The organism is Actinomadura sp. K4S16 (assembly GCF_008327685.1).
Classification (GTDB): Bacteria; Actinomycetota; Actinomycetes; order Streptosporangiales; family Streptosporangiaceae; genus Spirillospora.
The window spans coordinates 505,987-617,282 of the sequence record NZ_BDDE01000010.1 but is presented as its reverse complement, the minus strand read 5'-3'; the positions used below and the strand labels follow the sequence as shown (position 1 = coordinate 617,282).

Below are 111,296 nucleotides of genomic sequence, written 5' to 3'. Positions count from 1 at the left end.
ATGCGGCCCGGCGACGTCTTCTTCCACAACGACGTGTACCTGTCCGAAGGCGGCATCGGGCACCTGCCGGACCTGTGCGTGACGGTCCCGGTGTTCCACGAGGACGAGGTGGTCGCGTTCGTCCAGGCGTTCGGCCACCACGACGACATCGGCGGCGCCGTCCCCGGATCGATGCCGAGCCACGCCCGCAGCGCGTTCGAGGAGGGCCTCATGGTCCCGCCGATCAAGCTGTGGGACCGCGGCGTGCCGAACCGGGCGGCGCTGACCATCATGACCCGCAACTCGCGGATGCCCGACTCGCTCGCCGGCGACCTGGACGCCGAGTGCTCGGCCTGCCTGATGGGCGCCCGCCGCCTCGGCGAGCTGTTCGCCCGCTACGGCCGCGCCGACGTGGAGGCGTGCTTCGACGCCATCATCGACCGGACCACCGAGACGTTCCGCCGCGAGCTGCTCGCCAAGATCCCGGACGGGACGTTCGTGTGGGAGGACTACGCCGAGCACGACGGCGTCGACCCGCCCCGCCTGCACGCGCAGCGCATCACGCTGACCGTCGACAAGGCGGCCGCCGTCCCGCTGACCATCGACTTCACCGGGACGTCCCCGCAGGCCAGGGGGCCCATCAACCACGCGGGCGACTACTCCGACGGGGTGTTCCTGAAGAAGTGGCTGGCGCCCGTCCTGCGCAACCTCGCCGACACCCCCGAGCGGGCCGCCGAACTCGACGTGAACGAGGGCGTGGTGCCGCTGATCGAGATGCGGTTCCCGGAGAAGGGCACGCTGCTCACGCCCGTGTTCCCCGCCCCGACCAACGCCCGCACGTTCGTCATCCTGCGGCTGCTCGGCGTCCTCGCGGGCGTGCTGGCCAAGGCGACGGGCGGGCGGATGCCGGCCGACCAGGAGACGATCCGCTACACGGGCGTCTACGGCGAGGACGACCGCGGCCCCTACCTGATGCGCGAGGTCCTCGGCGGCGGCTCGGGCGGCCGCTACTACGCCGACGGCGAGGACACCATCCACGTCGTCCCCGACTCCCGCAACATCCCCGCCGAGTTCGCCGAGGCGCGCTGGCCGTTCGTCGTCGAACGCCTCGGCCTCGCCGTCGACTCCGGCGGGCCGGGGGAGTACCGCGGCGGCCTCGGCTACGACAAGCACATCCGGATGCTCCGCGACGCCCACTACATGTCGATCGCCGACCGCTCCATCCTGTCGTGCTGGGGCGTCAACGGCGGCCGCGCGGGACGCCCGTTCCGCGTCGACATCGACGGCGAGGAGATGGACGGCCTGGTGGACGACCGGCCCGTCCGCGCCGGGCAGGTCATCCGCATCCGCACCACCGGCGGGGGCGGCTGGGGCGACCCGCTGAACCGCGACCCGTCCCGCGTGGCCGCCGACGTCCGCGACGGCAAGGTCTCCCTGGAAGGCGCCCGCGAGGACTACGGCGTCGTCCTGGCGGATGGAGCGGTGGACGCCGAGGCGACCGAGACCCTGCGGGCGCGCCTGCGCGTGGAGCGCGGCCCGACCCCGTTCTTCGACCGCGGCCCCGGCTTCCCCACCCTCTCCGGCGGCGCCACCACCGCCGCCGTCGACACCCTCGACCCGTGACGACGAGCCGTATCCGCACGGTTCACTCCAAGCCTCGTGAGGCGGTACTTCGTTGCTCCGCGACAGCGGCGAGCACGCGCCGGGCCAGGATGAGGTCCGCGTCCGGTGTGCCGGCCGCCGACGCGTGGGTCGACATCGCCGCGATCCGTTCGGGATCGGTGAGCACCGGGATCAGGGTGGTCTCGATCCAAGCCGGATCGAGGTCGCCGTCGTCGACGAGCAGTGCCCCACCGGCCGCGACGACCGGCTCGGCGTTCAGCCGCTGCTCACCGCCGCGCAGCGGTAGCGGGACGTACGCGGCCGGCAGACCGACGGCGGCCAGTTCGGCGCACGTCATCGCTCCCGAGCGGCAGATCACGAAGTCGGCCGCTGCGTAGGCGTACTGCATCTCGTCTACGAAGGGTACGACGACGTAGGGCGGATCGGCGGGGTCGCGGTCCGGCGCTCCGACCACGTGCTGCGGCCCGGTGATGTGCAGCACCTGTACACCGGTCGCCCGCAACGCCGCAGCCGCGCCGGACACCGCGGCGTTGATCGAATGGGCGCCCTGTGAGCCGCCGGTGACCATCAGTACCGGCCCGTCGGGTCGCAGCCCGAACCGCCGCCGGGCGGCGTCGCGCAGCACGGGCCGGTCGAGCCCGGTGATCGCCGGCCGCAGCGGAATCCCGATGGCGGTGGCGTGCGCCAGCCGGACACTCGGCGCGGCGGTGAACACGTGCGTCGTCATCCGGGCCGCCAGCCGGTTGGCCACTCCGGGCCGGGCGTTCGCCTCGTGGACGACGATCGGCAGGCCCTGCCTGTGGGCGGCAAGGTAGGCCGGCATGGCCACGTAGCCACCGAAGCCCACCACGACCTCGGCCCGGACGCGGTCGAGCACGATCTCGGCCGCCCGCACCGAGTCGCGGAGCCTGCCCGGCGTCTGCAGCAGGGCCCGGTTCAGTTTGCGCGGCAGCGGCGCCGGTGGGATGAGTTCGAGCGGGTAGCCGCGGGCGGGAACGAGCGTGGTGTCCAGACCGCGGACGGTGCCGAGGGCGGTGATCTCGGCCGTGGGCTCCAGACGGCGCAGGGCGTCGGCGAAGTTCATCGCGGGCTCGATGTGCCCTGCCGAATGGCCGCCGGCGACGACGACGCGCGGTGGCGGCTCGCCCGGCATCACGATGTCCCTCCGATCAGGATTCCGCGGTTCGCGTGAAACCGCTCGAACACCTGCATCGGCAATGACGCGGAGTCTGAATTGTGTGAATAGCCCGACGGATTATGGAACCGCACCACATCGTCTTCGACCGCATAGACCAGCACGAGGTGGCCCCCACGTTGGGGCGCGTGGGTGTTCGGGTCGCGAATCTCGGGTGATACTGACGCGATCATGACCTGCCCGGGTTGCACTTTTTGGCTGGATATGTAAATGGGCGTGCGCTCGACCAGTTCGCAGTGGAATCCGAACTGTGAGCTGACCCAGGCCATGAACGGCCGGTAGATGAGCCCCTGCACCTTGCCGGAGGGCTCCACCACGTAGCAGCCCCAGTCGAGGGCCAGCGCGAGGAGTTCGCCCATCGGCAGCCTGATGTCGGTCCAGCCCTGGAGCAGCGACTGCAGGCACGCTAGACCGCAGACCTTGCGGGACCAGAAAAGGTATTCCTCGCCTGAGCGGTATCCGTCGGAGGCCCAGTCGTGCAGTCGCGATGGATCGGTGCCGCCCAGGAAGACCTCCAGCCCCGATAGGCCGGTGCGCTGCATGACGACCTCGTCGTTGCGTTCCAGATGTCCCCACTGCGAGATGCAGTGGAGACTCCGATCACGTGATGGGGAAGTCGAAGTAGACATCAGGATGGGGCTCGTCTCTAAGCGTGTAGTGCCACCATTCGCAGTCGTACCGATCGAATCCGCAGTCCTCCATGATGGAACGGAGATGCTCACGGTTCTGGGCCTCGGTCGGCGTGATTCCTCGGGCTCGATGACGTGAGATCGGGTCCATGAGGTCGTGGCCGCCCCCCATGGGAGCGAGCTCGCCGGTGGCAAGGTGATAGAGGGTCAGGTCGATGGCGCTGCCCCTGCTGTGGCCCGACTTCGCGGCCACATAACCGTTCTCGAACATCTGGGGCCGGTCGAGGTTCGGGTAGTGTCGCGGTTTGGTCCGGCCATCCTCGGGCTGTTCCGACCAGCGTAGGAAGCAGTCGACGGCGCGTTGGGGGCGATACCCGTCCCAGAGAAGCAGCCCGAAGCCAAGGGAGGCCGCCTTCTCGCGTGCTTGCGAGAGGGCCTCGCACAGGGACCGGGTGCCGACGATGCGATTCGCGAGATAGCCGTCCACCGGTTTGCCGGTGAAATTGTCCCAGGTGGCGTACTTGGCATCCCAGCGGACGCCCTTCACCCAGTCGTCGACGTAGACGAAGTCGTCGATCATCGCTTCTTTCCGTGCAGTGCCATCGAGATGAGCCGGTCGATCACGTCGGACAGCGACAATCCCGCGGCGGCCATCATCCGCGGGTAGCGGCTGTAGGACGTCAGGCCGGGCATGGTGTTGACCTCGTTGAGCACCACCTGTCCGTCGTCGGTGAGGAACAGGTCGACGCGGGCAAGTCCCTTGCAGCCCAGCGCGCGGTAGATGGTCTTGGCCGCCTCCTGGACGAGCCGGCGCGAGTCGTCGGAGATGTCGGCGGGAACGATGAACGTCGAGTTCTCCGATCCGGTCTCGGGTGAGTCCTCCTGGTGGATCCTGAAGAATCCGTGCGAGAGGTCGACCCGGTCCACCTCGCCGGTGACCAGGCCGAATGGTTCTTCGAGGACTGCGCAGCCGATCTCGCTGCCGGCCACGGCCTCCTCGACCAAGGCCTTCGAGTCGTACTGGTGCGCCGCGCTCAGCGCGCTCGTCAGTTCCTCTTTTTCGGTGACTTTGCTGACGCCGAACGAGGAGCCCGAACGAGCCGGCTTCACGAAGACGGGATACCGAAGACGGTCGGGATCGACCTTCTCGTTCTCCGTGACGACCCAGAAGTTCGGCGTGGCGATTCCCGCGCTCCTGGTGACGCTGTAAGCCAAGGACTTGTCCATGCACACGGCCGAGCTCTGGATGTCGCAGCCGACGTAGGGGATGCCGGAGAGCTCCAACAGGCCTTGGATCGCGCCGTCCTCGCCGAGCCTGCCGTGAAGTACGGGGAAGACGAGGTCGAGGCGCACCGTCTCGTAGCCCTCCTGCCCCATGACCAGGAGACCGTGCACGCTTCGGTCAGGTGACAGCGTGACGGGACGGGCGCCGCCGTTCTCCCAGTCCGCGGCGGGGCCGTCGCACAGTTTCCAATCGCCGTCGGCCGTGATGCCGATCCAGAACGGCTCGTACTTCTCGGTGTCGAGGTTCCTTGCGACCTCGCGCGCTGACTTGATGGAGACGGGATGTTCCTCGCAAGCGCCTCCGAAGATGACTCCGACCTTCAACCTGCTCATGCTGTTCTCCCGCTCTCGAAGTTCAGGCAGTTGATGAGACTGTTCTCGACGATGTCTTTCAGGGCGTGTTCGGTGTCATAGGCGGAGTGCGGAGTGATCAGCACATTCGGCAGGCGCTGCAGTCGTACCAGGGCCTCGTTCTCGAGATACCTGTTCCGGCAGTCGGCGTAGAAGATGCCTTCCTCGCCTTCGAGGACGTCCAGTGCCGCGCCGCCCAGCCTGCCGCTCTCCAGTGCGGCGAGGAGGGCCTCGGTGTCGAGCAGCGGTCCGCGACCTGTGTTGACGATGTACGAGCCGGGCTTCATCCGCTCGATGCGATGGCGATCGAGGAGATGGCGGGTGTCCGCCGTGAGCGGGGTGTGGAGCGTCACGATGTCGCTCAGTTCGATCAGTTCGTCGAACGGCACGTGTCCGGTCGAGGCGTGTGATCGGTTGTCGTGGGTCAGCACGCGGCAGCCGAAGCCTCGCAGCCGGTCGATGACCGCTGTGCCGATGCGGCCTGTTCCGACCACTCCGACGGTCAGGTCCCGCAGTTCCCTGCCGCGGGCGTGGCTCAGCCGATAGTCGTGAGTGTCGGTGCGGCGGATGGTGGATTTCGCGTGGCGCACGACCATGAGCATCAACATCAACGTGTAGTCGGCCACGCTGTCCGGTGAGTAGGCGACGTTGCCGACCGAGATGCCGACGCTCTCGGCGTACTCCAGGTCGATGTGGTCGTAACCGATGCTTCTGGTGCAGATGTATTCCACACCTGCCTTGCTCAGCGCTAGAAGCGTGGGATTGGTGATCTGAGTCTTGTGGTTAACGCTGACGCATCGGTTGCCGCGTGCCAGTTCAGCGTTGGTCTCGCAGACGGCGGCCTCGGTGATGGTGAGCGACAATCCGAGGCGTGCCCCCATCTCCTGGAACAAGGCGGCTTCGTCCCGGCCGCATCCGAAGACCACGAGTCCTGTCGTCGGGATTGACGAGGGAGATGGCTCGGGCATCGTTCGGGCGCGAAGATCCGTGGTCGCTTCGCAGGAGATCGAACTCAATTCTTTGGAGTCCATGTCCCAAGCCAAGACCGCGCCGTGTTGTCAGCACGTATGCAATTTTCGATATGCGGACGATATGCCGTCCCCCTGACCGCGCACGTGCTCGAAGGGGCCAGGGACGGAAGGACCGTCCGGGAGCTGATGGCCTCGGGGCACGCCGTGCTCACCCGCCGGGGGGTGATGGAGGGCGTCCCCGAGATGATCGAGATGATCCAGGTGGAGGCGACCTTCCCGGACGGCACCAAGCTGGTGACCATCACCGACCCCGTCCCCGCGGCCCGACGTCACCGCGCCCGGGCAGGTCGAGCATCCGGGGCAGGCCGAGCCGGTGCGGGTCAACGAGGGGCCGCCGGTGACGAGGGTCGAGGTCCGCAACACCGGCGACCGCGCGGTGCAGGTCGGCTCCCACTACCACCTCTACGAGGTGAACCCGGCGCTGGAGATCCGGCCGGTGCCGGTGGCGCCGCACGCGGCGTCCGACCGGGAGTGCGCCTCCGGCAAGCGCCTGAACATCCCCGCGGGCAAGTCGCGGCGCTTCGAGACCGCCTGCCGCGTCGAGGTCGACCTGGTTCCCCTGCAGGGGGAGCGGAAGGTCATGGGGCTGCGCGCCATGGTCGGAGGCGAGCTGCGTGACTGAGCCCGAAGTGTGCCGTCCCCGGCTCGAGCGCGCGGAGTACGCCGACCTGTACGGGCCGACCGCGGGCGACCGGATCCGGCTCGCCGACACCGACCTGTGGATCGAGATCACCGAGGACTGGGCGGGCGGCCCGGGGCACAGCGGGGACGAGGTGGTGTTCGGTGGCGGCAAGGTGATCCGCGAGTCGATGGGCCAGTCCTGCGTGTCGCGCGCCGAGGGCGCCCCCGACACGGTGATCACCGGGGTGGTGGTCCTGGACCACTGGGGCGTCGTCAAGGCGGATGTCGCGCTGCGCGGCGGTGACATCGTCGCCCTGGGCAAGGCCTACAACCCCGAGACCATGAACCGGCGCCACGACGACCACGCGGTCGCCGCCGACATCGTGATCGGCCCGGAGACCGAGATCATCGCCGGCAACGGCAAGATCCTCACCGCGGGCGGGGTGGACACGCACGTCCACTTCATCTGCCCCGAGCAGCTCGACGAGGCGCTGGGTTCGGGCGTGACGACGCTCGTCGGCGGCGGCACGGGGCCCGCCGAGGGCAGCAAGGCCACCACCGTAGGGCCGCGGCCGCGGACGGAGTCACCGATCTGCCGCTGCTCCACGGCGACGGCCCCTTCGCGCTCCGCCGCCTCCGCCCCCGCGGCTCCGAGGCGCGCGTCTGCCTGCTGAACACCATGAGCGCCCCGCACAACGGCGACCGCCTGCGCATCGAGGCCGTCGTCGGGCCGGGCGCCGACCTGCGCGCCATCTCGGCCGCCGCCACGGTCGCGCTGCCCGGGCCCGCACCCGACCACGCGGTCCTCGACGTGGCGCTGCGCGTAGCGGACTCCGCGCGGCTGCACCGGCTGCCCGAACCCGTCATCTCCGCCGCCGGAAGCGACCTGCGCCAGCACGTCCGCGTCGACCTGGCCCGCACCGCCCGGCTCGTCCTCAGCGAACAGCAGGTCCTCGGCCGCGCACACGAGCCGACGGGACGGCTGGCCGGCCGCATCACCGTCCGCCGCGGCGGACGGACACTGCTGGACCAGCACTGCGCCTACGGTCCCGGCGCCCCCGGCTGGGACGGCCCCGCCGTGCTGGCCGGCAACCGCGCCGTCGGCCAACTGCTCGTCGTCGACCCGACGTACCGGGACGATCCGCCCGGACGCGAATACTCGACGACATGCCAGCGCGCGCACGGCGTCATCACCCCGCTCGCGGGCCCGGGCGTCCTCCTCACCGCCGTGGCCCCCGACGCCGGCGACCTCCGCCGCTGTCTCGACGCCGCACTCCACCACCTCGGCCACCGCACAGGCTGAACCGCCAGGCGGGCTAGGCCCGGGTGCCGGGTTCGGCGAGCTCGATGATGTTTCCGAGGTTGTCGCTGACGAACGCGACGCGTTGCCCGATCTCCTCGATCGTCATGGGGCCGCCGAGCAGCCGCACGCCCAGGTCGCGCAAATCGGTGACGACCGCGTCGAGATCCGCGACGGCGAGGCAGAAGTGGTGCAGCCGCGCCGGGTTCATGCTCGACAGGATGTCGCCGGCCGGCGCCCGGCGGTCCGACGCGACCGCCATCAGTTCGATCCTGACGTCTCCGTGGACGAGGAAGGCGAACGTCATGCCGTGGGTCTCGAACCGCCGCTCGACGGTGAAGCCGAGCGTCCGCGAGTACCACGCGATGGTGGCGTCGAGGTCCTCCGGAGTCAGGGTGATGCCGACATGGTCATGGGAGAGGGAGATGCTCATGCGGCCAACTTCGCCGACCGCCGGGCCCCCGCAAGAGATGGATAACCGGAAGGCTTGTCCAGGAAGCACAGCGGCCCGGCTACCCCGAACCCTCCGGCGGCGCCCCCGGGGCTCCGGCTTGCATCCCGTTCCCCCGTGCGGGGGAGCGGGATGGCTCTTTCGAGGGGTTACCGGCCGAAGTGGGCCGCCGACGATGGTGATCGCTTGCAGGGGAGGGAGCTTTCGTGGCGATCACAGGGGCAGAGCAGGCGCACGGGCGGACCACCGGGGCCGCGCTGTGCTGGTCGGCGGTGGCGGCCGGACTGGGGTTGTGGTGGGTGCTGCAGCCGTCGGCGTATCTGCTGGGGCGGGGGGACGCGGAGTCTCCCCCGCTGGCCTTCGACATCGGGGCGCGTCCTGGGGCGATCGGGTTGCTCGTGCTCGGCGGGCTGGGCGTCGCGGTGGCTCTCGTCCTGCGCGACCGGCGACGCGTCGAGGCGATGCGCCGACCGCTTCTCGGCCTCGCGGCCGGATACGCGGGGCTGGGATTCGTGCTTCCGGGCTACAGCCTGATGATCGCCGTCGCCTACGCCTCCGCGTTCTCGGCGCCGGTCGTCCTGCCGGCGGCGCTGCTGGCGCGCGCCCTGCGGCTCGGCCGGGTGGGCACGTCGGTGCTGGTGGGGGTTCCGGCGGCGGCGGGGGCCGGGTTCGCCGCCTTCATCGTGGCGTACAAGGGCGCCCACTGGGGCGTGTTCGCCGTCGTCGGCGGGGCCATCTGGGCGGCCTGCACGGTGACCACGTTCCGGATCGGCAAGCGGCGCTGCGCCCGCTGCGGCCGACCCGGCGCCGCCTGGACGCGGCCGCAGGCCGCGGCGCGCTGGGGGCGGAAGGTGACGATCGCCGCCGCGCTCATGCCCTTGCCGTACGGGCTCGTCCGGCTGACCTGGCTGACGCCGTGGGGGATCGCGTTCCCCGAGGACGGCGGCTGGGGGATCTGGGTCACCGGCATGCTCCTCGGCTGCGTGTCCGAGGGGGGAGCGATCCTGATCCGCGGGCTCATCCGCCCTTGGGGGGAGGTGTGGCCGAGATGGGTTCCGGTGGTGCATGGGCGCCCGATACCGGTCGCCGTCCCCACCAGCGCGGCACTGGTGGTCTCGGCCGTGCTGACCCTGTTCACCGTCTTCCTGGTCACGGAGATTCCTCGGGGAGAGGAGGGGCTGCTCTTCAGCCTGGTGTTCGTACCGCTCGGGCTGTGGGGGCCGCTGCTGGCCGCCGCGGCGCTCGCCTACTACTACCGTCGCCGCGGCGCCTGCACCCACTGCCCCGCAGCGCCCGCCCAATAGTGCTCATGAAACACGAGCGAGGGCTTACGGGATGATCCGCGCCCAGACCCACTTGCCGCCGCCGGGGTCGCGCGTCACCCCGCACGCGGCGGACAGGGCCTGGACGATGTGCAGCCCCCAACCGCCGTTGTCGTCGAACGCCTCCTCGGACAGGTCGAGATCATCGAGGGTGAGCCCGACCTTCGGCCTGGCTCGCGGGAAGTCGGACGCCCCGTCCCACACGGCGATGATGACCCCGTGCGCGTCCCGACTCACCTGGAGCCGCAGCTCCGCGCGCGGCGTCCGCTCGGCCGCGTTGGTGACGAGCTCCGAGACGATGAGCAGCGCATCATCGAGAACGTGCGAATAGCCCCATTTGTGAAATCGCGCCCCCGCCAGTGTCCGCGCCAACCCCACCGCCGCCGCGGACCCCATCAAGGGAATGATCAATTCTCCGGCCGCCGTCGCCATCCGCGCCCCGCCTTCGCTCGGTTTCGATTTCCCGTGGCAAGGCTGTCCGGAGATGCTTATATTTCGCTGTGTCCACGTGAGTTGAAAACCCGGGAGCAGCCATGTCCTCTGTTCGGGAACCCTTGGACCCCAGGGTGTCGGTGTGGCACTTCCTGGCCTTCTACATGCGTTTCATGAGGGAGAAGGCCGGGCTGTCGCTTGCTCAGTGCGGCGAGATCATCGGTGCCGCGCGTTCCACCGTTTCCAACCTGGAGGCGGGCAGGCGACGTCCCCAGGATGATCAGATGCGGCTGCTTGACAAGCATTATGGGACGGGACTGCTTTTTCAGCTCATCCTCTGGTTTGCCCGAATGGCGCACGATCCAGACTGGGCACGCCAGTGCATGGAGTACGAGAAACAAGCTCTTGCGATCAAGACCTGCCACGGCAAGGCGATACCTCGCCCGTTTCAAACCGAGGGATACATCCGCGCGATGCTCCGAACGGAAGCGGCGAAAGACTTTGAGGACGAGGTCGGCACCCGCGTGGAGCGGCAACGCCTGATCTTGGAGCGGGTCGACCCGCCAACACTGTGGATGCTTGTGGACGAAAGCGTATTGTCGTGTCCCGTCGGTGGCCCCGAGGTCATGAGGTGCCAACTGGAGCACCTGCTCGACCTTGCGAGTCAGTCGAACGTCATCATGAGGATCGTGCCTGCGGCGGCCGGCCCTCACCACGGCTTCGACGGGCCGTTCCAGGTCATCAGCCTGCCGGAGCGGGATGTCGCCTACGCCGGTGCCCAGAACGGCGGCCGCTTGATCGAGAGCCCTGTTGAAGCGAGGGATTTTTCGACTAAGTTCGAACGTATCGGTGCGAAGGCCCTCCCTGAGGACGCCTCACTTGCCCTTATCAAGCGACACTTGGAGCAGTACTCGTGATCGTTAATTGGCGGAAGAGCAGTCACAGCGGCGGCATTAGTGATCAGCAGTGTGTTGAGCTGGGGCGTCTTGCGCCGGGGGTGGGGATCGGCGTGCGTGATTCCAAGGATCCGGATGGCGGTCACCTTGCGTTGAGCGTGGTGCAGTTCGCGGGGTTGGTCGAGCAGATCAAGGGGCGCCTGGAGCGGTGACGCTGCCTGGGCGGTGGGGCGCTCAGTTCGATCGAGCGCCCGGGGGCCAGGTGCCGGGTTCGGCGAGTTCGATGATGTTGCCGAGGTTGTCGCTGATGAACGCGATGCGCTGACCGAGCTCCTCGATCGTCATGGGGCCGCCGAGCAGCCGCACGCCCAGGTCGCGCAGCTCGGTGACGACCGCGTCGAGGTCCGTGACGGCGAGGCAGAAGTGGTGCAGGCGCGCCGGGGCCATGCTCGACAGGATGTCCTCGATCGGCTCCTGGCGGACGGAGGCGACCGCCATCAATTCGATCTTGACGTCACCGTGGACGAGGAAGACGAACGTCATGCCGGGGGAGTCGAACCGCCGGTCGACGGTGAAGCCGAGCGTTCGGGAGTACCAGGCGATGGTGGCGTCGAGGTCCTCGGGGGTGAGGTTGATGCCGACGTGGTCATGGGCGAAGGAGAGGCTCATGTGGTCAACTTCGCCGACCGCCGGGCCCGCCGCAAGAGACGGACCAACGAGAGGAAGAGGGGCACCACCCTCGCCCGGCGGTGACCGGCGAGAACCGAAGTATGGCCACTGACGCCGCGACGCTGGGCGCCACATCGCGCTCGTGGCGCGACCGCATCCCGCCGACGGCCGCGGGACTGCCGGGCGGCCGCACCCGCCGGGCGAGAGGTCTGCGGCGGGAGGAACCGGCCGACCTAGCCGTGATCTCCGTCGACTACGTCGTGCGCCTCGAACAGGGACGCTCCACGACCCCCGGCGCAGGTGGCGCTCGCGCTCGCCCGCGCCCTGGCTCACCGGCCCCTTGCGGCTCACCGCGCCCTGCGGCTCACCGGCGTCCTGCGGCTCACCGGCGCCGAGCGAGATCACCTCTACCGGGTGGTCGGCCTCGTCCCGCCGTCCGACCGGGAGTTCTCCGACGACATCCCGCCCGGCCTCGGGCGCCTGCTCACCAGGCTGGGCGACACCGCCGCCGCGGTCCTCGCCGCGGACTACGGTTGATCTGCTGGAACCGAGGCTGGGCGGCGCTGCTGGGAGACCCGCCGCGGACCCCACCGCACCTCCGCGACTTCGCCCGCGACACCTTCCCGAGCGACGAGGAGGGGCCGCGCCTCTCGCACTGGCCCGTGAACGCGGCCGCCCAGGAGGCGGTCGAGGCCGCACTCGTGTCCGACCTGCGCCGCGCCACGGGACGCTTTCCGAACAGCACGCGCCTGACGGACCTGATCCACGTGCTCACCTCGGGCAACTAGCGCTTCGCCGCGCTGTGGGCCACCGGCGCGGTCGGCGCGCACTGGGAGCAGCACAAGGTCGTCGACCCCCCTCGGTCGGGCCGACCACGGTTGACTGGGACGTCATGACCGACGGCGCCGCGGAGCGGAAGATCGTCATCCTGACCGCCGCACCGGGCGACGAGGTCGGGACCAGGATGCGGCTGGCGGTCGAGTCGGACGTCCCCACTCCGACCATTTCCTTCGCCTGGTCCCGGCACCGGATGCCCAATGGCGATGAGCAGACGCTGGAGCCGAACCCCGCCTCCGCGGTGCCGCCGAGCCGCGTGACCGCCCGCACCCGTGTCGCCTGTCGATCTCCAAGGCGGCTGGAGCCCTGACGGCGGGATGATGTCGGGTTGCGCGCCGCCGAGTGGAGCGCGGCCGAGCGACTTCGGCGCGCCGGGCATCAGGTCCTGACCCCCGACCTGTTCGCCGGCACGCACCGGGACGACCCACGACCAGGGGTTCCAGATAGCCGGCGAGGTCGGCTGGCCGGCGGTGGTCGAGCTCGCCCGGCAGTCACTCCGGGTCATGCCGGACGAGACCGTGCTGCTCGGCTCAGCCCAACGGTGGCTTCGACCCCCAAGGAACCGATCCCAAGGGACCGATCCAGGGTGAACGGCACCGGGATCAGGCGGCGCGGTAGTGCATCTCCGCCGGTGGAGGTGGGGGACGGTTGCGGGCTTCCTCGGGAGTGCGGAGATGGTAGGCGTAGCGGCCGTCCGCGCGCCTGGTGACGTGGATCTGCTCGGGGTTTGAGGACTTCCAGCGGTTGTGCCACCCGCAGGTGAGGGCGAGTTTGTCGATGTCGGTGGGGCTGCCCAGAGCCCAACCGTGGACGTGGTCGACCTCGCAGAGGGTGCCGGGCACCTCGCAGCTCTCGACGGCGCAGGTGGGGTAGAGGGTTTCCAGGACTTGGCGCTGGGCGGGGCTTGCGAACCGCGCCCTGTGGCCGAGGTAGAGGGGTAGGTGGCCTCGGCCCAGGATCAGGGCGGAGACGCCTGCGCTGAGGGCTATGCGGCGGGCCTGCGCGGCGGGAATCGGCGTGCCGTCGGTGAGCCGGGCGGGGGCCTGCCCTCCGGTGAGGGTGTCCAGATCACAGATGACGGTGACCTTGGTGGCCTTGTGCCCGCCCGAGAGGACGCCGGTCAACGCGGCCGCCGTGCGTTCGGACAAGTCGCGCCGGTCGTCGGTCCCGGCGGGCTTGGCCAGGGGCCCTAGGGTGCCGTCCCAGATGGCGGCGTCCTCGGCGTTGAGCCACCCTTTGATGTAGCGGCCGCCGTCCAGTGACCGTGTCGAGTCGATCCAGGAGCGGTCGTAGCCGCGGCCGGAGTCCGCATCGGGGGCTTCGGTACCGTCCCGCTCGGCGACCAGTTGGGCGATCCGGGTTCCGAACGCTGCGACCTTCCCGGCGGAGAACCCTTGGCGGACCAGACCGAGCAGGATGTCTTCGGCTGCGGCGCAGTCCTCGGCGTTCAGGCGGGTGACGGCGCCTGCGATGGTGGCGGCGTACCCATAGGACAGCTCGCCGCAGGCCAGGAGCTTGGTGACCTCGGGCAGGCGATGGCGCTCGCGGGCCAGAGCAAGACGTTCCTTCGCGCGGGCCTCACGCATGCCCAGACGAGAGCGTAACCACGCCCGGGCGGACGGGTAGCCCCGGCGACGCAGCTCGCCGGTGGTGTCCACCCGGCTGATCAACGCGGCGAGGGCGCTCTCGTGCCGGTCAACGGCGCGGACCAGGGTTTCGGCGGCCTGCATGCACGCCGCCGGGCTCTCGGGCGCCTCCCGGTGGGCGAGTTCGGCCGCGATCAAGGCCGCCGCGTCCACCAACTCCCTGGTGGACATCGACGCCACATCGATCACGATCGAACTCATGCTCCCATTTTATCGAACGATTCAATCGCCAACCTCCAATTCCAGGTGAGACTATTGCATCCTTCTGGCTGCCCGATAATGTGAACAAACAAGGCTTTAGTCGAAGTTCTTAGGATTGGCAAAGATGTTCAAGATAGCCCGAGATGACCGGAGATCGAGACACATGGCCGACGTGCCTCGATCAGGACCGGGATACCGCCGGTCCTCAGTTCGCCACCGCCAAGGACCTGCTGGCCGGAGACTCTTCGCAGACATCAGATGTGCCCGGCTGTGGAGGCGTTCCGTAGGAACGCCCTACAGCAACCCCGGCGCGAACCCAACTGCTGAATACCGACCCGATCCGGCCGAGCCCAGCCGAAGTGACTTGAGCCTGGGGCTGCCGCAGCGTTCGAGCCGACCCGCACGGGGCGCCGTGACTTGTCGCTATCGAAACCATGTTGATCCGATGAAGAGCGCCGCAACCACGCGACCGGCCCCGTACAGGCGCGCCATGGGGAGAGCGATCAACAAGCTGGCAGGGTCCCCCTTGGACGTGGTCCTCCGACATCACCGAACCACCTCTAGTACCATCGGTGATACCAAAATGACGTACGCAGGGAGAGTCCTGGCATGGCCTTCGCAGCGCGCCTTCCCGACGACCTGGACGCCTGGCTCGACGAGGCGGCCACGGCCGAGCAGCGGTCCAAGAACGCGATACTGATCACTGCTCTCGAGGAGTACCGGCAGCGCCGGGAACTCGCTCACGTGCTCGAACTCGCCGACGAGACGGCGCGCGACCACCGGAACCTGTTGGACCGGCTGGGCGACGCGTGAGCGTGCGCTACCTGACGGCCGAAGAGATCGTCGCCGTCGGGCGCCGGGCCGTCGGCGAGCACCTCAACGTGCGGGACTTCGGGCTGGTCGCATCGGCGGCCGCACGGCCGGCCACGGTGACCTTCGGCGTGGACCCCTACCCCACCCTTCTCGAAAAGGCCGCCGCGCTGCTGCACTCGCTCACCACCTCCCACCCGTTCACTGACGGGAACAAGCGAGTCGCCTTCGCCGCCACCGATGTCTTCCTCAAGCTCAACGGAGCACGCTTCGACCCCGAAGCCGAGGACGACCTGTTCACCACCGTTATCGACACCGCCACCCATGCCCTCAACGACGTCCCGGCCATCGCCAAGCGGCTCGAGCGCCTGATACGGGCGGCCGGTGCTCGGTAAGGCGCTCGCAACCGCGGACGTTTCCGCCGAGCGGAGATGGCATGACTGCATACGCTCCGCATCTGATCGAGTGCAGTTAGTGGCGAGGAAATGTCGGGTTGCTCTCAGTGGCGGCAAGGCGGCATGGAACGCGAAACAGAGGGGACTGATCTCGGCCGAGTGGCGATCACTTTCGTGCTTTCGGCGTGACGGCACGGGTCCGCTGATCGTTGCCCTGGCATAAGGAGAAAGAAGCAGATGACCGTGTCGGAGCAGCCGGTTCCCCCCGGAGACGACCTGCTCTCATCTCCGTCCGACGACCGCGCGCACCGGATCCGCCGGTCCCTGGAACGGCTGATCGGCGTGGCGGCGACGGAGGGAAACTCCGTGACGCCCCTGCGCAACGGGGACGAGATCTTCCCCCGCATGCTGGACGAGATCGCCGGAGCGCGGCGGACCATCGACATGATGACCTACGTCTACTGGCGCGGGGACATCGCCCACCGGTTCGCCGACGCGCTGTCGGAGCGCGCCCGCGACGGGGTGCGGGTCCGGCTGCTGCTGGACGGCATCGGCGCGTGGCAGATCGAGAAGGACCTGGTGGAGAAGATGGAGCGGGCCGGCGTCACGGTCGCCTGGTTCCGCAAGCCCGTCTACGTCTCGCCGTTCAAGCAGAACCACCGCTGCCACCGCAAGGTGCTGGTGGTGGACGAGCAGGTCGCCTTCACCGGCGGCGTCGGCATCGCCGAGGAATGGTGCGGGGACGCCCGCGACGAGAGCGAGTGGCGCGACAGCCACTTCAGGGTCCGCGGGCCCGCGGTGGACGGGATCGCGGCCGCGTTCGCGCAGAACTGGGCCGAGTGCCACGACGTCCTCTTCGACGACCGCGACCGCTTCGCCGGGCACGAACCCGCCGGTGACGCGGTGGTCCAGGTCGTGCGGGGGTCGGCCAGCGTCGGCTGGCAGGACATGCAGACCCTGCTCCGCGTCGTCCTCCAACTGGCCGAGCGGCGGCTGCGGATCGCGTCCGCCTACTTCGCGCCCGACGACTACTTCGTCAATCTGCTGTGCGAGACCGTCGGCCGCGGGGTCGAGGTGGAGATGCTCCTGCCCGGCCCGCACGCCGACAAGCGCGTGAGCCGCCTGGCGAGCCAGCGGCATTACGAGGACCTTCTGAAGTGCGGTGTGCGCATCCATCAGTTCCAGCCGGCGATGCTGCACACGAAGATCCTCACCATGGACGGGATCGTCTCGCTCATCGGGTCCACGAACTTCAACCGGCGTTCCATGGACCACGACGAGGAGGTCATGCTCGCCGTGATCGACCAGGACCTGACCGCGACCCTCGACGCCCATTTCGACGAGGACCTCGCCCGCAGCAAGCAGGTCGACCACGCGCGATGGGCCCGGCGGTCCACGACGCAACGCGCCAAGGAGCTGGCGATCACCCCGATCCGCCGCTTCCTCTAGGGGCCCTCGCCCGTCCCCGGCCTCGGGGGACGGGCCCTGAAGCGGTACGGGGTGAAGGTGGTGCCGTCCACGAGGAGGTCGCAGCGGTCGAGGGTGGCGTCGGCGGTGAAGTGGGCCTGTTCGCGGACGGCCCAGTCCTCCCAGGCTCCGGCGTACTCGGGGCCGTCCCGGTCGAGGGCGCGTGCGCGGCGCAGGTCGTACGGCGCGTCGATCCAGATCCGGTAGGCGGCGGGCGCCTTCGCCCACGCGGAACCGACGCCCTCGACGATGAGGACGGGCGCGGGCGGGATCTCTTCCTCGGGGCCGTAGCGGTCGTGGTGCCAGTCGTAGCGGCGCAGCACGGCAGGACGTCCGTTCCGCAGCGGGTCGAGCACCGCGCGCTGGAGGGGCCGCCACCAGGTGAGCGGATCGGCGTCCCACGGCACCCGGAAGTCGTCCGAGCGGACGACCGGGGCGCCGACCAGGGCCTCCGCCAGGTGGCCCGCGAACGTCGACTTCCCCGCCCCGCTCGGGCCGTCCACCACGACGATCCGCGCCCGGCCGCAGGACGGCGGCAGCGCGAGCAGCCGTGCGGCGAGCGCGGGGTAGGTCATGCGGGCGAAGGCCCCGGCGGAGTCGGCCCCGGCGGGGTTGGGCTCGGCGGAGTCCGGCACGGACGGCATACTTCCAGGTACCCGCCCCGCGGCGGAGCCGGCCCCCGGCCGGAGCCGTCCGCCGGAAGGAGCCGCCCCCGCGGGGACACCGCCTCGGGGGCACGGCCCCTGGAAGGAGAACGCCCTTGCCCGGACCGCTCGAAGGCGTCGTGGTCATCGATCTCAGCCGCGTCGTGGCGGGCCCGCAGGCCACCATGACGCTCGCCGACCTCGGCGCCCGCGTGATCAAGGTCGAGCAGCCCGGCACCGGCGACGAGACCCGCGGCTGGGGCCCGCCGTTCGCGGGCGAGGACCGGGTGAGCACCTACTACCTCTCGATCAACCGGAACAAGGAGTCGATCACCCTCGACCTGAAGTCGGACGAGGGCGCGGACGTCCTCGCCCGGCTCGTCCGGCGCGCCGACGTGCTCGTGGAGAACTTCCGGCCCGGCGTCCTCGACCGGCTCGGCTTCCCGGTGGAGCGGCTGCACGAGCTGAACCCTGGGCTGGTCGTCCTGTCCATCACGGGGTTCGGGCACGACGGGCCTGAGGGCGGGCGCCCCGGCTACGACGCGATCATGCAGGGCGAGGCCGGGATCATGAGCGTGACCGGGCCGCCCGGCACGCCGAGCAAGGTCGGCCTGTCGATCGCCGACATCCTCGCCGCGGGCAACGGCGTCGCGGGCGTGCTGGCCGCCCTGTACGAGCGCACCCGCACCGGGCGAGGGACCGTCGTCCGTACCTCGCTGCTGGCGTCCGTGGTCGGCGCCCACATGTTCCAGGGGACGCGCTGGACCGTCGCCCGGGACGTCCCCGAGTCGGTCGGCAACGACCATCCGTCCATCGCCCCGTACGGGACGTTCCGCTGCAAGGACGGGCAGATCCAGATCGGCGTCGCGAACCAGAACCTGTGGCGCAGGTTCGCGCCGATCGTCGGCCTGGACCCGGGCGACGCCCGCTACGCGACGATCCCCGACCGCTCCGCCCGGCGCGCCGAGCTGACCGCCGACATCGAGCGGGTCCTCGCGGGCGACACGCGTGACGCCTGGCTCGCGCGGCTCGGTGAGGCGGGCGTCCCCGCGGGGGCGATCCGGTCGATCGACGAGGTGTACGAGTGGGAGCAGACCCGCTCGCAGGGCCTGGTCATCGAGGTCGACCATCCGCAGCTCGGGCCCATCGAGCTGCCCGGGCCGCCGCTGCGCTTCGACGGCGCGCCGCCCCGGGGGCACACCGCGCCGCCGCTGCTGGGCGAGCACACCGACGCGGTGATGGCCTGGCTGGAAGGGCTTGAAGAGGCCGAGAGACGTGCGGAGCCCGAAGGACCCGAAGGACCCGAAGGACTCGACGAGGAGGAGAGCGGCTGATGATGGACCTGCTCGGCGGGACGGGCGGCCCGGTGCGGATCGCCGGACGCGAGCTGCCCCGCGACGAACTGCTCGGCCGGGCCTCCGCCGTGGCCGCGGAGATCCGGGGAGCGGACGCGGTCGCCGTGCACGCCACGGCGTCCCTGGAGACGGTCGCCGCGGTCGTCGGCGGCCTCCTCGCGGGCGTCCCCGTGGTGCCGCTGCCGCCCGACTCCGGGCCCGCCGAACGCGCGCACATCCTCGGCGACTCCGGTGCGAGCCTCCTCCTCGCGGCCGGTGGGACGGAGCGCTCCGAGGGGGAGCCTCCGCTCGTCCCGGTCGACGCGCTGCCGCACCACGGAGGCGGCGGGGGCGGCGAGGTCCCCGCCGACGCGACCGCCCTGATCCTCTACACGAGCGGGACGACGGGCGCGCCGAAGGGCGTGCTGATTTCGCGGAGCGCCATCGCCGCCGGGCTCGACGCCCTCGCCGAGGCCTGGGCCTGGACGTCCGATGACGTCCTGGTCCACGGGCTGCCGCTGTTCCACGTGCACGGGCTCGTCCTCGGCGTCCTCGGGCCCCTGCGGGCCGGTTCGCGCCTCGTCCACACCGGGCGTCCCAGGCCGGAGCTGTACGCGGCGGCGGCGCGGGACGACGGCGGCAGCCTGTTCTTCGGCGTCCCCACCGTCTGGTCGAGGACGGCGGCGGACCCGTCCACCGCCGGGGCCCTGCGCGGCGCGCGGCTGCTCGTCTCCGGCAGCGCGCCCCTGCCCGTGCCCGTGTTCGAGCGGCTCTCGGCCCTCACCGGGCACCGCCCGGTCGAGCGGTACGGCATGACCGAGACCCTCATCACGGTCAGCGCCCGCGCGGACGGCGACCGGCGCCCCGGCTACGTCGGCACGCCGCTGCCCGGCGTCGAGACGCGCCTGACGGCCGAGGACGGCTCGCCCGTCCCGCCGGACGGGGAGACGCCCGGCGAGCTGCACGTCCGCGCGCCGCTGCTGTTCAAGGGGTACCTCAACCGCCCCGAGGCGACCGCGGAGTCGTTCACGCCGGACGGCTGGTTCCGCACCGGCGACATCGCCACGATCGGCCCGGACGGCTGGCACCGGATCGTGGGGCGCGCGTCGACCGACCTCATCAAGAGCGGCGGCTACCGGATCGGCGCCGGCGAGATCGAGAACGCGCTGCTCGCCCACCCCGCCGTGCGGGAGGCCGCCGTCCTCGGCACCCCGCACGACGACCTCGGCGAGCAGGTCACCGCCTACGTCGTCGCCGACGGGGTGGGGGAGAAGGAGCTCATCGACTTCGTGGCCGAGCGCCTCTCGGTGCACAAGCGGCCCCGCGTCGTCCACATGGTCGGCTCCCTGCCCCGCAACGCCATGGGCAAGGTCGTGAAGTCCCGCCTGGGCGAGCTCTAGGGGAGGACCTCCGCTAGGACGGGGTTGACCAGCTCGCGGGCGAACGACTCGGGCGGGTCGGAGGCGTCCTCGCCTTCCGCGAAGTAGCGCAGGAAGCCCTGCTGGAAGCACGCGCCCATCAGCAGTGCGGCCACGGCCTGCGTGTCCGCGTCAGGGGCGACCCTGCCGAGGTCGCGCTCGGCGTCCAGGTAGCGGGCCAGCGCCCGTACCGGCTCCTGCGGGCCCGCGCCGTACTTGCGCAGCGACTCGCGGGTCGCCTGCAGCAGCCGCGGCTGCGCCGCCATCGAGACCATCATCGGGAACGCCCGCCGGTAGAAGCGCAGCCCGCCGTGCACGATCCCGACGAGGTTGGACTCGACGGTGCCCTCGCCCGGGACGCCCATAGAGGTGAACGGGGGCATCCGCTCCTTCAGCACGCACAGCATCAGCTCGTCCTTGTCGCGGAAGTGCTTGTAGAGCAGCGCCTCGGAGTAGCCGGACGCTCTCGCGATCTCCTTCGTGGTCGCGCCGGCGACCCCGTGCCGCCGCATGATGCCCGCCGCGGCGTCCAGGATCCGTTCGCGCGCGCTCAATGGGCCCCCTTGACAGGTGAGTGAACGCTCACCAGGATAGAGGTTAGTAAGTATTCACTCACCCCTCAAGTGCTCGCCCGTCCGGCGCATTCCAGAGGTGCCGACGGGGCGCTCACGGGGGTTCGGGTAGGAGGACAGGATGAGGTTCACGGTCTTCGGGGCGACCGGGGGCACCGGCGTCCAGGTCGTCCGGCGCGCGCTCGACGCCGGGCACGAGGTGACCGCCGTCGTCCGCGACCCCGCCGGCCTGCCCGGCGAGGTCCGCGCCTGCGCCGACGTCGTCCAGGCCGACGTCATGGACCCGGGCGCGATCGAGGAGGCGGTCAAGGGGCGCGACGCCGTGATCACCGCGATCGGCACCCGCGACGGCCGCCGCCCGACCAGCGTCTGCGCGGACAGCACCCGCGGCATCGTCGAGGCGATGCGGGCGGGCGGCACCGAGCGGTTCGTGCTGACCAGCGCGTCCGGGCTGCACGCAGGGCCGGGCGACGACCCGCTCACCCGGTTCCTGGTCAAGCCCCTCGTCCTCGGCCCGCTCCTCAAGCACGTCTTCAACGACATGCGCGCCGCCGAGGCCCTCACCCGCGACTCCGGCCTCGCCTGGACGATCGTCCGCCCGCCCCGCCTCACCGACGGCCCCGGCAACGGCCGCTACCGGAAGGCGGCCGACCGCAACGTCCTCGGCGGCCTCTCCATGGCCCGCTCCGACCTCGCCACCGCGCTCCTCGACATCGCGGGCGAGCCGTCCACCGCCGGGCACGTCATCAGCGTCGCGGGCTGAGCGGCATGACACCTGTCATGCCGATCGCCTGACAGGCGCCGCCGGAAGCGGTGACACGCGCTTCTACCGGCGCGCTCGCATGATCGCGACGCTGGGGGCATGGAGACGAACCCAGCCATCGGCGTCGACGGGCTCCGGCAGCGGTACGGGGACTTCGAGGCCGTCGCCGGGATCTCGTTCGAGGTCGCGGCAGGCGAGTTGTTCGCGCTGCTCGGCACGAACGGCGCGGGCAAGACCACCACGCTCGAAACGCTGGAAGGGCACCGGAACGTCCACGGAGGCACGGTCCGGGTCCTCGGCCACGACCCGTACGCGGAACGCCGGAAGGTCCGCCCGCGCATGGGCATCATGCTGCAGGACGGCGGCTTCTTCGCCGACCTCACCGTCGCCGAAACGATCGAGCACTGGCGCGGCTTCACCCCCTCCGCGCGCGACCGCGACGAGGCCATCGCCATGGCGGGGCTCGCGGAGAAGGCGGGCGTACGGGTGCGGCAGCTGTCCGGCGGCCAGAAACGCCGCCTCGACCTCGCGCTGGCCCTTCTCGGCAGGCCCGAGGTCCTGTTCCTGGACGAGCCGACGAGCGGCATGGACCCCGAGGCCCGGCGCGCGACGTGGGACATCGTCGAGGACGTGGTCGCCGACGGCACGGCGGTCCTGCTCACGACCCACTACCTGGAGGAGGCCGAGCACCTCGCCGACCGGCTCGCGATCCTGCACCGCGGGCGGATCGAGACGTCCGGCACGGTCGCGGAAGTGGTCGCCGGACACGGCGACCGCATCTCCTTCCGGCTGCCGGAGCGCCTCCAGGTCGCCGAACTGCCCCCTCTGCACGGCGCCCGCGCCGACGTCCGAGTGGAGGGCGGCCGAGCCGTCGCGTCCTACACCCTGCCCTCCGGCACGCCCCCGTCCGGCTCTCCGCCGTCCGGCCCCGCCGCCGATGCCGGGCTCCAAGCGGGCCTCTACGAACTGCTGCGCTGGGCCGACGAGGAGGCCGTCCGGCTGGACGGCCTCCGGGTGCGCAGCGCCTCCCTCGAAGACGTCTTCCTGCACACCGCCGAAGGAGCGGCCCGATGAGCCCCCGGGTGAGACCCGCCACGAAGCCCGCCCTGAATAAGCCCGCCCTCAAGAAGACCGCCCTCATGAGACCCGATGCCGTTCTGGGCGTCGCGCGCCTCGACCTCACCCTGCTCTGGCGGAACCGGACCGCCCTCTTCACCGCCGCCGGCCTGCCGCTGCTGTTCGCCGCCATGCTCGTCCCGGTCCGCGGCCAGAAGATCGACGGCGTGGACGGCGCCCTCCTGCAGGGCACCGGCCACCTGGGGTTCTTCCTCGTCTTCGCCGTCTTCATGAACCTCGTCAACGTGTTCACCGCCCGCCGCGAGGACCGCACCCTCAAGCGGCTGCGCGGCACCGCCCTGTCGGACGCGGAGATCATCGGCGGCGGCGTCCTCACCGCGACCGCGCTGTACACGGTGCAGGCCGTCGCGCTGCTGGTCCTGCTCGGCACCGCGATGGGCGGCCGGGTCCCCGCCGACCCCGTCCTGGTCCTGGCCGGGCTCGCGGGCGGCGCCGCCGTGTTCGCGGCGCTGGCGCTCGCGGTCTCGGGCGCCACCCCGAACGCCGAGCTGGCGCAGCTCACCGTCCTGCCGATCATGTTCGGGTGCATGCTCGGGGCCGGGGTCATGTTCCCGCTGGACGATCTGCCCGGCTGGCTGCAGGCGGCCTGCCGCTGGGTCCCGCTCAGCCCGGTCGTGGAGATCGTCCGGACCGGGTACTTCGGCCAGGACTTCGTGCACCGGCCCGCCCACCCCGCCGTCGGCCTCGCCGAAGGCTGGCTGACCTGCGTGCGGCCGTTCCTCGTCCTCGCCTTCTGGATGGCGACCGGCCGCCTCATGGCCACCCGCTGGTTCCGGTGGGAGCCGCGGCGCGCCTGACCGCCGCGGGCCCACCGTTACAGTGCGATGCGAGGAGGAACGAGGACATGGCGGTCGCGACCACGGCGGACATCGAGGAGCAGGCCGCCCGGAGGCTGGAGCGCTACCGGCGGGTGACGTACCGCTCGTTCATGTTCGCCGCCATGGGCTTCGTCCTGCCGGCCCTCTACGGGCTCGAAGACGCCTACACCCGCGGCGACGCGGGCGCGCCCCTCACCGCCGCGGTCGTCGCGGGGCTCGCCGTCCTCAGCTGGTGCTACACGCGGCTCGTCCGGGGCGGGCTCGAAGGGACCCTGTCCAAGCGGGACACCGTGGCCAGTGCCGCCGTCGCCGCCGCGCTCAGCCTGATGCTGCTCACCAGCCCGTGGTTCAGCGTCATCCCCGTGTTCTGGGTCTCGGCCGTGGTGCTGTCCCCGATGGGCCGCGGGCGGATCGTCGCGCTGTGCGCGGGCACCGGGACGTACTGCGGGGCCGTCGCCACGGCGGGCGCGGAGCGCCTGTACCCGGAGGGCGACGCCCCCTGGTACGCGATCCTCCCGGTGCTGTGCGCCCTGTACACCGCGATCTGCGGGTTCGTCGTGTTCGTCAACCGGTACCAGCGGCGCATGTGGGAGCTGCACCAGGAGGCCTACGCGGCCCGCGACGCCCTCGCCCGGCTCGCGGTCACCGAGGAGCGGCTCCGCTTCTCCCGCGACCTGCACGACCTGCTCGGCCACAGCCTGTCCCTCATCGCGGTGAAGAGCGAGCTGGCCAAGCGGACGGTGCGCGACGACCCGGACCGGGCCGGCGCCGAGATGGCGGACGTCCAGCGCGCGGCCAGGGAGGCGCTTCGGGAGGTCCGCGCCGCCGTCCGCGGCTACCGGGCCGTCGAGCTGGACGCCGAGCTGGCCGGCGTCCGGGCCGTCCTGGAGGCCGCCGGGGTGCGCTGCGAGATCGGCCGCCTGCCGGACGGGCTGCCGCCGGCGGTCCGCTCGGTGCTCGCCTGGGTGATCCGCGAGGGCGCCACCAACGTCATCAAGCACAGCGAGGCGCGGCACTGCACGATCAGTCTCGACGTGTACGGCGCGCCTTCCGGGGACGGCGCCCTCTACGGTGACTCCGTGGTCCTGGAAATGCGCAACGACGGCGTCCGCGGCGCCGAGACCGCGGCGGGCTCGGGCCTGACCGGCCTCACCGAGCGCGTCGCCGTCCTCGGCGGCGAGATCACCGCCGGCCGGCACGGCCGCGACGGGTACCTCCTGCGCGCCGCCGTCCCGCTCCCTCCCGTCCACGGCCCGGGTGAGGCCGGTCCAGACGGGCGGGGCTCGGACGGGAGCGGGACGGGCGCCGGTCAGGTGCTGCCGGCCGCGAGGCCCGCGTGATCCGGGTCCTGCTCGCCGACGACGAGCACCTCATCCGCGGCGCCGTCGCCGCCCTCCTCGGCCTGGAGACCGACCTGGAGGTCGTCGCCGAGGTCGGCCGCGGCGACGAGGTGCCCGCGGCCGTCGCCGCGCACGATCCGGACGTGGCCGTCCTCGACATCGAGATGCCGGGCGCGGACGGCCTCACCGTCGCCGAGGAACTGCACGCCTCCGGCGCCCGCTGCGCGGTGTGCATCCTCACGAGCTTCGGCCGCCCGGGCTACCTGCGCCGCGCCATGTCCGCCGGGGTCCGCGGCTTCGTCGCCAAGGACGCTCCCACCGACGAGCTCGCCAGCGCCATCCGCAAGATCCACGGCGGCGGCCGCTACCTGGACGCCGAACTGGCCGCCAGCGCGATGGCCGCCGGCGACAATCCGCTCTCCGAACGCGAACGCGACGTCCTGCGCCTGGCCGGCGCCGGCGCCGAGACCGCCCGCATCGCGGCCGACCTGCACCTGTCCGAGGGCACCGTCCGCAACTACCTGTCCACCGCCATGGCGAAGATGGGCGAACCCACCCGCGTCCGCGCCGCCCGCGCCGCGATCGACATGGGCTGGATCTGACCCCCGGCCGGGCCGGACATCGCGACGCGGTCGGACACCGGGAAGTGGCTGGACACTGCGAAGCGGCCGTTCCTCGGGCCGGTGGTTCCCCGGGCCGCGAGAGGCCGTTCAGACGACGCCGTGCTCGCCGCGCATGCCGGGCAGGGGGCCTAGGCTTGGGGCGTGAGCGAGCCATTGGTCGAGCGCATGCAGGGATTCGGCGAGACGATCTTCGCTGAGATGTCGGCTCTCGCCGTCCGGACCGGGGCCATCAATCTTGGCCAGGGCTTTCCGGACGAGGACGGCCCGGCGGGGGTCCTGGACGCGGCGGTGCAGGCGATCCGGACGGGCGCGAACCAGTATCCGCCCGGTCCCGGCCTGCCCGAACTCCGGGAGGCCGTGGCGGCGCAGCGGCTGGAGCGGTACGGGCTGTCGTTCGATCCGGCGACCGAGGTGTTCGTGACCGTCGGCGCCACCGAGGGGATCGCCGCCTCCGTGCTGGCGCTGGCGGGGCCGGGCGACGAGGTGATCGTGTTCGAGCCGTACTACGACTCCTACGCGGCCGTGATCGCGCTCGCCGGGGCAGTGCGCAGGCCGGTCACGCTGCGCCCGGTCGAAGGGCGTTTCACCTTCGACCCGGACGAACTGCGCGCCGCCGTCGGCCCGCGCACCCGGGCGATCCTGGTGAACTCGCCGCACAACCCGGCCGGCACCGTGTTCACGCGGGACGAGCTGGAGGCCATCGCGGACGTCTGCCGGGAGCACGACCTGGTCGCGATCACCGACGAGGTCTACGAGTACCTGACGTTCGACGAGACCGAGCACATCCCGCTGGCGACGCTCGACGGCATGCGCGAGCGGACGGTGTCGGTGTCGTCGGCGGGCAAGTCGTTCTCGGTGACCGGCTGGAAGACCGGCTGGGTGACGGCGCCCGCCCCCTACATCCGGGCCGTCCAGACCGTGAAGCAGTTCCTCACCTACGCGGTCAGCGCCCCCTACCAGCGCGCCGCCGCCTACGCGCTGCGCAACGAGATCCCGTGGGTGGAGGAGCTGCGCAAGTCGCTCCAGGCGAAGCGGGACCGCCTCATCACCGGCCTTGAGGCCGCGGGGTTCACGACCTTCCGGCCGCAGGGCACCTACTTCGTGCAGGCCGACATCCGCCCGCTCGGCTTCACCGACGGCATGGAGCTGGCCCGCGCCCTGCCGGACCAGGCGGGCGTCGTCGCGATCCCGAGCCAGGTGTTCTACGACCACGCCGAGGCGGGCGCCCACTTCGTCCGGTTCGCGTTCTGCAAGAAGGACGAGGTCATCGACGAGGCCGTGAGCCGCCTCGCGCGCCTGCGCTGAACGGTCCCGGGGCGCCGGGGCATTGCCGGAAAGTGCCGAAGAAACGGCGTTCGTTGGGCGGAATTCGCCCGTGAGCGGTGCCCGCCGCGCGGGTTAGCGTCCGTCCCGTGACCCGGGGCCATCAGGGAGAAGACGGCGCGACGCGCACCGGCGAGCGGATCCTGATCGCGCTCGGCGGCAACGCCATGACCGCGCCGGACGGCAGCGCCACCCCGGACGCCCAGGCGGCCGCGATCGAGGGCGCGATGGCGCACGTGGCCGATCTCGTGGCGGCGGGCGCGCGGGTCGCGCTCACGCACGGCAACGGCCCGCAGGTCGGCAACCTGCTGATCAAGAACCAGCTGGCGGCGGGCGTGGTGCCGCCCGTCCCGCTGGACTGGTGCGGCGCGCAGACCCAGGCCACCGTCGGCGTGATGATCATGAATGCGCTGGAGCGGGCGCTGGCCGCGCGGGGTGCGGCCCGCCCGGTGTCGACGGTGGTGACCCGGACGCTCGTGGACGCCGCCGACCCCGGTTTCCTGGCCCCCGCCAAGCCGATCGGCCGCTACTTCCCCGAGGCGGAGGCCCGCCGCTCGATCGCGCTCGGCCAGGTCTGGAAGGACTTCGGGGACCGTGGCTGGCGGCGCGTCGTCGCCTCGCCGGAGCCGCTGGAGATCCTGGACGCCGACGCGGCCGCCGTGCTCCTGGACGCGGGACACGTCGTGGTCGCCGCGGGCGGCGGGGGAGTGCCCGTGGTCCGGGCGGACGGGGCGCTGCGCGGCGTCGAGGCCGTCGTGGACAAGGACCTGGCCGCGCAACTGCTGGCCCGCCGCCTGGAGGCGACCACCCTCGTGATCGCCACCGACGTGGAGAACGCGATGACCGGGTTCGGGACGCAGCGGGCCCGCCCGCTGCACCGCACGACGGTCGCGGAGCTGACGGAACTGGCCGCCGCCGGGCACTTCGCCGGCGGCAGCATGGGCCCGAAGGTCGAGGCGGTGCGGCGGTTCGTCGCGGCCGGCGGTCGGCGCGCCGCGATCGCCTCGCTGCCCCGGCTCGGCGACGCCGCGCACGGCAAGGCCGGGACGGTCGTCGAGGACTGACCCCGGGTAGAGACCGATCACCAGTGCGGCCGGCGAGCAGGCCGGCCGGCGAGCAGCACGGCCCGATGAACGGCACGGCAGTTGAGGAGCGATGACGGTGCCCGATCCGATCGAAGTCCGCAAGATCCCCATCGAGAGCGTGACCGACGCGTCCGGGCTTGCCCGGCTGATCGACGACGGCGTCCTGGAGGCCGACCGGGTCCTCGCCGTGGTCGGCAAGACCGAGGGCAACGGCGGCGTGAACGACTACACGCGGCTGCTCGCCGACCGGGCGTTCCGCGAGGTGCTCCTTGCCAAGGGCACGCGGACGGCGGACGAGGTGGCGCGCGTCCCGCTGGTGTGGTCGGGCGGCACGGACGGGGTGCTCAGCCCGCACGCGACCGTCTTCGCGACCGTCGACCCCGCCCGCGTCCCCGCCTCCGACGAGCCGCGGCTGTCGGTCGGCGTCGCGATGAGCGAGATCATCCTGCCCGAGGACATCGGACGCCCCGCGATGGTGGAGACCGTCGCCGCCGGCGTCCGCGAGGCCATGAAGACCGCCGGGATCGACGATCCGGCCGACGTCCACTACGTGCAGACCAAGACGCCGCTGCTCACCCTCGACACGATCAACGACGCGAAGACGCGCGGCCGCGACGTCGTCACCGAGGACACCCTCAAGTCCATGGACATCTCCAACTCCACGACCGCGCTCGGCATCGCCGTCGCGCTCGGCGAGATCGAGGCGCCCTCCGCCGACCAGATCCACAAGGACCTGTCGCTGTACTCGTCGGTGGCGTCGTGCTCGTCCGGCGTCGAGTTGGACCGGGCGCAGATCGTGGTCGTCGGCAACGTGCGCGGCATCGGCGGCCGGTACCGGGCCGGGCACGGTGTGATGAAGGACGCACTGGACGCCGACGGGATCTGGGACGCGATCCGCTCGACGGGCCTGGACCTGCCCGAGCGGCCCCGCACGTCCGACCTCGGCGACCGGCTCGTCAACGTGTTCATCAAGTGCGAGGCCGACCCGAGCGGCTCGGTGCGCGGCCGCCGCAACATCATGCTCGACGACTCCGACGTGCACTGGCACCGGCAGATCAAGGCGTGCGTCGGCGGCGTCGCGGCCTCGGTCACCGGCGACCCGGCGGTGTTCGTGTCGGTCGCGGCCGTGCACCAGGGCCCGTCCGGCGGCGGCACCGTCGCGGCCATCGCCGACCTCGGCTGACGGCGGCGGGACGCGACGCGGTCGCGGAGAGTATCCTTGGAGTGGCCCCCTGTGGTCGCCGGAGGTTATAGCCTTCCTGCCGTGTCCGGACTGACCATTCCCGAACCACAGTTCCCCGGGGACGACGGAAGCGCCGACCCCCGGTTGTGCGAGGCGCTCGCCGGCTACGCGGCCGGCCGTGTCGGCGCCCACACGGTGCTGCGGCGGCTCCAGGGGGCGCGGCTGCTGGTGCCGATCGTCGCCGTCCTCACAGAGGAGGAGCCGACGGAGCCCGGCGAGCTGCGGCGGGAGAAGTCGAGCGACATGGCGCTGCCCACCCTGATCGGCGACGACGGGCGGCGCGGCGTGCTCGGCTTCACCTGCACCGAGACGATGAAGGCGTGGCGCGCCGACGCCCGCCCGGTCGCGGTGCGGGCCGGCGACGCCTGCCGCGCCACCCTCGACGAAGGCGCGGACGCCCTGGTCGTGGACGTGGCGGGCCCGGTCCCGTTCGCCGTGGACGGGCTGCGCCTGCACCTGCTCGCCGACGGCCGCCCCATCCCGCCGCCCCACGAGGACCCCGACGTCCTGGCCGCGGTCGAGGCCGCGTTCGGCTCCGACCCGTCGGTCACCGGCGTCCGCGTCGTCGAGGGCACCTCCGCGGAGATCGCCGTCCGGTTCGCCGTCGTCCCCGGGCACGACGAGCGGAGCACCGTGCAGCGGGTCTCCGACCGGCTCGCCGAACTGCTGCGCGGCCGGATCGTCGGCGGCGTCGAACTGAACGTCCTGCGCAGATAGCACCCGCCCGCGCCGGAGGGGCCGGGGCTGCGGCGGCGGTAAATCGTTGGCGTCCGGTGCGGGCGCTCTGCGAGCCTGGCGCCATGATCGACGTCGATGCCTTCATCACCGACGGGTACGTCCGGGTGGAGCAGGCGTTCCCCCGCGAGCTGGCCGCCGAGTGCCGCGGCATCCTGTGGCGCGAGACCGGCTGCGACCCCGACGATCCCGCGACGTGGACGCGCCCGGTGGTGCGGCTCGGCGACCATGCCGAGGCGCCGTTCCGGGCCGCCGCGAACACCGACCGCCTGCGCGCCGCTTTCGACGCCGTCGTCGGCAAGGACGCGTGGCTGCCGTGCGGCGGCCTCGGCACGTTCCCGGTGCGGTTCCCCAGCGACCAGCCGCCCGGCGACGACGGCTGGCACATCGACGCCGGCTTCCCCGGCGACGACCCCGCCGACTTCATGTCCTACCGGGTGAACGTCGCGTCGAAGGGCCGCGCGCTGCTGATGCTGTTCCTCTTCTCCGACGTGGGGGAGGACGACGGGCCGACCCGCATCCGGGTGGGGTCCCACCTGGACGTCCCGCCGATCCTGGAGCCCGCGGGGGAGGAGGGGCTCGCGTTCATGGACCTGGCGGGCAAGGCCGTCCCCGCGACCGAGCACCGTCCGCTCGCCCATGCCGCGGGACAGGCCGGCGACGTGTACCTGTGCCACCCGTTCCTCGTGCACGCCGCGCAGGCGCACCATGGCACGCGCCCCCGGTTCATGGCGCAGCCGCCGCTGCTCCCCGCCGGGCCGCTTCCCGCGTCGTCCCCCGTCCGGCTCGCGATCGGGCGGGGGCTCGGGCGCTCCTAGTACCAGGTCGTCGGGAGGCCGTGCGACGGCGCCTCGCCGAGGACCACGCGTTCCCCGCCCGGCCACAGCCGCAGCGTCACGACGTGCAGGACGTCGAGCCGCGAGGCGTCGCGCCCCTCGAACGACAGGTGCGCCACGGGCGCGTCCGGGGTGGCCGCCGCTCCGGCCCGCTCGATGCTCCGGTCGACGCGCGCGCCCTCCTCGTCCGACAGGTACGCGCGCATCGTCGAGTGCCACACGACCGTGACGACACCCTCCCGGGGGGCCAGCCCTTCCAGGAAGTCCGCCGCGCCCGCCTGCACGACCGTCGCGGGGACCGCGGCGGCCACCTCGAACGCCGCCCGCAGCCGCGCCGCCCGCGCCGCCTGGTCGGGCCACACGTACGACAGTAGCCGCCGCCGCGCGGCGGGCGAGGCCGGGTCCAGCGGGTTCGGGTCGCATCCCCGCCGCTCGGTGATGGAGAGGGGCGCGTCGACCGGCGGCAGGCCCCGCCAGGCGTCCGGCAGGACGACCGGCGACTCGGGCCCGTACGCGCCGCTCTCGTGCAGGAGGCGGAAGCGGTCGGCCCGCAGGTTCAGGCCCGCGCTGGCCCCGATCTCCAGCAGCCTGACCGGCAGGGGCTCTCCGGGCAGGGGCTTCACGGGCAGACGCGGGACAGGCGGACGCGCTGGCGCGGGGCGGCAGGCGTCCGCGATCGTGAGGAGCCCGCCGACGAGCGGGGCCGCCCGCCCGACCTCGTTGGTCTGCGGCGGGTCGGCGAGCCCGGCGCGGATCTCGGCGGCGTGCTCGGACAGCACCGCCCGGAACGCCGGCCAGGCCTCCAGCGGGTCCTCCGTCCCGCCCGCGGTCGGGTAGTGCGCGGCCAGTTCCGGCACCCGCCCTTCGAGGACGAGGCGGTGGACCGTCCCCAGCATCCCCAGGATGTAGCCGGTCCCGGTCCGCTCGCCGAGCACCTCCGTCACGGCCGCGCCCGGATCTCCGGCCGCCCGCGTGAGCAGCTCCGAATACATCGGCGACCCCAGATCGGCGGACGCCCGCGCCTGGGCGAGCAGCGCCCGCCTCGTCTCGGCGGCCCCCCGCGAACCGGACTTCCCCATCGTCCACCTCCGCGACGAGCCTCTCAGATGCTGGACGGCGTCACGGGCGGGCGCGCGGAGTCAATAGGATTCACCCATGCTGCGCTGGTTGACCGCGGGGGAGTCCCATGGCCCGGCCCTGACCGCGATCGTGGAGGGGCTGCCGGCCGGTGTGCGCGTGACCTCGGGGGACATCGCCGAGGAGCTGCGCCGCCGGAGGCTCGGCCACGGGCGGGGCGCCCGGATGAAGTTCGAGCAGGACAAGGTCACGATCATCGGCGGCGTCCGGCACGGCGTGACGCTCGGCGGGCCGGTCGCGATCGAGGTCGGCAACACCGAGTGGCCCAAGTGGGAGACGGTCATGTCGGCCGACCCCGTGGACGCCGACGTCCTCGCGGCCCAGGCCAGGAACGCGCCGCTGTCGCAGCCGAGGCCCGGCCACGCCGACCTGGTCGGCATGCAGAAGTACGGGTTCGACGACGCCCGGCCCGTCCTGGAGCGGGCGAGCGCGCGGGAGACGGCGGCGCGGGTCGCGCTCGGCACCGTCGCCAAGGCGTTCCTGAAGCAGGCCCTCGGCGTGGACGTCCTGAGCCACGTGATCGCGCTCGGCGAGGTCGAGGCCCCCGAGGGCGTCCTGCCGGAGCCCGCCGACCTGGCCGGGGTCGACGAGAGCCCGGTGCGGTGCTTCGACGCCGAGGCGTCGGCGCGGATGGTCGCGCACATCGACGAGACCAAGAAGGCCGGCGACACCCTCGGCGGCGTCGTGGAGGTCCTCGCCTACGGCCTCCCGCCCGGCCTCGGCAGCCACGTCCACTGGGACCGGCGCCTCGACTCCCGGCTCGCCGGGATCCTGATGGGCATCCAGGCGATCAAGGGCGTGGAGCTCGGCGACGGGTTCACCACCGCCCGGCGGCCCGGCTCGCGGGCGCACGACGAGATCGACGCCACCACCGAGGGGATCCGCCGGCGCACCAACCGCGCCGGCGGCGTCGAGGGCGGCATGACCACCGGCGAGGTGCTGCGGGTGCGCGCCGCGATGAAGCCGATCTCGACCGTCCCGCGGCGGCTCGACACGATCGACGTCACGACCGGCGAGCCCGCCAAGGCGATCAACCAGCGCAGCGACGTGACGGCGGTCCCGGCCGCCGGGGTGGTCGCCGAGGCGATGGTCGCGCTCGTCCTCGCCGACGCTGCGCTGGAGAAGTTCGGCGGCGACTCCGCCGAGGAGACCGCCCGCAACCTGCGGGGCTACCTGTCCTCCCTGACGATCAAGTGAGCGGTGCCATGCGACCGAAGGCCGTCATCATCGGACCCCCCGGCTCGGGCAAGACCACGATCGGCACGGCGCTCGCCGACCGGCTCGGCGTCCCGCTGCGCGACACCGACGCCGACGTCGAGCGGGCCGCGGGCAAGCCGATCGGCGAGATCTTCATCGACGACGGCGAGGAGCGCTTCCGCGAGATGGAGCGGGCCGCCGTCGCCGCGGCGCTGACCGGGCACGAGGGCGTCGTCGCGCTCGGCGGCGGCGCCGTCCTCGCGGCGGAGACGCAGGAGCTGCTCGCCGGGCACACCGTCGTCTACCTTCGGGTCGGGCTCTCGGAGGCGATCAAGCGGGTCGGCCTGGCGTCGGCGCGGCCGCTGCTCGTGCTGAACCCGCGCAGCCAGATGCGCAAGCTCCTGGAGGAGCGGCTCCCGATCTACGAGCGGCTGGGCACCGTGCACGTCGACACCGACGGCCGCGAACCCGCCGACATCGTCGAAGAGGTCGTGAAGGCCCTGGAGGACGCCGCCCCCGCCGACCGCGACGGCGAGGAGAACGGGTGACGCCGCCGGCCCGGGTGCCCGTGGGGGGCGCCGAGCCCTACGACGTCGTCATCGGGACGGGCGTCCTCGGCGAGCTGCCCGCGATGGTCGGCGACAAGGCCCGGACCGTCGCGGTCGTGCACGCCGAGGGGCTGCCGGAGATCGCCCGCCCCGTGTGCGGGGCGCTCGAGCAGGCCGGGTACACGGTGCACGCGCTGCCCGTCCCCGACGGCGAGGCCGCCAAGGAGGCCGGCGTCCTGGCCGGGCTGTGGTCGGCGTTCGCCGCGCTCGGCATGACCCGGACCGACGTCGTCGTCGGCGTCGGCGGCGGCGCCACCACCGACCTCGCCGGGTTCGCGGCCGCGTCGTGGCTGCGGGGGGTGCGTGCGGTGCTCGTCCCGACGACGCTGCTCGGCATGGTGGACGCGGCGGTCGGCGGCAAGACCGGCATCAACATCCCCGAGGGCAAGAACCTGGTCGGCGCCTTCCACCCGCCCGGCGGCGTCCTGTGCGACCTCGCCACGCTGATGACGATGCCGCGCGAGGACTACATCAGCGGCCTCGCCGAGATCATCAAGGCCGGGTTCATCGCCGACCCGGAGATCCTGGCCCTGGTCGAGGACGACCCGAAGGGCGCCGCCGCACCTGACGGCCCGCACACCCGCGAGCTCGTGGAACGGGCCGTGCGGGTCAAGGCCGGCGTCGTCTCGGCCGACCTGAGGGAGAGCGGCCTCCGCGAGATCCTCAACTACGGCCACACCCTCGCGCACGCCATCGAGAAGAACGAGGACTACCGGTTCCGCCACGGCCACGCCGTCGCGATCGGCATGGTGTACGCCGCGGAGCTGTCCCGCCTCGCCGGGCGGCTGCCCGCCGAGGCCGTCCGGCGGCACCGCGACGTCCTGGAGTCCGTGGGCCTGCCGGTCTCCTACGCCGCCGACTGGCCCGGCCTGCGCGCCACCATGACCATCGACAAGAAGTCGCGGGGCGCCACGCTCCGGTTCGTCGTCCTCGACGGCATCGCCGAGCCCGGACGCCTCGAAGGCCCCGACGAGGCCCTGCTCGCCGCCGCCTACCGGGAGATCGCACGATGACCCGCGTCCTCGTCCTCAACGGCCCGAACCTGCGGCGCCTCGGGGTCCGCGAGCCCGAGAAGTACGGGACGGCGACCTTCGACGACCTGGTCGCCGTCTGCCGCGCGGCCGGGCGCCGCCTCGACCTGAACGTCGAGGTCCGGCAGACCGACGACGAGGCCGAGATGATGCGCTGGCTGCACGAGGCGGCCGACGAGCGCGTCCCCGTCGTGCTGAACCCGGCCGCGTTCACGCACTACTCCTACGCGCTGCGCGACGCGGTCGCCCAGCGCACCGCCCCGCTCGTCGAGGTCCACATCACCAACCCGGCCGCGCGCGAGGAGTTCCGCCACACCTCCGTCGTCGCCGGCGTCGCCACCGGCACCATCGCCGGCTTCGGCACCATGTCCTACGTCCTCGCCCTCCAGGCCGTGGCCGAGCTGATCGCCGAGAACTCCTAGCCTTTCCCGGCGGGCCTAGCCCTCTTCGGCCGCGCTGCGGGCCATGGCCTTGAGCTCGGCGACGACGTCGTCCAGCGGGGCGACGTCGCGGTGGGCGCGGCACAGGATGGTGGCGCCCTCGACGGCGGCGACGATGAGGCGGGCCAGCCGGGACGCGCGGTCGTCGGGGACGCCGGCGTTGCCGAGCCCGGTGGCGAGGGTGTCCTGCCAGCGCGCGAACGCCGCCGCCGCGGCGTCGGCGAGCTGCGGCGCGTCGTCGTGGGACTCGACCGTGACGGCGACGACGGGGCAGCCGGCCCGGAACCCGCTCCTGATCAGGACCTGCCGCCACCAGCTCGTGAAGGCGTCCACGGCCGACGCGGCGTCGCCGCTCTCGGTGGCGGCGAGGATGCCGGCGTTCAGGAACTCGCCGGCGTAGCGGACGGCCTCCTCGGCGAGCTGCGCCTTGCCGCCGGGGAAGTGGTGGTAGATCGACCCGCGCGGGGCGCCGCTGTGCGCGATGACGTCGCGGAACCCGGTGCCGCTGTAGCCGCGCTCGCGGAAGAGGTAGGCGGCGCTGCGCACCATGCGTTCCCTGCTGTCCGTCCCCATGGGACGATTATGACATTCATCATACGGTTCCCGCGTTGACCATGACGACCGTCATGGAGACATTTGGCCATGCCGGACGCCGACTCTGCTACTCGCGAGTAAGGTCGAGTGCGGTCAGGCGGGGAAGCGGGCAGGAAAGAAGGAGACCTTCGTGATCGACCTCCAGCGCGACGGAGACGTGTACGTCCTGCGGTTCGACGCGGGCGAGAACCGCTTCGGCCCGGACTTCCTCGACGCGGTCGAGGGGGCCCTCGACTCGGTGGCGAAGAACGACGGGCCGGGCGCGCTCGTCACCGTCGGGACCGGCAAGTTCTACTCCAACGGCCTGGACCTGGACTGGCTCGGCGCCAACCAGGACAGGTTCGAGGAGTACCTGCGCCGCGTGCACGCCCTGTTCGCGCGCGTCCTGTCGCTGCCGATGCCGACGGTCGCCGCGCTGAACGGGCATGCCTTCGCGGGCGGTGGCATGCTGGCCCTCGCGCATGACTTCGCCGTCATGCGGAGCGACCGCGGCTACTTCTGCCTGCCCGAGGTCGACCTCGGAATGAGCTTCACCCCCGGGATGAACGCGCTGATCACGGCACGGCTGCCGAAGGCCGCCGCGCACGAGGCGATGCTCACCGGCCGCCGGTACACCGCGGAGCAGGCGCGCGAGGCCGGGATCGTGCAGCGCGTCGCGGCGGAGGATGAGGTCCTGCCCGCCGCGGTGGAGTGGGCGGCGTCGCTGGCGAGCAAGAACGGCGCGGTCGTGGCGACGATCCGCACCGCGATGTACCGGCAGGCGCTGGACGCGCTGAACGGCCCGGCGCTGCCGTGACCCCTCCCCGCGGGCGGGCGGCGGGAGTAGGTTACGTTCGACTGGAATCGGATTCGGTTTAGGGAAGGGGCGCGGGAGACCATGCGCATCGGGATGGCGCTCAGCTACTCGGGCGGTTTCAAGGAGACCGTCGAGGAGCTCGCCGACTACGAGAAGGCCGGCCTCGACATCGTCTACGTCGCGGAGGCGTACAGCTTCGACGCGGTGAGCCAGATGGGCTACATCGCCGCCAAGACGGAGCGCGTGGAGATCGCCTCCGGCATCCTCAACATCTACTCGCGCACCCCGACCGCCATCGCGCAGACGGCCGCGGGGCTGGACTACGTCTCCGACGGGCGGTTCACGCTCGGCATCGGCGCGTCCGGCCCGCAGGTCATCGAGGGCTTCCACGGGGTCCCCTACACCGCGCCCCTCGGCCGCACCCGCGAGATCATCGAGATCTGCCGCAAGGTGTGGCGCCGCGAGCGGGTGCAGCACGACGGCAAGTACTACCACCTGCCGCTGCCGGAGGGGCAGGGCACCGGCCTCGGCAAGGCGCTCAAGCTCATCAACCACCCGGTGCGCGCCGACATCCCGATCATGGTCGCCGCGATCGGCCCGAAGAACGTCGAGCTGACCGCCGAGATCGCCAACGGCTGGGAGCCGATCTTCTACATGCCGGAGAAGGCCGCGGACGTGTGGGGCCCCTCCCTCGCGGCCGGCAAGGCCAAGCGCGACCCGGCGCTCGGCGAGCTGGACGTGGTCGGGCAGTCGCCGCTCGCCATCGGCGACGACGTGAAGGGCTTCCTGGAGTTCGGCCGCCCGATGGCCGCGCTCTACATCGGCGGCATGGGCGCCAAGGGCAAGAACTTCTACAACGACCTCGCCCGCCGGTACGGCTTCGAGAAGGAGGCCGAGGAGATCCAGGACCTGTACCTGGACGGCAAGAAGGACGAGGCCGCCGCGAAGGTCCCGCAGGAGCTGCTGGAGAAGATGTCCCTCATCGGCTCCGAGGGGCACGTCCGGGAGCGGCTCGCGGCGATGAAGGAGTCCGGCGTCACCACGCTCAACGTGGCCCCGATCGCGGGCGACCACAAGAGCCGCCTCGCCCTGATCGAGAAGGTCAAGGAGATGGCCGCCGACCTGTGACCGCGGACGTGTGAGGTCCCGCGGACGTGTGAGGGGTGGGCGACTCGTCGCCCACCCCTCACGGCCGTCTTACGGGCCCGCGCCCTACAGGGCCGCGTCGACCTCCTTGGCGACGCGCTCGCCGGAGCGGACGGCGCCGTCCATGTAGCCCGTCCAGTAGCCGGACGTCTCGGTGCCCGCCCAGTGGATCGGGCCGCACGGCTCCCGCAGCGCCGGACCGAACGCGGTGAGCGCGCCGGGCGGGGCGACGCCGACCGGGCCGCCGCCGCTCCAGGTCTCGTTGTCCCAGCGCTGGAAGGCGGTCAGCGTCGGGTTCGCGGCCTTGTCGCCGAACAGCTTGGTGAACGAGTCGAGGCCCGCCGCCCTGACCTCGGCACTCGGCGCGGCGTCCAGCTTGCGCATGTTGGCCTGGTTCATGAAGCCCATCAGGATGCCGCGCGACCCGTCCGGCGGGCTGTTGTCGAACGTCGCGTCGATGGCGCCGCTGTCGGCCACGGCCTGCCCGGTCAGCCCGTCCGCGCGCCAGAACGGCGTGTCGTAGACGGCGACGAACTTGGCGACCGAGCCCATCGGGTACCGCTGCATGAGCTGCGCCCGGCTCGCGGGCAGCCCCGGCGAGAAGTCGATCTTCCCGGCGATCGCGGGGGACATCGCGACCACGACCCGCTTGGCCGACACCGTGACCCCGTCGGCGGTCACCGTGACGCCGCCCGAACCGGTGGCGATCGACCGCACCGGCGCGTTGTAGCGGATGATGTCGCCGAGCCTCGCCGCCAGCCGGATCGGCACCTCCTGGGAACCGCCCACGAACCGCGACTCCTGCGCGCCGCCCTTCGTGTTGATCAGCCGGTCGATCGTCCCCGGGTTGGCCTCGTTGCCCGCCGAGGCCGCGTAGTTCAGCAGGTAGAGGAGGGAGACCTCCTGCGAGCGCATCGACAGGGTCGACGAGGCGAAGGCGTCCATCAGGAACCGCGCGCCGCCGCTCAGCGAGTTGGACCGCGACCAGGTGTGGAAGGTCTGCGCGTCCCACTCCTCGGCCTTGGCCGCCTTCCACGGCTCGCCCACCGGCACCTGCTGGACCATGCCCCCGAGCTTCAGAAGCGCGAGCTCCAGGTCGACCACGCCCCAGTCCGGCGGGACCGCGCCGAGCAGGCCGTCGGTCGCGTAGAGCGACCGCTTGCCGTCCCGGTAGTAGACGTTCTTGCCCTCGTTGTAGGTGGCGTAGGTGTCGACGCCCATGTCCTTGGCGAGCGCGGCGATGCGGTCCTGCGTCGGGCCGATGAACTCGGCGCCGCCCTCGTTGGTGGTGCCGTCGCCGAGGGGCATCCCGTAGACGCGGCCGCCGGGCCGCTCGCGCGCCTCCAGCACGATCACGGACCGGCCCGCCGCGACGAGGTCGCGGGCGGCGGTGAGGCCGGACAGCCCCGCGCCGACGATCACCACGTCCGCGGTGAGGGACGCGTCGAGGGGGGCGGCGAGCGGAGCCGTGCGGGCGCCGGCGGGCGGGGCCGCGGCCGCGGTGACGACGGCTCCGGCGGCGGTGAGCGCGCCTGTGCCCAGCAGTCTTCTTCTGCTGACTCGGGTCAAGGGGAATCACTCCTGGGGGGAAGTCCATTCGGGGGGAGGACGGACGGGACGGAGCACACGCCGGGTCACGCTAGGCCAGCCCTCGAGTAAAAGTCGAGGGTTATTCATGTTCGTGACCGCGTTGAGACGGCCTCCCAGGCGATCATCTAGAGTCCTGGCCATGGGGGAGACTCACCGCGCGCGCCGCCGCCGGCTCGCCGCGCTCGTCGCCGAACGGGACGCCGCCGCCCTGCTGGTGACCCGGCTCGTCAACGTCCGCTACCTGACCGGCCTGGACAGCTCGCGGGCCGCGCTGCTCGTCCCGGCCGACGGCCCCGCCGTGCTCGCGACCGACGGCCGCTACGCCGGGATGGCCGCGCAGGTCTGCCCGGAACTGCCCGTCGTCGTCGACCGGCAGGTGGCGGAGGCGCTGGTGAAGCGGGCGGCCGAGGACGGCCTCGGCCGGGTCGGCTTCGAGGCCCACGACGTGACCGTCGAGCACCACACGGCGCTCCTGGACGCCGCCGAGGTCGAACTGGCGCCGCTCGGCCGCCTCGTCGAGGAACTCCGCATGGTCAAGGACGAGGAGGAGATCGGCCTGCTCCGCGAGGCGTGCGCCGTCACCGACCGCGCGTTCGAGGCCGTCCTGCCCGAGATCCGCGCCGGGGTCACCGAGCGCGCCGTCGCGATCGCCCTCGAAAGGGCCATGGTCGACGAGGGTGCCGAGGGCCCCGCGTTCGAGTCGATCATCGCGTCCGGACCCAACGGCGCCGTCCCGCACCACCATCCCGGCGGCCGCGAGCTCCAGCGCGGCGACCTCGTCACCATGGACTTCGGCGCCCTCTACGGCGGCTACCACGCCGACATGACCCGCACCGTCGCGATCGGCGAGCCCGCCGCCTGGCAGCGCGACCTCTACGACCTCGTCCACCGCGCGCAGGCGGCCGCGCTGGCCGCCGCGCTGCCCGGCGCCGAGACGAAGGACGTGGACGCCGCCGCCCGCGACGTGATCGCGGACGCGGGGCACGGGGAGGCGTTCTCGCACGGCCTCGGGCACGGCGTGGGCCTGGAGATCCACGAAGCGCCGCTCATGGGGTACGACAAGACCGGTAAGCTGATGGATCGGGTTCCGATCACCGCTGAGCCGGGGGTCTACCTCACGGACCGGGGCGGGGTCCGCATCGAGGACACGCTGGTCGTCCGCGCGGGCGGGCCGGAGCTCCTCACCACAACGACCAAGGATCTGCTCGTCCTGTAGGACGCGCGGGCCCGCGACCGGGAGAACAACGCAGTGGCGACGACGAACGACCTGAAGAACGGCATGACGCTGAACATCGACGGCCAGTTGTGGACCGTCCTCGAGTTCCAGCACGTCAAGCCCGGCAAGGGCGGCGCGTTCGTCCGCACCAAGCTCAAGAACGTGCTGTCCGGCAAGGTGGTCGACAAGACCTTCAACGCCGGCACCAAGGTCGAGGTGGCCAGCGTCGACAAGCGCGAGATGCAGTACCTCTACCGCGAGGGCGAGGACTTCGTCTTCATGGACACCGAGACCTACGACCAGCCGCACATCCCCGCGGCCGTCGTCGGCGACGCCTCGAACTACCTGCTCCCCGAGCAGAACGCCGTGATCGCCTTCAACAACGAGAACCCGCTGTACGTCGAGCTGCCCGCCGCCGTCGTGCTGGAGATCACCGAGACCGAGCCCGGCCTGCAGGGCGACCGCTCCACCGGCGGCAGCAAGCCCGCCACTCTGGAGACCGGCGCGCAGATCCAGGTCCCGCTGTTCATCACCACCGGCGAGAAGGTCAAGGTCGACACCCGCTCCGGCGAGTACCTCGGCCGCGCCTGAGATGGCCGCGCGCACCAAGGCCAGGAAACTCGCGCTGGACATCCTGTTCGCCGCGGAGCTGCGGGAGGAGGAGCCGACGGCGGTGCTCGCCGCCCGCGGCCGTCCGAACCAGGACGAGCTCGCCGAGTACCCGCACGCCGTCCGGCTGATCGAAGGCGTCCAGGAGAACCGGGAGCGCATCGACGAGCTGCTCGCCACCTACGCGACCGGCTGGACGCTCGAACGGATGCCCGTCGTCGACCGCAACATCCTGCGGATGGGCACGTTCGAGCTGCTGTGGGTCGACGACGTCCCCGACGGCGTCGCGGTGAGCGAGGCGGTCGGCCTCGCCACCGAGCTGTCCACCGACGAGTCCCCCCGCTTCGTCAACGGCCTCCTGTCCCGCCTGCAGCAACTGAAGCCGTCGCTCAGTCTCTAATGCGTCTTTCTCCTCCTTCGGGCCTGGCGGCCCTCCATCGTCGAAAAACGCGGCGATCGCTGGCATCGCTCCGTCTCGCCTTGCGGCTCGCTGCGCGATCAGGTTCTCGCTTCGCTCGCGTCTCCGCCCCCGGCCCTGCCTTCGGACGCGATCGCAACCGTCGGGGTCGTCGCATAGTTGCGGCGGTGGCTGAGGTAGGCGCGGTGCTTATCGCAGTGCCGCCAGCCCCGAGCGACAGTGCGCTGCAATAAGCTCTCCTTGATGACGAACGTTAGGGGAGCGGCTGTGCCGGGCCGGGTTCAGAAACGGGTGCGGGGCGGGAGCCGGGTGCGCAACGCGGTCCTGTGGGACGCCCTGCGCGTGGTCCTCGACCGCATCACTCCCGAGGCCGGCCTGAGCGACGTCGTGGACGTCGGCGGCGGGACCGGCGGGTTCGCCGTGCCGCTCGCCGAGCTGGGGCACCGGGTCACGGTGGTCGACTCCAACCCGGACGCGCTGGCCGCGCTGGAGCGCCGGGCCGCCGAGTCCGGGGTGCGGGTCCGCGCCGTGCAGGGCGACGCCGTCGACCTGCCCGACCTGCTCGGCCCGGACGCCGCCGACCTCGTGCTGTGCCACAGCGTCCTGGAGTACGTCGACGATCCGGCCGCGGCGATGGCGGCGCTGACCGGCGCCGTCCGGCCGGGCGGCTCGGTCAGCGTGCTGGCGTCCGGGCAGATCGCGGCGGCGCTGCACCGCGCCGTGTCCGGGCACTTCGACGACGCCCGGCAGGTGCTCACCGACCCGTCCGGGCGGTGGGGCGAGGGTGACCGCATGCCGCGCCGTTTCACCCGCGAGACGCTGTCGGCGCTGGTGAGCGGCGCGGGGCTGCGGGTCGCCGAGCTGCAGGGCGTCCGCATCTTCGCCGACCTGGTGCCGAGCGGCCTGCTGGACGGCGACGCCGACTCGGCGGAGGCGCTGATCGCGCTGGAGTCCGTCGCCGCGGTCCACCCGGTCCTGCGGGACCTCGCCACCCAGCTGCACCTGGTGGCCGACAAGCCGGCCGGCTGAGACCGTGCGCGCGGCGGACCGGACGGCACGGCGGCGCGGCCCGCGCCCGGCCTGGCGGCCGGGCGAGGAGTCCCCGTGAGCCGCAAGCAGCAGCTGCACCGGCCGGGGCCGCAGCCCGGCCCGCCCGCCGACGACACCGGCTGCTCCATCCTGCACGTCGACATGGACGCCTTCTTCGTCAGCGTCGAGCTGCTCGACCGGCCCGAGCTGCGCGGGCGCCCGGTCGTCGTGGGCGGCGCCGGGCCGCGCGGCGTGGTGTCCGCGGCCTCCTACGAGGCCCGGCGGTTCGGCGTGCACTCGGCGATGCCGATGACGCGGGCGCGGCGGCTGTGCCCGCAGGCGGTGGTGCTGCCGGTGAGCCACGGCAAGTACTCCCGCGTGTCGGCCGCGGTCTTCGAGATCTTCCGTTCCGTCACGCCGCTGGTCGAGGGCCTGTCGCTGGACGAGGCCTTCCTGGACGTGGCGGGCGCCCGGCGGCGGCTGGGCCGTCCCGCGGCGATCGCGCAGCTCATCCGCGACCAGGTCCGCGACCAGCAGGGCATCACCTGCTCGGTCGGCGTCGCGAACACCAAGTTCGTCGCGAAGCTCGCCTCGACGCGGTGCAAGCCCGACGGGCTGCTCGTGGTGCCCGCCGACGGCGTCGTCGACTTCCTGCACCCGCTGCCCGTCGCGTCCCTCTGGGGCGTCGGCGAGCGCACCGAGCAGGCGCTCACCCGCCTCGGGCTGCGCACCGTCGGGCAGCTCGCCCAGGTGCCCCCCACCACGTTGCAGCGCGAGCTCGGCAACGCGCTCGGCAGGCACCTGCACGAGCTGGCGTGGGGACGCGACCCGCGCGAGGTCGTCCCGCACACGCCCGACAAGAGCATCGGCGCCGAGGAGACCTTCGACACCGACGTCGACGACCCCGAGGTCATCCGGCGGGAGCTGCTGCGGCTGGCGGAGAAGGTCGGCGCGCGGCTGCGCGAGAGCGGGAACGCCGGTCGTACGATCAGCGTCAAACTACGGATGGCCGACTTCAAGACGATCACTCGGGCGCGCACGCTGGCCGAGCCCACCGATCTCGCACGTGTGATCTATGTCACAGCCCGCGAGCTGTACGAGGCGGCGGGCCTGGAACGGGTACGACTCCGTCTGGTCGGGGTGCGGGTGGAGAACCTGGGCCCCGCCGGCGAGGCCCCCCGTCAGCTCGCCCTCGACGAGCCCGACAGCGGCTGGCGTGAGGCCGAGCGAGCCATGGACCAGGTCGCGCACCGGTTCGGCCGCGGCGCGGTGCGCCCCGCCGCGCTCGTCCGGCGTGCGGCGGAGGGTGACGCACGGGACGGCAGGGACGGAAGACAATGAAAGAAGGCTGTGGGGTGACCGGCTCCGGGTCCTCGGGGGGCCGTTCGCTTTCGTACGCTCGAGAGTCCTCGTATTCTGGGCATATCACCGTTGACGTTCGCGTCCCGCATCGGATACTCCGTCGCGGAGCTGTCGCTGGGAGGTGCCGTGCCGCTCTCTGAGCACGAGCAGCGCATGCTCGAACAGATCGAATCGGCGTTGTACGCCGAGGATCCCAAGTTCGCTCACGCGGTTCGCTCGACCAACCCCCAGGTCCATTACAAGCGCCGGATCGTCAAGGCCGCGCTCGGCTTCGTGGTGGGCGTGGGCGCGCTGATGGCCGGTCTCGTGATCAACGAGGGCACCGTCACCATCGCGATCAGCGTGACGGGGTTCCTGCTGATGGTCGTGTGCTGCGTCTGGGCGCTGACGAGCTGGAAGCGGATGACCGGCATCGGCAACGAGCCCGCCCGGGGCGGCGGCCGCCAGCCGCGCCCCGCCAAGGCGGGCTTCATGGAGCGCATGGAGGAACGCTGGCGCCGCCGCACCGAAGGCGACTGAGCGGCGTCTGGGGGCGTCCCCCAGAGTGACTTAGGCACTAGCTTCTCAGCGACTCGTCCCGGCCGTGCGTGGGTGCTCCCACGGGGCCGGGACGAACGTGTGTCCGGCCCCGCGGGTGAAAGCCGCCCTGCTCGTGCCCCGGGAGATCAGGCCTTGCGAGCGCCGAGGCGGCCGAGGCCGTCGGCGATCGTGTCGGCCACGAGCCGTGCGTACCCGCCGCCGGCGTCGAGGTCGGGGTCGAAGATGCAGACGTCGGCGCCGATCGCGTCGGCGGCCAGCTCGCTGAGCAGCGCGGTCAGTTGCCGGGGGTCGACTCCGCCGGGGGCGGGGCTGTCGACGGCGGGCATGTGGGCCGGGTCGAGGACGTCGATGTCGACGTGCAGCCAGAAGCCGTCGAGGCCGTCGGCGGCGACGGCCTCCCGGATCTGGGCGAGCGCGCCCGGCGGGTCGCTGATCCACTGGCTTGCGGGCACCACGCCGGCCAGGACCTCCCGTACTTCGGTGAGCGCGTCGTCGTCATCGCGGCAGCCGACGTGGACGACGTCCGCCGGGGCGAAGTAGGGGGACAGGCCCTCGATGTCGGACACCGCCGCCCAGTGCAGGCCGATCGCGGCGGCGAGGTCCTCACCGGCCACACTCGCGCACTGGTCAGAGTTGCCGGGGTGGCGGAAGTCGGTGTGCCCGTCGATGTGGACGAGGCCGTAGCGGCCCCTGCGGGCGAGCGCGACTCCGGCGCCGACGAGGAGGCTGCAGTCGCCGCCGAGGACCAGTGGAGCGCGTCCCCGGTCGACGATCGCGCCGATCCGCCCGGCCAGCCGCATCGCGTGGTCGATGAGAGCGTCCTGGTTGCGTACTCGGCCCGAGCCGGGGACCAGGTCGTCGACGTACCTCCCCGCGATGACGACACCGGCGTCCTCGGCGCCGTCGCGCAGGAGCCGGGTGTGCAGCCCGGCTTCGCGCAGCGCCTCCGGCGCCTTGGCGCACCCCGGGACGCCGGACTTCTGGGGTGGACGCAGTCCGAGGTTCGTCGGAGCCGCGAGGATTGAGATCATCAGTGGGCCTCCACGGTGAGGTGCCTGGTCAACCATTCGATCGCCGGCGGGTAGCGGTACTCGGTTCCCGGTGGACTAACCGGTGAAGAACTTAGGTGGTTAGCAGTTTGTGCGTCAACCAGTGATCGGGTTTGCTGGTTATAGCGAGAGCATCGGGAGCGGGCATGCGAGAACTTCCTCCGGAGGTGCGACCCGTCGTCGACTTCCTCAACACCGTCGACGTCGAGGACGGCACCGACGTGTTCGGCGACGGTCCGGAGGCTCTGGCGGACTGGCTCGTCGAGCAGGGGCTGTGCCGCTCAAGGCCGTCCGTCACGGCGGCGGACGTCCAGGCGGCGATCGACCTCAGGCGCGGGCTGCGCAGCCTGGCGCTCGCGAACAACGGCGAACCCGTCGACGCCGAGGACGTGAAGGCCGCCCAGGAGGTCCTGGCCGCCCTCACCCTCACCTTGCGCCTTCCGGCCGATGCGGACGCGGCGAAGAACCGGCCGTACCTCGCCGCGAGCGGCGGGCCCTTCTCCGAGGCCCTGGGCCGGATCGCCGCCGCCTACTTCGCCGCTTCGGTCCGGGGCGACTGGCCGCGGGTGCGGCGCTGCCCGGCACACGACTGCGCCTGGGTCTTCTGGGACTCCTCCAGGAACGCGTCCCGGCGGTGGTGCTCGATGCGGGTGTGCGGCAACCGCGCGAAGGCGCGCGCGTTCACCGAGCGGCGAGCGGCCCGCCCCGCCTGACCCCCGCTCCTCGCGCGTCTACCTGCGGCGGAGGCGGGCGGGCAGGTCGTTCAGGCGGGTCGTCAGGTCGTTCAGGCGGGCGGTGGCGTCGAGGGCGCGGTCTCCCGCGGTGCGGAGCGCGGCGCGGGTCTGCGCCACCGTGGACGGCGGCAGCAGGCGGGCCCGCCACCGGGCCCGGCGACCCACGGACGCGGCGAACGCCTCCCGGACGGTCCGGACGTCGGCGCGCAGCCGCTCGGGCGGCTCGTAGGAGCGGGTCCGCGAGTAGCGCGCCAGCTCCTCGGCGCGGGCGATCCGGGTCAGGGCCTGCGTGCTCGGCGCGTCCATCTCCAGCAGCTCGCCGAGCCGCCGTGCGGCCGCCCGGGGGGATTCGCTGGCCCGCCATTCCAGCCCGTGGTCGAGAGCGTCCGCGCACATCTCCTGCCATGCGGCGTGCGCCACCCCGGCCGGATCGGGCGTCCGCGTTCCCGGCTCCGCAGCGGCGACCTGACCGCGTGCCCGCGTTCGCCGCGCGGGTTCCGCCTTCCCCACCGGATCCGACGCCCCGGCCTTTCGCGCGGGCGCCGGCGGCGGGGCGGACGAGGTGGTCAGCGCCGCCCACCGGCGCCACCGGACGAGCCTGCGCAGCACCATCGGCACGGTCATCAGCAGCACGACCAGCAGGGCGCCGGCGACCCACGGCGCCGCGGAGAACCCGTCGTCGCCCTCCTCCTGCGCGCCGGTCGCGCCGGCCGGGCCCTCGTCGTTGCGGTGCCGCGGGCCGGTGGACGCGGCGGTCGAGCCCTCCTCCGGGGACGAGGAATCCGGCGCCCGCGTGGTCTGCTCCTCCGGACTGCCGCCGGTGCTGCTCGCGGGCTGGCTGTAGACGGGGGCGAGGGCGGTGCCCTGCCCGCCCGCGCCGCTCGGCGTGGGCTCGAAGCGCACCCATCCCGAGCCCTCGAAGTACAGCTCGGGCCAGGCGTGCGCGTCGCGCGACCGCACCACCCACTCGCCGGGCTTGACCTCGCTGCCCGGCGTGTACCCCATCGCCACCCGGGACGGGATGCCGAGGATCCGCGCCATCAGCGCCATCGAGGCGGCGAACTGCTCGCAGTAGCCGCGCTTGCTGTGCAGCAGGAAGTCGACGAGGTCGCTGCCGTGCTGCGGCGCGGGGGCGGACAGGTCGTAGGTGAACCCGCCGCTCATGGTGAACCAGCGCTGCAGCCGCACCGCCTGGCCGAGCGCGGTCGCCGACCCGGCGGTGACGTCCGCGGCGAGCTTCCTGACCTGCGGCGGGACGTTCTTGGGCACCGCCGTGTAGTGCGCGACGATGTCGGGCGGGTAGGGCCCCGCGGCGGCGAGCTGCCCGGAGGTGGGCTCGGGGAGCATGCTCTTGACGGTGTAGGAGCGCCCGCTCGCCGAGTCGCGCAGTGAGTAGATCATCAGCGACTGGCCGTGCACCCGCCAGTCGCCCTTGATCGACACCTTGGTCGGGGCGTACGGCACCGGCAGGAACGTCATGTTCCTGACCTCGGGCCGCACCCGCACCTCGGTCGTCACCTCGCGCGAGGGCGCGACGGTCAGCCCCGGCGGCGGGGGGAGGGTGCGGTCGCCGCTCACCCGGTCCTTGGAACTGCTCTTCAGCGGGCTGTAGGTCCACCGGTCGCCGTCGAACCGGTCGAGGGCGTAGAGGCGCAGGTAGCCGGGGCTCTCGGGGGCGTCGCTGCGGTAGGTGAGGACGGTCGAGTCGTCCAGCCGGGTCAGTTCCCGCTTCAGGCTGACCAGCGGGTCGGGCGTCGTCACGGTCTGCGTGCCCGGACCGGAGCCGCCGCCCATGCCGAACACGCCGCGCGGGTGCAGGCCGGGCACCGCGGCCGGCAGCAGCACGGCGACGGCGACCGTGCCGGCCGCGATCCGGCGGCCGCTCGCCGCGAGCGCCGAGGCGTCGGGCCGGTGGTCGGGGTCACCGGGCGGCGGCTGCGCGCCCGCCAGCGGCACGTCCCGCGGGCTGCGGCGCGTCGCCACGATCCGCCCCCAGCCGCCGACCTGCTCTCGGGCGTCGGCCATGAGCAGGGCGAGGAAGCCGAACGCGCCGATGCCGAAGGCCGGCCAGCCGACGCCGTCCTCGCGGATCGCCGCGGGCACGCTGTACATGGCGAGCAGCGGCAGCCCGGCGGGCGCGGCGCGGCGCAGCCGCACGGCCAGCAGGTCCACCAGGACGGCGACCAGGCCGATGCCCGCGGCGGCCAGCATCGCGATGCCGGGGACGAGCGGGACGGGCGCCGCGTACCGGTTGGCCGCCCGCCAGCCCTCGTCCGCCAGTTCGCCGAGGTGCCGCACCGACTCCGGCGACGGGACGACCCCGAGCCACGCCTCGCCGCCGGCGAAGGCCATGTTGAGGTACAGCACCAGCGCCGCCAGGCCGAACAGCAGCCCGACCGGCGCGGGCGTGCGCAGGCGCCGCGACAGCAGCCCGCCGCCGGACACGGCCAGCACCGCGCCGACACCCGCCCAGAACCAGCCCGCCTTCTCGAACAGCGGGTACAGCCCGATCGAGCCGGCGAGCGTCGCCAGCCCGGCCATCACCGTCATCCGGACCCTCATGCGCCGCCCTCGTCCATGCGCTTCCCCTGCTCATGCACCTGCCGCCGCCCGTGCGCCGCGCCGCTCACGCGCTGAGCCCGAGCCCGGCGCCGCCCCTGCTCATGCGCCGCCCCTGACGAAGTCCTCGCCCGCCTTGCCCGCCTGCGCCCACGCCCCGGCCAGGTCCGCCGCGGACCGGACGGTCAGCACCCGCCAGCCGCCCGCGCGCAGCAGGCCCGCGGCCGTCCCGCCGACGGTTCCGCCGCCGGCCCCGTCGCCCGTCTCGCCGTCCTGCGGCGATCCGCCGGGGCCGCTCTCGATGAGCACCGCGACGCACGTGCCGGTACCGCGCCGGGCCGCGGAGACCACGCGGGCCTCGTCGTCCGACAGAGTTCCGAAGACCCCGACGACCAGGCCGTCGCCCTCCCGGCTCCCGCCGCGACCGCGCAGCGCGGCCAGCCCCGCCGTCAGCGAGCCGCCCTTGGACCGGCGCACCACCGCCAGCGCGTCGAGCAGCAGCCCCTCGAACGCGCCCTCGGACGGCCCCGCCGGAAGCACCTCGCCGCCGTCGGTCACGTACCGCAGGCTCATCCCCGTGCGGACGAGGTGGACGCCGATCGACGCGGTCGCCGAGACGGCCTGCTCGAACGAGCCGCTCGGCCCGTCGCCCCAGTGCGCGGAGCGGCGGGTGTCGAGGAACAGCGTGCCGCTGCTCTGGAAGTGCTGCTCCTCGCGGCGCACCATCAGCTCCCCGTGCCGGGCGGTGGACCGCCAGTGCACGCGGCGCAGGTCGTCGCCGTGCCGGTACTCGCGCGGGGCGACGTCGTCCTCGCCCGCCGCGGAGACCGCGCGGGCCACGCTGTCGCCGCCGCCCGTCCACGCGCCCGACAGCCGGCCCGGCGGCAGCGGCACGATCGCCGGCGTCACCGTGAGCGTGTCGGACAGGCTGAACGAGCGGACCAGCTCCACCATCCCGAACGGGTCGGCGAGCCGGACGGTCAGCGGCCCCACCCGGAAGCGCCCGCGCACGTCCGAGCGGATCCGGTAGCCGAGCTCACGGAACGCCTGCGGCTCGATCCGCTCCAGCACGAACCGCGCCCGCCCGCCGAGCGCGTAGGGCACCCGGTCCTCCACCATCAGCAGCCCGCTCGGCAGCCGCGACACGTTCTCCAGCCGCAGGTCGACGCGGGACTCGTGGCCGACCGGCAGCCGCGCGGGCTCCAGCCGCCGCGCGCACGCCAGCCGGTAGCGCGTCCGCGCCACCGCGATCGTGCACAGCAGCGGCAGCGCCAGGACGAGCACCCCGGCGCGCAGCAGGTCGCGCTCGCCCAGCGCGACCGCGCAGGCGATCGCGGTCGCCCCCGCGGCCACGAACGACCGCCCGCGAGTGGTGAGGCCGGCCAGCGCCCGTCGCACCGGTCACCTGCCGGGGGAGGGCACCGGCAGCCGCTTCACCAGGTCGGCGACCACCTGCTCGGGACGGCGGCGCTCGACCTGCGCCTCGGCGGTCGGCAGCAGCCGGTGCGCGAGGACGGGGACGGCGAGGTCCTGGATGTCGTCGGGGACGACGTAGTCGCGGTCGTCGAGCGCGGCGTACGCCCGCGCGGCCCGCACCAGGTGGAGGGTGGCCCGCGGGGAGGCGCCGAGCCGCAGCTCCGGATGCCTGCGGGTGGCGGAGACGAGGTCGATCGCGTACTGCCGCACCGCCGGCGCGACGTGCTGGCCCCGCACCACCTCGATCAGGTCGCGGACGTCGGCGGCGTGCGCGACCGGGGTGAGCCGGTCGAGCGGCGAAGTCTCGCCGTGCGTGTCGAGCATCTCCAACTCGGCCGCCGGGTCGGGGTAGCCCATCGAGATGCGGGCGGTGAACCGGTCGCGCTGCGCCTCCGGCAGGGGATAGGTCCCCTCCATCTCCACGGGGTTCTGCGTGGAGATCACCATGAACGGGGGCTCCAGCTCGTAGGTCGTGCCGTCGACCGTGACCTGGCGCTCCTCCATGCACTCCAGCAGCGCGGACTGCGTCTTCGGGGACGCCCGGTTGATCTCGTCGCCGACCACGATGTTGGCGAACACCGGGCCCGGCTTGAACTCGAACTCGCGCCGTTCCTGGTTGTAGGCGCTGACCCCGGTGATGTCGCTGGGCAGCAGGTCGGGCGTGAACTGCACGCGCCGCACCGAGCAGTCGATCGAGCGCGCGAGCGCCTTGGCGAGCATCGTCTTGCCGACCCCGGGCACGTCCTCGATGAGCAGGTGCCCCTCGGCCAGCAGCACCGTCAGCGCGAGCCGCACCGCCGAGGGCTTGCCCTCGATCACCGACTCCACGGCGTCCCGGATCTTGTTCGCGACCTGGGCGAGCCCGTCGAGCCCGCCTCCCGCCGCGTCGCGACCGCCGCCGCGCCGGGCAGGGCGGGATGCCGGTGGGTCGGTCTCCATGAACGACTCGCCGTGCGTGCCTACTGCCACCAAACCCTCCTCAGCCGTTCCAAACGACAGTACGTCGTCGGAACGCCCACTGCGATGTTCATGTGGAACGCGAGCCAATTGTGCTCTACGTGGACGGCGGCAAACGACGCGCGCAACGCACCACTTCACTCCACCCCGCCCCTCCGAACCCTCTCGCGCCCCCGCGCGAGAGGGCTTCGGACCGTCCCGCGCCGCGGCGGCGCGCGCAGGGGGCGCCGCTGGGCCCCACTCCACACCACCCTCGTTGACCTGCGGTTTCGTCGCGAAGAACGGCGCGTGGACGGCGTTTTTCTTGTTGACGGTGGGGAAGAGTGGAGTAGAGTGGGGCGCCGTGGGGGGCAGTAGCGCCCCATGCGGCGCGGGAGGTGGGGCCGGTGTTTCTCGGCACTCACTCGCCGCGCCTCGACGACAAGGGACGACTGTTCCTGCCGGCGAAGTACCGCGAGGAGCTGTCGGGGGGATTGGTGATCACGAAGGGCCAGGAACGCTGCCTGTACGTCTTCCCCATGGCGGAGTTCCAGCGGATAACCGAGGCTCTGCGTGCCGCGCCGGTCACCGAGAAGGCGGTCCGGAGCTACAGCCGGGTCTTCTTCGCCAGCGCCTCCGACGAGGTCCCCGACAAGCAGGGCCGCGTCACGATTCCGCCGCCGCTGCGCAAGTACGCGGGGCTCACCCGCGACTGCACGGTCATCGGGGCCAACACGCGTCTGGAGATCTGGGACACCCAGGCCTGGGAGACCTACCTGGAGCAGGAGGAGCAGACCTTCTCCGACGTCTCGGAGGAGGTGTTGCCAGGGATTCTCTGACATGCGACTCGTCGGTCCGATGACCGGCACTGGCCCACGTTCGGCCAGGTCTCCAGCCGCTCTCCAGCCAGCTGGCGCAGCTTCCCCGGTGCCAGACGGCGACCCCCCGCGGGCAACGCGGTGATCTTCCTCTAGGGCAGCGGATGGGGACCTGGCCGGGCGAGGCCGCCGCCGGGGGCGCGGAACGGTCCGGTCCGGCGATGCCACACAGTCCGCGAGCGAGGTGGCAGTACAGGGGGTGAAGCATGGACGCGCACAGGGGCACGGGGGGCCGCGAGGACTCCGGGAACCACGACGGTGACGACCGCCTTGCGGGGAACAGCGCCGCGGGGAACCACAGCGTGGGGAACGACGCGGCGGGAAACGGCGCCGCCGGAAATGACGCCGCCGGAAACGGCCCGGCTGGGAATGGTGCGGCGGGAAAGGCCGCCCCTGGAAAAGACGCCGCGGGGAATGACGCGGCGGAGAACGACGCGGCGCAGGACCGGGGGGCCGACAGCGGCCACGTGCCGGTCATGCTCGACCGCGTCCTCGAACTTCTCGTCCCCGCAGCCGAGGCCGTCGCCGGCCGCGCCCCCGTCTACCTCGACGCCACGCTCGGCATGGGCGGCCACGCCGAGGCGATGCTGCGCGCCGTCCCGTCGCTGCGCCTCATCGGCCTCGACCGCGACACCACGGCGCTGGAGCGGTCCGCGCGCAGGCTCGCCCCGTTCGGCGACCGCGTGGCGCTGGAGCACGCCGTCTACGACGAGATCCCCGCGGTGCTGCGACGGCTCGGAGTCCCGGCAGTCGACGCCGTCCTGTTCGACCTCGGCGTGTCCTCCCCGCAGCTCGACGAGGCCGACCGCGGCTTCGCCTACTCCTACGACGCCCCCCTCGACATGCGGATGGACCGCACCCAGAGCCTCACCGCGGCGGAGGTCGTCAACGGCTACCCGCCCGCCGAGCTCGCCCGCATCCTGCGCGAGTACGGCGAGGAGCGGTTCGCCCAGCGCATTGCCGCCGCGATCGTCCGGGAGCGCGAGCGCGCCCCGCTGGAGTCGACCCGGCGCCTCGCCGACCTGGTGCGCACCTCCATCCCCGCCGCGACCCGCCGCACCGGCGGCAACCCCGCCAAGCGCACCTTCCAGGCGCTGCGCATCGAGGTGAACGGCGAGCTCGACACCTGGCGCCGGGCGCTGCCCGCCGCCCTGGACGCGCTCCCGGTCGGCGGCCGGGTCGTCGTCCTGTCCTACCACTCGCTCGAGGACCGCATCACCAAGCAGGTCCTCGCCGCCCAGGCGGCCGACACCACCCCGCCGGACCTGCCGGTCCCGCTGCCCGAGCACGAGCCGAGGTTCCGGCTCCTGACGCGCGGGGCGGAACTGGCGTCCGACGAGGAGACAACGACCAACCCACGGGCCGGATCGGTGCGGATGCGCGCCGCGGAGCGGGTCCGGGAGGCGACATGACCACGACGAGCAGGCGGCCGCCGACCAGGGCGCCGAAGAAGAGGGCCGCGGACCGCCTGGACGGCGCCGCCGTCCCGGCCGCGCCCGCGCCCGCCAAGGGCTCGCGCGCCGGCGCGTCGCCGCGGAACCCGTCGAACGGCGGGGCCGCCGGTGCCGCGGCCGCGAAGCCCGCACCCGCCGGCGCGACGGCGGTGAAGACGCGGACGAAGACCGCGCCCGCGAAGAGCACCAAGGCCGCCAAGACCAAGGTCGCGAAGAGCGCGGACGTCGCGCGGAGCACGAGCACGGCCGCGTCGCGTCGCTCCGGGCAGGCCGCGCCGCGCGCGCCGTTCGTCCTGCTCATCGTCGGGCTGCTCGGCGGCGCGCTGGTCAGCCTGCTGCTGCTCAACACCGTCCTCGCCAAGGACGCGTTCACGCTGACGCGGCTCCAGCAGAGCAACAAGCAGCTGGAGCAGCAGCGCCAGGCCTACGAGGAGGAGATCGCCCGCGAGGGCTCCCCGCAGCAGCTGTCGAACAAGGCCGAGGGCCTCGGCATGAAGCAGGGCGAGAACCCGGCCTTCTTCTCCACCGAGCCCGGCGGGCCCGGCGGCACGATCCGCCCCGTCCCGCAGGCGGCCGCGGCGTCGGCCGGCGCGGCCGGGGTCCTCGGCGTGCCCGGCACCGTGGTGCCCGGCGACGGCGCGGCGCCTCCCAAGACCACGGGAACCCGCAACGGCCACGGAACGCGGGCCGGGAACGGAACGCGGACCGGGAACGGGGCGCGCACCGGGCACGGGGCGCCGTGAGCGGGCGCGGCGACGGCGGGGAGCGGGTGGCGCGGTGACGAAGGGCCCGGGACGCGGCAGCGGCGGGCCGCCCCCCGGCCGCGGGCGCGGCCCGGACGGGCGCGGCCCCCGCGGCGCGGCCGGGCGCGACGACAAGAGCGGCCCGGGCGCGGCGCGCGCGTCCGGGCGTCAGACCGGGAGCACGCCGCGCCCGCCCTCGGGACGGGCGGACGGCTCGGGGCGGCCGGGCGCGAAGGGCGGCGGCGCCCGCCGTCCCGCGCGCAGCGGCATGGTCCCCGGCCCCCGCAAGGAGACCCCGCGCAAGGAGACCGCTCGCAAGGAACCCGCGCGTAAGGAACCCGCGCGTAAGGAGAAGGGGAGCGAGCGGACGGCAGGGGCCGCGACGTCCACCAAGCGCCCCGCACGGAAGAAGACGCCCGCCAGGGGAGCGGCCGGGGAGGGCCGCGCGGCCCGCACGACCCGCAGCCCCCAGGGCGCGCGGCCGAAGAGCGACGGCCCCCGCGGCCCGCGCCCCGGCGGCGGCTCCGGACGGCGCCCGCCGCCCGGCCGCCCGCCGCGGCCCCGGGTGCCGTTCCACCGGCGCGACCCGCTCAAGCGGCTCAACGTCGGGCTCCTCGTCGTCGCCTTCGTGCTGTCGCTGTTCGCCGGGCGGCTCGTCCAGCTCCAGACGATCGAGTCGGACGAGTACACCCAGCAGGCGATGCTCCAGCGGATGCGGGAGATCACGCTGCCCGCCGTCCGCGGCGACATCACCGACGCGCAGGGCAACCCGCTCGCCATGACGGTGGAGGCCCGCGCGATCTTCGCGGACCCCTCCCTCATCAAGCCGGAGAAGCGGCAGCCGATCGTCAACGCGCTGGCCCCGACGCTCGGGCTCAACCCCGCGACGCTGCTGAAGCAGATCAGCAAGCCCGACACCAGGTTCGTGTACCTCGCGCACGGGGTCCGCCCCGACCAGGCGCGGCTGGTCAGCTCGTGGAACTTCCTCGGCATCGGCACTTTGCCGGAATACCGCCGGGAATATCCCAACGATTCGCTGGCCGCCGGCGTCATAGGTTTCGTGAACGACACGGGGCGGGGGGCCGCCGGACTGGAGAGCTCGCTGAACGACGTGCTCGCCGGCAAGGCGGGCTGGCAGCGGGTGGAGATCAGCCCCGAGGGCCAGCACATCCCCATGGGCGAGGACCAGAAGCGCCCGTCGGTGCCGGGCCGCGGGGTCCGCCTGACGCTGCAGCGCGACCTGCAGTTCAAGGCGCAGCAGGCGATCGAGCAGCAGGTCAGGGCGACCCGGGCCAAGAGCGGCACCGTGATCGTCATGGACCCGCGCACCGGCCGGCTCCTGGCGATGGCGTCCGCGCCCGGTTTCGACCCGAACGACTACGCCGACTCCGACCGGTCCCGCTGGGGCAGCCCCCTGGTGCAGGACGCCTACGAGCCGGGCAGCACCGGCAAGGTCATCACCGCGGCGGCCGTCATGGAGCACGGCGGCGTCACCCCGAAGACGCCCTACACCGTCCCCGACAGGATCAAGAAGTGGGACGTGGTGTTCCACGACTCGCACGACCACGCGCCGGAGCCGCTCACGTTCGCCGGCGTGCTCGCCAAGTCCAGCAACGTCGGCACCATCATGGCGAGCGAGAGCATCAGCGAGGAGCAGCTCTACCAGACGCTGCGCGACTTCGGCTTCGGGCAGCGGACCGGCCTGCCCCTCCCGGGTGAGACGGCCGGCCAACTGGAGCCGCCGGCCAAGTGGTCGGGCACCGACCGGTACCCGATCGCGTTCGGCCAGACGGTCTCGGTGAACGCGGTGCAGATGGCGAGCGTCTACTCGACGATCGCCAACGGCGGCGTCCGCGTCGCGCCCACCCTCGTCGCGGGCACCGTGGGGGAGCACGACAAGTTCACCCCCGCGCCCGCGCCGGAGCGCAGGCAGGTCATCAGCGCGAAGACGGCCCGGCAGATCAGCGACATGCTGGAGGGCGTCACCACGAACGAGGGCACCGCCCCCAAGGCGCAGATCAAGGGCTACCGCGTCGCGGGCAAGACCGGCACCGCCGAGAACGTCAACCCGCGCTGCGGCTGCTACGACGGCGGCGGCTACACCGCCTCGTTCGCCGGGTTCGCGCCCGCGGACGACCCGCGGCTGGTCGTGCAGGTCGTCCTGCGGGACCCGAAGCGGGGGAGCCACTATGGTGGCGATGCGGCGGCACCGGTCTTCAAGGACGTGATGAGCTTCGCGCTTCAGTCCGAGAAGATCCCGCCGACGGGGAGCAGGCCGCCGATCATCGAGATCCGCGCCCGAGACTGATCGCAGCGAGTACCCTCCTCGCCTGTGAGTCCACCACCCGTGTCCCACCAGTCCCGAACCGTCCGCAACGAAAGAAACGCCATGCGTCCCACCACCAACCCGGCTCGTCCGCTGAGCGGACTCGCGGCGCTTCTCGGAATCGGACAGGACGGGCCGGACGGACGGGGCGGCGGGAGCCCCTGGGACGGCGTCTCCGCCACGGGCATCACGCACGACTCGCGCGCCGTCATGCCGGGCGACATCTACGCGGCCCTGCCCGGCGCCCGCGCCCACGGCGCCCAGTTCTCCGCCCAGGCCGCGGACGCCGGCGCCGTGGCGATCCTCACCGACCCCGACGGGTACGACCGGGCCGCGGCGACGGGCCTGCCCGTCCTGGTGACCCCCGACGTCCGGGCCCGGCTGGGCGACGCGGCGTCCTGGGTGTACGGCGAGCCGGGCCGCGACATCACCCTCATCGGCGTGACCGGCACCAGCGGCAAGACCACCACGGTGTTCCTGCTCGACGCGGGCCTGCGCGCCGCCGGGATCGAGACGGGCCTCGTCGGCGGCGTCGAGATCCGGGTGGGCGGCGACCGGGTGCCGAGCGCGCTCACCACGCCGGAGGCGACCGACCTGCACGCGCTGCTGGCGATGATGCGCGAGCGCGGCGTCGGCGCCGCGGCGATGGAGGTGTCCAGCCACGCGCTCGTGCAGGGCCGGGTAGGCGGCGCCCGCTACGAGGTGGCGGTGTTCACGAACCTGTCCCAGGACCACCTCGACTACCACCCGACCATGCAGGACTACTTCCTCGCGAAGGCGCGGCTGTTCACGCCCGAGTACTCGCGGATCGGCGTGATCAACCTCGACGACCACTACGGCCGCGAGCTGCTGGAGATCACCACGGTGCCCGCGACGACGTTCTCCCCGTCGGGGGACCCGGCGGCCGACTGGCGGGCCGAGGACGTGCGCGTCGGCGCCGACGGCAGCGTGTTCCGCGTCGTCGGGCCCCTCGGCATCGAGGCCGACGCCGAGGTGCGGCTCGCCGGGCCGTTCAACGTCGCCAACGCCCTCGCCGCGATCGTGGCGCTGGTCGAGGCGGGCATCCCGCTGCAGGCGGCGGTCCGGGGGGTCGCGTCCCTGCCCGGCGTCCCCGGGCGGCTGGAGCGGGTCGACGAGGGCCAGGACTTCGTGACCCTGGTCGACTACTCGCACAAGCCGGGCGCGGTCGAGGCGGTCCTGAACGCGCTGCGGCCCGTCACCGAGGGCGACCTCACGGTGGTGCTCGGGTGCGGCGGCGACCGCGACCGCGGCAAGCGCCCGCTCATGGGCGAGGCCGCCGCGCGGCTGGCCGACATGGCGTATTTCACCAACGACAACCCGAGGTCGGAAGATCCACTCGCGATCCTTGCCGCTATGGTCGAGGGCGGGCTCAAGGTGCCGCAGCCGGAGCGCGCGCACATCGTCGTGGAGCCCGACCGCGCCGCCGCGATCGACCTGGCCGTCGGCCGCGCCCGCCGCGGCGACGTGGTGGTCGTCGCGGGCAAGGGCCACGAGCAGGGCCAGAACGTGGCGGGCGAGGTGCATCCGTTCGACGACCGCGAGGTCGTCCGCGCCGCGCTCCGGCGCCATGCAGACGCGCTCAGGCGCCCTGCACAAGGAATAAGAGGGGACGGGACGCAGGCGTGATCCCACTTCCGCTGTCGACGATCGCGGAGATCACGGGAGGGACCCGGCACGGGCCGCCGGACCCGGAGGGGAGCGGCCCCGCGGGGAACGGTCCCGCGGGGGGCGATCCCGTGGTGACCGGTCCCGTGGTGATCGACTCCCGCGCGGTGGAGCCCGGGGCGCTGTTCGCGGCGCTGAAGGGCGAGCACGTGGACGGCCACGACTACGCCGCCGGGGCCCTCGCGGCCGGGGCGGCGGGCGTGCTCGCCCAGCGCCCGGTGGACGGCGCGTGCGTGGTCGTCGACGACGTCCAGGAGGCGCTCGGACGGCTCGCCAGGGGCGTCCTGGAGCGGCTGCCCGACGTGACCGTCGTCGCGGTCACCGGCTCGGCCGGCAAGACCTCCACCAAGGACCTCATCGGGCAGGTGCTGAGCGGCGCGGGCCCGACGGTCTACCCGCCCGGCTCGTTCAACAACGAGATCGGGCTGCCGCTCACCGTGCTGCGCGCCGACGCCGAGACCCGCCACCTCGTCCTGGAGATGGGCGCCCGCCGCATCGGCCACATCGCCTACCTGACCGGGATCGCGCGTCCGGACGTCGGCGTCGTGCTGAACGTCGGCACCGCGCACGTGGGCGAGTTCGGCAGCCGGGAGAACATCGCCCAGGCCAAGGGCGAGATCGTGGAGGCGGTGCCGGAGGGCGGGACCGCCGTCCTCAACGCCGACGACCCGCTGGTCAGCGCGATGGCGTCCCGCACCCGGGGCGAGGTCGTCACGTTCGGCCGCTCGCCGGGCGCCGCGGTCCGCGCCGAGGACGAGGCGCTCGACGACCAGGGCCGGGCGAGCTTCACCCTCGTCACGCCGGAGGGCTCGGCGCCGGTCGCGCTGCGCCTGCACGGCGCGCACGCCGTCCCGAACGCGCTGGCCGCGGCCGCCGCCGCGCGCGCGGCCGGGCTCGGTACCGGGGCGGTCGCCGAGGCGCTGTCGGCGGCCGTGCCGGTCAGCCGGTGGCGGATGGAGGTCACCGAGCGGGCCGACGGGGTGACCGTGGTGAACGACGCCTACAACGCCAACCCCGACTCGACCCGCGCCGCGATCGACGTGCTGGTCCATCTGGCCCGGGGCCGCCGCGCCTACGCGGTCCTGGGCGAGATGGCCGAACTTGGTGACTCGTCCATGGCGGAACATGCCAGGATCGGGCAGCATGTCGCGCGCAGCGGGATCGCCGGGCTCGTGGTGGTCGGCGCGAACGCGGCGGCGATGGCCGAAGGGGCCGGGCAGGTGGCGTCATGGACGGGAGAGTGCGTACAGGTGGATGACGTCGGCGCGGCGGTGACCGTGCTCAGGGAGCGGCTCGCGCCGCGGGACGTCGTGCTGGTGAAGGGCTCCCGCGTGGCCGGCCTGGAACGGGTGGCCGAGGCGATCCTCGCGGAGGACGGCCGATGACCAACATCATCATCGCCGCGGGGATCGCGCTGGTCTTCGTGATGGTCGGCACGCCGGTGTGGATCCGCATCGTCAACCGGCTCGGCTACGGCCAGATGATCCGCGACGAGGGCCCCGAGGCCCATCTGAACAAGCGCGGCACCCCCACCATGGGCGGGACGGTCTTCATCGTCGGCTCGCTCGTCGGCTACGCGGCCGCGCACCTGTTCACCGGGGAGGCGCCCACCATCTCGGGCCTCCTCGTGCTGTTCCTGATGACGGGCCTCGGCCTCGTCGGGTTCGTGGACGACTACATCAAGGTGTTCAAGCAGCGCAGCCTCGGCCTGCGCAGCGGCGCCAAGATGATCGGCATCGTCCTCGTCGGCGTCGTGTTCGCCGTCGCGTCGCTGAACTTCCCCAACGGCTACGACGTCACCCCCGCCGACCCCCACCTGTCCTTCCTGCGCGACTTCGGCCCCTCGATCGGCCCGTACCTGTTCGTGGTGTGGGCGCTGCTGCTCATCGCGGCCATGTCCAACGGCGTGAACCTCACCGACGGCCTGGACGGCCTCGCGGCGGGCCCGGCCGGCATGGTGCTGGCCGCCTACGTCATCATCGGCAACTGGCAGCTGCGCAACAGCTGCGCCGCCGCCCTGGCCCCCAACTGCTACAGCGTCCGCGACCCCCTCGACCTCGCGGTGGTCGCCGCGGCCGTGCTCGGCGGCGTGTTCGGGTTCCTGTGGTGGAACGCCCCGCCCGCGAAGATCTTCATGGGCGACACCGGCTCGCTGGCCCTCGGCGGCGTGCTGGTCGGCTTGGCGATCCTCACCCGCACCCAGCTGCTCCTGGCCATCCTGTGCGGGCTGATCGTGATGATCACGCTGTCGGTGATCATCCAGGTCGGCGGTTTCAAGATGACCGGGAAACGCGTGTTCAAGATGGCGCCGCTGCAGCACCACTTCGAGCTGTCCGGCTGGGCCGAGACCACCATCGTCGTGCGCTTCTGGCTGATGTCCGCGACGTTCGTCGCGATCGGCATCGGCCTGTTCTACCTGGAATGGATGCCGAAGAAGTGACCGAGCGCTCCTGGGACGGCCGGCTCGGGGACGGCCTGAGCGTGTGCGTGGCCGGGCTCGGCGTGTCCGGCCGCGCCGCCGCCCGCGTCCTGGCCGCGCGCGGCGCCCGCGTCACCGTCGTGGACGCCCGCGACGGCGAGGAGCAGCGCGGGCACGCCGCCGAGCTGGAGGCGTCCGGGGTGGCGGTCCGGCTCGGCGACGGCGAGTCCCTCCCGGCGGGCACCGGCCTCGTCGTGACCTCGCCGGGCTGGCGGCCGGACGCGCCGCTGCTCGCCGCGGCCGCCGCGGCCGGGATCGAGATCATCGGCGAGGTGGAGCTGGCGTGGCGGCTGCGGCCGGAAGGCGCGGCGCCCTGGCTCGCCATCACCGGGACGGACGGCAAGACCACCGTCGTGCGCATGCTGGCCTGCATGCTCACCGCCGCAGGGCACAAGGCGCTCGCGGTCGGGAATGTTGGCACGCCCATCGTCGAGGCGGTCACAGGTCTTGCCGGGGGGTCTGGGGGGTCGCCCCCCCAGAAGGAACATGAGGCTCATGATGTGCTGGCGGTGGAGCTTTCGAGCTACCAGCTGCACTGGTCGAGCTCCGTCGCCCCCTACGCGTCCGCGGTGCTGAACGTCGCGCCCGACCACCTCGACTGGCACGGCTCCATGGACGCCTACGTCGGCGCCAAGGCCAAGATCTTCGCGCCGGGCTGCGTCGCCGTCTACAACGCCGACGACGACACCTCCGCCGCCCTCGCCGAGCGCGCCGAGGGCGTCGCCAGGCGGGTCGGCTTCACCCTCCAGGTGCCGCGCCCCGGCGAGCTCGGCGTCGTGGAGGAGCTGCTGGTCGACCGGGCCTTCACCGGCGACCCCGCGAGCCAGGCCGCCGAGCTGGCCGCGCTCGGCGACGTGCGGCCGTTCGCCCCGCACAACGTCGCCAACGCCCTCGCCGCCGCCGGGCTGGCCCGCGCGTTCGGGGTGCCGCCCGAGGCCGTCCGCGAGGGGCTGCGGGCGTTCGTCCCCGACCCGCACCGCATCCAGCACGTCGCCGACATCGCGGGCGTCGCCTACGTCAACGACTCCAAGGCGACCCAGCCGCACGCGGCCGCCGCGTCCCTCGCCGCCTACGAGAGCGTCGTGTGGATCGCCGGCGGCCTCCTCAAGGGCCTGGACGTCGACGACCTGGTGCGTTCGTGCGCCGGGCGGCTGCGCGGCGCCGTGCTGATGGGACGCGACCGGCACCGGATCGCCGAGGCACTCGCGCGACACGCCCCGGATGTCCCTGTCGTGGACGTCCCCGACACCGACACTGGGGCCATGGACCGCGTCGTCGCCCACGCCTCCGGCCTCGCCCGCCCCGGGGACACCGTGCTGCTCGCGCCCGTCGGGGCGTCCTTCGACATGTTCGCCAACTATCCCGCCCGCGGGGACGCCTTCATCGCGGCGGTCGAGCGCCTCTCCAAGGACGCCGGGTAACGATGACCACCGCGGCCGAGGAGGACGGAACCGCCCGGCGTCCGGGGCCACGGGAGCAGGTGGTCGCCGCGGTCGGGCTGCTCGACCGGCCCCTCACCTCCTACTACCTGGTGCTGGGCTGCTCGGTGATGCTGCTCGCGCTCGGCCTGACGATGGTGCTGTCGGCCTCCAGCGTGAAGCAGCTCCAGGCGACCGGCTCGGCGTACACGCTGTTCCAGAAGCAGGCCATGTGGGTCGCGATCGGGCTGCCCGGCATGTGGGTGGCGTCCCGGCTGCCGGTGAAGACGTTCCGCGCGCTGGCCTACCCGCTGCTGCTGCTGTCGGTCGTCGCCCTCGCGATGGTGCTGATCCCCGGGCTCGGGCGCAGCGCGGGCGGCGCGACCCGGTGGGTCGCCCTCGGCCCGGTGCAGATCCAGCCGTCGGAGCTCGCCAAACTCGGTCTGGTGCTGTGGGGCGCCGACCTGCTGGCCCGCAAGGACCGGCTCGGCCAGCTCACCGAGTGGCGGCCCCTGCTGGTGCCGCTGATGCCGGGCGCCGGGGTGCTCGTCCTGCTGGTGATGCTGGGCAGCGACCTCGGCACCACCCTGGTGCTCCTGACGATCTTCCTGGCGCTGCTGTGGGCCGTCGGCGCGCCCGGGCGGCTGTTCGTCGGCATCGCGGGGCTCGTGGCCCTGCTCGTGTCGATCCTCGTCGTCGTCGAGCCGTACCGGATGCAGCGGCTCACCGGGTTCCTCGACCCGTCCGGCAACCAGCTCACCACCAACTACCAGGGCACGCAGGGGCTGTTCGCGCTCGCCTCGGGCGGCGTGTTCGGCACGGGCCTCGGCGAGGGCCGCGCCAAGTGGGACTACCTCCCGCACGCCGAGACCGACTTCATCTTCGCGATCGTGGGGGAGGAGTTCGGCCTGGTCGGCACCCTCGTGGTCCTCGGTCTGTTCGGCCTGCTCGCCTACGCCGGCCTGCGGATCGCCAAGCGGGTCAAGGACCCGTTCACCCGGCTCGCCGCCGCGGGGGCCACGGCGTGGCTGGTGGTCCAGGCGATCGTGAACATCGGCGCCGTCATCCGCGTCCTGCCCATCACGGGGATCCCGCTCCCGCTGGTGTCCTACGGGGGTTCGGCGCTCATTCCGACCCTCTTCGCGCTCGGCATGCTGCTCGCGTTCGCCAAGCGCGAGCCCGGCGCGCGGCAAGCACTCTCCGCACGGGGTCCCGGACCGGTCGTGAGGGCTCTAAGCTGGCTGGGTCTGGCACGGCGTTGAAATCCCCCTTTCACCACACGCTGAGGAGTTGTCAACGGACATGAGGGTTGTCCTGGCCGGCGGCGGCACCGCCGGACACATCGAGCCCGCCCTGGCGCTCGCCGACGCGTTGCGCCGCAACGACCCGAACACCGGGATCGTCTGCCTCGGGACCGAGCGGGGCCTGGAGACCCGTCTCGTCCCGCAGCGGGGCTACGAGCTCGCCCTGATCCCGCCGGTGCCGCTGCCGCGGACGCTGACCCCGCAGCTGCTGTCGGTGCCCGGGCGGCTGCGCGGGGCGATCAACGCGGCCGCCTCCGTCCTCGACCAGGCCCAGGCCGACATCCTGGTCGGCTTCGGCGGCTACGTCGCCACCCCGGGCTACCTCGCGGCGCGCAAGCGCAAGGTCCCGATCATCGTGCACGAGGCCAACCCGAAGCCCGGCCTGGCCAACAAGCTCGGCGCCCGCTTCACCGAGCACGTCGCGGTCTCGCACGCCGACTCGCCGCTGCCGAACGCCCGGTTCGTCGGGATCCCGCTGCGCCGGGAGATCGCGACGCTGGACCGGCTCGCGATGGGAGACAAGGCCCGCTCCTACTTCGGGCTGCTCCCCGACCTGCCCACGCTGCTGATCTTCGGCGGCTCGCAGGGCGCCCGCTCGCTGAACCAGGCCGCCGTGGCCGCCGCGCCGTACTTCCGGCAGGCGGGCATCCAGGTCCTGCACATCGTCGGGCCGAAGAACACCGAGGAGCCCGAGCCCGCGGCCGGCGGCCCGGAGTACGTCACGATCCCCTACTGCGACCGGATGGACCTCGCCTACGCCGCCGCCGACATGGCGATGTGCCGGGCGGGCGCGATGACCTGCGCCGAGCTGGCCGCGGTCGCGCTGCCCGCGGTGTACGTCCCGCTCCCGATCGGCAACGGCGAGCAGCGGCTGAACGCCGAGCCGATCGTCGCGGCCGGCGGCGGCATGCTGGTCGACAACGCCGAGCTGTCGCCGGACTGGATCGCGCGGAACCTCCTGCCGGTGCTGGCCGACCCGGCCCGCGTCGCGCACATGTCGGAGGCCGCCGGCCGGATGGGCCGCCGCGACGCCGACGTCGCGCTCGCCCAGATGGTCTACGAGGTGGTCCGCTCCGCGGGCGCCGCCCGATGAGCCTGATCGACCCGGGGGAGGTGGTCCCGGCCGCCGAGCTCGGCCGGGTCCACTTCATCGCGATCGGGGGCGCCGGGATGTCCGGCGTCGCGCGCATCATGCTGCGGCGCGGCATCGCAGTGTCCGGCAGCGACGCCCGCGACTCCGAGCTGCTCGCGCAGCTCGGCGACCTCGGAGCCAAGGTCTTCGTGGGGCACGACGCCGCGCACGTGGGCGACGCCGACACCGTCGTGGTCTCCACAGCGATCCGCGACACCAACCCCGAGCTGGTCGCCGCCCGCGAGCGGGGCCTGCGCGTCCTGCACCGCTCGGCCGCGCTCGCCTCGCTGATGGCGGGCCGCCGGGCGGTCGCGGTCGCCGGCACGCACGGCAAGACCACCACCACCTCGATGCTGACGGTGGCGCTCCAGCACGCCGGCGCCGACCCGTCCTACTGCATCGGCGGGCAGCTCGTCACCACCGGCCTCGGCGCCGACGAGGGCACCGGCGACGTGTTCGTCGCGGAGGCCGACGAGAGCGACGGCTCGTTCCTCATGTACACCCCGCGCATCGCGGTCGTCACCAACGTCGAGGCCGACCACCTCGACAACTACGGCGGCTTCGAGAAGGTCAAGGAGAACTTCGCCCGCTTCGTCGACCGGGTCGAGCCGGGCGGCACCCTCGTGGCCGGCGCCGACGACCCCGTCGCGATGGAGATGGCCGAGCTGGCGCGGGCCCGCGGCCTGACCGTGCTGACCTACGGGCAGGCTGAGGGCGCTGACCTGCGCGTGACCGGGTTCACCCCGCGCGGCCTCGGCTCCCGCTTCGAGATCGAGGGCGGCGGGGAGTTCACACTCGGCGTGCCGGGGCGGCACAACGCGCTCAACGCCGCCGCCGTCATCGCGGTCACGCGGTCCCTCGGCCTCGACGACGCCCCGGTGCGCGACGGCCTCGCCGCGTTCGGGGGGGCGATGCGACGCCTGGAGCGCAAGGGCGAGGCGGGCGGCGTCGAGGTCTTCGACAGCTACGCCCACCACCCGACCGAGCTGACCGCCGACCTGGACGCCACCCGCGACTACCTCGGCGAGAAGGCCGCGGCCTCGGGCGCGCGGGGCCGCATCGTCGCGGTGTTCCAGCCGCACCTGTACAGCCGCACCCGGTTCTTCGCCGCCGAGTTCGGCGCCGCGCTCGGCCTCGCCGACGTCGCGGTCGTCCTGGACGTCTACGGCGCCCGCGAGGACCCCGAGCCCGGCGTGACGGGCGCGCTGGTCGCCGACGCCGTTCCGGCCGGCACCGAGACCGTGTACGCGCCCGAGCGGGACGAGGTGCCCGGCATCGCGGCGTCGCTCGCCCGCCCCGGCGACGTCGTCATCACGCTGGGCGCCGGGGACGTGACGCAGCTCGGCCCGCTCGTCCTGGAACGCCTCGCCGGGGCGTAGGGCTTGGCGGGTGTGAGTCTTGTCGCGTCGTAGCGCGTGCCGGGGGAGGGGCGCCCGTCGTGGGACGGGGCGTGACACGCCGCCGCCCGCGCGGTCGGCCGCGGAAGCGCGGATCACTGCCAGGCTTGGGTCATGACCGAGGCGCAGACGGGCCGCCGCGGGTCGCCGGAGCCGGACACGGAGCCTGATACGGAACCGGTTCCGGAGACGGATGCCGCGGCGCCGGACGAGCGCGGCCGGGCGAACCGCTGGAAGGTGGTGTTCGTCACCCTTCTGGTGGTCGGAGCACTCGGCGCGGTGTCCTGGGTTCTGCTCGGATCGAGACTGCTGGTGGTGCGGCACGTGGAGGTGACGGGCACCCGGATCGCCTCCGCCGACCAGGTGGTGGCCGCGGCGGGGATCGACCTCGGCACGCCGATGGTCCGGCTCAGGACCGGCGCCGTCCAAAACCGGGTCGAGCGGCTCCGCGAGGTCGAGTCGGCGGCGATCGAGCGGCACTGGCCGGGGACGGTGCGGATCGTCGTCCGGGAGCGCCGGCCGGTGGCGGTGTTCCGCGGCGGAGGCCGCTACCACCTGCTCGACCGGCACGGGGTGGCCGTCGCCGACGAGAAGTCGCGCCCGGCGGGGCTGCCCACGCTCACGGTCGCCTCGCCCGGACCGTCCGACCAGGCCACCCTGGCCGCGCTCACCGTGCTGTCCGGCCTGCCCGAGCGCATCAGCGGCGGGCTGACCGAGGTGGAGGCCGCCGGCCCGGAGGCGGTGACCCTCTACATGAAGGGCGGCCAGACGGTGGTGTGGGGCGCGGCGGAACGGGCAGACGAGAAGATCAGGTTGCTGGACGCCGTGCGGCGGACGGCGGCCGGGCGCGCCGTCCGCACCGTCGACATCAGCTCGCCCGAGGTCCTCAAGACGCAGTGATGGGACGGGCATGCCGGGAGAGGCGGGCGGGGGCGCGTGACCGGGTGGAGGCGGGCAGGTCGCGACACGCCGGGGGAGTTCGGGGGAGGTTAGTTGACCCTGGCGGTAAGGCCGCCCTACTGTCCGTATCAGTCCTCAGGTTGACATAACTGTAAGCCTCAAGTTGAGGGTGAGGGTTTACCTCACCCCATCGCACAGCTCCATTGCACAGCTCCACTACTCAGCTCGAAGACACAGCTCGGAAAACAGGTCGGGAACACCGCGGCGGCACGGTCGGCAGACCGGTCAGGGCGGTCGGAGAGAGCGGAAAGGCCCCTCGTCGTGGCAGCACCGCAGAATTACCTCGCGGTCATCAAGGTCGTCGGCATCGGCGGCGGCGGCGTCAACGCCGTCAACCGGATGATCGAAGAGGGACTCAAGGGCGTCGAGTTCATCGCGATCAACACGGACGCCCAGGCGCTGCTGATGAGTGACGCCGACGTGAAACTGGACGTGGGCCGCGAGCTCACCCGGGGCCTCGGGGCCGGAGCCAACCCCGACGTCGGCCGCAAGGCCGCCGAGGACCACCGGGAGGAGATCGAGGAGGTCCTCAAGGGCGCCGACATGGTGTTCGTCACCGCGGGTGAGGGCGGCGGCACCGGCACCGGCGGCGCGCCCGTGGTCGCCAACATCGCCCGCTCGCTCGGCGCACTGACGATCGGGGTGGTCACCCGCCCGTTCAGCTTCGAGGGCAAGCGCCGCGCCATGCAGGCCGAGGCCGGCATCGAGACGCTGCGCGACGAGGTCGACACCCTCATCGTCATCCCGAACGACCGGCTGCTGTCGATCTCCGACCGGCAGGTCAGCGTGCTGGACGCCTTCAAGGCCGCCGACCAGGTGCTGCTGTCCGGTGTCCAGGGCATCACCGACCTGATCACCACGCCGGGCCTGATCAACCTCGACTTCGCCGACGTCAAGTCCGTGATGTCCGGCGCCGGCTCGGCGCTCATGGGCATCGGCTCGGCGCGCGGCGACGACCGCTCGGTCGCCGCGGCCGAGATGGCGATCTCCAGCCCGCTGCTGGAGGCCAGCATCGACGGCGCGCACGGCGTCCTGCTGTCCATCTCCGGCGGTTCCGACCTGGGGCTCTTCGAGATCAACGAGGCGGCGCAGCTGGTGTCCAACGCGGCCGCCCCCGACGCCAACATCATCTTCGGCGCGGTCATCGACGACGCGCTCGGCGACGAGGTCCGGGTCACGGTGATCGCGGCGGGTTTCGACGAGGGGCGCCCTAGCAAGCCGGTCCCCGAACCGGAGAGCAAGCGGCTGCCCCCGCCCCCGCGTCCCGTCCCGCCGCCCGCGTCCCCGCCGAACCCGATCCCCAGCCGGGTCGGGCGGTCCGAGCCCCCGGCGCCGCAGCCGTCCGCGCAGCAGCAGTCGGTGGCGCAGGCCGCCGCCGCGCCGCCGCCTCCCGCCCCCGCGCAGCAGCGCGCCGAGGGCGACCGGGCGCAGCAGCCCGCGCGGAGCCAGGACGACCGGCCCGCCGGACGGGGCGAGCAGTCCCGGTCCGAGGGCGCGGCGTCCGGCCAGCCGGGCCCGCCGGCCGAGCGGGACGCCGGCTCGTCCGGCGGCGAGTCCGGCGGAACGCGCGCCCCCGCACCGCGCCAGCCCGCCGAGCAGCCCTCGCCCCGCGTGCACGCCGGGGAGAACGACGGCGGCCCCGCCTCCGGGCAGCGCCGCCGTCCCGTGGTGTTCGACGAGGACGACGACCTCGACGTCCCCGACTTCCTGAAGTGATCACCCCCGTCGCCCTGGGCGACGGCGTCGGCGCCGGCTTCACCGGCCGGACCGGCGGCGTGAGCGGGCCCCCCTACGACTCCCTGAACCTCGGCGGCGCGGTCGGCGACGACCCCGCCGCCGTCCTGGACAACCGGCGGCGCGCCGCCGCGGCCCTCGGCGCCGACCCCGAGCGGATCGTCTTCATGCGGCAGGTGCACGGCGCCGAGGTCGCGTTCGCCGACTCGACCGACAACCCGGACCCGGTCGACGCGGTCGTCACGACCGTCCCCGGCCTCGCCCTCGCCGTCCTCGTCGCCGACTGCGCGCCCGTCCTGGTGGCCGACGCCGCCGCCGGGGTCGTCGGCGCCGCCCACTCCGGCCGTCCCGGGACGGCCGCCGGGGTCGTCCCGGCACTGGTGAAGGCGATGTGCGAGCGCGGCGCCGACCCCGCCCGGATGACGGCGGCGATCGGGCCCGCCGCGTGCGGGCGCTGCTACGAGGTCCCCGAGTCGATGCGGGACGAGGTCGCCGCCACCGTCCCCGCCGCGTACGCCACCACGTCCAAGGGCACCCCCGGCCTCGACATCCGCGCCGGCGTCGCCGAGCAGCTCGCCTCCGCGGGCGTGGCCCGCGTGACCGCCGACCCCCGCTGCACGATCGAGGACCCGGACCTCTTCTCCTACCGCCGCGAGGGGCGCACCGGCCGCTTCGCCGGATTTGTCTGGCTCAAGGAACGCACGTGACCGACCGGGACCGCACCGCCGACGGGACGAACGCCCCCGACGGGACGAACGGGGACGCCGCCGAGCGGCGCGCCGAGATCGCCGAGGGCCTCGCCGCCGTCCGAAAGCGCATCGCCGCCGCGTGCGCCGCCGCCGGCCGGGACGAGGGCGAGATCACGCTGATCGCGGTGACCAAGACGTTCCCCGCGTCCGACGTGCGGCTGCTGGCCGGGCTGGGCGTCACCGAGGTCGGGGAGAACCGCGACCAGGAGGCCCGGCCCAAGGCCGCCGAATGCGCCGACCTCCCCCTCACCTGGCACTTCGTCGGGCGGCTCCAGACCAACAAGGCGCGCGCGGTGGCCGGCTACGCCGACGTCGTGCACTCCGTCGACCGCTCCCGGCTGGTCGGCGCCCTCGCGGACGGCGCCGCCCGCACTGGCCGCACGCTCCGCTGCCTCGTGCAGGTCTCGCTGGACGAGGCAGGGAAGCGGGGCGAGGTGGGGGAGCGGGGCGGGGCCGTGCCGGGCGACGTGCCCGGGCTGGCCGACGAGGTCGCCGCCGCCCCCGGCCTGGAACTCGGCGGGGTGATGGCCGTCGCGCCCCTCGGGGCGGACCCGCTGCCGGCCTTCGCCCGGCTCGCGGAGACGGCGGAGCTGCTGAGGCGGAACCATCCGGACGCCCGGATCGTCAGTGCGGGTATGAGCGGCGATCTGGAGCAGGCGATCGCGTGCGGCGCGACACACCTGCGGATCGGTACGGCGTTGCTCGGCGGCCGACAGGCAATCGTCAGGTAATGTCCCCCCAGTGGTACCTGCCCGAACGTAGGACGCCACGACGGAACAGTCCAATGGCGGGGCCGGACGCGCCCGGCGCCGCGGCCACAGGACACGGAGGGACGTATGGCCAGCGCGATGCGCAAGATGGCGGTCTACCTCGGCCTTGTGGAGGACGACCGTTACGACGACAAGTACGGCGACTACGACGAGTACGAGGTCTACGACGAGGAGACCGACACCGGGCAGGGCCGCCGTCGCGAGGACGAATCCGGCGGTCAGCTTACCCGAGCCGAAGAGGCGGCGGACCGCGATCGCGACCATCACGCCGCGTCGACCATCGAACGACGGTCCGTGGCGCTCTACGAGTCCGGTACCACCGACCTTGCGCGTATCACTACGCTGCATCCGAGGACCTACAACGAGGCCAGGACGATCGGGGAGCACTTCCGGGAGGGCACGCCGGTGATCATGAATCTGACCGAGATGGTCGACAGCGACGCCAAGCGTCTGGTCGACTTCGCGGCAGGTCTCGTGTTCGGCCTCCATGGCAGCATCGAGCGTGTTACCAACAAGGTGTTCCTGCTGTCGCCCGTCAACGTCGAGGTGACGGCGGAGGACAAGGCCCGGATGGCAGAACGAGGGTTCTTCAACCAAAGCTGAGAGTCGCATGCGAGAGTATCCGTGAACATCGTTGGATCCGTCCTGCAGGGCGTCCTGTACCTGTACCTCCTGCTCCTGATCGGCAGGCTGATCCTGGAGGTCCTGCAGTCGTTCGCTCGGCAATGGAAGCCGACCGGGGTGGTGCTGGTGATCGCTGAGGCGACCTACACGGTCACCGATCCGCCGCTGAAGCTGCTCAGGCGCTTCATCCCGCCCATCCGGCTGGGTAGCGTTGCCCTGGACCTCAGCTTCATGGTCCTCGTCCTTGTGGTCTGGGTCCTGATCGCCATCGTCGGCTCCATATTCGGCGGAGGTTAGGTCGATCGGATACCGTCCTTCGGGGACAGACTCCAAGCGCGCCAAGGAGACGAGAACATGCCGCTGACACCCGCCGATGTGCGGAACAAGCAGTTCAGTACCACCAGGCTGAGGCCGGGGTACGACGAGGAGGAGGTGGACGCCTTCCTCGACGAGGTCGAGGCAGAGCTCGACCGCCTCATCCAGGAGAACGAGGAGCTGCGGGCCAAGCTGGCCGAGTGCCTGCGCGGCAAGGTTCCCGCCATGGCGGCTCCCATCGTGGAGCCCAAGCCGGACGTCCAGAAGATCCCCGAGCCGCCCCGCCCGGAGCCGCAGCCGCAGCCCGAGCCGGAGCCCGTCCTCGGCGGTCTCGGCAGCATGTCCCCCGCCCCCTCCGGCGAGGACAACATGGACACCGCGGCCCGCGTGCTCGCGCTCGCCCAGCAGACCGCCGACCAGGCGATCGCCGACGCCCGGCGCGAGGCCGACGAGACGCTCGGCCGCGCCCGCCGCGAGGCCGAGGAGATCCTCGGCAAGGCCCGCCGGCAGGCCGACCAGATCGTCAGCGAGGCCCGCTCCCGCGCCGAGGCCCTCGACCGCGACGCGCAGGAGCGGCACCGCCAGGTCATGGGCTCGCTCGTGCAGCAGCGCGAGGAGCTCGAGCGCGAGGTCGACAACCTGCGCGCCTTCGAGCGCGAGTACCGCAGCCGCCTGAAGGTGTACCTGGAGGGCCAGCTGCGCGACCTGGAGGCGGGCAGCACCGAGACGGGCGCGTTCGCCGCCGTCCCGGGAGCGGCGCCCTCGCAGGCGCAGCAGAACCCGCAGGTGAGTCCGCAGACGGGTCCGCAGAACGCCCTGCCGCACGCCGACAACCGCAACGGCGCCCCCGCGCCGGCGCCGGGCACGTTCCCCGCTCCCGAGCACACCCAGCAGGTGCAGCACTCGGCGACGGGCGCTTTCCACTCCGGCGGCGACAACCCGCCGCACGACAGGCGCTGACGCGGACGCCACAGGCGATAGTGTCGTTCCGATCGCCGCGCCGGGGATGGCGCGCCGCCATCCCCGCGGCGCCGGGCGGCCGTGCCCCGGGCCGGCCGCCGGCCCTCTCGCGCGGCCCGGAGCCTAGCGGTCTGAACGAGTGGGAGTGACCCTGTGATCATCCTGAGTGGCGTTCTCGTGGTGGTGGCGATCGCCCTGCTGGTAGCGGGAATCGTCGCGGGCAACGGAGACAGCGCCCAGGTCTTCGGCCTGGACGCCCTGGTGGTGATCTACATATCGATCGCCGTCAGCATCGTCTCCGCGGTGTGCCTGTCCATCGGGGTGTTCCTGCGGCGCAAGGAGCTGTTCGGCCCGGGCGCCTCGCCGGTCCCCGCCCGCCCCAGCAAGAGGGCGCAGAAGGCCAAGAAGGACAAGCGCGACAAGCAGGACAGTCGCAAGAAGGGCGCCCCTGCGGCGCCCGCACCGGCCGGCGCCGACGGCGCTCCGGAGGCCAAGTCCCCGGCCGTCCCCGCCGACGACGAGGTCGAGATCCCCGCCCCGGCCGTCGACGTCCCCGACGACGCGCTGGTGTTCGTCGTCCGCGGTCGCAAGCGCTACCACCTCGACACCTGCCGGCAGCTCGCCGGCCGGGAGACCGAGGAGCTCACCTACGCCGAGGCCAGGGAAGAGGGCTTCAGCCCCTGCACCGCCTGCATGCCCGACACCGCACTGGCGGCGCGCGCCGCGGCGTCGGCGCCCACGGCTCCCGGGGGCAAGGCGGCCGGGACCGGACCCGCGACCCGCGAGCCCGGCGCGGCGGAACGACCCGAGGGCGGCCTCGCCGGCCTGGCCAAGCCCGCCCCCAGCTCGTTCGACAAGCCCTCCTCCTTCGACAAGCCCAGTGCTTTCGACAAGCCCAGTGCTTTCGACAAGCCCAGTGCTTTCGAGAAGCCCGGCGCCTTCGACGAGCCCGGCGCTTTCGACAAGCCCGGTTCCTTCGACGAGCCCAGTGCCTTCGACGAGCCCAGTGCCTTCGACGAGCCCAGTGCCTTCGACAAGCCGGGCGCGTTCGACAAGACGGCCGAGATCCCGCGTGCGGGCGAGCCCGCCGAGGGGCCCGAGGGCGAGAGCGCCGACACCGAGCGCGAGGAGAGGGACGCCCCGAAGCGGGCCACGGCGGGTCCCACCCTCACCGACATGCCCGTCGCGGGCCTGTTCGGGACACGCGACACCGCCGCGGAGGCGCCCACGGCCGCGGAGAAGGCCGAACCCGCCGACGCCGGAGCCGACGACCGGCACGCCCCGGAACGGGACGCTGAGAGCGAATCGGCGGCGCCGGACGTCACCGCCGACCTCGGCGCCGCGCCGTTCGGCGGCTCCGACACCGAGGACGCGCCCGCGCCGGAGCCCGAGCCGTCCGCCACCGCCGGGCCGGACGATGCCGGCGACGACGGCCCGCTGGTCCGCATCCTGAGCGGCACCAAGCGCTACCACCGCGTCGACTGCGCCCTCATCGAGGACATCGGTGACGAGGCCGACGACCTGGAGTCCCTGTCGCGCGCGGAGGCCAAGGCCCGGGGCTGCACGCCCTGCCTGGTCTGCCAGCCCGACCGCGAGCACGCCCGCGACTGACGCCGGCGCCGCCCGGGCGGCCGGAGCCGCCCGGGTTCAGCGGCCGCGGTGCCGTTCGTCGCGCAGCTCCCGGAGGCGGTCGCGCCGCGCGTCCCGCATCTCCTCGCGCCGCTCGCGGTGCAGCCGCCGCATCTCGTCGTGGTGCTCGCGGTGCAGTTCACGGTGGTGCCGGTGCCGGCCGCGCTTCTCGCCCGCGGCGCGGCGCTCCACCGAGACGCCGCCGAACAGCAGCATCCCGGTCAGTCGTATGACGGGCGCGTCCGGGTCGACGGTGTCGTCCTCCGGCAGGTCGGTGCCCCCGAAGACCGCGAAGTTGGAGCCGACGACCCGCACGCCCGGCGGCACGACGACGTTCACGCCGCCGAACACGCACGTCACGTTGAGGGTCACCTCGCCCTTGCTGAGGACCGCCTGCCGGAAGTCCAGCTCCGCGCCGCCGAAGACGCAGGTGACGGTGGTGGTCGGCTCGACCAGCCAGCGGCCCTTGCGCTCGACCCCGCTGAACACCGCCACGAGGTGCGGCGACTGCGGCGGGGGCGGGGCGGGCGCCTGCTCCTTGCGCAGGTCGACCCGAGGGCCCGGCGCGTGCTGCGCGGGCAGGTCGCTGAGCACGGGCTCCAGTTCGGCGTACGTCTTGGCCTTGTAGACGACGTCGATGCGCTCGGCGTGCTCCTCCGGCGTGATGCGCCCCTCGGCCAGAGCCTCGCGCAGGCGGTCGGCGACCTCGTCGCGATCGGCGTCGGACGCGCGCATGCTCGCGGGGGAGGGCCGCGCCGGCGGCTCGGACCCGGACGGCTGCTCGGGAAGATTCACGACACCATCATCGCAAACGCGATGTGTCGCGATGAACCCCATCGCGAAACTTCTCCGCCCCCGCGAAACTTCTCCGCCCCCGCGAAGCTCCTCCGGCGTGGGGTGTTGTCGGGGCGGGGAGGTCTCTGCCGCGGCCGGGCCGGGTGGGCGCGGCCGCGGCAGAGGGACTCACGTCCTGCGCGGGTGCTTCAGGCCTTGCGCAGGTAGTACGTGAGGCCGAGTTCCTCGTCGCGGGTGGCGGTCAGGCCCTCGGGGCGGCCCTCGGTCACCGTGGCCGCGAGGACCTCGGCGGCGACCTCGTCGCCGTGGCCGCGCAGGGCCTCGGCGAGGTCGGTGCCGGTGGCCTCCCACCACAGGTCGATGCGGTCGGTGACCTCCAGGCCCGCGGCCTTGCGGCCCTCCTGGACGAGCCGGACGGCCTCCCGGACCAGGCCCGCGCGGCGCAGCTCGGGCGTGACCGTGAGGTCGAGCGCGACCGTCTCGCCGGAGGCGCTCTCGACGGCCCAGCCGCTGCGCGGGCGCTCGGTGACGATCACGTCGTCCGGGCCGAGCGGCACCGCGCCGAGACCCTCGGCCGCCACCTCGGCGGACCCCGCCCGCAGCGCCTGGACGAGGCCGGCCGGGTCGGCGGAGGTGATCGCCTTGGCCACCTTCGGGGTGTCCTTGGCGTACCGCTTGCCGAGCTCCCGGAAGTTGGGCTTGACCTCGTACTCGACCAGGTCGCCGCCGATCGAGGACAGCTCCTCGAAGCCCAGCACGTTCAGCTCCTCGGAGATCTGCGCGCGGAGCTGCTCGGGCAGCGCGGACCAGCCCGGGGCGCCGACGAGGGCGCGGCCGAGGGGCTGGCGGGTCCGCACGCCGCTCGCGGCCCGCGCGGAGCGGCCGAGCTCGACCAGCCGGCGGACGAGCGCCATCCGCTCGGTCAGCTCCTCGTCGAGGAGGCCCTCGTCCACGGTGGGCCAGTCGGTGAGGTGCACCGACTCCGGCGCGTCCTCGGGGCGGATGACGTCCCAGACGTGGTCGGTGATGAACGGGACGATCGGCGCCATCAGCCGGGTGAGGGTCTCCAGGCACTCGTAGAGCGTCGCGAACGCGGACGAGCCCTCGGGCGTCTCCGGGCCCTCCCAGAAGCGCCGCCGGGAGCGCCGCACGTACCAGTTGGAAAGGTCGTCCACGAACTGCGAGAGCCGCCGTCCCGCGCGGGCGGTGTCGAACTCCTCCAGCGCGGCGTCGACCTCGCGGACGGTGCGGTGCAGCTCGGCGAGCGCCCAGCGGTCGAGGAGCGGCCGGTCGGCCGGGGCCGGGGCCTCGGACAGCCGGTCGGGCGTCCACGCGCGCCCCTGCGCCTGCGCCGCGTTCGCGTACAGGACGAAGAAGGACGCGGTGTTCCAGTAGGTCAGCAGGACCTTGCGGACGATCTCCTCGAGGGCGCCGTGCCCGACGCGGCGGGACGCCCACGGCAGCCCGCTCGCGGCCATGAACCAGCGCACCGCGTCGGCGCCGTGCTGGTCCATCAGCGGGATGGGCCGCAGCACGTTGCCGAGGTGCTTGCTCATCTTGCGGCCGTCCTCGGCGAGGATCAGGCCGAGGCAGACGACGTTCTCGTAGGACGAGCGGTCGAACACCAGCGTCCCGACGGCCATGAGCGAGTAGAACCATCCGCGGGTCTGGTCCTGGGCCTCGCAGATGTACTGGGCCGGGTAGGCGTCCTCGAAGACCTCGTTGTTGCGGTAGGGCGCGCCCCACTGCGCGAACGGCATCGACCCGGAGTCGTACCAGGCGTCGATGACGTCGGGGACGCGGCGCGCCTCCGCCCCGCACTGGGTGCACGGGAACGCGACGTCGTCCACGTACGGGCGGTGCGGGTCGAGCGCGGAGAGGTCCTCGCCCGCCAGGTCGCCCAACTCCTTGAGCGACCCGACGCAGGTGACGTGCTGCTCGTCCTCGCCGCAGACCCACAGGGGCAGGGGCGTGCCCCAGTAGCGGCTGCGGGACAGCGACCAGTCGACGTTGTTGCGCAGCCACTCCCCGTACCGGCCGTGCTTGACGGTCTCGGGGTACCAGTTGGTCTTCTCGTTCTCCTCCAGCAGCCGGTCCTTGATCTGCGTGGTGCGGATGTACCAGGCGGGGAGCGCGTAGTAGAGCAGCGGGGTGTGGCAGCGCCAGCAGTGCGGGTAGCTGTGGTCGAAGTGCCCGCCGCGGTACAGCAGCCCGCGCGCGCGCAGGTCGTCGGTGAGCGGCTCGTCGGCGTCCTTGAAGAACTTGTTGCCGACCAGGGGCACCTCGCGCAGGAACCGCCCGTCCGGCCCGATCGGGTTGACGATCGGCATGCCGTAGCGCTTGCACACCGTCATGTCGTCGCCGCCGAACGCCGGCGCCTGGTGGACGAGGCCGGTGCCGTCCTCCACGGTGACGTAGTCGCCCATGACGACGTAGTGCGCGTCGGGGATGTCGACGAGGTCGAACGGCCGCCTGTAGGCGGTCCGCTCCAGCTCGGTGCCCTGGTACGTGGCGAGCCGCTCGGCGCCCTCGCCGAGGACCTGGTCGACGAGGGGCTCGGCGACCACGAGCACTTCGTCGGAGCCCTCCGGCCGGGCCGCCACGTACGTGACGTCCGGATGGACGGCCACGGCGGTGTTCGACACCAGCGTCCAGGGGGTCGTCGTCCAGATGAGCAGCGCGGCGCCCATCTCGGCCAGCGGACCGGACGTGACGGGCATCCGCACGTACACCGAGGGGCTGGAGACGGTCTCGTACCCGCCCGGCTGGCCCAGCTCGTGGTCGGACAGGCCGGTTCCGCAGCGCGGGCAGTACGGCGTGATGCGGAAGTCGCGGAACAGCAGGCCCTTGTCGAACACCTGCTTCAGGGACCACCAGACGGCCTCGACGTACTCGGGGTCCATCGTGCGGTAGGCCTGGTCGGTGTTGACCCAGTACCCCATCCGCTCGGTCATCTCCTCGAAGGCGTCCACGTGGCGCAGGACCGATTCGCGGCAGCGGGCGTTGAACTCCGCGACGCCGTACTCCTCGATGTCCTTCTTGCCGGTGAGGCCGAGCTCCTTCTCCACGGCGACCTCGACCGGCAGGCCGTGGCAGTCCCAGCCGGCCTTGCGCGGGACGTGGTGGCCCTTCATGGTCTTGAAGCGCGGGAAGACGTCCTTGAAGACGCGGGCCTCCACATGGTGGACGCCCGGCATGCCGTTGGCGGTCGGGGGCCCCTCGTAGAACACCCACGGGGTCCCGGACGCGGTGCGCTCCAGCGACCGCTCGAAGACCTTGTTCTCCTGCCAGCGGCGCAGCATGTCCCGCTCCAGGGCGGGCAGATCGACCTGCGCGGGCAGCGGCCGAAAAGCTCGGCTCACGATGGCGGACCTCCGGATCGACGCGAACACGTTGACCGGAGGGACGAGGCGGCTGCCCCGCGGTACCACCCTCCTTGACCGCGCCCGACGGCGCGGCCCGCTTCGTTCCAGTCTCGGCGGCCGGGTCTACTGGGCCCCTGGGGGGCGGTTCTTCCGGCGGCTCCGGGGTGATCAGACCGCCGGGCCCGCCCCCGGGCTCGCACCGCCCCCGGGTCGCTCATGGCTGCTTTCGGCGGCAGGTGTCCCCATCAATGCCTGCCTTGCGACTGCTGGTGCCGACTTTAACGCACGCCGGACTCCGCCTCTTCCCCTTTTCCGTCCCGGGGGGACACGGTTCCTTTGCGATCTCGTACGCCGCCCGGGAGTTTCCATGCGTTCGGCGACCGGGCATAAGCGGTCGGTAACACGGCCCAGGTTGTTTACCGTGCCCGAGAGAGGGGACCAATGCTGCCCGCACTGCCCGTCGAGGCGACCAGCGCGAGGGAGGCCGACATGGCCGGCGCGAGGAGGGGCGGGACGCCCGCCGCAAGCACGAGCCCGGGCACGGCGCGGCCGTCCCGGAGCATGCCGGTCCCGGAGGCGAGCACGGCGGGAACGAGCACCCCGGGGCCGAGCGCACCGGGGACGAGTACGGAGGGAAAGGGGACGGCGAGAAAAGGCGCGTCGGGAAAGGGCGCCGCCAAGCCGGCCGCTTCCAAGGCCCCCGCGAAAGGGCCTGCCGTGAAGCCGGGGAAGCCGGCGGCCGGGCGTGGCCCCGCGAAGGCGGGTAAGGGCGGCGCGACGGGCAAGGGCGGGGCCGGGAAGACCGACGGTCCGGCGCCGGACGAGCGGGAGCCGGCGCGGACGGCGGCCGCGGAGCTGCCGGTCCGCGAGGGCGAGCACCAGTGGACGCCGGGCGAGCTGGCCGAGGTGCGGGCCGGCCTGGAGGAGCAGATCGAGGCGCTGCGCAGCGAGATCGCCGCGTCCGCGAGCCAGATCGCCGAAGGCGACACCAACGACGGGGCGGGCGACGACCAGGCCGACGCGGGAGCCAAGACCTACGAGCGCGAACATGAGCTCGCGCTGGCCTACAATTCACAGGACCTGCTCGCCCAGATCGAGCGGGCCGTCCAGCGGATGGACGCCGGCACGTACGGGATCTGCGAGTCGTGCACCAGGCCGATCGGCAAGGCGCGCCTCCAGGCCTTCCCGCGTGCGACCCTGTGTGTGACATGCAAACAACGCGAGGAACGTCGCTGAGCGACTCAACGAACCCAGAGCGGCGGGCCGGGGAGACCACGGGATCTCCTCGGCCGCGCCGCGTCGGCGTGCTGGTCGCCGTGGCCCTGGCCGCGCTCGCCGCCGACATCGTGTCCAAGACCATCGTGGTGGCGACGCTTCAGGACCGCGCGCCGGTCCGGCTGCTCGGCGGGCTGCTGACGCTGCGCGAGACCCGCAACAGCGGCGCCGCGTTCTCGATCGGCACCGGCTACACCTTCGTCTTCACGCTGATCGCCTGCGGGGTGGTGGTGGCGATCCTGCGGACCGCCCGCAACCTGCGCAGCGTGCCGTGGGCGATCTGCCTCGGGCTGCTGCTCGGCGGCGCGGTCGGCAACCTCATCGACCGGCTGCTGCGGGCCCCGGCGCCGCTGAAGGGCCACGTCGTCGACTGGATCCAGCTGCCGCACTGGCCGGTGTTCAACCTGGCCGACTCGGCGATCGTCTGCGGCGGCGTGCTGGCCGTCCTGCTGGCGGCCCGCGGCCTCCAGGTCGACGGCACGCGCCTGAAGGACGAGACCCCCGGCACGGTCGAGACCACGGACGCGCGGGAGGCCTCCGACGCGTCGGAGGCTCCCTCCGGTGAGGGCGCCACCGGCAAGAGCGAGGCCCGAAAGGACGAGTCCGCCCGGAAGGCCGTCGACCCCGCGCCTGAAGGCGGGGCCGAGGTTCCGGCGCCGGAGGAGAAGTCCTGATGGGCGACGTACGAAGCCTCCACGTGCCGGACGGCCTGGAGGGGGAGCGGGTCGACGCCGCGCTGGCGCGGCTGTTCGGGCTGTCGCGCGGCAGCGCCGCCGACATGATCGCCTCGGGTGACGTCGTGCTGGACGGGGCGCCCGTGGCCACCAAGTCCGAGCGCCTGCACGCCGGCGCCTGGCTGGAGGTCACGCTGCCACCGCCGCCCGCCGCGCCCGCCCCGGTCGCGGAGCCCGTCCCCGGGATGGGCATCCTGTTCGAAGATGACGACATCGTCGTGGTGAACAAGCCGGTCGGCGTCGCCGCCCACCCCACCACCGGCTGGACGGGCCCGACCGTCCTCGGCGGGCTGCTCGGGGCCGGGCACACGATCGCGACCAGCGGCGCGTCCGAGCGCCAGGGGATCGTGCACCGGCTCGACGCCAACACCACCGGCGCGATGGTCGTGGCGAAGAGCGAGATCGCCTACTCGCGGCTCAAGCGCGCCTTCAAGGAGCGCCGCATCGACAAGCGCTACCAGGCGCTCGTGCAGGGCCATCCCGACCCGTTCCGCGGGACGGTCGACGCCCCCATCGACCGGCACCCCTCCGGCGACGGCCGGTTCGCGGTCGTCGCGGGCGGCAAGCCGTCCGTCACCCACTACGACACCGTCGAGGCGTTCCGGGCGGCGACACTGCTCGACATCGACCTGGAGACGGGCCGCACCCACCAGATCCGCGTCCACATGGCCGCGATCCGGCACCCGTGCGTGGGCGACATGGCCTACGGCGCCGACCCGACCCTGGCGGACCGCCTCGGCATGAGGCGGCAGTGGCTGCACGCCGTCCGGCTCGGTTTCGAGCACCCGACCAAGGGCGAGTGGGTCGAGTTCGAGAGCCCCTACCCGGACGACCTGGCCCACGCCCTGGAGATCGTCGCGGCGGAGTCCTGACCCGAGGCCGGCGCGGCGGCGTCAGCGGCCGGGGGCGGGGTCAGAGGCCGAGCAGGCGCAGCCCCGCAGCGACACCGGCCGCGGCGACCAGCACCACCAGGAACGGCGCGCGCAGCAGGAGCGCGGCCACGGCCGCGCCCAGGCCCGCCAGCCGTGCGGCGTCGAACTCCAGGGAACGGCCGTCCGCCACCGCCTGGACGGCGATCAGCGCGGTCAGCAGCGCCACCGGGACCAGGTCGGCGAACCGGCGCACCCGCGGATCGTCCAGCAGCCGGCGCGGGGTGACGAGCCCGCCGAGCTTCAGCGCGTAGCAGCCGAGCCCGGTGGCGATCACCGCGATCCACACGCTCACGGCGCAGCCCTCCGGCCGAGCAGGGCGGGCAGCGCCGCGACGGCGGCCAGCATGACCGGCACGCCGGGCGGCAGCACCGGCGTCGCCGCCACCGCGATCACCGCGGCCGCGACGGCGACGCGGACCGCGGCCCGCCCGCTCGTGAGCCGCGGCCAGAGCAGGGCCAGGAACGCCGCCGGGCCGAGGACGTCCAGGCCCACGGCGTCGGGGTCGCCGAGCCGCGCCGCGCCCGCCGCGCCCAGCAGCGTGGTGAGGTTCCACGCGAGGTAGAGGCTGATCGCGGTGGTGTAGAACCCGGCGCGGGCCGCGTCCCGGCCGCGCTGCGCGGTCGCCACGGCGGCCGTCTCGTCGATGACGACGTGCGCGGTCACGAGCCTGCGCAGCCCGCGCACGCGGAGCGTCGACGCGAGCCGCATCCCGTACAGGGCGTTGCGCCCGCCGAGCAGGACGGCGCCGAGCGTCCCGGCGACCAGGCCGCCGCCCCCGCCGACCACCCCGGCCAGCGCGAACTGGGACGCCCCCGTGAACGCCAGCAGGCTCAGCGCGCACGCCTGCGCGACCGTGAGCCCCGCCGTGACCGCCGCCGCGCCGAACGCCAGCCCGGAGACCCCCACGGCGATCCCGACGCTGAGCCCGTCGCGGACCGCCGCCGCCCGCGCGCCCTCGTCCGGCGCGCTCTCGTCCCGGGCGTCCTCGGCCGGGACGCCGAGGGCGGGTGCGCTCTCCTCCGGGACGTCCTCCCCGGCCGCCCGCGCGGAGCCGGGTGCGCTCATCGGCCGGCCTCGGCCGCGTCCAGGCCCGCCTCGATGATCGCGTTCACGATGGGGGCGAGCCGCTCCGCGCCGAGGGACGGGGCGCGCGCCGCCATGGCCTCCACGATCCGCCGCTCGCGCTCGGGGTCGCGCCCCGCGAAGCCCCCGACCGGCTTGAGGCGCTGGACGACGGCGGCGATCGCGGTGCGGTGCTCCAGCAGCGTCGCGAGGGCGGCGTCCAGGCCGTCGATCGCTTCGCGGGCCTCGGCGAGCGTGGTGACGGCGGCGGGGGAGGGCAGCGCGACGCGCAGCTCGCCGGACGGTCCGCCGACCGTCCCCCGGGCCGGGCGGGCCGCGTCGGTGCCCGCGGCGTCGATCACCTGGTCGTGCATCTCGGGTCCCCTCTCGTGCGGCGGCCCGTGCCGGGCGAGGGGAGAGCACGCCCCGGGCCGCGCCTGATCAGCAGAAAAGGCAGATTCAGAAGAAAAGGCGGTTTCAGCAGAAAAGGCAGAGTCCGCAGGGGGACTCTGCCTCGGCCGGCTCCGGGGTCGTCGCTCAGGTCGCGGGGGCGACCGGCTCACCCGGAGCCGGCCGCGTAAACCTGGATCGGCGACGTTCCACGGAAGGATCGTATGCGGAGCCGCCCCGAGGGGCCAAACTCCGGACATCCCGTCCCGGGTTTCGAGACGACCGGAAGGGGCCGCCGGGGATTGGGCGCGTCGGGGCGCGAGTGACGCGGGATGCGGGTTAGGCTCTCAGAGCCGCGTCGTTCCGGCGCTCCGCCGGCCCGACGTCTTCCCCCGGTACCGATGCCGCGACCACGTGCGGGCCCCGCACGTGGGCGGTCGCATGCGACGAGCAGGAGGCGCAGCACGCATGGCCGACTCTTTCGTTCACCTGCACGTTCACACCGAGTACTCCATGCTCGACGGAGCCGCCCGGTTGAAGCAGATGTTCGAGGAGGTCGGCCGGCAGCAGATGCCGGCGATCGCGATGACCGACCACGGCAACATGCACGGCGCCTACGACTTCCACAAGCAGGCGACGGCGGCCGGCGTCACCCCGATCATCGGCATCGAGGCCTACATGGCGCCGGAGTCCCGGTTCCACAAGAAGAAGGTCCAGTGGGGCGAGCCGAGCCAGAAGCGCGACGACGTCTCCGGCGGCGGCCTGATCAACCACATGACGCTGTGGGCGCGCAACAGGGCCGGCCTGCACAACCTCTTCAAGCTCTCCAGCCGCGCCTACACCGAGGGCTTCGTCTTCAAGTACGCCCGCATGGACGAGGAGCTGCTCGCCGAGCACTCCGAGGGCCTGATGGCCACCACGGGATGCCCGTCCGGCAAGATCCAGACCCGGCTGCGGCTCGGCCAGTTCGACGAGGCGCTGAAGGCGGCCGCGAACTTCCAGGACATCCTCGGCAAGGAGAACTACTTCCTCGAGCTGATGGACCACGGCCTCGACATCGAGCGCCGCGTCCGGCAGGGCCTCATCGACATCGGCAAGAAGCTGAACATCCCGCCGGTCGTCACCAACGACTCCCACTACACCCACGAGTCCGAGGCGACCGCCCACGACGCCCTGCTGTGCGTCCAGGTGGGCAAGCAGCTCGCCGACCCCGACCGGTTCCGGTTCGACGGCAGCGGCTACTACCTCAAGACCGCCGACGAGATGCGCGCCATCGACTCCTCCGACATCTGGGCCGAGGGCTGCAGGAACACCCTGCTGATCGCCGAGCGCGTCGACCCCGCCGGGATGTTCGAGTACCGCGACCTCAGCCCCCGCTTCCCCGTCCCGGAGGGCGAGACCGAGGAGAGCTGGTTCCGCAAGGAGGTCTGGAAGGGCCTGGAGCGCCGCTTCCCCGACGGCCTCCCGGACGGCTACAAGGAGCAGGCCGAGTACGAGATGGGCGTCATCCTCGGCAAGGGGTACCCGTCCTACTTCCTGGTCGTCGCCGACTTCATCATGTGGGCCAAGGAGAACGGCATCCTGGTCGGGCCGGGGCGAGGCAGCGCCGCGGGCTCGCTGATCGCCTACGCGATGGGCATCACCGACCTCGACCCGATCCCGCACGGGCTGATCTTCGAGCGGTTCCTGAACCCCGAGCGCGCGTCCATGCCCGACATCGACATCGACTTCCCTGAAGACCGGCGGGCCGAGGTCATCAAGTACACGACCGAGAAGTGGGGCGCCGACAAGGTCTCGTTCATCGCCACCTTCGGCACCATCAAGGCGAAGGCCGCCATCAAGGACGCGGGCCGCGTCCTCGGCTTCCCGTACGCGCTCGGCGACCGGATCTCCAAGGCGTTCCCGCCCGCCGTCATGGGCAAGGACATCCCGCTCTCGGGCATCTTCGACGAGAAGCACCCGCGCTACGGCGAGGCGGGCGAGCTGCGCAAGCTGTACGAGGAAGAGACCGACGTCAAGCAGATCATGGACCTGGCGCAGGGCCTGGAGGGCCTGATCCGCCAGACCGGCGTGCACGCCGCCGGGGTCATCATGTCCGGCGAGACGATCACCGACCACATCCCGATCATGCGCCGGGACGCCGACGGGGCGATCATCACGCAGTTCGACTACCCGACCTGCGAGTCGCTCGGCCTGCTGAAGATGGACTTCCTGGGCCTGCGCAACCTGACGATCATCGACGACGCGCTCCAGGGCATCAAGAAGAACAAGGGCATCGACGTCGACCTGCTCGCCCTCCCGCTGGACGACCAGAAGACCTACGACCTGCTCGCCCGCGGCGACACCCTCGGCGTCTTCCAGTTCGACGGCGGCCCCATGCGCTCCCTGCTCCGCCTGATGAAGCCGGACAACTTCGAGGACATCTCCGCCGTCGGCGCCCTGTACCGGCCGGGCCCGATGGGCGCGAACTCCCACACCAACTACGCGCTCCGCAAGAACGGCCAGCAGGAGATCACCCCGATCCACCCGGAGCTGGAGGAGCCGCTCAGGGAGATCCTCGACACCACCTACGGCCTGATCGTCTACCAGGAGCAGGTCATGGCGATCGCGCAGAAGGTGGCGGGCTACACGCTCGGCAAGGCGGACCTGCTGCGCCGCGTCATGGGCAAGAAGAAGAAGGCCGAGCTGGACGCCCAGTTCGTCGGGTTCGAGCAGGGCATGATCGACAACGGCTTCTCCAAGGAGGCCGTGAAGACCCTCTGGGACATCCTCGTCCCGTTCTCCGACTACGCCTTCAACAAGGCGCACTCCGCCGCGTACGGCCTCGTCTCCTACTGGACGGCCTACCTCAAGGCGAACTACCCGGCCGAGTACATGGCGGGCGTGCTCACCTCCGTCGGCGACGACAAGGACAAGAGCGCCCTGTACCTGTCGGAGTGCCGCCGGATGGGCCTGAAGGTGCTGCCGCCCGACGTCAACACCTCTGAGGCCGACTTCACCCCGCTCGGCGACACCGAGATCCGGTTCGGGCTGTCGGCCGTCCGCAACGTCGGCACGAACGTCGTGGACGGGATCGTCGCGGCCCGCCGGGAGAAGGGCGCCTACACCGACTTCAACGACTTCCTCAACAAGGTGCCGCCGCCGGTGTGCAACAAGCGGGTCGTGGAGTCGCTGATCAAGGCGGGCGCGTTCGACGAGCTCGGCCACCAGCGCAAGGCGCTGCTGATGGTGCACGAGCAGGCGATCGACTCGGTCATCGACATCAAGCGCAAGGAGGCCGTCGGCCAGGACTCCCTCTTCGGCGCCCTGGAGGACGATGGCGGCGAGGACGCGTTCGCCGTCGCGATCCCCGAGGGCGAGGAGTGGGACAAGACGACCCTGCTCGCCTTCGAGCGGGAGATGCTCGGCCTGTACGTGTCGGACCATCCGCTCCTCGGCGTCGAGCACATCCTCGAACGCGAGGCCGACTGCACGATCGCCGTCCTGAACGGCGGCGAGCGCCCCGACGGCCAGGTGGTCGTGGTCGCGGGCCTGCTCTCCGGCCTCCAGCGCAAGGTCACCAAGCAGGGGAACTCCTGGGCCATGTTCCAGCTGGAGGACCTCGGCGGCTCCATCGAGGTGATGTGCTTCCCCTCGTCCTACCAGCTGTGCTCGACCCTCCTCGCCGAGGACGCCATCCTCGTCGTCAAGGGCCGCCTGGACCGCCGCGAGGACGTCGCGAAGATCATCGCGATGGAGGTCACGCAGCCCGACCTCAGCGTCACCGACGCGACCGGCCCGTTCTCGGTCACGATGCCGCTCGGCCGCTGCACGCCGCCCACGGTCTCGCGCCTCAAGGAGGTGCTGATCACCCACCCCGGCACCGCCGAGGTGCACCTGCACGTCCAGAACGGCCCGCGCACCACGGTTGTCCGCCTAGACGACAAACTCCGCGTAGCCCCGTCCCCCGCACTCATGGGCGACCTGAAACAACTCCTCGGCCCCTCCTGCCTGGGCTGAGTCGAACCCAGAAGGCCCCCGCTCCGACAGGCGCGCCCCTGAGCACCGACCCAAGAGCGGCACACCCACGCCCACCGTGCGCGAAGACCGCACCCACCGTGCGCGAAGACCGCAACCGGCACCCCAGCCACCGGCGACCTCAGGAGTCGCGATCGCGTCCGAAGGCAGTTTCGAGCGAAGCGAGAAACTGATCGCGCAGCGAGCCGTTAGGCGAGTCGGAGCGATGCCAGCGATCGCACCGCGGTTTCTTAGGGTTTTCGGGCCCCCAAGGCCCGAAAACCCTAAGAAACCGCCATAAGCTCAGCTTTCCAGTCGACGAAGCGGCCTAGGCCGTCGAAGTGGGCGCGGGCGGTGCCGCCGCCGGGGAGTGCGACCTCGGTGAGGACGTCGGTCTGCCGGTAGGGGACGCGGTGGTGCGACAGGAGGCCGGCCAGGGTGAGGCGGGGCTCGTGGGGGAACAGGCTCGCGGCGTTGGCGACCAGGCGGGGGAGGGGGACGGGGTCCCACTGGGCGGGCGGGGCCTGGGGGTCGTCCACGTGCAGGTAGGCGGAGCCGCCGTCGTAGCCCGCGCCGATGTATCCGGCGCCGCCGAGGACGCCGCCCGCGGCCATGGCGATCAGTTCGCCGCCGTGCCCGGCGGGGCCCTCGTACCAGGACAGGTCGATCTCGGGGGTGGTGAACTCGGTGATGCCGAGCCGCTCGCCGATGGTCCGGATGCCCAGGGTCGGGGCGACCGCGGGGTGCGCGTCGCCGAACTGGGGGTTGGCCCAGCCCCACAGCCAGGTGCGCTCGCGGGCGGCGTAGCTGCCGAGCAGCGAGACGCGGACCGTGACGCCGCCGCTGGTGTAGGTGCGGGCCGTCAGGTCGGCGCTCCAGTCCTCGCGCGGCAGGAACTCGGCGAGCGTCTCCTGCTGCTGCAGGACGACGGCCGCCAGCGCGGCGCCGAGGCGTTCGAACGCAGGGCTGAATCCGGACATGTCGGGCACATTATCCCAGTAATCGGGGCTGTCGTGGGCGGGAATCGGACACCCTTCGAGAGTCGATCGGCTGACCTGGGCAGGCTAGGCTTTCGCTGTCGGACGACTTGCAACTAGGAGCGTACGAGGTGCGGCGACCCACCGGGAGGCTCTTGGCGATCTGGGCGGTCACCAGCGCCGTCGTCACGCTGCTGGGGCCGCTCGCGGGCCTGCTCTGGGCGGCGGTCGCCCCCAAGGTGACGTATGTGGTCGTGCAGGGTGAGGCTCTCCTCGCCCAGCCGGAGGACCAGGGCCCGATCACCATCGACGCCCGCTTCGCGCTGATCGCCGCCGTCGCCGGGATCGCCTGCGGCGCGGTCGCCTACCTGGCGGGCGGGCGCGACAACGACTCGGCGCTGCTGCTCGGGCTGGCCGTGGGCGGCGCCGCCGCGGCCGTGCTCGCCTGGAAGACCGGGAACCTGGTCGGCCTCGGGCACTTCGAGGACGTCGTCCGGCACGGGCGCGACGGCACCACCGTCACCGGCGTCGCCGACCTGCGGGCCAAGGGCCTGCTGACGTCCTGGGCGCTGCCGGCGGTCGCCGCCTACGGGCTGCTGGAACTGGTCGTGCGGCGGCTACCCGCGGGCGATCTCGGCGACGCGGGCGCCGGTGAGGCGGACGAGGTCGGCGGGGGCGAGCTCGATCTGGAGTCCGCGCCGGCCGGCCGAGACGTAGACGGTCGTGAGCGCTGACGCCGACGCGTCGACCACCGTCGGCAGCCGCCTGCGTTGCCCCAGCGGGCTGATCCCGCCGACGACGTACCCGGTGGCGCGCTCGGCGTCGCGCGGGTCGGCCATGCGCGCCTTCTTGCCGCCGGCGGCCGCGGCGAGCGCCTTCAGGTCGAGGGTCGACGAGACCGGGACGACGCCGACGGTGAGGTTCCCGTCGACCTCGGCCAGCAGCGTCTTGAAGAGCCGGTCGTGGGAGACGCCGAGGGCGTCGGCGGCGGCCTCCCCGTAGGACTCGGCGTTCGGGTCCACCTCGTAGGCGTGCAGGGTGAAGTCGACGCGGGCCTTCGTCGCGGCGACGGTCGCCGGGGTGCCCTTGGCGCCCTTGGCCTTGGCAGTGCTCATGGGGGCAGTCTGCCGTGGCCGCTCAGTTCGGCGTGAACGACCCGTCCAGGAACTGCCCGGCGGGGATCATCGGGAGCACGTCCAGGATGCGGTTCTCCCTGGCCAGCAGGTCGCGCTCCGCCTCCAGCCGCACCGCCGCGTCCTCGCACTCCAGCAGGCGCTGCTTCTCGTGCCCGTCCAGGACGAGCGACGCGGCGATCGCGTACGACAGCGCGACGGGGTCGTCCGGCGGCTCGACCTCCTCCAACGGGCCCGCGCCGGCCGCGCTCAGGCGGTGCCGGTAGCGCCGGAACAGCCGCCTGACCCGGGCCGCGGCGGGCCCGGGGTCGGCGCCGGGCTCCTCGGGCAGGAACTCGACCTCGCCCCGCAGGTAGGGCCGGGACCGGTCCAGCTCCTTCACCCGGAACCGCCGCGCGCCGACGGCGACGATGTCGTACCGCCCGTCCGGGTGCGGCGTCACCTCGCGGAGTTCGGCGACGCAGCCGACCTCGGCGAGGCGGTGCGCCGCCCCCTCGCCGACCTCGTGGCCGAGTTCGATGGCGATGACGCCGAAGCCGCGGGGCTCGGGCTGTTCGAGGAGGTCGCCGACCAGCCGGCGGTAGCGGTCCTCGAACAGGTGCAGGGGGAGCACCAGGCCGGGGAACAGCACGGTGCCGAGGGGGAACAGGGCGAGCCGCTCGGTCACATCTTCTCTCCGCGCTCCTGGGCGCCACCGGGAAACGCCCTCGCCGCAAGGGTACGTCGATATTGATGATCTTGGTAAGGCATCTTTTTTCAGAGTGTGAAGCCCGATTCGCCGGGTCTTCGCGGCATGCGTCCCGGCGGGCCACTTCCGGTGGATTGGCACTGTCGCCGCCGGCCGGGCGCCTTGTAGCGTCCGATCCCATGAGGATCTTGGTCGTGGACGCCTTCGCCACCAGCCCTTTCTCCGGCAACCCCGCCGGGGTCTGCCTGCTCGAGGAGCCGGCCCCGCCGGAGTGGATGCAGCGGGTCGCGGCGGAGATGAGGCACTCCGAGACCGCGTTCCTCCGGCCGCTCGGGGAGGCGAACCCCGGGGCCGACTTCGAACTGCGGTGGTTCACGCCGAAGGTCGAGGTCGCGCTGTGCGGGCACGCCACGCTGGCGAGCGCCCACGCCCTCTACGAGGCGGGCGCGGTCGCCCCCGACCGCCCGATCCGGTTCCAGACCGTCAGGAGCGGGGTCCTGACCGTCACCAGGGACTCCGGGGGCGAGCTGTCCATGGACTTCCCGGCCCAGCCCGCCGAGCCCGCCGAGCCCCCGGAAGAGCTCGCCGCGGCGCTCGGCGCCAGGATCGTCGGAGCCGGGCGGAACGCGCAGAACGACTGGCTTGTGGAGGTGGACGGCGAGTCCGTCGTCCTCGGCCTCACCCCCGACATCGCCGCGCTCGGGAAGATCGACGCGCGGGGGGTGATCGTGACGGCCGAGGGCGCCCCGGGCGGGCGGCACGACTTCGTGTCCCGCTTCTTCGGCGCGCGGACGCTGGAGGGCGACGGGGAGGATCCGGTGACCGGCTCGGCGCACTGCGCCCTCGCGCCGTTCTGGGGCGCCCGGCTGGGCCGGGACGAGATGCTCGGCTTCCAGGCGTCCGCGCGCGGCGGGTATGTCCGTGTCGTCCTGCGCGGGGATCGCGTGATCCTGTCCGGAACGGCCGTGACCGTTCTGGACGGGACCCTCCGGATCTGACCCTGTGGGGGCTGCGACGCGCCGCGTCTCGCGACGTGAGACGGTGCGCGAGGGAGCGAGGGCACTCCGTAGACTGGGCGGGTGATTTCCCGTATCGACCTGCGCGGCTCGCTTCCCGGCGACCTGCGCTCCGTGCTGCCCCGCGCCGAACTCGACGTCGAGGCCGCCCTGGACAAGGTGCGGCCCATCTGCGAGGACGTGCGCCATCGTGGCTCGGCGGCGGTACGGGAGTACACCGGCAGGTTCGACGGGGTCGAACTGGAGCGCGTCCGGGTCCCGGTGGAGGCCGTGCACCGGGCGCTCGCCGGCCTCGACCCGGCCGTCCGCGACGCGCTGGAGGAGAGCATCCGCCGCGCCCGGGCCGTGCACCGGGCCCAGCGCCGCACCGACGTCACCACGCAGGTCGTCCCCGGCGGCACCGTCACCGAGCGGTGGATCCCGGTCGGGCGCGTCGGCCTGTACGTGCCGGGCGGCCGCGCCGTCTACCCGTCGAGCGTGGTCATGAACGTCGTGCCCGCGCAGGAGGCGGGGGTCGCCTCCCTCGCCGTCACCTCGCCCGCGCAGAAGGAGTTCGGCGGGCTGCCGCACCCGTCGATCCTCGCCGCGTGCGCGCTGCTCGGCGTCGACGAGGTGTACGCGGCGGGCGGCGCGCAGGCGATCGCGATGTTCGCCTACGGCACCGAGGAGTGCCCCCGCGCCGACCTCGTCACCGGACCCGGCAACGTCTACGTCGCCGCCGCCAAGCGGCTGCTCAAGGGCGTGATCGGCATCGACGCCGAGGCCGGCCCGACGGAGATCGCGGTCCTCGCCGACGGCACCGCCGACCCGGTGGAGGTCGCCGCCGACCTGATCAGCCAGGCCGAGCACGACACGCTCGCCGCCGCCGTCCTGGTCACCGACTCGGTGCGGCTCGCCGACGAGGTCGAGGCCGAGCTGAAGGCGCAGGTCGCGCGGACCAGGCACATCGAGCGGATCACCGAGGCGCTGGCCGGGCGGCAGTCCGGCATCGTCCTCGTCGACGGCGTCGACGAGGGCCTGCGGGTCGTGGACGCCTACGCCGCCGAGCACCTGGAGATCCACACCGCCGACGCCGCCGCGGTCGCCGCCCGCGTCCGCAACGCCGGGGCGATCTTCGTGGGACGGCACGCGCCGGTGTCGCTCGGCGACTACCTCGCCGGGTCCAACCACGTCCTGCCGACCGGCGGGTGCGCCTGCCACTCCTCCGGCCTGTCGGTCCAGTCCTTCCTGCGCGGCGTCCACGTCGTCGAGTACGACCGCGAGGCCCTCGCCGACGCCACCGCGCGCGTCGTCGCGCTCGCCGAGGCCGAGGACCTGCCCGCCCACGGCGCCGCGCTCAAGGCCCGCTTCGACTGGGAGATCCCTTCGTGACCTCGCTCAACGACCTGCCGCTGCGGGACGACCTGCGCGGCCGGGAGCCCTATGGCGCGCCGCAGCTGGCCGTCCCGTACGCGCTGAACACCAACGAGAACCCCTACCCGCCGTCCGAGCGCCTCGTGAAGGCCCTCGGCGAGGCCGTCCTGGACGTCGCGGGGTCGCTGAACCGCTACCCCGACCGCGACGCGGTCGCGCTCCGCGAGGACCTCGCGGCCTTCCTGAACACCGACACGCCCGGCGCCGGCCTCACCGCCGACCGGGTCTGGGCGGCGAACGGCTCCAACGAGATCATCCAGCAGATCCTGCAGGCGTTCGGCGGGGCGGGCCGCACCGCGCTCGGCTTCGAGCCGTCCTACTCGATGCACCCGATCATCACCGAGGTCTCGGGGACCCGCTGGGTGAACGCCGTCCGCGACGAGGACTTCGGCCTCGAACCCGGGCGCGCCGTCGCGGCGGTCGAGGAGCACCGGCCCGACATCGTGTTCCTGACCTCGCCCAACAACCCGACCGGCACGGCGCTGCCCCTCGACGCGATCGAGGCCGTCCTCGCGGCCGCGCCGGGCATGGTCGTGGTCGACGAGGCGTACGCCGAGTTCCGCCGCGCGGGCACCCCGTCCGCGCTGACGCTGCTGGACGGCCACCCGCGCCTGATCGTCACCCGGACGATGTCCAAGGCGTTCGCGATGGCCGGGACCCGGCTCGGCTACCTGGCCGCCGACCCCGCCGTGGTCGACGCGCTGCTGCTCGTCCGGCTGCCCTACCACCTGTCGGCCGTCACCCAGGCCGTCGCGCGCACCGCCCTCGCCCACGGCGAGGAGCTGCTCGGCGGCGTCGAGGCCCTGCGCCGCGAACGCGACGACCTCGTCGCTTGGCTGCGCGCCGAGGGGCTCCGGGTCGCCGACTCCGACGCCAACTTCGTCCTGTTCGGGACGTTCCCGGACCGCCGCCGCGTCTGGGAGGGCCTGCTCGAGCACGGCGTGCTGATCCGGGAGGTGGGGCCGCCCGAGTGGCTGCGGGTCAGCGTCGGCACCCCCGAGGAGATGGCCGCCTTCCGCGCCGCGCTCCGGCAGGTGCGGGGAGCGGGCACCGAGAGCCGCGCCCAACAGGACGGCGGCGCCGAGAACCGTGAGGAGAGTCTGTGACGCGCAAGGGACGAGTCGAGCGCGGGACCAAGGAGACCCAGGTCCTCGTCGAGATCGACCTCGACGGCACCGGGCAGGTCGACGTCGCGACCGGCGTGGGGTTCTTCGACCACATGCTGGCGCAGCTCGGCAAGCACGGGTCGTTCGACCTGACCGTCAAGACCGCCGGCGACCTGCACATCGACAGCCACCACACCATCGAGGACACCGCGATCGCGCTCGGCGCGGCGTTCCGCGAGGCGCTCGGCGACAAGGCCGGCATCCGCCGCTTCGCCGACGCCTCCATCCCGCTCGACGAGGCCCTCGCCCAGGTCACCGTGGACGTCTCCGGACGCCCCTACCTCGTGCACGTGGAACCGGACGGCATGGCGCCGATGATCGGCCCCGAGTACGACACCACGATGACCCGGCACATCCTCGAGTCGTTCGTGTCGAACGCGCAGGTCGCCCTGCACGTCCACGTCCCCTACGGGCGCAACGCCCACCACATCGTCGAGGCCCAGTTCAAGGCGCTCGCCCGCGCGCTCCGCGACGCCGTGGCGTTCGACCCGAAGGTGCACGGCATCCCCTCGACCAAGGGGGCCCTGTAACCGTGGAGATCGGCGACCTGCACCTCACCTACGGCACCGTGGCGATCTTCGCGATCGCGGTGTTCCTGCTGGCGGGCGTGTACAGCTTCGTGAAGCAGGGCCTCAAGATCGCCGCGCTGCTGCTGCTGGTGCTGGCCGGGCTGGCGTTCGCCGGGGGAGTGATGTGGTCGTGAGGACGGTCCTGCCGTGAAGAAGATCGTCATCCTGGACTACGGCTCGGGCAACCTGCGCTCGGCCGAGCGCGCCGTCGCCCGCGCCGGCGCGGACGTGACCGTCACCGCCGACCGGGACGCCGCGCTCGCCGCCGACGGCCTGGTCGTCCCGGGCGTCGGCGCGTTCGCCGCCTGCATGGCCGGGCTGCGCTCGGTGCACGGCGACCAGATCATCGGCCGCCGCCTCGCGGGCGGGCTCCCCGTTCTCGGCATCTGCGTCGGCATGCAGATCCTGTTCTCCAAGGGCATCGAGCACGGCGTCACCACCGAGGGCTGCGACGAGTGGCCCGGCACGGTCGACCGCCTGAACGCCCCGGTCGTCCCGCACATGGGCTGGAACACCGTCGACGCCCCCGAAGGCTCCGCGCTCTTCGAGGGCCTGCGCGGCGAGCGCTTCTACTTCGTCCACTCCTACGCCGCCCGCAGCTGGGACCTGGAGTCCGACCCGACCGGCACCATCCCGGCGCCCCTGGTCACCTGGGCCGAGCACGGAGACCGCTTCGTCGCCGCCGTCGAGAACGGCCCGCTGTGCGCCACCCAGTTCCACCCGGAGAAGTCCGGCGACGCCGGCGCCCACCTCCTGCGCAACTGGCTCGCCACCCTGGACTGAGCACCCGCCCACCTGAGCACCCCGTCCCATCTGCCTCGATAGGGTTTCCGCATGACTCTGACGCTCCTTCCCGCCGTCGACGTCGCCGACGGCCGGGCCGTCCGGCTGGTGCAGGGCGAGGCCGGCACCGAGACCTCCTACGGCGCGCCGCTGGAGGCGGCGCTCGCCTGGCAGGAGGCGGGCGCGGAGTGGATCCATCTGGTCGACCTCGACGCGGCGTTCGGGCGCGGCTCCAACCGGGAGCTGCTCGCCGAGGTGACCGGGAAGCTGGACGTGAAGGTCGAGCTGTCCGGCGGCATCCGCGACGACGCGTCGCTGGAGGCGGCCCTGGCCACCGGGTGCGCCCGCGTGAACATCGGCACCGCCGCCCTGGAGGACCCCGGCTGGTGCCGCAAGATCATCGCCTCGCACGGCGAGCGGATCGCGGTGGGGCTGGACGTGCGGGGCACCACGCTGGCCGCGCGCGGCTGGACCCGCGAGGGCGGCGACCTGTGGGAGGTCCTCGCGCGCCTGGAGGACGACGGCTGCCCCCGGTACGTGGTCACCGACGTCACCAAGGACGGGACGCTGCGCGGCCCCAACACCGAGCTGCTGCGCGAGGTCTGCTCGCGGACCGACAAGCCCGTGGTCGCCTCCGGCGGCGTCTCGTCGCTGGACGACCTGCGCGCGCTGGCCGGGCTCGTCCCCCTCGGCGTGGAGGGCGCGATCGTCGGCAAGGCGCTCTACGCGGACGCGTTCACGCTGGAAGAGGCCCTGGAGGCCGTGAAGTGACCGTCGCCGTGCGGGTGATCCCGTGCCTGGACGTCGACGCCGGGCGCGTGGTCAAGGGCGTCAACTTCCAGAACCTGCGCGACGCGGGCGACCCCGTCGAGCTGGCCCGCCGCTACGACGCCGAGGGCGCCGACGAGCTGACGTTCCTCGACATCACCGCGTCCAGCGCCGACCGCTCCACCACCTACGACGTGGTGCGGCGCACCGCCGAGCAGGTGTTCATCCCGCTGACGGTCGGGGGCGGCGTCCGCACCGTCGAGGACGTCGATCGGCTGCTGCGCGCGGGCGCCGACAAGGTCTCGATCAACACCGCGGCCATCGCGCGGCCGGAGTTCCTCCGGGAGGCCGCGCACCGGTTCGGCTCGCAGTGCGTCGTGCTGTCGGTGGACGCCCGGCGCGCCGCGGGGACGCCGTCCGGCTTCGAGGTCACCACGCACGGCGGCCGCAAGGGGACCGGCATCGACGCGATCGAGTGGGCCCGCCGCGGCGAGGAGCTCGGCGTCGGCGAGATCCTGCTGAACTCGATGGACGCCGACGGCACCAAGACCGGGTTCGACCTGGAGATGCTGCGCCGCGTCCGGGCGGCCGTCACCGTCCCGGTGATCGCCAGCGGCGGCGCGGGCGCGGTCGAGCATTTCGCCCCCGCCGTGGAGGCGGGCGCGGACGCCGTCCTCGCCGCCAGCGTCTTCCACTTCGGGGACCTGAAGATCTCCGAGGTCAAGGCCGCGCTGCGCGAGGCCGGCAACCAGGTTCGCTGAAGTAGAAACCCCCCCCGCAGGACGGAAACACCCGCATGACCATCGCTCTCGCGACCTGTTCCCTGCTGCCCGACGGAAGCGACGACGTCCAGGACCTGATCCCGGCCCTGGCCGCCGAAGGCGCGGACGCCGAGCCCGTCGTCTGGGACGCCGACGTCGACTGGTCCAGGTACGACCTGGTCGTCATCCGCTCCACCTGGGACTACACCGAAAGGCGGGACGCGTTCGCGGCGTGGGCGGAGAGCCTGCCCCGCGTCCTCAACTCCGCCGCGATCGTGCGGTGGAACACCGACAAGCGCTACCTGCGCGACATCGCCGCCGCGGGCGTCCCCGTCGTCCCGACCCTGTGGGACCCGGACGACATCCCGTCCGATTGGCCGGAGTACGTGATCAAGCCGGCCGTCTCGATCGGGGCGGGCGACACCGCCCGCTGGGGGGCGGGCGAGGAGGACGCCGCCCGCGCCCACCTGCGGTCGCTCCGCGAGGCGGGCCGGACGGCGATGGTCCAGCCGTACCTGTCGGCGGTCGACACGGTCGGCGAGACGGCGCTGGTCTTCTGCGACGGCGAGTACAGCCACGCCGGCCGCAAGGCGCAGATCCTCACCGCCGGAGCGGGCGTCCAGGGCTGGGTGCGCGACGATCCGACGCGCGGGCAGGTGACCCCGTCCACGGCGACCGAGGCCGAGCTGGAGGTGGCGGCCCGCGCCCTGGCAGCCGTTCCGGGCGGCGAGGACCTCCTCTACGCCCGCGTCGACCTGATCCCGGGCCCGGACGGCACCCCGATGCTCATCGAGCTCGAACTGACCGAACCCGCCCTCTACCTCCGCGACGCGCCCGGCAGCGCGGAGAGGTTCGCCAAGGCGATCGCCTCCCGGCTGAGCTGAGCCCCCGGCGGCGGCGCTAGGTGGCTTCCTCGTCGGGAGCGGGAGCCGCGGCCTCCGGGGAGCGTTCCACGACGGGGAGGATGATCGCCGACGGGTGGTCGGGGTCGTGGAAGACCTCCTGCCGGGCGGTGACCATCCTCGTCGCGGCGGTGGCGATGGGCTCGCCGGTGCCGGGGTTGACGGCGACCTTGGGGTGGGCGCCGCTGGTGACGTGGACGCGCACGCGGTGGCCGCGCTGGAACCGGTGGCCCGTCGGCCACAGGTCGACGACGAGGCGGAGCACCCCCTCGGTGCCGGCGGGCACGGCGGTGGCGGCGGGCAGGCGCAGGCCGCCCTCGCAGACGTTGCGGGACGTCCCGTCCGGGGAGACGTCGCAGAGCCGGACGACGAAGTCGGTGTGCTCGCGGTCGGAGCGGACGAACAGGTCCGCGCCGACCGGGCCGATGACGTCCAGGTCGTCGGCGAGCGGCGGCGAGGTGAAGACCAGGACGTCCGGGCGCCGCTCCAGCGGCCGGTTGTCGACGGGGCGGGAGCTGCCGAGCAGGGTGGGGCCGCCGAGCGCGGGCGTCGGGCGGGCCGGGTCGAAGCGGTAGGCGCTGGGCCGGGCGTCGCGCGGGCCGTCCTCGCCGAGGCCGCCGCCGGCGTGCAGGTGCCAGCGCGTCTGCCGCATGCCCGGCGGGGGCCAGTCGCGGTAGTGCCGCCATTCGCGGGCGCCGGTGACGTAGACGCGGACGGGGTCGCGCCGCAGCCCGGACGGGTCGCCCTGGAGATGGGCGCGGAACCAGGCGAGCGACTCGCGGATCGCGGGCAGGCCGTGGCGCGCGTCGGTGTGCCACCAGGGGCCGATCGTGAGGTACGGCGCCCGCCCGGCGGCGCGCAGCGACAGATAGTCCTTGATCATCCAGGGCAGGAACACGTCGTACCAGCCGCCGAGGAGGGTGGCGGGCGCCGCGACCTCCCCGACGGTGCCGCTGAAGTCGCGGGTGTCCCAGTAGCCGTTCGCGGCCCCGTGGCCCTCCAGCAGGTCCTGGTAGAAGCGCATGGGCTCGCCCCCGGCCACCACGTCCAGCTCGGCGAGGGGCCGGCCGGAGCGGGCGGCGCGCTGGACGCGGCGCCGCGACGTCAGCGGCGCGGTCAGCATGCCGAGCGGGCGCTGCTGCCGGTGCGTGAGATCGGTCCAGGTGAGCGTGGACTCCAGGGCGAACGACCCGCCCACGTAGGCGGCGTCCCGGAACGTGGACGCGGTGATCTGCAGGGACATCGCCTTCAGCTCGGGCCCGGCCTCGGCCGCGATCGCCCACGCCGCGTAGCCCAGGTAGCTCGGCCCGAACGTGGCGAACGAGCCGTGGAACCAGGGCTGCCGCTTCAGCCATTCGACGGTGGCGAGCCCGTCGGCGCGCTCGCTGCCGAGGGGGTCGAACTCGCCGCCGGACCCGGAGGTCCCGCGCGCGCTCTGCACGACCAGCTGGAAACCGAACGGGACGAACAGCAGGCCGTTGGCGAGGGCGGCGGGCCCGCGCCGCCCGTAGGGGGTCCGGACGAGGATGGTGGGCGGCTTCCGGACCCCGATGGGCACGTACCGGTCGGCGAGGAGCGTGACCCCGTCCGGCATGGCCACCGGCAGGTCGCGCTGGACGGTGTAGGGGGCCAGCCCTCCCGGCCAGGAGAGCCCGCCCGGCCACGGCAGCCCGCCCGGCCAGGGGAGCCCTCTGGGCCATGACAGCCCCCGGGGCAGCCTGATCGGCGGGACGGGCAGTCGGTCCCAAGGCGCCATGCTCTCTCCGAACGCTGCTCTCTCCGAACGCCGCTCGCTCCGAACGCGGTGTCTCCGAACGCTCTTGTCTACTCCTTAGTAAGGTAGCCGACACGGGCCGCGGCCTGCAGGTTCAGGTCCCGGTGACGAGGTCCCACGGGTCGGGTGCGGCGGCGAGCGCGGCGCCGAGGTCGTCGGCCCAGGCGGCCTCGTTCCCGTACTCCTCCCGCCATGACCACAGCCGCAGGGTGATCCGTCGCAGGGGGTGCTCCTCGGTGGCGCCGAGCGCGCCGTGCACCTGGTGCGCGATCTCCGCCGCCCTGCCCGCGGCCCGCGAGGCGTTCGCCTTGGCGGCCGCCGCCGCGACCGGATCGCCGTGGGCGGCGACGGCCGCGCGCACCGCGACGTCCGCCACGGTCGCCTCCCCGGCCAGCTCCGCCAGCATCTGCTGGACGGCCTGGAACCGCCCGATCGGCCGCCCGAACTGCTCCCGCTCGCCCGCGTACCGGACGGACAGGTCCAGCGCCCGGGCCATCGCCCCCGTCAGCTGGACGGCCCGCGCCAGCGCGCCGCGCCGCCGCAGCTCGGCCGCGTCCACCGCGCACGGCGCCGCGGCCTGCGCCGGGGCGGCGGAGAGGACGACCTCGTCGCGCGGCTCACCCGCCACGTTCGCGCCCTCGTTGATCTCCGCGTGCGCGGGATCGACGACGGCGACGAGGCCGCCGCCGAGGACGACCAGGGACCGCGCCGAGCGAGCCCAGGGGACCCGGCGGAACGTCCCGCTCAGGGTGAGGCCGCCGCCGGCCTCGACCGCCTCGACCTCGCCGGACACGGCGGTCATGACGCCGGGGGTCACCCGCAGCCCGGCGTCGGCGAGGAGCCGCCCGGCCAGCAGGGTCTCGGCCAGCGGCACGCTCGCCGCGTGGTACCCGGACGCGCGCAGGACGGCGGCGGCGTCGGCGAGGTCCCCGCCGCTGCCGCCCGCCTCCTCCGGCACTCCCGCCAGCGTCAGGCCCGACTCCTCCAGCGCCTGCCACGGGTCGCCGCCGGCGAGGATCTCGTCCGCGGTGTCTTCCAGAAGCCCCATCAGCGCACTCCCAGGCCGCGGGCGACGATGCCGCGCAGGATCTCGTTGGTGCCGCCCCGCAGCGTGAACCCGGGCGCCTGGACGACCGACTCCGCCAGCGCGCGGGCCAGCGGGTCGGGGGAGCCGGGGTCCGGCTCCACGCCCGCGTGGTCTCGCGCCACCGCGATGACCTCGCGCTCGAACCGCGTCCCGAGGTCCTTGACCAGGGCCGCGGCCAGCTCGGGGGTCTCGCCCCGGGCGAGCGCGCCCGCGACCGCCAGCGACGCCTGCCGCAGCGCCCACAGCCGCGCGGTCAGCCCGCCGAGCGCCCGCCGCGCCCCGGTGCTCCCGGCGCGGCCGTGCAGGAGCCGGATGAGCATGAAGGTGCTCAGCAGCCGTTCGGGGCCGCTGCGCTCGTAGGCCAGCTCGGCGGTGACCTGCCGCCACCCGTCCCCGGGGCGGCCGAGGACGAGCGCGTCCGGCACGAACGCGCCGTCGAGCACGACCTCGTTGAAGTGGTGCTCGCCGGACAGCCCCCGGATCGGCCTGATCGCCACGCGCTCGTCGGGCAGCGGCACGATGAACTGGGTGAGGCCCGCGTGCCGGTCCTGGGAGCGGGGGGCGCTCCGGGCCAGCACGAGGATCGCGTGCGCGAGGTGGGCGCCGCTCGTCCACACCTTGGTGCCGTGCAGCCGCCACCCGTCCCCGTCGCGCTCGGCGCGGGTCCGGACCGACGCCAGGTCGGACCCGGAGTCGGGCTCGCTCATTCCGATCGCGAAGAAGCACTCGCCGCGCGCGATGGCCGGCAGGAACCGCCTCTTCTGCTCCTCGGTGCCGTGCGCGAGGATGGACGGGCCGGTCTGCCGGTCCGCGATCCAGTGCGCCCCCACCGGCGCCCCGGCGGCCAGCAGCTCCTCGATCACCACGAACCGCTCCAGCGGTGAGCGCCCGTGCCCGCCGTAGCGCTCCGGGAGCGCCATGCCCAGCCAGCCGCGCTCGCCGAGCAGGCGGCTGAAGGCGGGGTCGGCGCCGGTGAGCCAGCTGTCGCAGCTGGCCGTGAAGGGCGTCTCGGCCAGGAACTCCCGGACCCGGGCCCGCAGCCCGGCGGTCTCGGGCGGGAGCGTCCCCGGGGTCAGGCCGGGCAGTGCCGCCACATGCACCTCCTTCGTCCAGGGGGACGTTACAGACGTGCCCCATCGCCTCGGTCAGCGGCCCCTTACAGGGCGCCGCCTGGCGGGGCGGGCGGTTCTCTGGGATCGTTTCCCGGGGATCGTCACCCTTCCGCACACGCGCTCCGCACGGGGGAGAAGACATGTGGCCCGGGTCCAACCCGCCGATGGGACCGCCGCCCGCGGGGCCGGGGCAGCCCGCGCACGGCCTGCCGGAGCCGGGATGGGCACCGCAGAGGCAGCGCATCAGCCCCGGCGCCGGCTGGTACGCGCTGCCGATCGCCCTGGTCCTGGTCGCGGTCATCGGCTTCTTAGCGGTGGCCTGGCTGCTGTGGGACGACTCGGAGGTCGCGAGCGGCCCGGTGGCCGTGGGGGACGCGGAGTCCGGGGTGATCGTCCGGCTCACGGAGGGCTACGACTACTTCGTCTACGTCCGCGAGGGCGGCGCGGCCCCGTACGCGTGCCGGGTCGAGGCGGGGGAGCGGTCCGGGCCCGTCCGGCTCACGAGGAAGAACTCCTGGAGCGCGTCCGCCCGCGCCTCCTACCGCTACACCGCGACGTTCACGGCGCCGGTGTCGGGGGACGCCCGGCTGACCTGCCGGGGCGCCGACGGGCCGGTCCTCGTGGCACCGGACGACAGCGTCAACGGGTATCTCGGCTTCGCCCTGCTGGCCGCGCTCGGCCTCGGCGTCCTGGCCGCCGTCGCGTTCATCGTCACGATCCTCAGGCGCAGCGGCGCCAAGCGCAGGGCCGCGACGGCCGCGGGCCCCTACTTCTGACAGGTCCGGCGCGTCAGGCCGTGAGCTCGCGCTCCAGCGGGGTGCGGAACCGGGGGGTCGCGCGGACGTCGCCGTACCACTCCGCCATGCGCGCCGCCTCCCGCTCGACGGCGGCCTCGGCGTCGGCGCCGACGTCCTCCAGGAGCCGGACGGCGATCTCGCCGTCCTTGCGCTGCGCCCAGCCGCCGACGATGCGCCCGTCCCACCAGACCGACGGCCCGACGTTGCCGTTGCGGTCGAACAGCAGCGGCCCGTGGCCGCCGAGGAACCAGCCGCGCTCCTGCCACCCCATCGGGGTCGGGTCGAGCGCGGGCAGCAGCGCCGCCCACGGCTCCGGCGCGGGCGCGGGCTCCAGGTCGTCGGACAGGACGAGACCGGTGCCTCCGCCGAGGTCGACCTCGGTGACGTCCAGGAGCGCGAGGGCCTTCTTGACGTCGCCGGCGCTCCAGCCCGTCCACCACTTCAGGTCGGAGGCGGGGGCGGGGCCGAACGCGCGCAGCCAGCGCCGGACGAGGCCGGCGCGGGCGTCGGCGGCGGGGAGCTCCTCGACGCCGCCGGGAAGCCACGTCTCGACGGGCGACCACACGTACTGGCTGCTCGTCCACGACCCGTTCGGCCGCCCCCGCACGATGCGGCCCTCGCAGCCGAGCGTGACCAGGACCCAGGTCGTGATGCTCGTCGGCCGCGAGTAGGACTTGCCGGGCGCCGGGTCGACCTGCGTCCGCAGCAGGGGCACTTCGGCGCTGAGCTGCGCGCCCGTCGCCGCCCCGCGCGCCAGCAGCGCCCGGTGGGCGGCCTCCTCGGCCTCGGCGAACAGGGCCCGCGCGTCGGCGATGTCGCTGCCGCGCTCGATCAGCCGGCCGTAGGTGGCGCGCTGCTTGGCCGCCAGCGCGTTCGCCGTGGACGCCTGCAGGACCGGGACCAGCTCCGTCGGGGCGACGAACATCGTGCGGCGCATCGCGAGCATCCGCAGCAGCGCGCGGTCGTCGTACAGGGCCTTCTCCACCGCCGCGGGGACCGCGTGGAGGCTGCGGGCCGCGACCGACAGGAAGACGGTGGCCGGGTCCGTGGCGTGCAGGACCACCATCGACCGGGCGATGTCGAGGACGTCGTCGGTCCTCGCCGGGGGGCAGAGCCGGTGGCGGAGCGCGAGCCGGGCCCGGCGCTCCGCCACGTTCATCGAACGCATGAGCGAATCATAGTCCGGATCAGCCGTTGTTGGAGATCCTCACGACGACCTGGTCCTTGGTGACGGACTGCACCGAGACGCCGATCCCCTCGACCTGCTGCTGCCCGTCCCCGACCGGCACCGTCACGTTCCGGCCGCCGATCCTGAGGGTGACCGTCTCGCCCTGGACGCTCACCAGCTCGGCCTTCATCCCGAGGACGGACGCGCTCGCCTCGACGCCGCGGTCGAAGGTCACCGTGCACGAGTTGAGGTCGCAGGAAGTCTTGCTGTTCTCGCCGCCGCACGCGGCCGCGGCGGCGAGGGGCAGCAGGACGAAGGGGAGTACGGCCAGCTTCCGCCGAAGGGGAAAGGAGGTCGAGGTCATGCCGGGGAGTCTAGGCGGGCGGGGCGCCCGCCCGCGCCCTCCCCGAGGCGGATCCGCGCGGCGCGAATGTCGCCCCTCGCGGTGATGGCGCTGGATCTCCGGATGACCTCGTGTTTCGCTGGACGGGTGGACTTCACTGGAGGGACGGCCGGGGACGACTTGGAGGACGCCGAGGACGCGCCGATGCTCGGCCCGGTGGTGTGCGCCGCGCTCGGCATGGAGGCGCGCGCGTTACGGCGCGGCCTGACCCGCACGCCCGTCGTGGTCGTCGGCTACCGGGCGCGGCGCGCCGACCGGCTTCCGGCCGCCTGCGCCGCCCTCGTCGTCGCCGGGTTCGGCGGCGCGCTCGACGAGCGGCTGCGGCCCGGCGACGTCCTCGTCGCGGACGAGATCCGCGGCCCCGGCGCGGGCGGGAAGGCGGTGCCGTGCGCCGCGCCGCGCCTGCTCGCCGAGGAGCTGATCCGGGACGGGCTGAGCGCGCAGGTCGGCCCCCTGGCCACCACCGACCACGTCGTCCGCGGCGCGGAGCGCGCGCTGCTGGCGGCGCAGGGGGCCCGGCTGGCGGACATGGAGTCGGCGCTCGTCGCCGAGCGCGCGGGGACGCTGCCGGTCGCCGCCGTCCGCGTCGTCGTCGACGGCCCGGGCCACCCCCTGTGGCACCCGGGCATCGTCCGCCGCGGGCTGGCGGGACGGCGCGTCCTGGCCCGTGTCGGCCCCGCCCTGGAGCGCTGGAGCGTCCTGCTCGTGCGGGGCGAGGAGGGCACGAGCGAGGGAAGCGCGGCCGGCCGGGTCTGAGCGCGGCTCAGCCGTGCCCCGAACCGTGGTCCGGCCCGTGGTCGTCCCCCTGGACGATCTTGCCGCCGAGGTCCTTGCGCAGCGTCTCCAGCGTCTGCTCCTGGCTGACGACCACCCAGCGCGCCCCGACCAGGTACGTCCCGCCCCAGGGCTTGGCCTCCTCCAGCCAGGCGTTCATGCCGCTGTCGGTGGTGAAGCTCAGCAGGACGTAGCGGCCCGTCGCGTTCTTGCAGTTCCCCTGCTCCAGATCCTTGACCTTGCGCTTCCCGGTCAGGGAGCAGTCCGTCTGCTGCGCCAGCTCCGCCAGGCTCGCCGGCTTCGCGGCCTTGCCGCCGCCCGCCGCGTCCGACTTCGCGGAGCAGCCGGCCGCCAGCGGCAGCGCCAGCACGGCGGCGCACAGCGGCAGCGTCTTCATGAGGCCGAGCCTCGTCAGGCCGAGATGGTGTCGGGAACCCATCGCTGTTCCTCTCCGGGGTGAGACGCGCGATTCGAGGAATCAATACGCGCCCCGCCCCGAAAGGGTTCATCAGGGCTCGGGTCGCCGGTCGGTTCAGGTCATCATGCGGGCGCCGGCGGCGGCGCGGACGGCGGGGTCCTCGGCGTCGTCGTGGTGGAGCCGCCGCAGCCGCAGCGACGTCTCGCGGGTGAGCGGCGCGGTCCGGGCGGCCTCGGCCCGCACGCCCTCCTCGCAGTCCCACAGCCCTTCGACGGTGTAGGACTCGGCGGTGTGCGGGGCGGTTCTCGTCAACGCGGTCAGGATGCGGGGTCTCAGATAGGCATAGGTCGACTCGGTCCAAGCGGTCTTCAACAGCGGGACCGCCTCGCCCGCGCGCAGGCGCCCCAGCCCCTCGATCGGGCTCGCGGCGTCGGCCCAGTCGCGCCGGGCGACGGCGCCGTTCAGCTCGTCCATCAGCAGGGGGATGTCCTGGCGGGTGCCGAACCGGGCGAGGATGCGGAGCCCCATGTCGGCGCAGCCGCCCCGCTCCGCGGCCCACATCCGCGCCCGCGGCAGCGTCTCCGGCCCGTACTCCCGCAGCGCCCGGCACACCGCGCCGCCGAACCTGCTCGGCCGCTGGGGCAGCAGCTCCTCCGCGAGGTCCAGCAGCGCGAGCGTCCGGCGGCGGCCCAGCTCGAATATCGCCGCGATGGCGCCCTCGCCGCGGCGCCGCGCGAGATCGAGCAGCTCGGCCTCGCTCTGCCCCTCCCGGCCGGAGGCGGGGACCATCGCGCGGCGCGCCGCCCGGCCCGCCTCCCGGTGCCGCGCCAGCGCCTCGGCCACCCGCGGCTGCCGCGCCGCCCACGCCTCGATCACCGGGTTGTACCGGCCCGGGATCAGCAGCGCCAGGTCGGCGTCGTCGCACCGCGCCGCGACCAGGGAGTCCAGGCCGGCCGCGAGCGACGGGTCCTCGAGATCGATGAGCTCGGCGACCGCGTCGAACCACTGCGCGCCCTCCTCGGCGTACCGGCGCAGCGGCGCGGCCGCCTCCCGCCGGCTCAGCCGCACCAGGTCGGCGAGCACGCCCAGCGCCAGGTCCACCCGCCACTCGTCGGGGTCGGTATGGTCCGACGGATCGAACAGATGCTCCGCGACCGGCCCCGCGGGCAGCTCCAGATCCACCATCAACCGGGCGTAGTACAGCCGCCGCGACTCGCACTGCCGATCCCAGCGCGGATCACGCCGGACGCAGGCGTAGACGTACTCGCCCGCGCCGCGCGTGTCCGCCGCGCGGCGCGCGGCCCTTCCGAGTCCACGCTGCAGTTGACCGTGCAGCGTGCCCGCCGATTCCAACACGACCTCGTTGCTCACCCCAGCAGAATGCGCACCGAACCAGATATCGGGCAAGTGCTTTAGCCCGCGTTTACCCAGGAAGACGCCCTGTGGAACCCGTCACAGGCTCCGCTGGGCGATCCAGGACGCGTGCAGATCGGCGTAGACGCCGGGCTCGGCGACGAGTTCGGCGTGCGGGCCGCGCTGGACGATCCGCCCCGCCTCGAACACGATCACCTCGTCCGCCGCCTCGGCCGTGGACAGCCGGTGCGCGATCGAGATCGCCGTGCGGCCCCGCGTCACGCCGTCCAGCGCCCGCTGGAGCCGGACCTCGGTCGCCGGGTCCACCGCGGAGGTCGCCTCGTCCAGGACGAGCAGGTCCGGGTCGGCGATGTAGGCGCGGGCCAGCGCGACGAGCTGCCGCTCGCCCGCCGACAGCGACTCGCCGCGCTGCCCCACGGGCGTGGCGAGGCCCTGCGGGAGGCCGTCCAGCCAGTCGGCCAGGCCCAGCTCGGTCAGCGCGAGGACGAGGTCGTCGTCGGACGCGTCCGGCCGCCCGTACCGGATGTTGTCGGCGAGCGAGGCGTCGAACAGGAACCCGTCCTGCGGCACCATGACGATCCGCTCGCGCAGCGACGAGAACCGGACGCGGTCGAGTGGCACGCCGTCCACCAGGACGCGGCCGGACACCGGGTCCATGAGCCGGGTGAGGAGCTTGGCGAACGTCGTCTTGCCCGACCCGGTCTGCCCGACGATCGCGACGCGGCCGCGCGGCGCGATCTCGACGTTCACGTCGTGCAGGACGGGCGGCCCGCCCGGGTAGGCGAACCCCACCGACTCGAACCGCACCTCGATGGGGCCGCGCGGCAGCGTCTCGCCCGCCTCGCCGGGGTCGGCCACGTCCGGGACGGTGTCCAGGACGCCGAGCACCCGCCGCCAGCCCGCGATCGCGTTCTGCGCCTCGTTCAGGACCTCGGTGGCCGTCTGCATCGGGCTGACGAACAGCGTGACCAGGAACAGGAACGCGACGAGCCGCCCCGCCGACACCTCCCCGGCGACGCCGAGCAGCGTCCCGGCGATGACGACGGCGGCGGTGGCGAAGGCCGCCACCAGCTCGCTGACCGGGAACGTGAGCGCGACCATCGCCTGGGCCCGGGTCTGCGCCGACCGGTAGGCCTCCACGGTCTCGTCCACCCGCCGGCCCGTGCGCTCCTCCGAGGCGTAGGCGCGGATGACCGGGGCGCCCACGACCGACTCGCTGACCGCCGCCAACAGGTCGCCCATCCGCTCCCGCACCCGCATGTACGCCCTCGACAGGATCCGCTGGAAGCGGCGCAGCGCGAACGCCAGCGGGAAGAACGCCGCCCACACCAGCAGCGCGAGCGGCCACGAGTAGACCACCATCAGCACGCTCGCGACGACCAGCTGCCCGATCGACACGATGAACATCAGCCCGCCCGACTGCATGAACTGGCTGATCTGGTCGACGTCGCCGGTCACCCGCGACACCAGCGCGCCCCGCCGCTCCCCGCTCTGGGTGAGCATCGACAGGTCGTGGACGTGCCGGAACGCCCGGATCCGCAGCGACGCCAGGCCGCCCTCGGACGTCCTGTACAGGCGCACGTTCATCAGGTACGCGCACACGGCCGTCACCAGAACTGCCGCCGCGCACAGCAGCACCGCCGTCCGGATGAAGGCGATGTCGGGCCCGTCCGGGCGCCCGAGTCCCTTGTCGATCGTCTGCTGGACGGCGACGGGCACCACCACGCGCCCGGCCGTCGACACCAGCGCGAGCGCCAGGGTCCCGGCGAGGCCGGCCCGGAACTCCGGGCTCAGCCGCAGCCCGCGCCGCAGCGTGCTGATCGCGCCCTCCGCGGCGGTGTCGCTCAGTCCGGGGGCGCTGCTCGGCTTCGAAGCCGTGTCGATCACCGTCATGCCAGGGCCTCCTCGCCGCCCTCGACCGCTTCCTGCTCCGCCTCGGCCCGCTCGTAGGCGTTGACGAGGTTGCGGTAGCCCTCGGAGCTCTCCAGCAGTTCGGTGTGGGAGCCGCGCGCGATGACGCGGCCGTGCTCCATGTAGACGACCTCGTCGGCGAGCGAGATCGTGGCCTTGCGGTAGGCGACCACCACGACGGTCGCGCCGCCGGACTCGCCGGTCTGGGCCTCCCGCAGGCTCTGCAGGATGCGCGCCTCGACCTGCGGGTCGACGCTGGACGTCGCGTCGTCCAGGACGAGCAGCCGGGGCCGCCGCACCAGCGCCCGCGCCAGCGCGAGCCGCTGGCGCTGGCCGCCCGACAGGGTCGCCCCGCGCTCGCCCACCCTCGTGTCGAGCCCGTCCGCGAGGGCCGCGACGAACCCCTCGGCCTGGGCGAGCCGCAGCGCCTCCCAGACCCGCTCGTCCGGGACGTCGAGGCCGAGCGTCACGTTGCCGCGCACGGTGTCGTCGAACAGGAACGTCTGCTGCGGGACGAGCGCCGCCGTCGCCGCGACCCCGCCGCGCCGCACGTCCCGGAGGTCGACGCCGTCCAGCAGGACGGACCCGTCCGCCGGATCGACCAGCCGGACGAGCAGCGAGGTGAGCGTGGACTTGCCCGACCCCGTCGGCCCGACGACCGCGATCGTCCGGCCGGGCGACGCGGCGAACGACACGTCGTGCAGGACGCGGTGCCGCGAGTCCGACCCGCCGCTCGCGTCCTCGTAGGCGAACCTGACCTCCCGGACCTGGAGCTCGGTCGCCGCGCCCTCCGGCGCGTCCAGCGAGGCGTCCCCGAACGGCAGGGACCCCGTCGCGTCCAGGACGCCGCGGACGCGCTGCCACCCGACGACGCTGCGCGGCACCTCGCCCAGCACCCAGCCCAGCGCACGGATCGGCCACGACAGCAGCGTGAACAGGTAGGCGACGTTCACCAGGTCGCCCGGCGACATCGCGCCCGACTCCAGCCGCAGCGACCCGATCAGCAGGACGGCCAGCACCCCGAGGTTCGGCAGCGCCTCCAGCACCGGGTCGAACAGCCCGCGGATGCGGCCGACCGCGATGTTGGCGTCCCGCAGCTCCCGCGCCCGCTCGGCGAACCGCTCCGTCTCCGACGCCTCCCGGCCGAGGGTCTTGACCACCAGGCCGCCCTCGAAGCTCTCGTGCGCGACCTCGCTGACCTCCGCCCGCAGCTGCTGCGCGCGGGTCGCCACCGGGGACAGCCGCCGCTGGTACACCACGTTGATCAGGGCGACCGCCGGGAACACGAGGAACCCGACCCCGGCCACGACCAGGTCGGTGAACAGGATCGACACCGCGGCGATCAGCAGCATGAACACGACGCCGACCGCCATCGGCAGCGGCGCGATCGGCGCCCACACCGCCTCGACGTCGGCGTTGGCGTTCGACAGCAGCTGCCCGGTCGGGTGCCGGTGGTGCCACGCCAGCGGAAGCCGCAGGTACTGCCGGGTCACCGCGCGCCTGTAGGACGCCTGCAGGCGGTACTGCATGAGCCCCGCGTAGAACCGGCGCCCCGCGACGCCGAGCGCCTTCAGCAGCGCCACCGCCAGGACGAGGGCCGCCGCCCCGGACAGCGCCCCGGCGGTCGTGTGCCCCGACTCGAACGCGGGCAGCACGACGTGGCCGGTCGCCCAGCCCAGGACCTGCGCGGTCCCCACGGTCATCGCCGCGTACAGGGCGCTCGCGAGCACCGACAGCGTGAACACCCGCGGCTCCGCCTTCACCGCCACCCACAGGACGCCCATGCCCTCCCGGAGGACATGGGGACTGACGCGTCTGGACGCAGGTGGCACGGCGACTCCTCGATCACGGCGGTACCCGGGAAATGGCCCCCTCGCGACCGCGCCGGGGGGTTTGCGGGGCTGGATATTGCCTACCATCCGGCCGGCGCGCTTATTCCCGGCCGGCCCGCCACGGCCTACGATCGGTCGATGAGCACGCCCGAGGACGACCCCGCCCCGAAGCGGGACGGTTCCGGCCCGGAGGCCCCCGGCCCGGTCCGCCGCGAACGGCTGGAGCTGGCCGCCGCGCTGGCCGAGGCGGGTCCGGACGCGCCCACCGAGTGCGCGGGCTGGGACGCCCGCGACCTGGCCGCCCATCTGGTCGTCCGCGAGGGGCGCCCCGACGCCGCCCCCGGGATCCTGCTGCCCCCGCTGTCCTTCTACACCGAGCGCGTACGGCGGCGAACGGCCCGCGCGGTGCCGTTCGAACGGCTGGTGGAACGGTTCGCGCAGGGGCCGCCGAAGTTCTCGCCCTACGCCCTTCCCGGAGTCGACAAAAACGCCAACGCCGTCGAGTTCTTTGTTCACCATGAGGACATCCGGCGCGCGCGTCCCGACTGGGAGCCTCGCGACCTCTCGCCGGAACTCGAAGAACTCCTCTGGCGAAGGATAAGAATTGCCCGCTTTGTCCTACGAAAAGTTCAGGTCGAGGTAACCTTCGTCCAACCCGACGGGCGGGCCGTCCGGGTGTCCGGCGGCGGCCGCGGAGCCGTCCGCGTACATGGCCCGGTAGGCGAACTGGTCCTGTGGGCACTGGGCCGCCGGGACGTCGCGAAGGTCCGCCTCACCGGCGCCACGGACGCTGTCAAGACCCTGACCGAGACGGGTTGGAGTCTTTAACGGGCAGGTAACGGCAGGGTTCGCCGAGAGGAGAAACGCAAGTGTTGCGGCTCCTCCGCTTTACGCGGAAGCGGTGATACGGTGGGGCTGTCGGTTGCAGTCGTGGTTCTCGATCGTGCAGACGCCCGCGAACTGATGGCAGCGGGCGTTTTGGCTTTTCCGGGACCGTACCGGGGGCGAGAGCGTTCCGCAGCGACCGCACGGGCCCGCGAGGTGTGGGCCCAGGTTTTGCCGCAAGGAGAAAGACATGCCCCAGCAGGGCACCGTGAAGTGGTTCAACGCCGAGAAGGGCTTCGGCTTCATCGCCGTGGACGGCGGCGGGCCGGACGTCTTCGTGCACTACTCGGCCATCCAGAGCTCCGGGTACCGCACCCTGGACGAGAACCAGCGCGTCCAGTTCGAGGTCACGCAGGGTAACCGTGGCCCGCAGGCCGACCAGGTCGTCCCCCTGTAACGCCCGCCAGCCGTACGTGGCAGAGCCCGCCCCCCACCGCCAGGGGGAGGCGGGCTCTGTTTAATTGCGTTTTTCTCCTTCTTCGGGCCTTGGCGGCCCTCCATCGTCGATAAACGCGGGCGATCGCTGGCATCGCTTCGTCTCGCCTTGCGGCTCGCTTCGCGATCAGGTTCTTGCTTCGCTCGAACCTGCCTTTGGACGCGATCGCCACGGATACAGGTCGTCGCGTGGTTGCGGCGGTGGCTGGCGTCGGTGCGTCCCTCCCCGTGCCTGCCGGCCTTCGGGCCTGGCGGCCCTGGGCCTCGGGTCCGCGGCGGGGTCGTCCTTCGGGCCTGGCGGCCCTGGGCCTCGGGTCCGCGGCGGGGTCGTCCTTCGGGCCTGGCGGCCCTGGGCCTCGCGTCCGCGGCGGGGTCGTCCTTCGGGCCTGGCGGCCCTGGGCCTCGCGTCCGCGGCGGGGTCGTCCTTCGGGCCTGGCGGCCCTCGGCCTCGCGTCCGCGATGGTTTGTACTCCGGGCCTGGCGGCCCGGCCTCGTGTCCGTGATCGTTCCGGCCTTCGGGCCTGGCGGCCCTTGGTCTCGTGTCCGGCTGGTTTGTACTCCGGGCC

The 111,296-nt window shown here is 73.1% G+C and carries 108 protein-coding genes and 3 pseudogenes (1 of these 111 running past the window's edge); 76 read left to right on the top strand and 35 right to left on the bottom strand.

Going from position 1 to position 111,296, the window contains the following annotated elements; genetic code table 11:
- On the top strand, positions 1 to 1,602 hold the 3' portion of the coding sequence (locus tag K4S16_RS03645; protein WP_149257334.1) for a hydantoinase B/oxoprolinase family protein. The gene continues 240 nt to the left of window position 1, outside the view; 1,602 of the gene's 1,842 nt are visible here — the last part of the coding sequence; its start codon lies beyond the left edge, outside the window; its stop codon occupies positions 1,600 to 1,602.
- A gap of 22 nt (positions 1,603 to 1,624) precedes the next feature.
- Here the strand turns inward: K4S16_RS03645 and K4S16_RS03640 are convergent, their stop codons facing one another.
- Genes K4S16_RS03640 through K4S16_RS03620 form a run of 5 tightly spaced genes read right to left on the bottom strand, consistent with a single transcriptional unit; the run spans position 1,625 to position 6,029 of the window.
- Positions 1,625 to 2,755, bottom strand: a complete 1,131-nt coding sequence (locus K4S16_RS03640) for a glycosyltransferase (RefSeq protein WP_149257333.1) — start codon at positions 2,753 to 2,755, stop codon at positions 1,625 to 1,627.
- Complete coding sequence (locus K4S16_RS03635; protein WP_149257332.1) at positions 2,755 to 3,339, bottom strand: hypothetical protein; 585 nt, start codon at positions 3,337 to 3,339, stop codon at positions 2,755 to 2,757. The genes K4S16_RS03640 and K4S16_RS03635 overlap by 1 nt, the downstream gene beginning before the upstream one ends.
- 58 nt (positions 3,340 to 3,397) lie before the next feature.
- Positions 3,398 to 4,006, bottom strand: a complete 609-nt coding sequence (gene vanX / locus K4S16_RS03630; RefSeq protein ID WP_149257331.1) for a D-Ala-D-Ala dipeptidase VanX — start codon at positions 4,004 to 4,006, stop codon at positions 3,398 to 3,400.
- Positions 4,003 to 5,043: a D-alanine--(R)-lactate ligase gene (gene vanA / locus K4S16_RS03625; protein WP_149257330.1), complete on the bottom strand. Its 1,041-nt coding sequence runs from the start codon at positions 5,041 to 5,043 to the stop codon at positions 4,003 to 4,005. The genes vanX and vanA overlap by 4 nt, the downstream gene beginning before the upstream one ends.
- A complete protein-coding gene (locus tag K4S16_RS03620; RefSeq protein ID WP_149258007.1) occupies positions 5,040 to 6,029 on the bottom strand; it encodes a D-isomer specific 2-hydroxyacid dehydrogenase family protein in 990 nt (329 codons plus the stop codon). The genes vanA and K4S16_RS03620 overlap by 4 nt, the downstream gene beginning before the upstream one ends.
- A 135-nt stretch (positions 6,030 to 6,164) precedes the next feature.
- Between K4S16_RS03620 and ureA the strand changes: the two are divergent.
- The 4 genes and pseudogenes from ureA to K4S16_RS03605 form a co-directional block, all read left to right on the top strand.
- Positions 6,165 to 6,347: pseudogene (ureA, locus tag K4S16_RS44930) on the top strand (urease subunit gamma); the annotation flags it as partial.
- Positions 6,348 to 6,384: 37 nt separating this feature from the next.
- Positions 6,385 to 6,714 (top strand): annotated as a pseudogene (locus K4S16_RS44925) (urease subunit beta); the annotation flags it as partial.
- A 7-nt stretch (positions 6,715 to 6,721) separates the two neighbouring features.
- A pseudogene (locus K4S16_RS03610) lies at positions 6,722 to 7,282 on the top strand (amidohydrolase family protein); the annotation flags it as partial.
- Positions 7,283 to 7,392: 110 nt separating this feature from the next.
- Positions 7,393 to 8,016, top strand: coding sequence for an urease accessory protein UreD (locus tag K4S16_RS03605; RefSeq protein ID WP_200841670.1), 624 nt, complete (start codon positions 7,393 to 7,395; stop codon positions 8,014 to 8,016).
- Between the two features lie 13 nt (positions 8,017 to 8,029).
- On the opposite strand, the gene K4S16_RS03600 is transcribed toward K4S16_RS03605, so the two are convergent.
- The gene (locus K4S16_RS03600; RefSeq protein WP_149257328.1) at positions 8,030 to 8,446 is read right to left on the bottom strand and encodes a VOC family protein; all 417 of its coding nucleotides are present in this window, start codon (positions 8,444 to 8,446) and stop codon (positions 8,030 to 8,032) included.
- 224 nt (positions 8,447 to 8,670) lie between these two features.
- On the opposite strand from K4S16_RS03600, the gene K4S16_RS03595 reads away from it, so the two are divergent.
- Positions 8,671 to 9,768, top strand: coding sequence for a hypothetical protein (locus tag K4S16_RS03595; RefSeq protein ID WP_149257327.1), 1,098 nt, complete (start codon positions 8,671 to 8,673; stop codon positions 9,766 to 9,768).
- 24 nt (positions 9,769 to 9,792) lie between these two features.
- Here K4S16_RS03595 and K4S16_RS03590 read toward each other — a convergent pair whose 3' ends face one another.
- On the bottom strand, positions 9,793 to 10,182 hold the full coding sequence (locus tag K4S16_RS03590) for an ATP-binding protein (RefSeq protein ID WP_149257326.1): 390 nt from the start codon (positions 10,180 to 10,182) through the stop codon (positions 9,793 to 9,795).
- Between the two features lie 176 nt (positions 10,183 to 10,358).
- Here K4S16_RS03590 and K4S16_RS03585 point away from each other — a divergent pair, with 176 nt between their 5' ends.
- Complete coding sequence (locus tag K4S16_RS03585; RefSeq protein WP_160160845.1) at positions 10,359 to 11,135, top strand: helix-turn-helix transcriptional regulator; 777 nt, start codon at positions 10,359 to 10,361, stop codon at positions 11,133 to 11,135.
- Entirely contained in the window at positions 11,132 to 11,326 is a 195-nt protein-coding gene (locus tag K4S16_RS03580; protein ID WP_235036545.1) for a DUF397 domain-containing protein, read from the top strand. Before K4S16_RS03585 ends, K4S16_RS03580 begins: the two co-directional genes overlap by 4 nt.
- Before the next feature lie 22 nt (positions 11,327 to 11,348).
- Here the strand turns inward: K4S16_RS03580 and K4S16_RS03575 are convergent, their stop codons facing one another.
- Complete coding sequence (locus K4S16_RS03575; RefSeq protein ID WP_160160844.1) at positions 11,349 to 11,783, bottom strand: VOC family protein; 435 nt, start codon at positions 11,781 to 11,783, stop codon at positions 11,349 to 11,351.
- A 300-nt stretch (positions 11,784 to 12,083) separates the two neighbouring features.
- On the opposite strand from K4S16_RS03575, the gene K4S16_RS44920 reads away from it, so the two are divergent.
- The 3 genes from K4S16_RS44920 (at position 12,084) to K4S16_RS44910 (ending at position 12,930) form a co-directional block, all read left to right on the top strand.
- Entirely contained in the window at positions 12,084 to 12,320 is a 237-nt protein-coding gene (locus K4S16_RS44920; protein WP_200841669.1) for a hypothetical protein, read from the top strand.
- A complete protein-coding gene (locus K4S16_RS44915; protein WP_200841668.1) occupies positions 12,317 to 12,571 on the top strand; it encodes a hypothetical protein in 255 nt (84 codons plus the stop codon). Before K4S16_RS44920 ends, K4S16_RS44915 begins: the two co-directional genes overlap by 4 nt.
- A 104-nt stretch (positions 12,572 to 12,675) precedes the next feature.
- Positions 12,676 to 12,930 (top strand): hypothetical protein, encoded by a 255-nt coding sequence (locus tag K4S16_RS44910; protein ID WP_200841667.1) that lies wholly within the window; start codon positions 12,676 to 12,678, stop codon positions 12,928 to 12,930.
- 292 nt (positions 12,931 to 13,222) lie between these two features.
- Here K4S16_RS44910 and K4S16_RS03560 read toward each other — a convergent pair whose 3' ends face one another.
- Positions 13,223 to 14,467, bottom strand: a complete 1,245-nt coding sequence (locus K4S16_RS03560; RefSeq protein WP_149257323.1) for an HNH endonuclease signature motif containing protein — start codon at positions 14,465 to 14,467, stop codon at positions 13,223 to 13,225.
- 609 nt (positions 14,468 to 15,076) lie between these two features.
- On the opposite strand from K4S16_RS03560, the gene K4S16_RS03555 reads away from it, so the two are divergent.
- The 3 genes from K4S16_RS03555 (at position 15,077) to K4S16_RS03545 (ending at position 17,121) form a co-directional block, all read left to right on the top strand.
- The gene (locus tag K4S16_RS03555) at positions 15,077 to 15,280 is read left to right on the top strand and encodes a hypothetical protein (protein ID WP_149257322.1); all 204 of its coding nucleotides are present in this window, start codon (positions 15,077 to 15,079) and stop codon (positions 15,278 to 15,280) included.
- Positions 15,277 to 15,672 (top strand): type II toxin-antitoxin system death-on-curing family toxin, encoded by a 396-nt coding sequence (locus tag K4S16_RS03550; protein ID WP_200841666.1) that lies wholly within the window; start codon positions 15,277 to 15,279, stop codon positions 15,670 to 15,672. Before K4S16_RS03555 ends, K4S16_RS03550 begins: the two co-directional genes overlap by 4 nt.
- 237 nt (positions 15,673 to 15,909) lie before the next feature.
- A complete protein-coding gene (locus K4S16_RS03545) occupies positions 15,910 to 17,121 on the top strand; it encodes a phosphatidylserine/phosphatidylglycerophosphate/cardiolipin synthase family protein (RefSeq protein WP_149257321.1) in 1,212 nt (403 codons plus the stop codon).
- Here K4S16_RS03545 and K4S16_RS03540 read toward each other — a convergent pair.
- A complete protein-coding gene (locus K4S16_RS03540; RefSeq protein WP_235036544.1) occupies positions 17,118 to 17,774 on the bottom strand; it encodes a uridine kinase in 657 nt (218 codons plus the stop codon). The two genes, K4S16_RS03545 and K4S16_RS03540, sit on opposite strands and share 4 nt — an antisense overlap.
- A gap of 125 nt (positions 17,775 to 17,899) precedes the next feature.
- Here K4S16_RS03540 and K4S16_RS03535 point away from each other — a divergent pair, with 125 nt between their 5' ends.
- Together K4S16_RS03535 and K4S16_RS03530 are read left to right on the top strand one after the other, a co-directional pair.
- The gene (locus tag K4S16_RS03535) at positions 17,900 to 19,117 is read left to right on the top strand and encodes a CaiB/BaiF CoA-transferase family protein (protein WP_149257320.1); all 1,218 of its coding nucleotides are present in this window, start codon (positions 17,900 to 17,902) and stop codon (positions 19,115 to 19,117) included.
- Positions 19,117 to 20,517 (top strand): acyl-CoA synthetase, encoded by a 1,401-nt coding sequence (locus tag K4S16_RS03530; protein WP_149257319.1) that lies wholly within the window; start codon positions 19,117 to 19,119, stop codon positions 20,515 to 20,517. The genes K4S16_RS03535 and K4S16_RS03530 overlap by 1 nt, the downstream gene beginning before the upstream one ends.
- Here K4S16_RS03530 and K4S16_RS03525 read toward each other — a convergent pair.
- Positions 20,514 to 21,089: a TetR/AcrR family transcriptional regulator gene (locus K4S16_RS03525; RefSeq protein WP_149257318.1), complete on the bottom strand. Its 576-nt coding sequence runs from the start codon at positions 21,087 to 21,089 to the stop codon at positions 20,514 to 20,516. The genes K4S16_RS03530 and K4S16_RS03525 overlap by 4 nt on opposite strands.
- Before the next feature lie 139 nt (positions 21,090 to 21,228).
- On the opposite strand from K4S16_RS03525, the gene K4S16_RS03520 reads away from it, so the two are divergent.
- The 10 genes from K4S16_RS03520 (at position 21,229) to K4S16_RS03475 (ending at position 30,992) form a co-directional block, all read left to right on the top strand.
- Positions 21,229 to 21,870: an NAD(P)-dependent oxidoreductase gene (locus tag K4S16_RS03520; RefSeq protein ID WP_149257317.1), complete on the top strand. Its 642-nt coding sequence runs from the start codon at positions 21,229 to 21,231 to the stop codon at positions 21,868 to 21,870.
- Between the two features lie 99 nt (positions 21,871 to 21,969).
- On the top strand, positions 21,970 to 22,944 hold the full coding sequence (locus K4S16_RS03515; RefSeq protein ID WP_149257316.1) for an ABC transporter ATP-binding protein: 975 nt from the start codon (positions 21,970 to 21,972) through the stop codon (positions 22,942 to 22,944).
- On the top strand, positions 22,941 to 23,804 hold the full coding sequence (locus tag K4S16_RS03510) for an ABC transporter permease (protein ID WP_149257315.1): 864 nt from the start codon (positions 22,941 to 22,943) through the stop codon (positions 23,802 to 23,804). The genes K4S16_RS03515 and K4S16_RS03510 overlap by 4 nt, the downstream gene beginning before the upstream one ends.
- A gap of 47 nt (positions 23,805 to 23,851) precedes the next feature.
- Positions 23,852 to 25,165: a sensor histidine kinase gene (locus K4S16_RS03505; RefSeq protein WP_149257314.1), complete on the top strand. Its 1,314-nt coding sequence runs from the start codon at positions 23,852 to 23,854 to the stop codon at positions 25,163 to 25,165.
- The gene (locus K4S16_RS03500; protein ID WP_149257313.1) at positions 25,162 to 25,767 is read left to right on the top strand and encodes a response regulator transcription factor; all 606 of its coding nucleotides are present in this window, start codon (positions 25,162 to 25,164) and stop codon (positions 25,765 to 25,767) included. The genes K4S16_RS03505 and K4S16_RS03500 overlap by 4 nt, the downstream gene beginning before the upstream one ends.
- Positions 25,768 to 25,929: 162 nt before the next feature.
- Complete coding sequence (locus tag K4S16_RS03495; RefSeq protein WP_149257312.1) at positions 25,930 to 27,093, top strand: pyridoxal phosphate-dependent aminotransferase; 1,164 nt, start codon at positions 25,930 to 25,932, stop codon at positions 27,091 to 27,093.
- 107 nt (positions 27,094 to 27,200) lie between these two features.
- Positions 27,201 to 28,175 (top strand): carbamate kinase, encoded by a 975-nt coding sequence (locus K4S16_RS03490; protein ID WP_235036543.1) that lies wholly within the window; start codon positions 27,201 to 27,203, stop codon positions 28,173 to 28,175.
- Positions 28,176 to 28,266: 91 nt separating this feature from the next.
- The gene (locus K4S16_RS03485; RefSeq protein WP_235036542.1) at positions 28,267 to 29,379 is read left to right on the top strand and encodes a ring-opening amidohydrolase; all 1,113 of its coding nucleotides are present in this window, start codon (positions 28,267 to 28,269) and stop codon (positions 29,377 to 29,379) included.
- A gap of 81 nt (positions 29,380 to 29,460) precedes the next feature.
- On the top strand, positions 29,461 to 30,156 hold the full coding sequence (locus K4S16_RS03480) for an SseB family protein (protein ID WP_149257311.1): 696 nt from the start codon (positions 29,461 to 29,463) through the stop codon (positions 30,154 to 30,156).
- Positions 30,157 to 30,239: 83 nt separating this feature from the next.
- Positions 30,240 to 30,992 (top strand): phytanoyl-CoA dioxygenase family protein, encoded by a 753-nt coding sequence (locus K4S16_RS03475; protein ID WP_149257310.1) that lies wholly within the window; start codon positions 30,240 to 30,242, stop codon positions 30,990 to 30,992.
- Here K4S16_RS03475 and K4S16_RS03470 read toward each other — a convergent pair.
- On the bottom strand, positions 30,989 to 32,089 hold the full coding sequence (locus tag K4S16_RS03470) for a DUF2332 domain-containing protein (protein ID WP_149257309.1): 1,101 nt from the start codon (positions 32,087 to 32,089) through the stop codon (positions 30,989 to 30,991). The two genes, K4S16_RS03475 and K4S16_RS03470, sit on opposite strands and share 4 nt — an antisense overlap.
- 76 nt (positions 32,090 to 32,165) lie before the next feature.
- On the opposite strand from K4S16_RS03470, the gene aroC reads away from it, so the two are divergent.
- The 4 genes from aroC to aroQ are packed head-to-tail and all read left to right on the top strand — an operon-like array spanning position 32,166 to position 35,405.
- Positions 32,166 to 33,344, top strand: a complete 1,179-nt coding sequence (aroC, locus tag K4S16_RS03465) for a chorismate synthase (protein ID WP_149257308.1) — start codon at positions 32,166 to 32,168, stop codon at positions 33,342 to 33,344.
- An 8-nt stretch (positions 33,345 to 33,352) separates the two neighbouring features.
- Positions 33,353 to 33,892, top strand: a complete 540-nt coding sequence (locus tag K4S16_RS03460; protein WP_149257307.1) for a shikimate kinase — start codon at positions 33,353 to 33,355, stop codon at positions 33,890 to 33,892.
- Positions 33,889 to 34,965 carry a 3-dehydroquinate synthase gene (gene aroB, locus K4S16_RS03455; RefSeq protein WP_149257306.1) on the top strand — a complete coding sequence of 359 codons (1,077 nt, stop codon included), beginning with the start codon at positions 33,889 to 33,891 and terminating at the stop codon, positions 34,963 to 34,965. The genes K4S16_RS03460 and aroB overlap by 4 nt, the downstream gene beginning before the upstream one ends.
- On the top strand, positions 34,962 to 35,405 hold the full coding sequence (gene aroQ / locus K4S16_RS03450; protein WP_149257305.1) for a type II 3-dehydroquinate dehydratase: 444 nt from the start codon (positions 34,962 to 34,964) through the stop codon (positions 35,403 to 35,405). The genes aroB and aroQ overlap by 4 nt, the downstream gene beginning before the upstream one ends.
- 15 nt (positions 35,406 to 35,420) lie before the next feature.
- On the opposite strand, the gene K4S16_RS03445 is transcribed toward aroQ, so the two are convergent.
- Positions 35,421 to 35,996 carry a TetR/AcrR family transcriptional regulator gene (locus K4S16_RS03445; protein ID WP_149257304.1) on the bottom strand — a complete coding sequence of 192 codons (576 nt, stop codon included), beginning with the start codon at positions 35,994 to 35,996 and terminating at the stop codon, positions 35,421 to 35,423.
- A 151-nt stretch (positions 35,997 to 36,147) separates the two neighbouring features.
- On the opposite strand from K4S16_RS03445, the gene K4S16_RS03440 reads away from it, so the two are divergent.
- Together K4S16_RS03440 and K4S16_RS03435 are read left to right on the top strand one after the other, a co-directional pair.
- Positions 36,148 to 36,813, top strand: coding sequence for an enoyl-CoA hydratase-related protein (locus K4S16_RS03440; protein WP_149257303.1), 666 nt, complete (start codon positions 36,148 to 36,150; stop codon positions 36,811 to 36,813).
- Between the two features lie 81 nt (positions 36,814 to 36,894).
- On the top strand, positions 36,895 to 37,941 hold the full coding sequence (locus tag K4S16_RS03435; RefSeq protein WP_149257302.1) for an LLM class F420-dependent oxidoreductase: 1,047 nt from the start codon (positions 36,895 to 36,897) through the stop codon (positions 37,939 to 37,941).
- Positions 37,942 to 38,025: 84 nt separating this feature from the next.
- Here K4S16_RS03435 and K4S16_RS03430 read toward each other — a convergent pair whose 3' ends face one another.
- Complete coding sequence (locus K4S16_RS03430) at positions 38,026 to 39,528, bottom strand: flavin monoamine oxidase family protein (RefSeq protein WP_200841665.1); 1,503 nt, start codon at positions 39,526 to 39,528, stop codon at positions 38,026 to 38,028.
- Between the two features lie 160 nt (positions 39,529 to 39,688).
- Between K4S16_RS03430 and K4S16_RS03425 the strand changes: the two genes are divergently transcribed.
- The 6 genes from K4S16_RS03425 (at position 39,689) to K4S16_RS03400 (ending at position 44,702) form a co-directional block, all read left to right on the top strand.
- Positions 39,689 to 40,765 (top strand): Xaa-Pro peptidase family protein, encoded by a 1,077-nt coding sequence (locus K4S16_RS03425; RefSeq protein ID WP_149257301.1) that lies wholly within the window; start codon positions 39,689 to 39,691, stop codon positions 40,763 to 40,765.
- A gap of 33 nt (positions 40,766 to 40,798) precedes the next feature.
- A complete protein-coding gene (gene efp / locus K4S16_RS03420; protein WP_149257300.1) occupies positions 40,799 to 41,356 on the top strand; it encodes an elongation factor P in 558 nt (185 codons plus the stop codon).
- A 1-nt stretch (position 41,357) separates the two neighbouring features.
- Positions 41,358 to 41,774: a transcription antitermination factor NusB gene (gene nusB, locus K4S16_RS03415; protein ID WP_149257299.1), complete on the top strand. Its 417-nt coding sequence runs from the start codon at positions 41,358 to 41,360 to the stop codon at positions 41,772 to 41,774.
- A gap of 261 nt (positions 41,775 to 42,035) precedes the next feature.
- Positions 42,036 to 42,821: a methyltransferase domain-containing protein gene (locus K4S16_RS03410; protein ID WP_149257298.1), complete on the top strand. Its 786-nt coding sequence runs from the start codon at positions 42,036 to 42,038 to the stop codon at positions 42,819 to 42,821.
- Positions 42,822 to 42,896: 75 nt separating this feature from the next.
- Entirely contained in the window at positions 42,897 to 44,162 is a 1,266-nt protein-coding gene (locus K4S16_RS03405) for a DNA polymerase IV (RefSeq protein ID WP_149257297.1), read from the top strand.
- A gap of 147 nt (positions 44,163 to 44,309) precedes the next feature.
- Positions 44,310 to 44,702: a DUF3040 domain-containing protein gene (locus K4S16_RS03400; RefSeq protein WP_149257999.1), complete on the top strand. Its 393-nt coding sequence runs from the start codon at positions 44,310 to 44,312 to the stop codon at positions 44,700 to 44,702.
- 146 nt (positions 44,703 to 44,848) lie between these two features.
- Here the strand turns inward: K4S16_RS03400 and K4S16_RS03395 are convergent, their stop codons facing one another.
- A complete protein-coding gene (locus K4S16_RS03395) occupies positions 44,849 to 45,754 on the bottom strand; it encodes an arginase family protein (RefSeq protein WP_149257296.1) in 906 nt (301 codons plus the stop codon).
- A 164-nt stretch (positions 45,755 to 45,918) separates the two neighbouring features.
- On the opposite strand from K4S16_RS03395, the gene K4S16_RS03390 reads away from it, so the two are divergent.
- Complete coding sequence (locus K4S16_RS03390; protein ID WP_149257295.1) at positions 45,919 to 46,485, top strand: CGNR zinc finger domain-containing protein; 567 nt, start codon at positions 45,919 to 45,921, stop codon at positions 46,483 to 46,485.
- Positions 46,486 to 46,503: 18 nt separating this feature from the next.
- On the opposite strand, the gene K4S16_RS03385 is transcribed toward K4S16_RS03390, so the two are convergent.
- From K4S16_RS03385 to K4S16_RS03375, 3 genes are all read right to left on the bottom strand, one after another.
- Positions 46,504 to 49,068: a DUF3488 and transglutaminase-like domain-containing protein gene (locus K4S16_RS03385; protein ID WP_235036540.1), complete on the bottom strand. Its 2,565-nt coding sequence runs from the start codon at positions 49,066 to 49,068 to the stop codon at positions 46,504 to 46,506.
- A gap of 99 nt (positions 49,069 to 49,167) precedes the next feature.
- Positions 49,168 to 50,463, bottom strand: coding sequence for a DUF58 domain-containing protein (locus tag K4S16_RS03380; protein WP_149257294.1), 1,296 nt, complete (start codon positions 50,461 to 50,463; stop codon positions 49,168 to 49,170).
- A 3-nt stretch (positions 50,464 to 50,466) separates the two neighbouring features.
- On the bottom strand, positions 50,467 to 51,480 hold the full coding sequence (locus K4S16_RS03375) for a MoxR family ATPase (RefSeq protein WP_149257997.1): 1,014 nt from the start codon (positions 51,478 to 51,480) through the stop codon (positions 50,467 to 50,469).
- Between the two features lie 404 nt (positions 51,481 to 51,884).
- On the opposite strand from K4S16_RS03375, the gene mraZ reads away from it, so the two are divergent.
- From mraZ to K4S16_RS03280, 19 genes are all read left to right on the top strand, one after another.
- On the top strand, positions 51,885 to 52,316 hold the full coding sequence (mraZ, locus tag K4S16_RS03370; RefSeq protein ID WP_089312308.1) for a division/cell wall cluster transcriptional repressor MraZ: 432 nt from the start codon (positions 51,885 to 51,887) through the stop codon (positions 52,314 to 52,316).
- 245 nt (positions 52,317 to 52,561) lie between these two features.
- Entirely contained in the window at positions 52,562 to 53,767 is a 1,206-nt protein-coding gene (gene rsmH, locus K4S16_RS03365; protein ID WP_149257293.1) for a 16S rRNA (cytosine(1402)-N(4))-methyltransferase RsmH, read from the top strand.
- Positions 53,764 to 54,552, top strand: a complete 789-nt coding sequence (locus K4S16_RS03360; protein ID WP_149257292.1) for a hypothetical protein — start codon at positions 53,764 to 53,766, stop codon at positions 54,550 to 54,552. Before rsmH ends, K4S16_RS03360 begins: the two co-directional genes overlap by 4 nt.
- Before the next feature lie 34 nt (positions 54,553 to 54,586).
- On the top strand, positions 54,587 to 56,860 hold the full coding sequence (locus K4S16_RS03355) for a penicillin-binding protein 2 (protein ID WP_235036538.1): 2,274 nt from the start codon (positions 54,587 to 54,589) through the stop codon (positions 56,858 to 56,860).
- 81 nt (positions 56,861 to 56,941) lie between these two features.
- Positions 56,942 to 58,525, top strand: a complete 1,584-nt coding sequence (locus tag K4S16_RS03350) for a UDP-N-acetylmuramoyl-L-alanyl-D-glutamate--2,6-diaminopimelate ligase (protein ID WP_149257291.1) — start codon at positions 56,942 to 56,944, stop codon at positions 58,523 to 58,525.
- On the top strand, positions 58,522 to 59,949 hold the full coding sequence (gene murF / locus K4S16_RS03345; RefSeq protein WP_149257290.1) for a UDP-N-acetylmuramoyl-tripeptide--D-alanyl-D-alanine ligase: 1,428 nt from the start codon (positions 58,522 to 58,524) through the stop codon (positions 59,947 to 59,949). The genes K4S16_RS03350 and murF overlap by 4 nt, the downstream gene beginning before the upstream one ends.
- Positions 59,946 to 61,004 carry a phospho-N-acetylmuramoyl-pentapeptide-transferase gene (mraY, locus tag K4S16_RS03340; protein ID WP_149257289.1) on the top strand — a complete coding sequence of 353 codons (1,059 nt, stop codon included), beginning with the start codon at positions 59,946 to 59,948 and terminating at the stop codon, positions 61,002 to 61,004. Before murF ends, mraY begins: the two co-directional genes overlap by 4 nt.
- Complete coding sequence (gene murD, locus K4S16_RS03335; RefSeq protein WP_149257288.1) at positions 60,986 to 62,464, top strand: UDP-N-acetylmuramoyl-L-alanine--D-glutamate ligase; 1,479 nt, start codon at positions 60,986 to 60,988, stop codon at positions 62,462 to 62,464. Before mraY ends, murD begins: the two co-directional genes overlap by 19 nt.
- Positions 62,465 to 62,466: 2 nt before the next feature.
- Complete coding sequence (gene ftsW, locus K4S16_RS03330) at positions 62,467 to 63,723, top strand: putative lipid II flippase FtsW (protein WP_149257287.1); 1,257 nt, start codon at positions 62,467 to 62,469, stop codon at positions 63,721 to 63,723.
- Positions 63,724 to 63,763: 40 nt separating this feature from the next.
- The gene (gene murG, locus K4S16_RS03325) at positions 63,764 to 64,858 is read left to right on the top strand and encodes an undecaprenyldiphospho-muramoylpentapeptide beta-N-acetylglucosaminyltransferase (protein ID WP_149257286.1); all 1,095 of its coding nucleotides are present in this window, start codon (positions 63,764 to 63,766) and stop codon (positions 64,856 to 64,858) included.
- Positions 64,855 to 66,276 carry a UDP-N-acetylmuramate--L-alanine ligase gene (gene murC, locus K4S16_RS03320; protein WP_149257285.1) on the top strand — a complete coding sequence of 474 codons (1,422 nt, stop codon included), beginning with the start codon at positions 64,855 to 64,857 and terminating at the stop codon, positions 66,274 to 66,276. The genes murG and murC overlap by 4 nt, the downstream gene beginning before the upstream one ends.
- Positions 66,277 to 66,408: 132 nt before the next feature.
- Entirely contained in the window at positions 66,409 to 67,194 is a 786-nt protein-coding gene (locus K4S16_RS03315; RefSeq protein ID WP_235036537.1) for a cell division protein FtsQ/DivIB, read from the top strand.
- 321 nt (positions 67,195 to 67,515) lie between these two features.
- Positions 67,516 to 68,970, top strand: coding sequence for a cell division protein FtsZ (gene ftsZ / locus K4S16_RS03310; RefSeq protein WP_149257284.1), 1,455 nt, complete (start codon positions 67,516 to 67,518; stop codon positions 68,968 to 68,970).
- Positions 68,967 to 69,695, top strand: coding sequence for a peptidoglycan editing factor PgeF (gene pgeF, locus K4S16_RS03305; RefSeq protein ID WP_149257283.1), 729 nt, complete (start codon positions 68,967 to 68,969; stop codon positions 69,693 to 69,695). The genes ftsZ and pgeF overlap by 4 nt, the downstream gene beginning before the upstream one ends.
- Before the next feature lie 77 nt (positions 69,696 to 69,772).
- Positions 69,773 to 70,468: a YggS family pyridoxal phosphate-dependent enzyme gene (locus K4S16_RS03300; protein ID WP_235036627.1), complete on the top strand. Its 696-nt coding sequence runs from the start codon at positions 69,773 to 69,775 to the stop codon at positions 70,466 to 70,468.
- A 105-nt stretch (positions 70,469 to 70,573) separates the two neighbouring features.
- The gene (locus K4S16_RS03295; RefSeq protein WP_149257281.1) at positions 70,574 to 71,110 is read left to right on the top strand and encodes a cell division protein SepF; all 537 of its coding nucleotides are present in this window, start codon (positions 70,574 to 70,576) and stop codon (positions 71,108 to 71,110) included.
- A 21-nt stretch (positions 71,111 to 71,131) separates the two neighbouring features.
- On the top strand, positions 71,132 to 71,428 hold the full coding sequence (locus K4S16_RS03290) for a YggT family protein (protein WP_149257280.1): 297 nt from the start codon (positions 71,132 to 71,134) through the stop codon (positions 71,426 to 71,428).
- A 57-nt stretch (positions 71,429 to 71,485) separates the two neighbouring features.
- Entirely contained in the window at positions 71,486 to 72,406 is a 921-nt protein-coding gene (locus K4S16_RS03285; RefSeq protein WP_149257279.1) for a DivIVA domain-containing protein, read from the top strand.
- 153 nt (positions 72,407 to 72,559) lie between these two features.
- Positions 72,560 to 74,017 (top strand): hypothetical protein, encoded by a 1,458-nt coding sequence (locus tag K4S16_RS03280; protein WP_149257278.1) that lies wholly within the window; start codon positions 72,560 to 72,562, stop codon positions 74,015 to 74,017.
- Between the two features lie 36 nt (positions 74,018 to 74,053).
- On the opposite strand, the gene K4S16_RS03275 is transcribed toward K4S16_RS03280, so the two are convergent.
- Entirely contained in the window at positions 74,054 to 74,830 is a 777-nt protein-coding gene (locus tag K4S16_RS03275; RefSeq protein ID WP_308800775.1) for a DUF1707 domain-containing protein, read from the bottom strand.
- Between the two features lie 188 nt (positions 74,831 to 75,018).
- Complete coding sequence (ileS, locus tag K4S16_RS03270) at positions 75,019 to 78,192, bottom strand: isoleucine--tRNA ligase (RefSeq protein ID WP_200841664.1); 3,174 nt, start codon at positions 78,190 to 78,192, stop codon at positions 75,019 to 75,021.
- Positions 78,193 to 79,050: 858 nt separating this feature from the next.
- On the opposite strand from ileS, the gene K4S16_RS45530 reads away from it, so the two are divergent.
- From K4S16_RS45530 to K4S16_RS03255, 3 genes are all read left to right on the top strand, one after another.
- Positions 79,051 to 79,431: a TraR/DksA C4-type zinc finger protein gene (locus tag K4S16_RS45530; protein WP_235036626.1), complete on the top strand. Its 381-nt coding sequence runs from the start codon at positions 79,051 to 79,053 to the stop codon at positions 79,429 to 79,431.
- Between the two features lie 68 nt (positions 79,432 to 79,499).
- Positions 79,500 to 80,144 carry a signal peptidase II gene (gene lspA / locus K4S16_RS44905; RefSeq protein WP_235036536.1) on the top strand — a complete coding sequence of 215 codons (645 nt, stop codon included), beginning with the start codon at positions 79,500 to 79,502 and terminating at the stop codon, positions 80,142 to 80,144.
- Complete coding sequence (locus tag K4S16_RS03255; RefSeq protein ID WP_149257276.1) at positions 80,144 to 81,076, top strand: RluA family pseudouridine synthase; 933 nt, start codon at positions 80,144 to 80,146, stop codon at positions 81,074 to 81,076. The genes lspA and K4S16_RS03255 overlap by 1 nt, the downstream gene beginning before the upstream one ends.
- A gap of 40 nt (positions 81,077 to 81,116) precedes the next feature.
- On the opposite strand, the gene K4S16_RS03250 is transcribed toward K4S16_RS03255, so the two are convergent.
- Genes K4S16_RS03250 through K4S16_RS03240 form a run of 3 tightly spaced genes read right to left on the bottom strand, consistent with a single transcriptional unit; the run spans position 81,117 to position 82,572 of the window.
- A complete protein-coding gene (locus K4S16_RS03250; RefSeq protein ID WP_149257275.1) occupies positions 81,117 to 81,428 on the bottom strand; it encodes an AzlD domain-containing protein in 312 nt (103 codons plus the stop codon).
- On the bottom strand, positions 81,425 to 82,201 hold the full coding sequence (locus K4S16_RS03245) for an AzlC family ABC transporter permease (RefSeq protein ID WP_149257274.1): 777 nt from the start codon (positions 82,199 to 82,201) through the stop codon (positions 81,425 to 81,427). Before K4S16_RS03245 ends, K4S16_RS03250 begins: the two co-directional genes overlap by 4 nt.
- Positions 82,198 to 82,572 (bottom strand): chorismate mutase, encoded by a 375-nt coding sequence (locus tag K4S16_RS03240; RefSeq protein ID WP_149257273.1) that lies wholly within the window; start codon positions 82,570 to 82,572, stop codon positions 82,198 to 82,200. The genes K4S16_RS03245 and K4S16_RS03240 overlap by 4 nt, the downstream gene beginning before the upstream one ends.
- A 484-nt stretch (positions 82,573 to 83,056) precedes the next feature.
- Here K4S16_RS03240 and dnaE point away from each other — a divergent pair, with 484 nt between their 5' ends.
- Positions 83,057 to 86,587 (top strand): DNA polymerase III subunit alpha, encoded by a 3,531-nt coding sequence (dnaE, locus tag K4S16_RS03235; protein ID WP_149257272.1) that lies wholly within the window; start codon positions 83,057 to 83,059, stop codon positions 86,585 to 86,587.
- Between the two features lie 281 nt (positions 86,588 to 86,868).
- On the opposite strand, the gene K4S16_RS03230 is transcribed toward dnaE, so the two are convergent.
- A complete protein-coding gene (locus K4S16_RS03230) occupies positions 86,869 to 87,564 on the bottom strand; it encodes a DUF6882 domain-containing protein (RefSeq protein ID WP_149257271.1) in 696 nt (231 codons plus the stop codon).
- Positions 87,565 to 87,692: 128 nt separating this feature from the next.
- On the opposite strand from K4S16_RS03230, the gene K4S16_RS03225 reads away from it, so the two are divergent.
- Positions 87,693 to 88,295 (top strand): hypothetical protein, encoded by a 603-nt coding sequence (locus tag K4S16_RS03225; protein WP_235036535.1) that lies wholly within the window; start codon positions 87,693 to 87,695, stop codon positions 88,293 to 88,295.
- Here K4S16_RS03225 and ybaK read toward each other — a convergent pair.
- Together ybaK and K4S16_RS03215 are read right to left on the bottom strand one after the other, a co-directional pair.
- A complete protein-coding gene (ybaK, locus tag K4S16_RS03220; protein ID WP_149257270.1) occupies positions 88,179 to 88,676 on the bottom strand; it encodes a Cys-tRNA(Pro) deacylase in 498 nt (165 codons plus the stop codon). The two genes, K4S16_RS03225 and ybaK, sit on opposite strands and share 117 nt — an antisense overlap.
- A 22-nt stretch (positions 88,677 to 88,698) precedes the next feature.
- A complete protein-coding gene (locus tag K4S16_RS03215) occupies positions 88,699 to 89,361 on the bottom strand; it encodes an LON peptidase substrate-binding domain-containing protein (protein WP_149257269.1) in 663 nt (220 codons plus the stop codon).
- A gap of 200 nt (positions 89,362 to 89,561) precedes the next feature.
- On the opposite strand from K4S16_RS03215, the gene K4S16_RS03210 reads away from it, so the two are divergent.
- From K4S16_RS03210 to K4S16_RS03175, 9 genes are all read left to right on the top strand, one after another.
- Positions 89,562 to 90,380, top strand: coding sequence for a PhzF family phenazine biosynthesis protein (locus K4S16_RS03210; protein ID WP_149257268.1), 819 nt, complete (start codon positions 89,562 to 89,564; stop codon positions 90,378 to 90,380).
- 81 nt (positions 90,381 to 90,461) lie between these two features.
- On the top strand, positions 90,462 to 91,769 hold the full coding sequence (gene hisD, locus K4S16_RS03205; RefSeq protein WP_149257267.1) for a histidinol dehydrogenase: 1,308 nt from the start codon (positions 90,462 to 90,464) through the stop codon (positions 91,767 to 91,769).
- Positions 91,766 to 92,917 carry a histidinol-phosphate transaminase gene (locus K4S16_RS03200; RefSeq protein ID WP_149257266.1) on the top strand — a complete coding sequence of 384 codons (1,152 nt, stop codon included), beginning with the start codon at positions 91,766 to 91,768 and terminating at the stop codon, positions 92,915 to 92,917. The genes hisD and K4S16_RS03200 overlap by 4 nt, the downstream gene beginning before the upstream one ends.
- Positions 92,914 to 93,507: an imidazoleglycerol-phosphate dehydratase HisB gene (gene hisB, locus K4S16_RS03195; RefSeq protein WP_149257265.1), complete on the top strand. Its 594-nt coding sequence runs from the start codon at positions 92,914 to 92,916 to the stop codon at positions 93,505 to 93,507. Before K4S16_RS03200 ends, hisB begins: the two co-directional genes overlap by 4 nt.
- Before the next feature lie 2 nt (positions 93,508 to 93,509).
- Positions 93,510 to 93,680, top strand: coding sequence for a hypothetical protein (locus K4S16_RS44900; RefSeq protein ID WP_200841663.1), 171 nt, complete (start codon positions 93,510 to 93,512; stop codon positions 93,678 to 93,680).
- 13 nt (positions 93,681 to 93,693) lie between these two features.
- A complete protein-coding gene (gene hisH, locus K4S16_RS03190) occupies positions 93,694 to 94,329 on the top strand; it encodes an imidazole glycerol phosphate synthase subunit HisH (protein ID WP_149257264.1) in 636 nt (211 codons plus the stop codon).
- Between the two features lie 51 nt (positions 94,330 to 94,380).
- Positions 94,381 to 95,100 (top strand): bifunctional 1-(5-phosphoribosyl)-5-((5-phosphoribosylamino)methylideneamino)imidazole-4-carboxamide isomerase/phosphoribosylanthranilate isomerase PriA, encoded by a 720-nt coding sequence (gene priA / locus K4S16_RS03185; RefSeq protein WP_149257263.1) that lies wholly within the window; start codon positions 94,381 to 94,383, stop codon positions 95,098 to 95,100.
- Positions 95,097 to 95,858: an imidazole glycerol phosphate synthase subunit HisF gene (gene hisF, locus K4S16_RS03180; protein ID WP_149257262.1), complete on the top strand. Its 762-nt coding sequence runs from the start codon at positions 95,097 to 95,099 to the stop codon at positions 95,856 to 95,858. The genes priA and hisF overlap by 4 nt, the downstream gene beginning before the upstream one ends.
- Before the next feature lie 35 nt (positions 95,859 to 95,893).
- Positions 95,894 to 96,742 (top strand): RimK family alpha-L-glutamate ligase, encoded by an 849-nt coding sequence (locus K4S16_RS03175; RefSeq protein ID WP_149257261.1) that lies wholly within the window; start codon positions 95,894 to 95,896, stop codon positions 96,740 to 96,742.
- A 16-nt stretch (positions 96,743 to 96,758) separates the two neighbouring features.
- On the opposite strand, the gene K4S16_RS03170 is transcribed toward K4S16_RS03175, so the two are convergent.
- The 3 genes from K4S16_RS03170 to K4S16_RS03160 all read right to left on the bottom strand — a co-directional run bounded on the left by K4S16_RS03170 (position 96,759) and on the right by K4S16_RS03160 (position 100,715).
- Positions 96,759 to 98,516 (bottom strand): CocE/NonD family hydrolase, encoded by a 1,758-nt coding sequence (locus tag K4S16_RS03170; RefSeq protein ID WP_200841662.1) that lies wholly within the window; start codon positions 98,514 to 98,516, stop codon positions 96,759 to 96,761.
- A 112-nt stretch (positions 98,517 to 98,628) separates the two neighbouring features.
- The gene (locus tag K4S16_RS03165) at positions 98,629 to 99,582 is read right to left on the bottom strand and encodes an acyl-CoA dehydrogenase family protein (RefSeq protein WP_149257260.1); all 954 of its coding nucleotides are present in this window, start codon (positions 99,580 to 99,582) and stop codon (positions 98,629 to 98,631) included.
- The gene (locus K4S16_RS03160; RefSeq protein ID WP_149257259.1) at positions 99,582 to 100,715 is read right to left on the bottom strand and encodes an acyl-CoA dehydrogenase family protein; all 1,134 of its coding nucleotides are present in this window, start codon (positions 100,713 to 100,715) and stop codon (positions 99,582 to 99,584) included. Before K4S16_RS03160 ends, K4S16_RS03165 begins: the two co-directional genes overlap by 1 nt.
- Before the next feature lie 158 nt (positions 100,716 to 100,873).
- Here K4S16_RS03160 and K4S16_RS03155 point away from each other — a divergent pair, with 158 nt between their 5' ends.
- The gene (locus K4S16_RS03155; RefSeq protein ID WP_149257258.1) at positions 100,874 to 101,509 is read left to right on the top strand and encodes a hypothetical protein; all 636 of its coding nucleotides are present in this window, start codon (positions 100,874 to 100,876) and stop codon (positions 101,507 to 101,509) included.
- Between the two features lie 13 nt (positions 101,510 to 101,522).
- Here the strand turns inward: K4S16_RS03155 and K4S16_RS03150 are convergent, their stop codons facing one another.
- Together K4S16_RS03150 and K4S16_RS03145 are read right to left on the bottom strand one after the other, a co-directional pair.
- The gene (locus K4S16_RS03150) at positions 101,523 to 102,698 is read right to left on the bottom strand and encodes a winged helix DNA-binding domain-containing protein (protein WP_149257257.1); all 1,176 of its coding nucleotides are present in this window, start codon (positions 102,696 to 102,698) and stop codon (positions 101,523 to 101,525) included.
- Positions 102,699 to 102,717: 19 nt separating this feature from the next.
- Positions 102,718 to 103,062, bottom strand: coding sequence for a hypothetical protein (locus K4S16_RS03145; RefSeq protein WP_149257256.1), 345 nt, complete (start codon positions 103,060 to 103,062; stop codon positions 102,718 to 102,720).
- Between the two features lie 126 nt (positions 103,063 to 103,188).
- Between K4S16_RS03145 and K4S16_RS03140 the strand changes: the two genes are divergently transcribed.
- Positions 103,189 to 103,857 (top strand): 1-hydroxy-2-methyl-2-butenyl 4-diphosphate reductase, encoded by a 669-nt coding sequence (locus K4S16_RS03140; protein ID WP_160160843.1) that lies wholly within the window; start codon positions 103,189 to 103,191, stop codon positions 103,855 to 103,857.
- Between the two features lie 7 nt (positions 103,858 to 103,864).
- Here the strand turns inward: K4S16_RS03140 and K4S16_RS03135 are convergent, their stop codons facing one another.
- From K4S16_RS03135 to K4S16_RS03120, 4 genes are all read right to left on the bottom strand, one after another.
- Complete coding sequence (locus tag K4S16_RS03135; RefSeq protein ID WP_235036534.1) at positions 103,865 to 104,314, bottom strand: hypothetical protein; 450 nt, start codon at positions 104,312 to 104,314, stop codon at positions 103,865 to 103,867.
- A gap of 93 nt (positions 104,315 to 104,407) precedes the next feature.
- Positions 104,408 to 105,664 (bottom strand): hypothetical protein, encoded by a 1,257-nt coding sequence (locus K4S16_RS03130; RefSeq protein WP_235036533.1) that lies wholly within the window; start codon positions 105,662 to 105,664, stop codon positions 104,408 to 104,410.
- A gap of 81 nt (positions 105,665 to 105,745) precedes the next feature.
- On the bottom strand, positions 105,746 to 107,560 hold the full coding sequence (locus tag K4S16_RS03125) for an ABC transporter ATP-binding protein (protein WP_149257254.1): 1,815 nt from the start codon (positions 107,558 to 107,560) through the stop codon (positions 105,746 to 105,748).
- Complete coding sequence (locus K4S16_RS03120; RefSeq protein ID WP_235036625.1) at positions 107,557 to 109,362, bottom strand: ABC transporter ATP-binding protein; 1,806 nt, start codon at positions 109,360 to 109,362, stop codon at positions 107,557 to 107,559. Before K4S16_RS03120 ends, K4S16_RS03125 begins: the two co-directional genes overlap by 4 nt.
- A gap of 186 nt (positions 109,363 to 109,548) precedes the next feature.
- Here K4S16_RS03120 and K4S16_RS03115 point away from each other — a divergent pair, with 186 nt between their 5' ends.
- Positions 109,549 to 110,238, top strand: a complete 690-nt coding sequence (locus K4S16_RS03115; protein ID WP_149257252.1) for a TIGR03085 family metal-binding protein — start codon at positions 109,549 to 109,551, stop codon at positions 110,236 to 110,238.
- Between the two features lie 247 nt (positions 110,239 to 110,485).
- Positions 110,486 to 110,692, top strand: a complete 207-nt coding sequence (locus tag K4S16_RS03110; protein ID WP_018657218.1) for a cold-shock protein — start codon at positions 110,486 to 110,488, stop codon at positions 110,690 to 110,692.
- Positions 110,693 to 111,296: the final 604 nt, after the last annotated feature.

What these genes read in the sequence shown, in the direction of transcription:
- K4S16_RS03640 (WP_149257333.1), bottom strand. Translation starts at nt 2,755, where the DNA reads ATGCCGGGCGAGCCGCCACCGCGCGTCGTCGTCGCCGGCGGCCATTCG.
- K4S16_RS03635 (WP_149257332.1), bottom strand. Translation starts at nt 3,339, where the DNA reads ATGCAGCGCACCGGCCTATCGGGGCTGGAGGTCTTCCTGGGCGGCACC.
- vanX (WP_149257331.1), bottom strand. Translation starts at nt 4,006, where the DNA reads ATGATCGACGACTTCGTCTACGTCGACGACTGGGTGAAGGGCGTCCGC.
- vanA (WP_149257330.1), bottom strand. Translation starts at nt 5,043, where the DNA reads ATGAGCAGGTTGAAGGTCGGAGTCATCTTCGGAGGCGCTTGCGAGGAA.
- K4S16_RS03620 (WP_149258007.1), bottom strand. Translation starts at nt 6,029, where the DNA reads ATGCCCGAGCCATCTCCCTCGTCAATCCCGACGACAGGACTCGTGGTC.
- K4S16_RS03605 (WP_200841670.1), top strand. Translation starts at nt 7,393, where the DNA reads ATGAGCGCCCCGCACAACGGCGACCGCCTGCGCATCGAGGCCGTCGTC.
- K4S16_RS03600 (WP_149257328.1), bottom strand. Translation starts at nt 8,446, where the DNA reads ATGAGCATCTCCCTCTCCCATGACCATGTCGGCATCACCCTGACTCCG.
- K4S16_RS03590 (WP_149257326.1), bottom strand. Translation starts at nt 10,182, where the DNA reads ATGGGGTCCGCGGCGGCGGTGGGGTTGGCGCGGACACTGGCGGGGGCG.
- K4S16_RS03575 (WP_160160844.1), bottom strand. Translation starts at nt 11,783, where the DNA reads ATGAGCCTCTCCTTCGCCCATGACCACGTCGGCATCAACCTCACCCCC.
- K4S16_RS44910 (WP_200841667.1), top strand. Translation starts at nt 12,676, where the DNA reads ATGACCGACGGCGCCGCGGAGCGGAAGATCGTCATCCTGACCGCCGCA.
- K4S16_RS03560 (WP_149257323.1), bottom strand. Translation starts at nt 14,467, where the DNA reads ATGAGTTCGATCGTGATCGATGTGGCGTCGATGTCCACCAGGGAGTTG.
- K4S16_RS03555 (WP_149257322.1), top strand. Translation starts at nt 15,077, where the DNA reads ATGGCCTTCGCAGCGCGCCTTCCCGACGACCTGGACGCCTGGCTCGAC.
- K4S16_RS03545 (WP_149257321.1), top strand. Translation starts at nt 15,910, where the DNA reads ATGACCGTGTCGGAGCAGCCGGTTCCCCCCGGAGACGACCTGCTCTCA.
- K4S16_RS03530 (WP_149257319.1), top strand. Translation starts at nt 19,117, where the DNA reads ATGATGGACCTGCTCGGCGGGACGGGCGGCCCGGTGCGGATCGCCGGA.
- K4S16_RS03520 (WP_149257317.1), top strand. Translation starts at nt 21,229, where the DNA reads ATGAGGTTCACGGTCTTCGGGGCGACCGGGGGCACCGGCGTCCAGGTC.
- K4S16_RS03515 (WP_149257316.1), top strand. Translation starts at nt 21,970, where the DNA reads ATGGAGACGAACCCAGCCATCGGCGTCGACGGGCTCCGGCAGCGGTAC.
- K4S16_RS03510 (WP_149257315.1), top strand. Translation starts at nt 22,941, where the DNA reads ATGAGCCCCCGGGTGAGACCCGCCACGAAGCCCGCCCTGAATAAGCCC.
- K4S16_RS03505 (WP_149257314.1), top strand. Translation starts at nt 23,852, where the DNA reads ATGGCGGTCGCGACCACGGCGGACATCGAGGAGCAGGCCGCCCGGAGG.
- K4S16_RS03485 (WP_235036542.1), top strand. Translation starts at nt 28,267, where the DNA reads ATGACGGTGCCCGATCCGATCGAAGTCCGCAAGATCCCCATCGAGAGC.
- K4S16_RS03475 (WP_149257310.1), top strand. Translation starts at nt 30,240, where the DNA reads ATGATCGACGTCGATGCCTTCATCACCGACGGGTACGTCCGGGTGGAG.
- K4S16_RS03470 (WP_149257309.1), bottom strand. Translation starts at nt 32,089, where the DNA reads ATGGGGAAGTCCGGTTCGCGGGGGGCCGCCGAGACGAGGCGGGCGCTG.
- aroC (WP_149257308.1), top strand. Translation starts at nt 32,166, where the DNA reads ATGCTGCGCTGGTTGACCGCGGGGGAGTCCCATGGCCCGGCCCTGACC.
- K4S16_RS03460 (WP_149257307.1), top strand. Translation starts at nt 33,353, where the DNA reads ATGCGACCGAAGGCCGTCATCATCGGACCCCCCGGCTCGGGCAAGACC.
- aroQ (WP_149257305.1), top strand. Translation starts at nt 34,962, where the DNA reads ATGACCCGCGTCCTCGTCCTCAACGGCCCGAACCTGCGGCGCCTCGGG.
- K4S16_RS03445 (WP_149257304.1), bottom strand. Translation starts at nt 35,996, where the DNA reads ATGGGGACGGACAGCAGGGAACGCATGGTGCGCAGCGCCGCCTACCTC.
- K4S16_RS03435 (WP_149257302.1), top strand. Translation starts at nt 36,895, where the DNA reads ATGCGCATCGGGATGGCGCTCAGCTACTCGGGCGGTTTCAAGGAGACC.
- K4S16_RS03425 (WP_149257301.1), top strand. Translation starts at nt 39,689, where the DNA reads ATGGGGGAGACTCACCGCGCGCGCCGCCGCCGGCTCGCCGCGCTCGTC.
- nusB (WP_149257299.1), top strand. Translation starts at nt 41,358, where the DNA reads ATGGCCGCGCGCACCAAGGCCAGGAAACTCGCGCTGGACATCCTGTTC.
- K4S16_RS03410 (WP_149257298.1), top strand. Translation starts at nt 42,036, where the DNA reads ATGACGAACGTTAGGGGAGCGGCTGTGCCGGGCCGGGTTCAGAAACGG.
- K4S16_RS03395 (WP_149257296.1), bottom strand. Translation starts at nt 45,754, where the DNA reads ATGATCTCAATCCTCGCGGCTCCGACGAACCTCGGACTGCGTCCACCC.
- K4S16_RS03390 (WP_149257295.1), top strand. Translation starts at nt 45,919, where the DNA reads ATGCGAGAACTTCCTCCGGAGGTGCGACCCGTCGTCGACTTCCTCAAC.
- K4S16_RS03385 (WP_235036540.1), bottom strand. Translation starts at nt 49,068, where the DNA reads ATGAGGGTCCGGATGACGGTGATGGCCGGGCTGGCGACGCTCGCCGGC.
- K4S16_RS03375 (WP_149257997.1), bottom strand. Translation starts at nt 51,480, where the DNA reads ATGGAGACCGACCCACCGGCATCCCGCCCTGCCCGGCGCGGCGGCGGT.
- rsmH (WP_149257293.1), top strand. Translation starts at nt 52,562, where the DNA reads ATGGACGCGCACAGGGGCACGGGGGGCCGCGAGGACTCCGGGAACCAC.
- K4S16_RS03360 (WP_149257292.1), top strand. Translation starts at nt 53,764, where the DNA reads ATGACCACGACGAGCAGGCGGCCGCCGACCAGGGCGCCGAAGAAGAGG.
- K4S16_RS03350 (WP_149257291.1), top strand. Translation starts at nt 56,942, where the DNA reads ATGCGTCCCACCACCAACCCGGCTCGTCCGCTGAGCGGACTCGCGGCG.
- mraY (WP_149257289.1), top strand. Translation starts at nt 59,946, where the DNA reads ATGACCAACATCATCATCGCCGCGGGGATCGCGCTGGTCTTCGTGATG.
- murD (WP_149257288.1), top strand. Translation starts at nt 60,986, where the DNA reads ATGGATGCCGAAGAAGTGACCGAGCGCTCCTGGGACGGCCGGCTCGGG.
- ftsW (WP_149257287.1), top strand. Translation starts at nt 62,467, where the DNA reads ATGACCACCGCGGCCGAGGAGGACGGAACCGCCCGGCGTCCGGGGCCA.
- murG (WP_149257286.1), top strand. Translation starts at nt 63,764, where the DNA reads ATGAGGGTTGTCCTGGCCGGCGGCGGCACCGCCGGACACATCGAGCCC.
- murC (WP_149257285.1), top strand. Translation starts at nt 64,855, where the DNA reads ATGAGCCTGATCGACCCGGGGGAGGTGGTCCCGGCCGCCGAGCTCGGC.
- K4S16_RS03315 (WP_235036537.1), top strand. Translation starts at nt 66,409, where the DNA reads ATGACCGAGGCGCAGACGGGCCGCCGCGGGTCGCCGGAGCCGGACACG.
- K4S16_RS03295 (WP_149257281.1), top strand. Translation starts at nt 70,574, where the DNA reads ATGGCCAGCGCGATGCGCAAGATGGCGGTCTACCTCGGCCTTGTGGAG.
- K4S16_RS03285 (WP_149257279.1), top strand. Translation starts at nt 71,486, where the DNA reads ATGCCGCTGACACCCGCCGATGTGCGGAACAAGCAGTTCAGTACCACC.
- K4S16_RS03255 (WP_149257276.1), top strand. Translation starts at nt 80,144, where the DNA reads ATGGGCGACGTACGAAGCCTCCACGTGCCGGACGGCCTGGAGGGGGAG.
- K4S16_RS03245 (WP_149257274.1), bottom strand. Translation starts at nt 82,201, where the DNA reads ATGAGCGCACCCGGCTCCGCGCGGGCGGCCGGGGAGGACGTCCCGGAG.
- K4S16_RS03240 (WP_149257273.1), bottom strand. Translation starts at nt 82,572, where the DNA reads ATGCACGACCAGGTGATCGACGCCGCGGGCACCGACGCGGCCCGCCCG.
- dnaE (WP_149257272.1), top strand. Translation starts at nt 83,057, where the DNA reads ATGGCCGACTCTTTCGTTCACCTGCACGTTCACACCGAGTACTCCATG.
- K4S16_RS03230 (WP_149257271.1), bottom strand. Translation starts at nt 87,564, where the DNA reads ATGTCCGGATTCAGCCCTGCGTTCGAACGCCTCGGCGCCGCGCTGGCG.
- ybaK (WP_149257270.1), bottom strand. Translation starts at nt 88,676, where the DNA reads ATGAGCACTGCCAAGGCCAAGGGCGCCAAGGGCACCCCGGCGACCGTC.
- K4S16_RS03210 (WP_149257268.1), top strand. Translation starts at nt 89,562, where the DNA reads ATGAGGATCTTGGTCGTGGACGCCTTCGCCACCAGCCCTTTCTCCGGC.
- priA (WP_149257263.1), top strand. Translation starts at nt 94,381, where the DNA reads ATGACTCTGACGCTCCTTCCCGCCGTCGACGTCGCCGACGGCCGGGCC.
- K4S16_RS03175 (WP_149257261.1), top strand. Translation starts at nt 95,894, where the DNA reads ATGACCATCGCTCTCGCGACCTGTTCCCTGCTGCCCGACGGAAGCGAC.
- K4S16_RS03170 (WP_200841662.1), bottom strand. Translation starts at nt 98,516, where the DNA reads ATGGCGCCTTGGGACCGACTGCCCGTCCCGCCGATCAGGCTGCCCCGG.
- K4S16_RS03165 (WP_149257260.1), bottom strand. Translation starts at nt 99,582, where the DNA reads ATGGGGCTTCTGGAAGACACCGCGGACGAGATCCTCGCCGGCGGCGAC.
- K4S16_RS03155 (WP_149257258.1), top strand. Translation starts at nt 100,874, where the DNA reads ATGTGGCCCGGGTCCAACCCGCCGATGGGACCGCCGCCCGCGGGGCCG.
- K4S16_RS03150 (WP_149257257.1), bottom strand. Translation starts at nt 102,698, where the DNA reads ATGCGTTCGATGAACGTGGCGGAGCGCCGGGCCCGGCTCGCGCTCCGC.
- K4S16_RS03145 (WP_149257256.1), bottom strand. Translation starts at nt 103,062, where the DNA reads ATGACCTCGACCTCCTTTCCCCTTCGGCGGAAGCTGGCCGTACTCCCC.
- K4S16_RS03135 (WP_235036534.1), bottom strand. Translation starts at nt 104,314, where the DNA reads ATGGGTTCCCGACACCATCTCGGCCTGACGAGGCTCGGCCTCATGAAG.
- K4S16_RS03125 (WP_149257254.1), bottom strand. Translation starts at nt 107,560, where the DNA reads ATGACGGTGATCGACACGGCTTCGAAGCCGAGCAGCGCCCCCGGACTG.
- K4S16_RS03120 (WP_235036625.1), bottom strand. Translation starts at nt 109,362, where the DNA reads ATGGGCGTCCTGTGGGTGGCGGTGAAGGCGGAGCCGCGGGTGTTCACG.
- K4S16_RS03115 (WP_149257252.1), top strand. Translation starts at nt 109,549, where the DNA reads ATGAGCACGCCCGAGGACGACCCCGCCCCGAAGCGGGACGGTTCCGGC.
- K4S16_RS03110 (WP_018657218.1), top strand. Translation starts at nt 110,486, where the DNA reads ATGCCCCAGCAGGGCACCGTGAAGTGGTTCAACGCCGAGAAGGGCTTC.